This is a genomic window from Streptomyces sp. NPDC058239 (assembly GCF_042882185.1).
Lineage (GTDB): Bacteria > Actinomycetota > Actinomycetes > Streptomycetales > Streptomycetaceae > Streptomyces.
In genome coordinates this window covers 61,962-177,304 of the sequence record NZ_JBHVWS010000005.1, presented here as the reverse complement: position 1 = coordinate 177,304, position 115,343 = coordinate 61,962, and the positions used below count along the sequence as shown (strand labels likewise).

Here is a 115,343-nt window from a genome sequence, read left to right as displayed (position 1 = left end):
GGGCAAGGCCACCGAACTGGCCTCGGACACCGTTGCCGGGCTGCGGGTACTGCGCGGGATCGGCGGCGAGGAGCTGTTCCTGGGCCGCTACCGGCGCGCCTCGCAGGAGGTCCGCAAGGCCGCGGTGCGCAGCGCGCGGATGTGGTCGCTGATCTCGGCGATCCAGGTGCTTCTGCCGGGCGTGCTGCTCATCTCGCTCGTCGTGTACGGCGCGACGCTGGCCCGCGACGGCCGGATCGAGGTCGGTCAGCTGGTCACGGTGTACAGCGCGGCGTCACTGCTGCTGTTTCCGCTGCGCCACTTCGAGGAGATCGCGATGGCGTACTCCTTCTCGCGGCCCTCCGCCCAGCGCGCGGTCCGGGTGCTGTCGCTGCACCGCACGGACCGGCCGTCGACCGTCGACGCAACACCGACCGGCGATCTGTACGACCCGGTCACCGGGCTGATGGCCCCGGCCGGCCTGTTCACCGCGGTGGTCTGCGGAGATCCGGACGAGGCGGGCCGGCTGGCCGAGCGTCTCGGCGGACACGCGCATGCAGACGCGGACTCGGACGAGGTCGGGAACGCGAACGGGAACGGGAACCGGGCCAAGGATTCGACGGAGAGCGGAGCGCGCGACTCCACGGACGACGCCAGAACCGAGCAGAAGACCCCGTCCGTCCTGCTCGGTGGCGTACCGCTGGACGAACTCCCGCTGGACTCGGCGCGGACCGCCGTACTGGTCCAGGACAAGGACCCGGTACTGCTCTCCGGCACGCTGCGCGAGCTGCTCGACGTTCCGTCGTCCGGCCGGGTGGCCGCCGAGGACGCACTGTCCGCCGCCCAGTGCGGCGATGTGCTGGACTCATTGGCGCAGGCGTCCGTCGCCACGGACGGCGACCCGATGACGACACGCATCACCGAACGCGGCCGGTCGCTCTCGGGCGGCCAGCGCCAGAGGCTCGCACTGGCCCGCTCGTTGGTGACCGACCCGGAGGCACTGGTTCTCGACGAGCCGACCTCCGCCGTCGACTCGCACACGGAGGCCCGGGTCGCCGCCGGAATCAAGGCACTGCGCCAGGGCCGCACGACCGTGGCGTTCGCCTCGTCACCGCTGCTGCTCGACCTCGCGGACCGGGTGGTGCTGGTGCACCGGGGCGCGGTCGTCGCGGTCGGCGCACACCGTGAACTCCTGCACACGGACCCCCGCTACCGGGCAGTCGTGACGCGCGAGACGGACGACGAAATCGCGGTCCTGACCTCTCAGGACGCGATCAAGAGGATCAGGACGACCGAGGAAATCGAGGAACGGGCATGACCCGCGTCGCAGAACCGGCGTACGACCCGGCCGCACCGGAGTCGGCGACGACCCTGCCGGTCGGCACCCCCACCACCGTACGGAGCTACGTACGTGAGCTGCTGCGGCGCCACCGCAGGCCGTTCACCGTGCTCATCTCGTTCAACGCCATCGCGGTGATCGCCTCGATCGTCGGCCCGTATCTGCTCGGCGGGCTGGTCGAGGACCTCTCCGACGGCGTCACCGACCTGCATCTGGAGCGCACCGCCGGGGTGTTCGCGCTCGCGCTGATCGTGCAGACCGTGTTCACCCGGATGATGCGCCTGCGCAGCGCGATGCTCGGTGAGGAGATGCTGGCCGATCTGCGCGAGGACTTCCTCGTACGGTCGGTCGGGCTGCCGCCGGGCGTGCTGGAGCGGGCCGGGACCGGTGATCTGCTCTCCAGGATCACCACGGACATCGACCGGTTGGCCAACGCGATGCGCGAGGCCGTGCCGCAGCTGGCGATCGGTGTGGTGTGGGCGGGGCTGCTCCTGACCGCACTCGCCGTGACGGCTCCGCCGCTGGCCCTCTCGGTTCTGGTCGCCCTGCCCGTCCTGATCCTCGGCTGCCGCTGGTACTTCAGGCGGGCGCCGTCCGCGTACCGTTCGGAGGCCGCCGGATATGCGGCGGTCGCGGCGATGCTCGCGGAGACCGTGGATGCCGGACGGACCGTGGAGGCCCACCGTCTGGGTGCGCGCCGGGTGGCGCTGTCGGACCGGCGGATCAAGGAGTGGACGGCGTGGGAGCGGTACACGCTCTTCCTGCGTTCCGTGCTCTTCCCCGTCATCAATGTCACCTATGTGGTGATTCTCGGCGCGGTGCTGATGCTCGGCGGCTGGTTCGTCATCGAGGGCTGGCTGACCGTGGGGCAGCTGACGACGGGTGCGCTGCTGGCGCAGATGATGGTCGACCCGATCGGCCTGATCCTGCGCTGGTACGACGAGTTGCAGGTCGCGCAGGTGTCGCTGGCCCGGCTGGTCGGCGTACGGGACATCGAGCCGGACGCGGGCGATGCGGAGGTCGTCCCGGACGGCCGTGATGTCCGGGCGGACGAGGTGCACTTCGGCTACCGCGCCGGGCTCGACGTCCTGCACAAGGTGTCATTGGACGTCGCACCGGGTACGCGCCTCGCGCTGGTCGGCCCGTCCGGTGCCGGCAAGTCCACGCTGGGCCGGCTGCTGGCCGGGATCTACGCCCCGCGTACGGGTGAAGTCACGCTCGGTGGCGCGGAGTTGTCACGGATGAAGGCGGAGCGCGTACGTACGCACGTGGCGCTGGTCAACCAGGAGCACCATGTGTTCGTCGGTTCGCTGCGGGACAACCTCCTGCTGGCCCGTGCCGGCGCCGGGGACACCGAGCTGTGGGCGTCGCTCGCGGCGGTCGACGCGGACGGCTGGGCAAGGGCCCTGGAGGAGGGGCTGGACTCCGAGGTCGGCTCCGGCGGCCTGGCGCTGACGCCGGCTCAGGCCCAGCAGATCGCGCTGGCCCGGCTGGTCCTGGCCGATCCGCACACGCTGGTGCTGGACGAGGCGACGTCGTTGCTGGACCCGCGGGCCGCACGGCACCTGGAGCGTTCGTTGGCCCGGGTGCTGGACGGTCGCACGGTCGTGGCGATCGCCCACCGGCTGCACACCGCACACGACGCGGATGTGATCGCGGTGGTGGAAAGCGGCCGGATCAGTGAGCTGGGCAGTCACGACGAGCTGGTGGCGGCGGACGGCGCCTATGCGGCGCTGTGGCGCTCCTGGCACGGCTGAGAAGGCCTGCGCGCCTCTGTGCAGGTTCTGCGTCTCGATGGACAGTGCACGCGTGAAATGGACAGCAGATGGGCAATTTCGGGGTGCTGCGGCCACTGACGACGTTCAGTAACTACGGTGCACAGCATGGCCGTCAGGAGTCCGGTCCGATCCAGCGGGAGGCACGCACCGACGGCACCGATCCGCTACTACGACGGGTCGGTGCGCAAGATCCCCTTCAGGGCTCGCGGTTCGCGGTCTTCACATGGCCATTTGCCATGGCGGAGTTTTCACTCCGTCCACGGCAAATGGCCAAGGACTCACCGATGAGGCCTGGCGAGTCTTCTCCTCGATAAAACCGGGTCAGGAGAGATGGGACAGCGATAGCCTGCCGGGGTGTCGATTCGCTATTACCTCTACATCAGCGACGCCAAGGTCGACATGCTGCTCTCGCAGATCGACCCGTCCTTCGCCGGTCGACGCACCACAGAGGCCGGCATGAGCTTGAAGCTCTTCAGTTTCAAGCGCAGTGTCGAGGCGTCCGCGCCGGACCGGGTGGCCAGGCTGGAGCGGGTGCTCGAGCACCTGCGCGAGCACGAACAGACAGGGTCGGTGGACGATCCAGGTCCCTATTTCCGCGGCACCCTGCCGATGCAGTGGGGGCCGTTGCGCGGCGAGGGCGGTGGGTCGTCGGTGTACTTCGGCGGCCGGACCGCGCGGACGATTGTCGGGCTCGGTGGAGCCGGCAGCCATGTGCTCGGCGGGAGCGCTCCGCAGGATCCGGTGTTCGCGGCGTCCTCGATGCCGTCACTGCTCGCGGGTCTCGCCGCGGCCTTCGCCGCTGACGGCGTCGAGATGCCCTCTGACCCGTCGGCACTGGCCTGGGTGCACTCCGCCGGACGCCTTCTGCGCGGTCCGGCGCAGTCCGTGGAATTCGTGGCCCGGCGCCTGCTGGAGGGCGCCAGCCCGTACCCCGAACTGGACCCCCGTCCGGACATGCGGGTACTCCTGGGCAGTCCTCTGTACGTCGCCATGGCCGACTGATGGCACCGCAGAGCTGGCAGCCCGGCGAGGTGATCCTCGACCTGTACGAGGTGCTGGACGTCGTACACAGCGGCGGTATGGGCGTGGTCCACCGTGTGCGGCACCGCGGCTGGAACGTCGACCTCGCGGTGAAGACACCCCGCCCGGAACTGGTCGCCTCGGCCGGGGGCAGACGCAGGTTCGAGGCGGAGGCGGGCACCTGGGTCGGTCTCGGGCTGCACCCGCACACGGTCAACTGCTCGTACGTCCGGACCGTCGACGGGCTGCCCCGAGTCTTCGCCGAGTGGGTGGACGGCGGCAGCCTCGCCGAGGCCGTCACCGACGGCAGGCTCTACGAGGGCGGCCCGGTCACCGCCCTGCGGCGGATCCTCGACATCGCCGTGCAGATCGCATGGGGCCTGGACCACGCGCACGCCGCCGGGCTGGTCCACCAGGACGTCAAACCCGCGAACGTGATGCTCGAACCCGACGGCACCGCCAAGGTCACCGACTTCGGCCTGGCCGGGATGCGCCCGGCCCGCGACAAAACCCCGCACGGCCCGCCGCCCGACGTCACCTTCGGCGGGATGACGCCCGCCTACTGCTCCCCCGAGCAGGCACTCGCCGCCACCGGGCGGCGGGAGATCCGGCTGACGTCCGCAACCGACGTGTGGTCATGGGCGCTCACCGTGCTGGAGCTGTTCACCGGCCGGCGCCCGACCCGGCACGGCCAGGCCGCTGCCGAAGCGCTCGATGAACTGATGGCGGGCGGGCCGGCCGACGCCCGGGTGCCCACCGTGCCCCCGGCGGTCGTCGGGTTGCTGCGCCAGTGCTTCGTGACCACCCCCGAGGCCCGCCCGACTCTGGGAGATCTCGCCGGCGTCCTCGGTGGTCTGTACGGCGACCTCACGGGCACGCCGTTCCCCCGGAGAGCGCCGCAGGCTGTCGGGCTGCTGGCCGACGGGCTGTCCAACCAGGCACTGTCCCTGCTCGACCTGGGACGCGCCGAGGAGGCGGAGGCACTGTGGCGGGAGGCGATCGCAGCCGACCCCCACCATCCGATCGCCGGCTTCAACTACGGCCTGTACCTGTGGCGCAAGGGAGACAAGACCGACCTGGAGCTGGTCGCCGAATTGGAGGCCGTCCGGGACGTCGGCGGGGACGCCCGGCTCGCCGGCCGCCTGCTGGGATTCGTCCACCTCGAGCGCGACGACCGGGAGCGGGCCGTCGAACTGCTGCGAGAGGCCGCACGTGAGGAGCCGGATTCGGCGGAGATCACCGAGGCTCTGGCCGAGGCGGAGCGCCGTCCCGGCCTGCGGCCGGTCGTCCTCACCGGGCACGTCAACAGCGTCACCGCGGTGGCCGTGACCGCCGACGGGCGCCGGGTTCTGGCCGGCGACTACCACGGAGGCGTACGCCTGTGGGCGGCGGACAGCGGCCGCTGCCTGCACGAGCTGACCCCCGATGGCGCCAATGTCGTCGCAACCGCCGTCGACGCCGAGGGCCTGACCGGCCTGGTGGTCCGCGGCGAGGCTCCGTTGGAGATGTGGGACCTCACCCGCGGCGAGCGGGTGCCACTGCCGGACGGGATCGAAACCGCGTCCGTCACCGCGGTCGCGCTCAGCGGTGACGGTACGGTCGCCGCCACCGGTCACTCTGACGGAACCTTGCAGTTCTGGAACCTCCGCACCGGGGAGACCCTGTGGCGGGTGCGGGGCCATGGAGGGCCCGTGGACGCCATGAGCCTGAGCGTCGACGGCGCCGTCGCACTGTCCGCCTCGTCCGACATGTCGCAAGATCAGACGGTCCGCGTCTGGGACGTCGCCGGCGGACGGTGTCATGCGGTTCTGACCGCGCCGTCGGACGAGCGGGGACACGGGTCCTGGGGGGCGGTCCACTACGGCAGCGCGCTCTCGGCCGACGCGCGGCACGCGCTGCAGATCTGGGCCGAAGGACCGATGGTCCTGTGGGACTCCCGGACAAGCCGTGTCGTCGCCGAGGTACGGCACCACCTCCGGCACGTGGACATCAGTGCGCTCGCCCCGAGCGGCTCCCTCGCGGTCGTGGGAATCAGCGGCGTACCGGTGTGCATGTGGGAACCGCTGACCGGCCGCTGCCTGCGCACGCTCGAATCCGAGGATCCGGACCGCGCGGACGACACGACATTCGCCCGATCCGCCGCTGTCAGTGCCGACGGCCGCACCGCTGTTCTGGGTCTGTACGAGGCGATCCGCGTGCAGCCGATGCCGTCGGTCGGCTACCGGGCCCCCTGGGCCTATGCCCGTCCCAAGGCCGCAGAGGAACTGACCGACCACGGCGAGCGGTTCCGGGCCCGGATGGAGCAGGCACTCGGGCTCGCACGCCAGGGGCGGTTCGCGCAGGGCGCGGACTGTCTGCGGGCCGCGGAGGCGGTTCCCGGCTTCGAGCGGCACCCCGAACTGCGGGACGTCTGGAGACATGTGGGCCGGCACGGGCGCCGGACGGGGCTGCGCGGCGCGTGGTCGGGTTTCGACCTCGACGGGGCCGGGCACTTCCCCGATCCGCTCACACTGGCGCTCAGCCGGTCCGGCAACTACTTCGCCACTGTCCGGCTCGAGGGACCGATCGACGTCTGGAATGCGGCCGACGGCCGACGATTCGCCGAATTCACCTGGGATGTCGGGTCGGCGACGACCCTCCTTCTGACCGGCGACGACCAGGCGGCCGTCATCCACGACAAGCACCACCGGAACGTCTCCTTGCTCGATCTCGTCGGCGACTGCGCCTACCCCCTGTCGAGCACCGGCAAGGTCGAAGCGATGGCGATGACTCCGGCGGGGGACCGGGTGCTCACCGGCGAGAGCAGCGGCGAACTGCGCTGGTGCGATCTGGAGATCGACAGGGCGCAGCGCACGGTCAATGCGCGTTGGGGCACCGTCACGTCCCATCGCCATGCTGTGGTCGCGGTCGCCATCAGCGTCGACGGCCGGTTCGCGGCGTCGAGGGCCCATACCCGCGGGGCTGTGTCCGAGACCTGGTACCGCCATGAGGACGAGATCTGCCTGTGGGATCTGCGATCGGGCGAGCAGCTGTGGAATCGCACCGAGCGGCCTCCCGGACTCGGCCTGGGCTTCAGCCCTGACGGCCGAACACTGCTGGACTACGGCGGCCACGGCCTGTGGGCCTTCGACACCCTGACGGGCCGGCAACTCTACTCGGTGGAGGGCATCAACAACGAACACATTCTGGCGACCAGCGCCGACAGCCGACGGGGAGTGACCGCCGACTACTCGACGCTGACCGTGTTCGACCTCGCCACGGGTCGCGTCCTGCGATCGATCCCCGACGCGGGCGAGACCACGGCGCTCGCCCTCACCGGCGAGGGCCGGTTCGCCGTGACCGGCGTCCGCGGGCGGCAGATCCGCGTCTGGGACCTGGACACCGGCCGCCTGCTGCGCACTCTGGAGGGACATCGGAGCAAGGTGCACACCTTGGCCCTCAGCGAAGACGACCACCGGCTGGTGAGCGGCGACTACGACGGCACTGTCCGGGGGTGGGAGCTCAACTGGGACTTCGACTTCACGCTGCAGTCGTCACCCGGCGGGGAAGGCCGCGGGTAGCGTGCCTCCCTCGGTGTCGTTGACCGTCCGCGCCGGTTCGTCCACCGAGGTCCACACCTTCACCCGCCGCACCACCTGCCTGGTCGGACGCGGCGAGGAATGCGGCATCCGGCTGGCCCGGAGCGAGAAGAAGGTCTCCCGCCACCACTGCATGTTCGACGTCAGTCCTCCGCACCTGCGGGTGAAGGATCTCGGCAGCCGCAACGGCACGTACGTCAACGGGAGGCCGCTGAAGGGGAGCCCAGCAGCCTGGGAGCTGACCGATGGAGACGAGATCCGCCTCGGAAATGCGCTCCTGCTGGTCACGGTCACCGACGCGAAGCCCGCGACCGTGCCCGATGCCCGCCAGGACCCCGCCGACGCCCTGCACACGCTGCTGGCCGCCGCGGAGGCGGGCGAAAGCGACCTCACCGCGATCCGCGGCTACCAACTGCTCCAGGAGCTCGGCCGTGGCGGGCAGGGCGTCGTCCACCTCGCCCGCCGGGAGGAGACCGGTGAACTCCTCGCCTTGAAAACGCTGTTGGCCCATGGTTCCGTCAGCCGGGCGGCCCGCGACGGGTTCCTGCGCGAGTTCGCCTGCACGCGGGCCCTGCGGCACCGCAATGTGGTCGCCTTTCACGGTGGCGGCGTGCACGGCAGCATGCTCTACTTCACCTGCGAGTTCTGCCGTTGGGGCAGTGTCGCCGACCGGGTCGTCCGGGCCGGCGGCAGACTGAGCGTCGAACATGCGCTGGCGATCACCCTGCAGACGCTGCGCGGCCTTGAATACGCGCACGCCGCGGAGGTACCCGTACGACTCCCCGACGGGACCGACACCGTGAGTCACGGGCTGGTGCATCGCGACATCAAACCGCAGAATCTGCTGCTCGCCGGCGACCGGGAGCGGATGACACTCAAGATTGCGGACTTCGGCCTGGCCAAGGCGTTCGACAGCGCCGGACTGTCCGGGCACACCCTGACCGGCGCGATGGGCGGAAGCCTGGCCTTCATGCCGCGCGGCCAGGTGATCGACTTCAAGTACGCTCGCCCGGAGGTCGATCTGTGGGCCGTGACAGCCTGCCTGTACTGGATGCTCACCGGCTCGGCCCCACGTGACTTCCCGCCCGGCACCGACCCGGTCGCCGTCGTCCTGCGCGAGAAGCCGGTGCCGGTACGTGACCGATTGCCCTCTCTCCCCCGGCGGCTCGCCGAGCTGATCGACGCCGCCCTCGTCGACCGGCCCCGGATCACTCCGACCACCGCCTCCGACCTTCGGAGCGCGATCCGTGAGGCCATGTGAGGCGCGCCCTCCGCTGCGACCGGAGAGGCCGAGGGTCGCGGCCTCTGCGTGGGCATCTGCGATCGGACGCCACCCGACTACGCCGAAGCCCTGCCCTGAGGTCACCCGTACAGACTCGTGAACGCAGCCGGTTCCGGGTTTCGCTGCGCCCGACGGCTCCTCAGTCGCGCCGCGAGGCCCGGACGATACGGGCGACGATCTCTTCCGCGACGGCCTCCACGTCGGCGTCCACGACGAGGTCCACATTGCCGTCCGGATCGCCCGTGAAGACGGTCAGCCCTTCGTCGGTGACCTCGACCGTGCCGCGTTCGGTGGTGTAGAGGTCGGGGCGCAGCAGGGAGAGCGCGGTGATCGGGTCGTGCGGGACGCTCCACGGTTCGCCGGTGAAGCCGGTCCAGGCGTCGATCTCGCGGGCGAGCGCCGCCCCGTACGCGCCGGCCTCACGGATCGCTTCGATGCCGGGCTGTTCGATGCGCAGCCGCGTGGTGATGTCCAGGCCGGTGACGACGGTGCGGATGCCGGAGCCGAAGACGGCACGGGCGGCCGTGATGTCGCTGAGGATGTTGTGCTCAGCCTTGGCTCCGGGCCCGAAGCTGCCGCCCATCATGTAGAGGGTGCGTACGCCTGCGGCGAAGCGGTCGTCGAGCCTGATCGCGCGGGCGATGTTGGCGAGCGGGGCGATGGCGATGACATCGCTCGCGCCGGGCCGGGCGAGAACGGAGTCGACGAGGAAGCGGTCGGCGGCGACGGTGTCGCGTACCGGCTCGGTCTCCAGGTCGGTGAAGGCCCTGCCCTCGTGTCCGGCCCACCAGACCTCCTTGCCGGAGAGGGTCTCGGTGGCTCCGGGGACAACGGTGAGGTCGTGTCCGGCGAGAGCGCCGAGCCGGTGCGCGAGGCGGGCCCGGAGCAGGGTGTCGCCGTAGACGGTGGTGATTCCGGTGATCCGGGCCTCGGGTGAGCCGAGCAGCACACCGAGGGCGAGCGCGTCGTCGACATCGCTGCCGATGTCGGTGTCGAGGAGGATGTCGGCGGGGGGGTGGTTCACGGTGTTCCTCGGGTCGGTGGGGATGGGTTTCGGTGTTCTGGCGGTCGGTTCAGCGGCCGTCACTTCAGACCGCTGCCCGCGATCGACTGTGTGAAATACCGCTGCAGGCGCAGCAGGACGACGAGCGGGATGACGGTCAGGACGACGGCGGCGGCGAACACCTGGCCGTAGTCGACGACCATCTGGCCCTGAAGGGTGCCGAGGGCGATCGGGCCGAGTTGTTTGTCCGGTTCGGTGCCGACGAGCAGCGGCCACATGTAGGACTGCCACTGGAAGGTGAACAGGGTGAGTCCGGCGCCGATCAAGGCGGGCCACGACAGGGGCACGTAGACCTTCCGGAAGATGCCCCACCAGCCGAGCCCGTCCATCCGGGCGGCCTCGACGAGTTCGCGCGGGATGGCCAGGAAGAACTGGCGCAGCAGGAAGATCGCCAGGCCGTTGCCGATGCCGGGCAGGATCAGTCCGGTGTAGGTGTTCTGCAGGCCCCAGTCGCGGAAGATGTCCGAGAGCGGGATCGCTATGGCGTCGAACGGGATCATGAAGCTGAGCAGGATCACGGCGAAGACGAGGCCGCGGCCGCGGAATTGGAACACCGAGAGCGCGAACGCGGCCATTGCGGAGAGCAGCAGCCCGAGCAGGACGGTGGCGGCTGCCACGCCGATGGAGTTGAGCACGGCGCGGCCGAAGTCGCCCTGGAAGAGCGTCACATAGTTGTGCAGCGTGGCGTCGGTCGGGATCAGGCTGTCCCAGGAGAGCCGGTCGAGTCCGGCCAGGACCTTGTCGCCGGGGCGGAGCGATCCGGTGAGCACCCACAGGAGCGGGAGGGCGAAGAGCACGCCGATGACGACGGCGGTGGCGAGCGGCATGTGCCTCAGCGCGGAGGGGCGGCGTCCCGTCGGCTGCTGGGGGGCGGTCGTTGTCTTCATCGATTCACTCCTCGCCCTTGCCCTGCATCATCCGGAACTGGACGGCGACGACCGCGAGGGTGATCGCGACGAGCACCACCACTTCGGCCTGGGCGAAGTTGATGTCGCCGACGCTGTATGCGCGGCGGAACACGTCGTACATCATGAGATTGGTCGAGCCGTCGGGACCGCCGCGGGTCAGCAGTTGCACGGGGGCGAACACCAGGAAGTTGGAGACGGTGTCGGCGACCAGTACGAAGGCGAGCGGGCGGCGCAGCAGCGGCAGCGTGACATGGACGAACCGCTGCCAGGCGGAGGCGCCGTCGACGGCGGCCGCGTCGTAGCACTCCTGCGGGATGTCCTGCAGCCCGGCGATGAGGAACATCATCCAGTAGCCGACGCCTACCCATGACATCAGCACGATGAGCGCGAAGAGTGCCTGTTGCGAGCTGGTGAGGAAGGGCTGCGGCCCAATGCCCATCGTGCCGAGGATCGCGTTGAGCGGCCCTTCGGGGCGGTAGAGGATGCCCCAGATGACCGCGGAGACGGCCGGCGGCACGGCAATGGGCGCGAAGACCAGCGACCGCCAGAAGCGGACACCCGCGAAACGGCGGTTCAGCAGCACGGCGAGGCCGAGGGCGATCAGTACCTGGAGCGGGTTGATGACCAGGCTGAACAGCAGTGTCACGCGGACGCTCTGCCAGAACTGGCTGTCGCCGAAGAGGTCCGCGTAGTTGTCGAAGCCGACGAAGGTGGTGACGCCGTCGACCAGGCTGTGGTGGCGCAGGCTGCTGACGAGTGCCATCGCGGCGGGCAGCAGTCGCAGGACCACGAGGGCGAGCAGTGCGGGCGCCAGGAAGTACAGGGCGGTCCTGCCCTGCGAGGTGGGGCGGCGCGGTGTGCGCTTCGGGGAGCGGGTTGTTGTGGTGGTCATCGCAGTCGCTCCCAGGTGCGCACCAGTTCTCCGGAGGCTTTCGCCAGCCGGGGTTCCACTGCGAGGCCATTGCGGATGTCGGAGAAAGCGGAGCCCATGACGGTCTCGAACTGGGTGTAGCCGATGCTGCGCGGCCGGCTGACGGCAGTGTGCGCGAGTTCGTACCGCATGATCGTGGCCACGTCGGCGGTGCTCTTCGTTGCCTTGTGCTCCAGGTCCGCCGCATAGCGGTCGAAGGCCTTGCGGTTCGACGGGATGAGCGGGGACGCCTCGACGGTCGCGAGGCTGCCGTCGGTGGTCAGGGCGGCGTACTCCATGAACCGCAGTGCCGCGTCGGGGTGTTCGGCGTACGGGTTCACACCCCAGGACCAGGAGTCGGTGGGGGTGACGGCGCGGCCGTGGGCGAACCTCGGCTGCGGCGCGGCGCCCCAGGCGAAGTCCTTGAGTCCGGCGAAGGCACCGAGGTTCCACGGGCCGCCGACGAAGAACGGCACCCGGCCCGAGGTGAAGAGCGAGGAGAGCTGGTACGAGGGGACGCCGCGCGGCGACGAGCCGTCGGCGAAGAGCGTGCGGTACCAGTCGAGGGCGTCGATCCAGCCCTGGGTGGTGACGGCGGGGGTGAGCATGTCCTTGCCGGTGATGCCGGAGCCACCGTGCAGGGACTCGATGAGCGGCTGGAGCCCGTAATAGAGGTCGGTCTGTTCCAGCAGCAGGGCATAGTCGGCGCCTGCCCTGTCCATCGTCCGGCGGCCGACGCTCTTGGTCTGCTCCCAGCTCCAGCGGTCTGCGGGGGCCCCTCCGGGGAGCGGTGCGCCGGCCTTGGTGAGCAGGTCCGCGTTGTAGAAGAGGTACTGGGTGGAGGTCCAGATCGGCAGGGAGCGGAGCCTGCCCTGCCAGGAGCTGACGCCGTACTGCTCGGGGGTGACGGCAGCCCTGGTGCGGTCCGCGACCGGGTCGAGGTCGGTGAGGAAGCCGCGGGCGGTGAGTGCAGGTACCCGGGGCTGGTCGACGGTGTACACGTCGATCGCGCTGTCCTTCGCGGAGAGCCGCAGCTGGAGGACGTCGCCGAGCTGGTCGGGAGGCACGGGGGTGTAGTCGATCCGCAGGTCGGGGTTGGCGCGCTCGAAGCCTCGGATGACCGCCCGGAACGTCTCGGGGGTCTCCGGGCCGAGGAACCGTACCGCTGTTCTGTCGTCCGCGGGGCGGCCGCCCGAGCAGCCGGCCAGGGCCGCCGTGGACGCCGCGCCGAGTGCGGCGCCGAGCACGGTTCTGCGGCTGGGAGAGCTCGTCATACGGCTCTCCGGCCTGCGATGGACATCGGTTCTCCAAATCGTTTTGCATAACCCGACTCGGCCTATGTCAGGCGCGATAGCGAGCACCATACAAAACGTTTTGCACAATGGGTAGAGTGACTTCGAACACCAGGACAACAATCCTGGACGACAACGGGAGGCCGATGGTGCAGGGCGGGAGCCGGATCAAGATCGTGGATGTGGCGTCCGAAGCGGGCGTCAGCGTCACCACGGTCTCCCATGTGCTGAGCGGCCGCCGCCCGGTCTCGGCCACCACACGCGCCCGGGTCGAGGACGTCATACAGCGACTCGGCTACCAGGCCGACCCCTCGGCGCGAGGTCTGCGCACCCAGCGCACCCGCACCCTGGGCCTGGTCGTCCCGGACATCACCAACCCGTTCAACACCTCGATCGCCGCGGGCATGCAGGAGATCGCATTGACCCACGAGTATCTGACGGTGGTCTGCGAGGCCCCGATGGACGGCCCGCACCTGCCGGCGGTGATCCGGCAGCTGGTTGCGCGCCGTATCGACGGCATCGTGATCGGCCGATACGGCGCCACCCGGCGCGATCTGGACCGGATCGTGGCCTCGGGATCGAAACTGGTACGGCTCGGCGGACGGCTGGAGCCGGCGCTCGGCGATGTGGTCAGGGCGGCCGAGACCGAGGGGATGTACGACCTGGTCAGCCATCTGGTGGGCCTCGGCTACCGGCGTATCGCCTTCATCGGTGGTGCGCCGGGGGTGGAGCCGGGCGAGGAACGCTTCGCGGGCTACCGCAAGGCCCTGGAGGCGGCCGGGCTGCCGGTGCCCGGCGAACTGGTCGCCTGGACCGGCTTCACCCGCGAGGGCGGGCGGGCCGGTGCCACCACCGTGCTGAGCGCCGCGGAGCGGCCGGACGCCGTGGTGTGCGCCAACGACCTGATCGCGATCGGCGCGCTGGACACGGCGCGGGCCGCCGGGCTGCGGGTGCCGCACGACGTGGCGATCACCGGGTACGACGACATCGAGGCGGCCTCACTGGTCTCCCCCGCCCTCACCACGGTCCTCAACCCGGCCCGGGAGATCGGCCGTTCGGCCGCGCAGCTGCTGGTCGACCGGCTCGACGGAGACGGTCCGGGAACGGCCAGGGAGATCGTCCTGGCCCACCGCCTGGTACCCCGCGAGTCGGCCTGATCGCTCCGACGACCTGAACCCGGCCGTCGGACCACAGCCGTCGGACCACGGCGGTCAGATGAAGTTCAGCGCGGCCGCCCCGCCCACTCCCCCGAGCACCATGAAGACCGGCATCAGCACCTTCAGCTCCACCCAGCTGCCGGCCCGGAACCGCATGGCCTTCGGCGGCCCGATCGGGTACCAGCGCTTGCGGCCCAGCGGGATGGGCCACAGGATCGGGCAGCCGGAGACGGTCAGCGCGTCACCGATGTCATGGACGAGGGCGCCGAGCACGATCGGCAGCCCGAGCCACAGATACTCCTGGCCGGGGGCGCTGAACAGCCAGTCCGAGCCGTTCCCCGGCTTGTCCAGGACGCCGGCCAGTATCCAGGCGCTGGTCGCGCCGAGCAGCCACACCAGGACGTCGCTGGACATCCGGGCGGCCCGCCACAGCAGTCCTTCGACGGCGAGCACCAGGTGGACGAAGAGGATCGCCAGGACCGCCCACCGGCCGCCGGTGATCGCCGCGGCAGAGGCCCCGGCGCCGATCAGGACCGCCCACAGCCAGGTGTGTGTCAGGGTCCGGTGGCCACCGTTCCTGCGCGGGTCGCCGGACCCCCGGGTCGCCTTGTAGACGGCGTGCGAGAGCTTGTCGACGATCTCGCAGAGTCCCCGGGAGACCGGCCCGAAGGCGCGCGAGATGGTCGCGGACTTGTGGTCGAGATCCGGGGCGAGCGCGGCTCCGGCGGTGATCAGCGCACCGACGACGAGGACGGGCCACGGCATCGCGTGGCCGGCGGCGGCCGCCGCCGCGCCCACCCCCAGCCAGGCCGCCGCCCCTGACAGAGAGTGTGCCGGTCCCATCATTGTTCTTCCCGCCCCCAAAGTTGTCCTGCTGCCATTGCCGCCCAGGCACGGCCGAGTTGAGTGGGCAGCGTATCGTCCGTGATCTTCATGCGGTCGTCCGGTTCCCTGATCCGGGCGGAAGGCAGGCAAGATGGGGGGCGTGACCCTTATCGATCAGCTGCCCCCGACCGACGACCCCGACGCCCTCTTCGAGGCTTTCTCGTCATGGACGAAGACGCAGGGCATCACCCTCTATCCCGCTCAGGAGGAGGCGCTGATCGAGGTGGTCTCCGGCGCGAATGTGATCCTTTCCACCCCGACCGGCTCCGGAAAGAGCCTGGTCGCGGCGGCTGCGCACTTCACCGCCCTGGCCCAGGACAAGGTCACCTTCTACACCGCACCGATCAAGGCGCTGGTCTCGGAGAAGTTCTTCGACCTGTGCAAGCTGTTCGGTACGGAGAACGTCGGCATGCTCACCGGCGACGCCTCCGTCAACGCCGACGCCCCGGTGATCTGCTGCACGGCCGAGGTGCTGGCCTCCATCGCGCTGCGCGACGGGAAGTACGCCGACATCGGCCAGGTCGTGATGGACGAGTTCCACTTCTACGCCGAGCCGGACCGGGGCTGGGCCTGGCAGATCCCGCTCCTGGAGCTGCCACAGGCCCAGTTCGTCCTGATGTCGGCCACGCTCGGTGACGTCAGGATGTTCGAGGAGGACCTGACCCGCCGCACCGGCCGCCCCACTTCCGTGGTGCGCTCCGCGACCCGGCCGGTCCCGCTGAGCTACGAGTACCGGCTGACCCCGATCACCGAGACCCTCACCGAACTCCTGGACACCCGGCAGTCACCGGTCTACATCGTCCACTTCACCCAGGCCGCGGCCGTCGAGCGGGCGCAGTCGCTGATGAGCATCAATATGTGCACCAAGGAGGAGAAGGAGAAGATCGCCGATCTCATCGGCAACTTCCGCTTCACCACCAAGTTCGGCCAGAATCTCTCCCGCTATGTGCGCCACGGCATCGGGGTGCACCACGCGGGCATGCTGCCGAAGTACCGGCGCCTGGTGGAGAAGCTCGCCCAGGCCGGTCTGCTGAAGGTGATCTGCGGTACCGACACCCTCGGCGTCGGCGTCAACGTACCCATTCGCACAGTGCTGTTCACGGCGCTCACCAAGTACGACGGCACCCGCGTCCGTACGCTGCGCGCCCGTGAGTTCCACCAGATCGCGGGCCGCGCGGGCCGGGCCGGATTCGATACGGCGGGCTTCGTCGTGGCGCAGGCGCCCGAGCACGTCATCGAGAACGAGAAGGCCGTCAAGAAGGCGGGCGACGACCCGAAGAAGAAGCGCAAGGTCGTCCGCAAGAAGGCCCCCGAGGGCTTTGTCGCCTGGTCGGAAACCACCTTCGACAAGCTGATCCAGTCCGATCCGGAGCCGCTGACCTCCCGCTTCCGGGTCACGCACACGATGCTCCTGTCCGTGATCGCGCGCCCCGGCAATGCCTTCGAGGCGATGCGGCATCTGCTGGAGGACAACCACGAGCCGCGCAGGGCGCAGCTGCGTCACATCCGCCGGGCCATCGCGATCTACCGCTCGCTGCTGGACGGCGGTGTCGTGGAGCAGCTCGAAAAGCCTGACGCGGAGGGCCGTATCGTCCGGCTCACCGTCGATCTCCAGCAGGACTTCGCGCTCAACCAGCCGCTGTCCACCTTCGCGTTGGCGGCGTTCGACCTGCTGGACCCCGACTCCCCCTCGTACGCGCTGGACATGGTCTCCGTCGTGGAGTCGACGCTCGACGACCCGCGGCAGATTCTCGCCGCCCAGCAGAACAAGGCGCGCGGCGAAGCGGTCGGGCAGATGAAGGCGGACGGAATCGAGTACGAGGAGCGCATGGAGCTGCTCCAGGACGTCACGTACCCGAAGCCACTGAGCGAGCTGCTGTGGCATGCCTACGACGTGTACCGCAGGAGCCACCCGTGGGTGGGCGACCACCCGGTGTCGCCGAAGTCCGTGATCCGTGACATGTACGAACGCGCCATGACGTTCACGGAGTTCACCTCCAACTACGAGCTGGCCCGCACCGAGGGCATCGTGCTGCGGTATCTCGCCGGCGCGTACAAGGCTCTTGAGCACACCATCCCGGACGACATCAAGTCCGAGGACCTGGAGGACCTGATCGCCTGGCTCGGCGAGATGGTCCGTCAGGTGGACTCCAGCCTCCTCGACGAGTGGGAGCAGCTCGCCAACCCGGAGGTGGAGACCGCCGAGGAGGCGCAGGAGCGGGCCGACGAGGTGAAGCCGGTCACAGCCAACGCCCGCGCCTTCCGGGTGCTGGTGCGCAACGCGATGTTCCGCCGGGTGGAACTGGCCGCGCTGGACAAGGTCGCCGCGCTCGGCGAGCTGGACGGCGACGCGGGGTGGGACGAGGACGCGTGGGGCGAGGCGATGGACGCCTACTGGGACGAGTACGAGGATCTGGGTACCGGTCCGGACGCCCGCGGGCCGAAGCTGCTGAAGATCGACGAGGACGCCGCGCACGGCCTGTGGCGGGTCCGGCAGACCTTCGCCGACCCGAACGGCGACCACGACTGGGGCATCAGCGCCGAGATCGATCTGGCGGCTTCCGACGAAGAGGGCCGGGCGGTCGTCAGGGTCACCTCGGTCGGCCAGCTGTGACCTCGCCCGCCATGCATACGGCACCCCTGCGAGAGTGGAGACGAACCGCATGACGAACCCCGCCGAGCGCCTGGTCGATCTCCTCGACCTGGAACGGATCGAGGTCAATATCTTCCGTGGCCGCAGCCCCCAGGAATCCCTGCAGCGGGTCTTCGGCGGGCAGGTCGCCGGGCAGGCCCTCGTGGCGGCCGGCCGTACCACCGACGGGGACCGGCCTGTCCATTCCCTGCATGCCTACTTCCTGCGTCCGGGGCGTCCGGGTGTGCCGATCGTCTACGACGTCGAGCGTGTCCGGGACGGCCGGTCGTTCACCACCCGCCGGGTCACAGCCGTCCAGCAGGGCCGGACGATCTTCAATCTGACGGCGTCCTTCCACCGGCCGGAGGAGGCGGGCTTCGAGCACCAGTTGCCGCCCGCCCGCGAGGTCCCCGACCCCGAGGGGCTGCCGACCGTCGCCGAGGAGGTGCGTGAGCACCTCGGGGCGCTTCCGGAGGCGCTGGAGCGCATGGCCCGCCGGCAGCCCTTCGACATCCGGTACGTCGACCGGCTGCGCTGGACGCAGGAGGAGACCAAGGGCGCGGACCCGCGCAGCGCGGTCTGGATGCGTGCGGTCGGCCCGCTGGGCGACGATCCGCTGGTGCACACCTGCGCGCTGACGTATGCCAGTGACATGACGCTGCTCGACGCGGTCCGTATCCCGGTGGAGCCGCTCTGGGGTTCGCGCGGTTTCGACATGGCGTCGCTGGACCACGCGAGCGAGCGGTATTCACACCACTGCTGACCTGCGGGCGCGGCAAAGCCCCGCGCAAGGGCGTCGGTTAGTAGCGGGACGTGAGCCATGCCGCGAGCCCGCTCCCCGTGGTCGTGGCCAGGGCTGCCACCAGCCATCCGGGTACACGCTGAATGGTCAAGTGCAGTACTCCGCAGCGGAGTTCGAACCATGGACGATGTCGGTCTTTAGCCGTGCTTGCTGTCATGTCGGTAGTGCATCACAGGAAACGGCTAATAGGGTTCACCACAGTGAACCTTGTTTTTAGGCCACCCCTAACAGGCCACGAAATGAGTAGAACCCACTGCCGTTGGAGGTGATCCCCCATGCCCCGAAGACCCCGCCCCCCTTGCTCTGTCCCTGACTGCCCCGAGCTGACAGCGCGACGCCCCGGCGTCAGAGCCCCTGTATCTCCGCCGGCCAACCGCGGAGATACAGGGGGCTCACATGGACGTACAGGGGCCGGCTGTCGACATCACCCGCGGTGATACCGGCCCCTGCCGCCCACCGCGCGCCAAGGGGTGACGCCCTCAGCACGCGGGCTTGTGTGGAGGAGCAGAGCCGCCGGGTGGGATGGCCCTGCTCCTCCTCCGCGCCTGTCGGCAGGCGCGGACCGTACCTAGCTCCCGGGCATCTGCGGGGGCACAGAGGGGGCCGGTACGGCGTTTTCTCCGTCGCGGACGGCGAAAGCAAATCCAGTGACGATCCGCCGGAATCCACGGTGATTGCTCCGGCCGGCGTGGCTCATGCATTCGACGTCAACCGCTTCGACGTCGGTGGAAGGCTTGGCAACCCACACGCACGCCAGGCATTCCGCCTCGTACGTGACGTCGGTGTCAGGGTGCTGGGCAATGCGGTGGGTGACGCTGCGGATCAGCGCACGGGGGCTCATGCCTGACGCTTCTTCGCGTGCGGGTGACGGCTGATTTCGATCGCCAGGTCCACGGCGTGCGACATGTCATACGCCGGATTTCCCTTATCCGTCGCCTGACGCCACTGGCTCTTCAGGGCTCGGCAGACAGCACACCCCGTTGCCGCCCTGGGCTCGTCCGGTAAGACGTCGTCGGTCAGAAACACCGGGCCCGACTGTGCACCTCTGATTTGCATCCCCGCACCTCCGCCGCGACTAATTGGCCTCAGCATTTCGTCACGGCTGACGAGGCGACAGGGACGCAGCGTCCTAGTTCCGCGACGCTATTTGACGACTCCGAGGAATTCCGCCAGCTTCCGAAGTCCCGGCGGGTGGGACGGTAGCTCCCATAGGTCGCTCACAATGGCGACCGCAAGCGTGTGATGGCGCATCCATGTTGGAGCGACCCGACGAAGGCTTTCGAGGGCCTTTACAGCCCCTTCCGCGTCACCTAGGTCAGTGTGGGCCCGCGCCACGTCCAGAAGCAGCCACGTACGCCATGAGGGCGGCGTATCCTTCGACAGGCGCATTCCCTTGGCCAGACGGAGCGCCTCCTCCGGTCGGTCGTGCTGCACGGCCAGGCGTACACGCTCGATGCGGACGGACGACTTACTGAAGACGGACAAGAGACGCCCGTCCCCCTCCGTGGGCGGCATCTTCGCCAGGCGGCCGGCAGCCTTCTCCGCGGCACGCATCATCTCGTCTGCCTGCTCGTAGTCATCAAGCCTGGCGTACGACGTAGCCGCGGACATTGTCAGTCCGCCCCACACACGGAGCCCCGATGCGTCATCGGTGAGCCCGTCTCGCTCCAGTCCCTCAGCGGCGAACAGGGCGATGCTCGTAGCGTCATCCAGCCGGTTGGATCGCTGGTAGGCCCACGCCAGGGAATTGCAGATCATCGGGACTAGGAGCGGGTCCTCCGACGCCTCCGCGGCAGCTATGGCACGCTCCAGGGCGGCAAGGGCAAGGTCAAGCTTGCCCAGACGGATGCTCAGGTGTCCGGCCAGCTGGAACGCCTTGCCGAGTGCCGCTTGTCCCCCGTCAGACCCCTGCGACGCCGTGAGACGGGCGTCAGCAAGGATTCCGGGCAGTAGGTTCAGAAGCTGTGGGAACTCCGCCGAGTGGTACATCGACCACGCGTCAGCGATCTCAGCGCGCAGGAGTTCGGACGTGAGGACCTCCGCCCCGTCAGACTCCTGCGGAGGGGCGAACATGAGCGGGTGAACGGCTCGACGAACAGCCACCAGCTGCGGCGGGTCGGCTTCCCCCGTCGACGGGACGCCCGGAGGGTCTCCCAGCAGCGTCGTCAACTCAACGCCGAGCCCGCCGGCCAGCGCGTGCAGTGTCGGCAGGCGTGCGGACCCTTTGCGCTTCTGCTCCAGCTTGCGGATGACGTCGACGGATACGCCCGACTTTTCCGCCAGCTCTTCCTGTGTCAGGCCCGACAGCCGTCGGAGCCGGGACAGCTTGTCTCCGAGATGCTCACTCACAGCTCAGACGGTACGCCGCAACAGCGACGTCAGGCCAGAAACGCAAAGAGCCCCCGCCGCGGGATGTGACGAGGGCTCTCAGGTGGGTCAGCCAGCGGCGTGGGCGTCCATGGCGTCCAGGACCGCGGATACGCACTCAGGCATGGCGCCACCCTTGGCCCACCCACGGAGACGCTGCAGTACCGCTCTCATCAGTCCTCCAGGGCAGGGTGTGTAGAAGGGGTCCTGTGCACAGAAGCACGTGTGAGGGCGGCTGCTGTGCCTCCCTCACTGCTGCTCTTGTGCGTGTGGTGCCACGTGCACAGCAGCTGTAGGTTCTCGTCCCTGTGGTCGTCTCCGGGCACCACATGGTCGACGTCAGTACCGGGTAGCTCGCACCGCCGGCCGTCGCTGTAGAGGGCCGTACAGACGCCTCCATCACGGCGGATGATGCTACGTCGAATCCGCGGCCAATCCTTCGGGAGGCGGCTTCTGCGGGTACTTCCGTCCCACGCCATTCGCCCACCTCGTCCCGGTTGTTGGCCGTAGGATCACGGCATGCTGAAGAAGTTCCTGGCCGCCCGGGGATACGGGGCGTAGACGAGTTGGCCCGCATCGCCTACAAGCGCGGGGACACGATCTTCGTGAACAAGTTCCATCCGCGGCCCACGAAGAACGACACAGATCTAACGATTGCGATCTCCGACGTCGAAGCGATCGGCTGGACGCTGATCGACCGACAGTCGGAAGGCGAAGGGCTGCAGCGGTTCGTCAGCCTGACGTTCCGCAGGACCGGCGCCTGAAGTAGCTCAGCCCCACCGCGGGATCTCTCCTCCGCGGCGGGGCTGTGTCTGTTGTCGGGATAGCAGGATTCGAACCTGCGGCCCTCCGCTCCCAAAGCGGATGCGCTGACCAAGCTGCGCCATATCCCGTGAGCCGCACCCGGGATCGAACCGGAGCCATGACCTGAGCCCGTAACGCTCGTGCGGCTTCGCCCGGGTGGAAGGAATCGAACCTCCGCATGCGGTTTTGGAGACCGCTGCTCTGCCACTGAGCTACACCCGATCGACGTCGGCCGGAGCATCACCGGGCGTTCCCCGGGTGCGGAGATTGCGCTCCGCCTACGGCCGTCCGCCCTTCCGGACCGTGAAGCCCGGGTGTTGGACGTCGCGCCACGGTGACAGCACCGAAACCAAGCCCTCTGTCCGCGGCAGTTGAGCCCCGTTGCCGGCGCCTCACGGACAGCAGCGCTCCCGACCGGACTCGAACCGGCGGCCCTCCGCTCGACAGGCGGACGCTCTGACCACTGAGCTACGGAAGCAAGTGACGTCAGAGGCTGGCTCCGAGAGGCCCCGGAGTGCATGACGTCGCCAAAGCGGGAGAGATACCGCGCCACTCGCCGGTATCGTCGCCCCCGCCCTGAAGTTCCAGGTCGCGTACTTCTCCAGGTACGCAATTGCCGCCCTCAGAAGCTCCGGTGAGTCCTTGAACATCCCGATGCCGCTGTTGCACTTGCCGCACAGCAGGCCGCGGACACAACGTCCGCAGGATCGACTACCGGAGCAGCACGAGTGGTCGTGGTCAATGGCCAGCTCCCGCCCGGACGTGTTCTCGTCGCCGCACAGGTTGCACCGTCCGCCGCTCTCGTCGCGCATCGCGGTCAGTTGCTCGCACGTGAGCCCGTACCGCGTGGCGGTGATGCATACCTTGCAGTACGGCTGAAGCCCATCGGGGTATGCCTTCGACGCTGAGTACTCGTCAACGTGCAGCCAGCGCAAGCACATCCCGCACTCCTTGCGGTCCTCCTCATCCCGCACCTGCGACGCTCCAGGACGTCGAGCGTGGGGTAGCCGAGTAAGCCTTCCCTTGCGCTCACGCTGGCTCGCGTGGCGACCGCACAGGCCCGCACGGGCCGCTGCTCTTTGACAGGCGTCAAACGAACACGCCTCACGCGTCGCAGGCTTGAACGTTCCGCGCGCCTCCCATGTCGTCTGCCGCTGGTACCTGGTAACCGCGCACGTCGGGCACCGGGGCCCAACAAGCGCCGGCTGACGGCAGTCGACCTCACAGCACGTCGGATGGATCGTCTCCGGAATCATCGGCCCCCCAGGATCGGGGCGCCGTGTGCTCCCCCTCTGACTTACTTATGGGGTGGAGCTGCGAGTCTGTGACGGTCAAGATTTCGGCCGACGTCGCTGCGACCGTGCTCGACTCCGGAGGAGAGTGCGGAGGATCATGGGAGCGACGTCGGCCGGCGGGGGCGGTGTTACTTCCCCCGCTGCCTTACTTATGGGGTGATGCTTTTCGCCGGGGCGGTTTGATTATGACCACCTCCGCCACCCCCGGACAGACTGGCGACAGAATGACAAAATAACCCCTTATTTTACTTCTCTCTAACGCGCGTTAAGGAGAAAGGAAAATAGGGGGTTAGTTCGTCCTTTTGGCCAGCCTGACTCGCAAGCGGCTACACAGCGCTACAAGTTGACCAACCGTCAGCACTCTCCGCAGTTATCCACAGGCGCCTGTGGATGAAGGAGGCTGCGGGCGACGTCGACGAAGTGGCGGAGGCGGACGACGAGGAGCACGCGAGGGGGCGACGGCCGCCGTAAACCCGCCCACCATCTTTCCGTGTGAGACCAACACCGTTATAGCTCCGTTACCTAGAGAGCGCGTCAGGAGTCCCCGTAGGGTGCCTCATCCGGATCAACGACGGCGCGGACGGATTCAATCCGTCGCCTCCTCCGCGGCGATAGCCTCCAGGGCGGCGGCTTCGGGGTCCTCCTCCGGCTGATAGGCGAACACCAGCCGGCTCGGATCGAACGACCTGCTGCCCTTGACTGCCGCGCGCTTCACTTCAATCCGCACACGGAACAGCTGATACAGGCTGTTGTGCCCCTGCTCGCCACGCTCGCGCAGGGCCTTACGCTCCTCCGGGTCATCGACGATGAACTCCCCCTTGTCGTTGACCGCGGACGACCGAAGGATGAGTTCGTTGTGGCGGTGCCACTCCGTGGCGACCGTTCGGCCGGTGTCCTTGAGTACGGTGGTCGCCTCTCGTGTCGGCAGGCTTCGCAGGCGTTCCAGGCGGTCCGTGAGGTTTCGGTGCTGCGTGCGGAACCGGTCGACGGCGGCCCCCTTGTAGATGCCGGCCCGACGGTCGGCCTCCAGCTCGTCCAGCGCGGTTTCCGCGGCCTTGATGTCGCTCGCGTAACTGACCCCGGGGACATGCTCCTCAAGGACGTACGCCATGCTTCCGTGCCGCTTGAGGAATTCCTCCCCGGCCCACTTTTCCACGGGGTCCGCCACGATGTTCACGCCGGGGCAGTCGAGTCCCTTGGACCGCGATGGGCAGCGGTACCGGAGTCCGCGCCGGTAGCCGTCGTTCCGTACTTCGGTCGAGCCGTCTCGGTACGTGCGCCCGCCGCACTCGTGGCAGTGCTGCACGTACGTCAGGGGGCCTGCGTTCTTCCGACGGGGCTTCTCCGTGCGCGCCCGCTGCGTCTCGCTCTGCGGTGTCGATTCGATCAGTTCCCTCAGCTGGTCTTGCTCGTCCAGGGTGAGGATGGGACGGGCGATCATTACCGGGAGTCCGTCGTCCCCGCGCACGATGCGCCCCTCGTGGTCCGTAATGACTCCGGCCGTCGTGGGGTTCAGCAGAATGCGCACCAGGGTCTCACGGAGCCATTTAGTCCCCTTCGGCTCCTTTCCCGCGTCGACGAGGCGGCAATCCGACTCGGTCAGCTCCCCCGCTTTGTTGAGCCGCTGAACTTCTGCGTGCGGGGTCGTACCTGGCAGCCCGGTCAGCCCGAAAATGTTGTCTGCGGCTCGCCGGATAACCGCGCAGCGATGGTCATGGTCGCCCAGTTTCCATCCCAGGGACTTTCCCGTTTCAGGGTCGTGTCCCAGGTGGATTTTGACGCGTCCGTACGGCACTCGCCCGCCCGGCCATCGGCCCATCTGACGAAGAGTGTCGCGGGTTTCCTGCGCGCGTTCCTTGATGACTTCTAGTTCGTTCTCGGCAAACATGGCTGCGATTCCGGCGAACATGCGGCCCTCTCGTGTAGAGGGGTCGATGTTCATGCGCACTGTATTGATGCGCTTGCCGTTGTCCCTGCACCAATCCAGGAGGCTGGAGAACCAGACGACGCGACGGGCCCAGCGGTCTACGCGCAATGCGACCATGCCGTCAAACGGCTGCGGCGGAACAGGCTCCAGCCACTTCGCCAAGTGCCTCCGCTTCCACGGCGACACCTCCCCGGAGACGTCGGTGTCGACGACGACGGCGACGACGATCCCGTGTGCCACGTCCTCCACCCAGCGGCGCCCCTCCTCTGTCTGCCGCTCGACAGACGTGCTTTCGTCGGTGTCGCGGCTCAGGCGTACGTAAACCACCCACCGGTTGCCCGACGTGTTGACGTCCAGAGCCGGTCGGCGCGAGTGCTTGACGCCTCGTCGACGGGGCTCCCTTGTTTGGGCTCCTACCATTGGCTGTACCCCTCCCCTAAGTAGTGTGAATGCTACTCTCCCGACCACGCGATGTGGTTCCACCGGCCGTTCCGGGCGGACGAGTGGTTCCTCTACGACCAGGAGTCGCCGATCGCAACAGGCGGACGGGGGCTGGCGCGCGGCCGGATCTACGACCGCAGGGGCAATCTCCTGGTGTCCGTGGTGCAGGAGGGACTGTTCCGCCGCCTGGGCGAGTAGCCGTGCCCGGGCTCAGATGCCGGGGAGCGGGTCCTGCTCGACCTCGTGGCGGCGGGTGCGGATGTCCGGGGGCGCCGGGTGCAGTTTGGCGTCGCAGGCGGGGCCGAGGCCGGTGCGGCGTGACTCCGTACCGGTGAGCGGGCGCCCGCACATGCGGCAGCGCACCACCCGTCGGCGGGCGGTCCGGTCGGTCGGACCGTCGGGCAGCGGCTCGACGCCGGGTTCGGGGAAGGGTTCAGCGGACTCCACGAATCGATCTTCTCAAGACGCCCGTCTACTCTGCGACTTCCGAACGGCACACAACGGAGGAGTTCGCGGGTGAGCAGCGTGCTGACATTGGAGTCGGTCCCCCGGCCGAAGAAGGACAAGAAGGCGGAACAGGACATCGCCCCGGATGCGGTCGCGCCCATCGGCCATGTCGTCAAGTTCGCGAACGAGCCCGGCGGGGAGTCCCGGGTGGTCGCCCATGTGGAACGCGAACTGCCGCAGGGCGGGATACCCGCGTACCTCGCGGCCCGCAAGACGGGTGCGCGTTCCTTCGTCCTGTGGGCAGACCCCGACCGCCGGGCCAGGCTGGCGACCTTGGTCACCACATCCGCGGCCGATGGCGTCGCCACGTACCAGGTGCTGGGCGCGCAGGGTGAGCCCATCGGCACACTCGTCCGCGAGAAGGCCCTCTCCGGGAAGGGGCTGCGGACCCGATGGACGGTCGCGCAGACCGGTTGCCAGGAGGCGGTCGGCCTCAAGGGCCGGATCTTCTGGTGGTACGTGTGGTGGCTGCTGTTCCCCGTCCAGGTGGCCATCGGTGTGGGCAGCCTCCTGAGCGGCAGCGGCGATGTGGCACGGGGGCCGCGGCGCATCATCTGGCGGGCAGGCCAGGATGTCCCGCTGGAGTTCCGGTCGGACGACGACGAGATCCATGTCCACGCGCCGTGGGTCGACTGGCGGCTCGCAGCCGCGCTGACGGCGCTGATCCGCACCTTCGACAGCTGGATGGGCACTCCCTGGGACGACAAGCGGCAGTGAGCCGCAGCGGCACCGGTGGCGCGCCCGGACCGGTCAGGAGGCGAGAATTCTGGCCTTCTGGGCTGCGAACTCGCTGTCGCTCAGCAGTCCTTGGCTCTTGAGGTCACCGAGTTCCTTGAGTTGGGCGATCTTGTTACTCATCTCGTCCTCCGGCGCGAGAGGAGGAGGCGCTGCGGGGGCGGGTCGGGCCTGAGCCTGCGCGGCGTCCTGCCGGGCCCAGCGGCCCGCCTGCCGCCGGGAGACCCGGTTGGAGACCGAGGTGGCGGTTCCGGCGATCACCGCTGTACGGGCGACGCCGCGAAGAAGGCCTGGCATGGTGCATCTCCTTTGACTGGCTCTGCGGGTACGGTCCGCCCGGCTGAGGCTCAGCGGGGACGGTCGGCCCGACGAGACCGTGAACGGCTCAGACCCTGGACTCGGCCGCGTCGAGCGAGGCCAGGACCTCCTGGATCGGGATACGCCCGTTGGCGACGAGCCGGCCTCCGGAGCGGCGCAGCGCGGCCGCGAGCGGTCCCGCCCACACGTTCTCGTAGATGAGGATTCCGGCAGCGCTGCCGGGTTCGAGGACCGTGCCCGCCTCGTCGATGTCGTCCTGGCCGAGCAGGCCCGAGGACGCCCCTTCGAACACGGCGAGGTCATCACCGCCGTCCCCGGTCGCCTCGGAGAGTTCCACGCCCTCGACCGTTCCGTCCTGGTTCTTCCTGACGAAGATCAGATCCAGGATCCGGATGATGCCCCGGTCGACCAGATCGACCAGCAGGGGCAGTCCTTCTCCCGTCATCCGGCTTCCCGCCGGGAACTCGATCACCAGGTAGTCGATCGGTCCCGTCTCGTCGCTCTCGCCGCTCACGCCAGCTCCTCAGAATCTCGACTGCCCCGGTTCCACCGGAGACCACGGCCCCGGCCATTGCAACAGCGGGTGGACCGCGGCGCATCTCGGTCATGGACGTGGGTGAGCCCGGGCCCCACTGCGCCATTGGACGGACAGTGGTCCCTCCAATGGCGCAGTGGTGCGAGCCGCACCCCTCCCGTCCTGCGCCGCCACAGATGGTTGTCGCGCGCGGACGGCCTGCGGGCGGGCCCGAATTCCTGCGGGGTGGCACGGACGTCGTGCACATCCGGTCCGGGTCCGTCCGGCGGCGCCGGGGCGGGATTCGTGGAGGTGCAGGATGGACATGATCCATGTCCGCGCGGTGAGCCCGCCGGACCTGACCGACCAGGTGGTGGGCCTGCTCGCCGGTGATCCATGTGTGCTGAATCTGATCGTGCAGCCGGGTGCGGTACGTAACCCGGACGGCGACGGCATCGCCTGCGACGTACTGACGGGCGCGGCCAACGAAATCCTGCGCAGCCTGCGCGCACTGCGCCTGGACCACCGCGGCTCCATCGTCATCGAACCGGTGGACATTGCCTTCTCCGGCCGGGCGGCCGGCCTCGGAGCCGAACACCTCGGGCCACTGACCCGCGCACCGGTCTGGGAGCAGGTGGAGGCACGCATCCGCGCCGAGGGCACGTACGCGCCGAGCTTCTACCTCTACCTCGTCATCGCGGGGATCATCGGTTCGGTCGGGATCGTCACCAACTCCCAGATCCTGATCGTCGCGGCGATGGTCGTCGGCCCCGAGTACGGTGCCGTCGTCAGCATCGCGCTGGGCATCGACCAGGGCGACCGGACCAGGATCCGGCGGGGGCTCCTGGCGTTGTTCACGGGCTTTGCGCTGACGATCGTCGTCACTTTTCTCTTCAGTCTTCTGGTCCGCGGTTTCGGCCTGGAGTCGGCCGCGTTCGACGCGGGGCTGCGGCCCGTCTCCAACCTGATCAACACCCCCAACTTCTTCTCGGTCGCCGTGGCGGCGCTGGCCGGCATCGTCGGCATCGTGTCCCTCACCGAGGCCAGAACGAGCGCTCTGCTCGGTGTGTTCATCTCGGTCACGACCATCCCGGCCGCCGCGGACGTCAGCGTCTCCACCGCGTTCACGAGCTGGCCCGAGGCATGGGGCTCGCTCGTCCAACTGCTGGTCAACATCGCGGTGCTGATCGTGGTGGGCACGGCCGCGCTCAGATGTCAGCGGGCGATCTGGCGGCGGGTCGGTCTCCGGCACGACCCGTCGGGGCGGCGGTAGCGACCCGCTCCTCCTCCAGGCCAAGAAGGCCGGCACCTCGGTGCTCGCGCCGCACGCCGGCGCGAGCACCCACCGGAACCAGGGCGAGCGGGTGGTCGCCGGTCGACGCGGTACGCGCGGGCCGGCTCCCCTCGGCAGGGAACGCCTGAGGCATCCGGCGACATGACGTGTGCTCACATCGGAGGGCCGCCGCGGCCGTTGTGACCCCCTGGGCGGCGGCCCGCCCCCGGCGCTGGTCCAAGCGAATGGCCGTACGGAAATCACCATCCGCACACAGCGGGGGCACCACGGCCACGTCCCCGCATTGTGCTAACTCCTTGTGGACGCTTGCGGAACAGCGTGTTCCAGATGGGTTCGGACGCTGAGGAGACAACGATCATGTCGGCCACCACCACGGAGCCGCCGGACCCCTTCGCACTGATCCGCACCCGCACTTACGCCATGCTCCTCGTCGTGGCGGCGCTTCTCGGAATCCCGATCTCGGCGCTGGCGTTCGGCTTCCTCGCCCTCGTCCACGAACTCCAGTCGCTCACCTACAACGACCTGCCCAGGGCTCTGGGCTTCACCGGCACGCCCTCATGGTGGCCGGTGCCGCTGCTCGCCGTGGCCGGCCTGCTGGTCGGACTGACCGTCCGGCACCTCCCCGGGAAGGGCGGCCATCGGCCCGCCGACGGTCTCATGCACACGGGGGTGCCCTCGGCGGTGGAACTGCCCGGCATCGCACTCGCGGCGCTCGCCTCGCTGGGTGTCGGCGCGGTGCTCGGTCCCGAGGCACCGCTCATCGCGCTCGGCGGCGGTCTGGCCGTGTACGCGGTGCGTCTGGTCAAGCCAGGCATCAGCCCCAAGGCGAGTGCCGTGCTGGGAGCCGCGGGAAGCTTCGCCGCCATCAGCGCACTGCTGGGCTCTCCGCTCCTCGGTGCCTTTCTCCTGATGGAGGCCTCGGGGCTGGCCGGGATGATGCTCGGGATGGTCCTGGTGCCAGGACTGCTCGCCGCCGGCATCGGGGCGCTCATCTTCACCGGTCTCGGCTCATGGACCGGCCTGGGAACGTACTCTCTGGCCCTCCATCATGTGCCCCACGCCGAGGAGCCCGACATCGCGCAGCTCGGCTGGGCAGTCGTGCTGGGCCTCGCGGCAGCCTTCGCCGGCACGGGCATTCAGCGGCTCGCCCTGTTCCTGGAGGCTCGGGTCGAGCGGCGGACGGTGGTGGCCACCGTGGTCATGGGCCTGGTCGTCGGTCTGGTGGCGTTCGTGTACGCGCAGGGCACGGGAAGGGACGCATCCGGGGTGCTGTATTCCGGGGAGAGCGCGCTCGACCCGCTGCTCTCCCAGAGCGCGGGCTACTCGGTTGCCACGCTCCTGGTGCTCGCCCTCTGCAAGGCGCTGGCGTACTGCGCGTCCTTGAGCAGCTTCCGGGGAGGCCCCGTCTTTCCGGCGATGTTCGTAGGAGCGGCGGGCGGGATCGCGCTGTCCCATCTCCCCGGGCTGAATCTGACGTCGGGCTTCGCGATGGGCATCGGTGCCATGTGCGTGGCGTTGCTGAAGCTGCCGATGACCTCGGTGCTGCTGGCCACCTTGCTGCTGGGGTCCGAGGGCCTCACCGTCATGCCGCTGGTGATCGTCTCGGTCGTGGTCTCCTATGTGGTCACGCTCAGGCTCGCGCCGGCATCGGCCGCCCGGCCTCCGGCACCCGACACTCCGGCGGGCGCCGGCTCCCGACCGGATCGAGGATGACGGGCAGGCCGTGGCCTCAGGCCCCTGCCTTCTCCTGCGGACCCGCGCAGAGCGCCCAGAGGATGAAGACGTTGATGGCGATGAGCACGATGGACCAGAACGGGTAGAAGGGCAGCCACAGGAAGTTGGCGAGCGCACCCAGGCCTACGAGCACGATGCCCACGACGCGTGCCCATGCGGCCCCGGTGAACAGCGCACAGCCGGCGAGGACTATGAGGGTGCCCAGAATCAGGTGGATCCAGCCCCAGCCGGTGAGGCTGAACCGGAACACATAGTTGCGTGTGGCGACGAAGATGTTGTCCTTGGCGATGGCGGCGATCCCTTCAAAGATCGCCATTGCTCCGCCGAAGATCATCAGAACCGCCGCGAAGGCGGTCCAGCCGTACCGGAAGGGATGATGCGAACTCGGGGTGGCGTCAGGCGCCACACTCGGCCCGTTGCCGGCACTGGCCATATCGGCCTCCTCGGGTAGCAGAGCAACCCGGCAGACCCGAGTGGGCTCGCCGGGGCCTCCCCGAGCAAGCGTGGCACGGCAGCACCCGGCCGGCAGAACAACCACGTCCGGCCGTCGCCGGCGACACAGCTCTCTCCGATCAGGGATATTGTCTCCGATGTGAGAGAATTTGAAGCGGCGGAGCCCGGCTCCGTCGACGCCCGGCTCGCCGCGCGGCTTGGCGAACTGCGTACCGAACACGGCTGGTCGCTGGATGAGTTGTCCCGGCGCAGCGGGGTGAGCCGCTCAACGCTGTCCCGGCTGGAGCGTGGCGAGTTGAGCCCGACCGCCTCCCTTCTCGGCACGTTGTGCACGGTCTACGAGCGGACGATGTCCCGGCTGCTGATGGAGGTGGAGGCGGAACCACCGCAGCTGGTCCCCGCCGCGCGGCAACCGGTGTGGCGGGACGAGGCATCGGGCTTCGTGCGCCGCTCGGTCTCGCCGCCGCACACCGGTCTGCGCGCGGAGGTCATCGAGGGCACTCTCGACGCCGGGGCCGCCATCGCCTACGAGAACGCGCCCGTGTCCGGTGTGGAGCAGCATGTCTGGGTGCTGGAGGGAACGGTCGAGATCACCGTCGACGACACCGTGCACACCGTGCGCAGAGGCGACTGCCTGCGCTTTCGGCTGCGCGGCCCTTCGCGCTTCCGCTGCCCGGGACCGGAACAGGTCCGCTACGCACTGATGATCGTCCTGCCGTGAATGTTGTGAAGCCGTGAAAGGACCCGCCTCATGACCGAGATCGTCCCGGTCTCCGGACCCGAACTGGTCACCTACGCCGACGAGTTGGCCGCCCTCCTGGTGGAGACCGTGAACGGCGGATCGTCGGTGGGATTTCTCGCGCCGCTGGACCGTGACGTGGCCGCCGCCTGGTGGCGGGAGAGGGCCGGGGCCGTCGATGCGGGACACCTTCAGATCTGGATCGCCAGGGACGCGGAACGGCCGGCCGGGACCATCGGCCTGGTCCGGGCTCCGCTGCCGAACGCCCGTCACCGTGCGGAGGTGGCCAAGCTGATGGTCCGTCCGTCGGCCCGCGGTCAGGGGCTCGGCAGGTCGCTGCTCGCCGCCGCCGAGCGGTCGGCCGCCGATGCGGGAGTCACACTGCTGGTGCTGGACACCGAGAGCGGCAGTCCTGCCGAAAGGCTCTACCGTTCGGCGGGCTGGGCGGAGTGCGGATCGATTCCGGACTACGCCTGCGACCCGGCAGGGGTCCTGAAACCGACGACCCTCTACTACAAGGCGGTCGGCTCCGCGCCGGGAGCATCGGATCGGCCGGCGAGCCCGTCCACGTCCTGGTAGGCACCACCCCCTCGGCTGAATCCGGGCGATCGGGTTCGTGCCGATCAACTTGCGGGCGTGACAATGGCTGTGGAAGTCACCCTCACAAGGAGAACCTCATGACGCTGCACGACATCCCCCTGCGCACGCTCACCGGCGAGCCCACCTCCCTGGCCGATTACCGCGGCCGGGCGGTCCTGTTGGTGAACGTCGCGTCGAAGTGCGGACTCACCCCGCAGTACGCGGGCCTGGAACGACTCCAGAACGAGTACGCGGACCGCGGCTTCACCGTGCTCGGCGTGCCGTGCAACCAGTTCGCCGGCCAGGAGCCGGGGAACGCGGAGGAGATCCAGACCTTCTGCTCGACGACGTACGGTGTCAGCTTCCCGCTGCTGGAGAAGACCGACGTGAACGGAGAAGGGCGCCACCCGCTCTATGCCGAGCTGACCGGACTCGCGGACGAGGACGGCGAGGCCGGTGACGTCCAGTGGAACTTCGAGAAGTTCCTCATCTCGCCCGCGGGCGAGCCGGTCGCGCGCCTGCGCCCGCGCACGGAGCCGGAGGCCCCGGAGCTCATCGCAGCCATCGAGTCCCAGCTGCCCGCCTGACCGGTTCCGTCCTCAATACCGGACGTCCGCTGTGCGCTCGATCGCCGGACGGGCTGGAATCTCAGCCTCCCCGGCGATCGAGGACAGCCGGGGTGCGGGCCGCACGAGCGTGAGCCGTGCAAACCACCACCCCGCCCCGCGCTATCGGATCGGCATGCCCGAGAGGGTGCGGGCGATCACCAGACGCTGGATCTCGCTCGTGCCCTCGAAGATCGTGTAGATCGCCGCGTCCCGGTGCATCCGCTCCACCGGGTATTCACGGGTGAAGCCGTTGCCGCCGAGGATCTGCACGGCCTGCGCGGTGACCTTCTTCGCCGTCTCGCTCGCATACAGCTTGGACATGGAACCCTCGGCCGAGGTGAACGGCTTGCCGGTGGTCGCCATCCAGGAGGCGCGCCAGACCAGCAGCCGGGCCGCGTCGATCCGGGTACGCATATCGGCGAGCTGGAAGGCGATGCCCTGGTTGTCGATGATCGGTCGGCCGAACTGGGTGCGGGTCTTCGCGTAGTCCAGCGCGACCTCGTACGCGGCACGGGCGGTGCCGACCGCCATGGCGCCGACCGCGGGGCGGGAGGCCTCGAAGGTGGCCATCGCCGCGTTCTTCACCCGCTCGCCACCGGACGCGGCGCGCTCGCGGGCCCGGGCCAGGCGTTCGTCGAGCTTCTCCTTGCCGCCGAGCAGGCAGTGGCCGGGGACACGGACGTCCTCGAGGACGACCTCGGCAGTGTGAGAGGCGCGGATGCCGTGCTTCTTGAACTTCTGCCCCTGGGAGAGGCCGGGGGTGTTCGGCGGCACGATGAACGAGGCGTGCCCCTTGGAGCCGAGCTCCGCGTCGACCACGGCGACGACGACATGGACGCCCGCGATGCCGCCGTTGGTCGCCCAGGTCTTGGTGCCGTTCAGCACCCACTCGTCCTTGGCCTGGTCATAGACCGCGCGGGTGCGCATCGAGGCGACGTCGGAGCCCGCGTCCGGCTCGGAGGAGCAGAAGGCGGCGACCTTCACATCGTCGACGTCGCCGTACATCTGCGGGATCCAGGTGCCGATCTGCTCCTCGGTGCCGTTGGCGAGGACACCCACGGCCGCCAGGCCCGTACCGACGATCGACAGGGCGATGCCCGCGTCCCCCCAGAAGAGCTCCTCCATCGCCATCGGGATGCCGAGGCCCGTCGGGTCGAAGAACTGCTGGGCGTAGAAGTCGAGGGAGTAGATGCCGACCTTGGCCGCCTCCTGGATGACGGGCCAGGGCGTTTCCTCACGCTCGTCCCACTCCGAAGCCGCCGGTCGGATCACATCCGCGGCGAAGCCGTGAAGCCAGTCACGGACCTGCTTCTGGTCATCGTTGAGTTCGAGCGTGAACTCGGCCATGTTCCCCTCCACGTACTACCCTGAAAATCCACTCGTTACTTGCGGTAACCGCAGTCTGTTACCGACAAGTAGCCTCTGTCAACCGCCCGGGTGCCGATCCGCACCCCGCAGGGCAGGGTGTTACGTTGCGCAGGCAGGACGCAATTGCATGGCCAGGGGTGGGGAGAGGCGACATGGAGACCACACGACAGGCCGAGCGCCAGCGGACAGCGGCCGAGAGCCGCCGCCGCGAGCTGCTCGAGGCCGCCGACCGCGTGGTGCTCAGGGACGGGCCGGGGGCCTCGATGAACGCCATCGCGGCGGAGGCGGGAATCACCAAGCCCATCCTCTACCGGCACTTCGGCGACAAGGGCGGCCTCTACCGCGCCCTCGCCAAGCGCCACACCGATGCCCTGCTCATCGCTCTGCGGGCCGCGCTCGACGCACCCGCCGAGCGCCGCAGGCGCGTGGAGTCGACGCTCGACACCTATCTCGCGGCGATCGAGGCCCGCCCGCAGGTCTACCGCTTCCTGATGCACCCGTCCGACGACTCGGCACCCGCGACCGAGCAGGGCTTCGATGTCGGAAGGCACTCCGCACCGCTGCTGCGCCGGCTCGGCGAGGAACTCGCCCTGGTGATCGCCGAGCGGGTGGACCTGGGCCCGGACAGCGAGGCCATGGCCCGCATCTGGGGCCATGGCATCGTCGGCATGATGCACGCCGCGGGCGACTGGTGGCTGGGTGAACGCCCTTGCTCCCGCGAGCAGTTGGTGCGCAGCCTGGCGGATCTGCTGTGGGGCAGGCTGGCCGAAGCGGGCGACCGGCCCGGCGGCCCGGGATTCTGAGGGGCTGTGCGGTCAGCCGCCGGACGCCCAGGGCGCCCGGCGGGCCGCGCGCAGCGCCCTCGCCCGGCGCAGCCCGGTCAGCCGGTCCGTGTACACCGTGCCTTCGAGGTGGTCGCACTCGTGCTGCAGACAACGGGCGAAGAAGCCGGTGCCGGTGACCCGTACCGGTTCGCCCTCGACCGTCACGCCCTCGACGACGGCACGGTCGAAGCGCGGGGTACCGGCCTCGATGCCCGGCAGCGAAAGACAGCCCTCCGGGCCGCGTACGGTGATGCCGTCCGCCTCGACCAGCTTCGGGTTGACGAGATGCCCGAGGTGACGGACGTCGTCGTCGTCCGGGCAGTCGTAGACGAACACCCGCAACGGAACGCCGACCTGATTGGCCGCGAGTCCCACTCCCTGGGCCGCGTACATGGTGGCGTACAGGTCCTCGACGAGGCGGGCGAGCGAGGGACCGAAGTCCGTGACGGGTTCGCAGGCACCGTGCAGCACCGGATCACCGAGCAGACTCATGGCACGAATCAGTCCGGAACTGCCGGGGATCGGGCGGTTTCGCATGGAGGCAATCGTACGTTCCACGTGACCTCCACCTTCCCGGCGGTGCCGCGGTGCGGTCGCCATGCCGGACATCGATAGGCTGGGCGCGGACCGATGCAAGGAGGATCTAGGACGATGGCAGGCAACACGGAGCCGTTGTCGCCGCGGGCCAAGCTGGCGGTGACGGCGGGCAAGGCCGCTGCGGCGGTGTCGCGCGCTGCGGGGCGCGGCAGCGGATCGGTGATCGGCGGCCGGGTGGCACTCAAGCTCGACCCCGACCTGCTGGGGCGGCTGGCGCAGCACCTGGACGTGATCCTCGTGTCGGCGACGAACGGCAAGACGACGACGACCCGGCTCATCGCCGAGGCACTGCGGGCTGCGGGCCCGGTCGTGTCGAACGCGCTCGGGGCGAACATGCCGGCGGGCATCACCTCGGCACTGGCAGGCGGCTCGGACGCGAAGTACGGCGTGATAGAGGTCGACGAGAAGTATCTCGCCGGGGTCGCCCGCGACACGACGCCCAAGGTGATCGCGCTGCTCAACCTCTCCCGCGACCAGCTGGACCGCGCCGCGGAGACCCGGATGCTCGCGGAGAAGTGGCGTGAGGGGCTGTCCGGTTCGAAGGCCGTGATCGTGGCCAACGCCGACGACCCGCTGATCGTCTGGGCGGCATCCTCCTCCCCCAATGTGGTGTGGGTCGCGGCCGGCCAGGCATGGAAGGACGACGCCTGGTCCTGCCCCTCCTGCGGCGGTGTGATGCAGCGTCCCGGCGACGACTGGTTCTGCGGCGAGTGCGGATTCCGCCGCCCCGCCCCCAGCTGGGTGCTGCACGGCGACTACGTCCTGGACCCGCACGGTTCGGCGTGGCCGATCCACCTCCAGCTGCCCGGCCGCGCCAACAAGGCCAACGCCACCAGCTCCGCCGCCGTGGCCGCCGTCTTCGGTGTGCCGCCGCAGGTCGCGCTGGAGCGCATGTACCAGGTGCAAGCCGTCGCGGGCCGCTACGACGTGGTCAGTTTCCTCGGCCGTGAGCTGCGGCTGCTGCTGGCGAAGAACCCGGCGGGCTGGCTCGAAACGTTTTCCCTGATCGACCCGCCGCCCACCCCGGTGATCCTCTCGGTCAACGCCCGTGGCGCGGACGGCACGGACACCTCATGGCTGTGGGACGTGGACTACACCCAGCTCGCCGGTCACCCGATCTTCGTGCTCGGCGACCGCAAGCTGGACCTCGCGGTCCGTCTCGAAGTCGCCGGTCTCGACTTCCGGGTCTGCGAGAACCTCGATACGGCCGTGCAGCAGGCCCCGCCCGGCCGTATCGAGGTCATTGCCAACTACACCGCCTTCCAGGAGCTGCGCCGTCGTGTCGGCAACTGACCCCGGCCCCGGCCACCTCCGGAGAGGACGAAGCATGAGCAACAACGGTCTGCGTCTGGTCTGGGTCTACCCCGACCTCCTCAGCACCTACGGCGACCAGGGCAATGCGCTCGTGGTGGAGCGCCGGGCCCGCCAGCGCGGTCTCGACGTGCAGCGCGTCGACGTCCGCAGCGACCAGCCGGTCCCGACGTCCGGCGACATCTATCTGATCGGCGGTGGTGAGGACCGGCCGCAGCGCCTCGCCGCGGAGCGGTTGCGCCGCGACGGCGGGCTCAGCCGGGCCGCGTCCAACGGCGCGATCATCTTCTCGGTCTGCGCCGGGTACCAGATCCTCGGCCATGAGTTCATCAACGACCTGGGTGAGCGCGAGCCCGGTCTCGGGCTGCTCGACGTGGTCTCCACCCGCGGCGAGGGGGCCCGGTGCGTCGGTGACGTCCTGGCCGACATCGACCCGCACCTCGGTCTGCCGCCGCTGACCGGTTTCGAGAACCACCAGGGCATCACCCATCTCGGCCCGACGGCACGGCCGTTCGCCCGGGTGCAGTTCGGCGGGGGCAACGGCACCGGCGACGGCACCGAGGGTGCGTACAACGACACCGTCTTCGGTACGTACATGCACGGGCCCGTGATGGCGCGCAACCCCCTGATCGCGGATCTGCTGCTGAAGCTGGCGCTCGATGTCAACGCCCTGCCGCCGACGGACGACCGCTGGTACGAGGCGCTGCGCGCCGAGCGCATCGCCTCGGCGACCCAGCCCGCCTGATGAGGCACATTTCGCTCAGCTGAGCGGCGTCCAGCAGGCGGACGCCCGGTTCGGTCCCGCCACCCTGCGCCGGTAGGGTGGCGGGGATCCAACCGGACGACGTGGTCCGGTCGTCGGCCCACGTTGCAAAGGTTTCCCGGGCAATGCGAATTGGTGTGCTCACCTCCGGCGGCGACTGCCCCGGCCTCAACGCCGTCATCCGTTCCGTCGTGCATCGCGCGGTGGTCGACCACGGCGACGAGGTCATCGGATTCCACGACGGGTGGAAGGGTCTCCTCGAGTGTGACTACCGCAAGCTCGACCTCGACGCGGTCGGCGGCATTCTCGCCCGCGGCGGTACGATCCTCGGCTCCTCCCGGGTCCAGCCCGCCCATCTGCGGGGCGGCGTCGAACAGGCCAGGGGCCATGTCGCCGATCTCGGTCTCGACGCGATCATCCCGATCGGCGGTGAGGGCACTCTCAAGGCGGCCAATCTGCTCTCCGAGGCGGGCCTGCCGATCGTCGGCGTACCGAAGACCATCGACAACGACATCGCCTCCACCGATGTGACCTTCGGCTTCGACACCGCCGTCGGTGTCGCCACCGAGGCCCTCGACCGGCTGAAGACCACCGCCGAATCTCACCAGCGGGTGCTGATCGTCGAGGTCATGGGCCGCCACACCGGCTGGATCGCCCTGCACTCGGGCATGGCGGCCGGTGCGCACGCCATCGTCGTACCGGAGCGCCCCTTCGACATCGACGAGCTGACCGAGCTGGTCGGCAAGCGCTTCTCGGCCGGCAAGAAGTTCGCGATCGTCGTCGTCGCCGAGGGCGCCAAGCCGCGCCAGGGCGGTTCCATGGAATTCGAGCAGGGCACCAAGGACATCTACGGGCACGAGCGGTTCGCCGGCGTGGCCACGCAGCTCTCCGTCGAGCTGGAGCAGCGCCTGGGCAAGGAGGCCCGCCCGGTGATCCTCGGCCATGTGCAGCGCGGCGGCACCCCGACCGCGTACGACCGTGTTCTCGCCACCCGTTTCGGCTGGCACGCGGTGGAGGCCGCGCACCGCGGCGAATTCGGCATGATGACGGCGCTGCGCGGCACGGACATCGCGATGGTGCCGCTGGGCGAGGCCGTGGAGACCCTCAAGACGGTCCCGGCCGAGCGGTACGCCGAGGCGGAGTGCGTGCTCTGAGTGACACCCCTGTCCGACGAACTGCCCCCGGCCGCAGCTGCGGCCGGGGGCAGTTCTACTCTGGTCGGGACAACCGGCACGAAACGGGGACGTCCCCAGCGGGAGTGAACAGATGGATCACAGCGGGCACGGCATGAACATGGATCTGCCGCCGTTCACGCTGGGACGTGGGCTCCAATTCTCCGCGGACCCGTTCTTTCTCATCGGCTGTGTGCTCGCCATCGGCCTGTACGCGTACGCAGTGCTGCGACTGCGCAGACGCGGGGACAGCTGGCCGATCGGCCGGATCGTCTCCTTCGTCGTCGGTGTGCTGTCCATCGCCCTGGTGATGTGCACCAAGCTGAACGACTACGGCATGGTCATGTTCAGCGTGCACATGGTGCAGCACATGGTGATCAGCATGCTGTCGCCGATCCTGCTGCTGCTGGGCGCTCCGGTGACTCTGACGCTGCGTGCACTCCCGGTCGCGGGGCGTGACCGAACCGGCCCGCGTGAGCTGCTGCTCATGTTGCTGCACAGCCGGTACATGAAGATCATCACGCATCCGGTCTTCACGATTCCGCTCTTCATCGCCAGCCTGTACGCGCTGTACTTCACCCCGCTCTTCGACTTCCTGATGGGTTCGAAGACCGGGCACATCGCGATGATGGTGCACTTCCTCGCGGTCGGTCTGGTGTTCTTCTGGCCGATCATGGGCGTCGACCCGGGGCCGCACCGGCCCGGCTATGTGATGCGGATGCTGGAGCTGTTCGCGGGGATGCCGTTCCACGCGTTCTTCGGTATCGCGCTGATGATGGCGACGACGCCGATGGTCGAGACGTACAAGAACCCACCGGCCTCGCTCGGCATCGACGCGTTGAGCGATCAGAACTGGGCGGGCGGCATCGCCTGGGCATTCAGCGAGATCCCGTCGGTGCTGGTGCTGATCGCGCTGGTCTTCCAGTGGTACCGCTCCGAGCAGCGGACGGCGAAGCGCTCCGACCGGGCCGCCGACCGGGACGGGGACCAGGAGCTGCAGGCGTACAACGCCTATCTCGCCTCGTTGCAGGCGCGCGGGCAGTAGCGGTGGACATGCCTCCGGGGTGAGGATGGCATCCACGGCCGCGCGGCCGATGAGGAGGGTGCGGGCATGTCCGGATCCACGAAAACCATGGGAGTGATCACCGTGGCGGCCCTGGTGGTGGTCACCGCCTACACGGTGGCGCTGGGGAGCAGCGGCTGGCTCTGGTTCGGATGGGTGGTGCTCGGTCTGATCACCCTGGGGATGGCTGCGACGCGCGAGTCCTGAGCCGGGTGGTCACCCGGCTCGGGCCGGCCGGGCTCAGAAGCGGAAGACCGGTCCGGTGACCGCGTCCATCACGCAGGCGTTGGGGAACGTCCGCCGCCAGCTCACGGGGCGCCCGTCCCAGTTGCCGGTGGCGGTGGCCGTCACCGGGTCGTACTCCTCGATGCACAGGCGCGGGCTGCCGGGCAGGGCGTCCAGATCGCCTTCCGCCCGGCCGATCGCCGCGCAGGCGGCGGCCGCATGGGGGTGATGGGCGTCCGGGGCGGGCGGGCAGAACAGTGCGACGCCACGGATCCAGGTGTTCTCGCCGCCCGAGACGGTGAGGAGGAGCCCGCGGTCCGGCACCGGGTCCTGGGACTCGGCGGCCGCGGCAGGCACCGCGACGGTGAGAGCGAGCAGGGCAGCGGCGGCGAGAGCAGCGCGCAGGCGCATCGGAGAACTCCTGTGGCTCGGGGGATCCGGGGCGTTCCGGGAACGGACCGGGTACGTCTCAGGCGCCCTGGACGGCCCGCATTCGGGAACCCGGCAAGATGATCTTTTGAGTGCTCACCGGGCAAGGAGCCGCGCCGCTGGTCCCACCCTCCGGAGTCAGTCGGCGGGTCCGGCTGGAGTACCGCCCGGCGGGTGCCCTGCACCCGGACGGATTCGACCGGCAGGTCGCCCCGAGCATCTGCCCTCTCCCTGGTCACGGGGCCCTTAACGTTCGGGGCACAGTGCCACCGGAGCGGCGGCACGGATCCGAGGAGCTCTTGTGATGGGGAACCATGCGAGAACAGCCGCAGCCGTCTGCGGGTGCTATGGACACCTACGCGCACGTCATGGAGACGACCCTGCGGGAGGCCGCCGCGCGGATGGACGACGCCCTACGCGACGACGACAAGAGGTCCGGGGAGGACGACGACCCGCCCCCGGCAGGGGTGTCTGCGCGCCGCCGAACGACGCGTTGTTGTCAGCCGTAGTTGTCAAAGGGCCGGAGGCTGATGGGCGGTTTCTAGCGGTCCCGGCCCTTTGCCTATGAGCGGGAGGCATCCTCGCCCCGGGCGGCAGCCGAGTCCTCGAGGATGCGGCCGGATGGCGGGACCGCCTGTCGACCGTGGTGGCCGCCCCTGCTGACCGCGGCGATCTGTCGGCCGCGCTCATCCGCCCCGACGGCATCGTCGCCTGGGCCGCCGCCCCGGGCCTGCCCGCGGACACCGCAGCTCTGGCGACCGCGCTGCGCACCTGGCTCGGTGAACCGAACACGCGCATGACGAACGGCCAACAAGGTGAACCTGGTCAACCTGAAGGCAGGAAAAGCACCGGACAACGCAGAGGGGAGGTCTGATTGTGTGCGATCCAATCTGACGGTCGGTTCGGCACAGATCTGCCCTGATGCTGCCGAAAGGCCGCCCCGCCTCCGCACCGGCAAAACATCCGAGGAGCAGGAACGACGATGGCGCCCGATCCGACAATCGCCCAGGTGACCATGACCCTGGCTGCCCTTGCAGCCACCGGGGCTACCCCGCGTCCATCCGGGGAAACCCCGGAGCATCAGACCGAGCGAATCATCACCGGCATCGACGCGCAACTGAGCGATCCCGGCCTTGCGACGCAGGGCGCGTGGAAGCTGGTGTGGCTCGCCCTGAGCGAGGCCAACGCCAATATGGCCTACATCGCACAGAGCACCAACGGCTCGAACGAGTTCGCCGTGGTCGCTCGCGGAACGGACGCCGATCTGACCGACATCCTTGAGGACCTCGACGTCGGCACAGTCGTCCCGTTCCCCGAAAGCGGATCGCCGAAGCCCATCGCCGTTTCCAAGGGGGCGATGGATGCGTTCAAACGGGTTGTCAACGCCCGCTCGATCGCCTCACCCTCCCCGAACGTCACGCTCGCTCAGGCGCTCGCCGTCGCACTCAAGTCGGCGCCCTCCTCGCCGCAGCCGACCGTCTATCTGACCGGTCACAGCCTGGGCGGTTGCATCGCCACCATGCTCGCGCCGTACCTGCAGGCACAGACCTGGCCGAAACAGCCGAAGTTCGCGGTGATCACCTATGCCGCTCCCACCGCCGGCGTGCAGAGCTTCGTCGACTACTTCGACTCCGTGCCGTGGGTCATCGACGAGCGCCAGAACAACGCCTACGACCTGGTACCGCACGCGTGGGCCGATCTCGACACCACCGCCGGCTGGTACCCGAGCCCGGGACCGCAGGCGACCGAAGAAGTGAAGCTGCTCATCGGGGCGATCTCCAAGCGCACCAAGGGTAACGTCTACGTCCAGCCCGGCACGCTCTGCCTGATGAACACCGGATACACGAGCCTTGCCAAGAACCTGGTCAACAAGACCACCCAGGACTTCCTCGGCCAGGTCGCCTTCCAGCACGCCAATTCCACCTACCTGGACCTGGTGGGGGCGCCTGCCGTCCCTTCCGGGCCGGTGGTGACCGACGTGACCCCCACCTTCGGCGCACCAGGCGCCACAGTGACCATCAACGGCACCGGCTTCAGTCCGGACAGCATGGTCGACTTCGGCCACTTCGCCTGCACCAAGCGCGACATCGACCCCTCCGGCATCAGGATCACCGCTCAGGTCCCCAACGGAACCGGCGTCGTCCACGTCCGCGTCACCAACACCCTCGGCACCTCCCCGGCCGTCGCGATGGGGCAGTTCGCCTATGGCGGACCCGCACCTGTGGTGGTCAGTGCGGTCAGCCCGACCAGCGGAAAGGTCGGCACCCCGGTCACCATCAGCGGCTCGGGCTTCGCCGATGGCGCCACCGTGCACTTCAAGGACAAGGCATCCGATTCGGTCAAGTTCGTCTCCACCGGCCAGATCACCGCAACCGCGCCCGGCCAGCTCGACGACCACCAGACGGTTAACATCACCGTGACGGTCGGCAAGGCCACCTCTCCCACCAGCCCGGCCGACGAGTTCACCTACACCGGACGATAGCGTCCGCACGCCCCGTTCCCGGGGTGGCCCTTCGAGCAGCCCCGGGCCCTTGCCGCCGACCGGTCGAACCGTGCCCGGGCGAGGGATCGCCGCAGGACCCGGTCGCCCTGCGGCGAGCAGACTGTGCCTGCCTCGTCTGGCAGTCGGCCCCCGCCCACCGCCTATATGCGCGGCCTCTTAGCGGCTCCGGAAGTCCTTCGGGGGTTGATCACGCTGCCAGACCGACGGAGGATTCTTCCTGGTGATCGGCGGTGTGCCGGTCGAGCCTGGCCAGCAGATCGTCCAGGTCGGAGGTCGTGAACTTCCACCGGAACGGCTGTGCCGTGGCGTTGTAGCGGTCTTCGAAGGCTCGGAGCCGGTCCCCGACCTCGGTGAGGTCGGTGAAGTCGTTGGGTAGGTCTGGCGCCCAGCGAGGTGTACGACCTCACGGTCGACGCGTTCCACACGTTCTGCGTCGGCACCGGTGGGGATCGTCCGCAGGACGTGCTCGTCCACAATTGCACCAACATCGTCGGCGATGAGGGCATCGAAGGCACCCACACCATCAACGACCACGTGAAGCCCGACGACGCCACGATGGCCAACATGGCGAAGGACAAGGGGGCAGCGACGAAGTGGACGGACCAGGCGACCGCCGTCGGGGCGATCGACCGGGCCAGGGCGAACTGGATCAAGCAGCCCGGCAACGCGCAGAAGCTGGAATCATGGAGGATCAAACAGGCTCAGCGGGTCGGTAAGGGCACCAGCTTCGGCCCGAGAGAGGATTTGCTGACCATCCGCGTGCCGGTCGGGGGATTCGGTGCTTCCCTCGGGCGGAAGTGGGTGAAGAACGGTCCGCAGGGCGCAGCCGTCGGCAACTTCGTGCACATCGAGCTGAAGTTCGCCAAGGGACACACCAAGCCCAGGACGTGGGTCGTATACCCCGCCTATAGTCCGGGCCGCAGACGCGATCGGCGACGAAGGCGCCAGCAGGGCAACGCACAGGGCCTTGCCACGGAAGCCCTGCCGCCCGACGTCCTTGCCACCGTGCTCAAGGCCGCGAACACCTCCCACCGAGACGTGCGCGTCCTGGCGGCACTCCTTGAGCGTGAGGAAGACGAACGCCGCCGTCTCCTGGAGAGCCTCGGATACGACCCTGACGCCGACTGAACCGGTGCGCCGGGATCGCGCTCGACAACCTCGACGTCGATATGGGTCCACAGGGGGTGGACGGCCCGGCCGCTTCACCGGCCCGCAGTGAGGGTGTCGAGGAGGGCGGCGGTGAACTCCTTGGGTTTGTCGATGTGGACGGCGTGGCCGGCGTCGGGGATGGCGGTTTCGCGGACGGAGCCCCCCGTGGCGGCGTAGTGATCGAGTGCGTGGCGGGTCTGGGCGAGCATGGGTTGGGCGGGGCAGTGCTCGGCGCCGGGCCAGCCGGGGACGGCGCCGAGTGCGCCGAGGTGGGCGAGGTCGAAGAGGGAGGTGTCGGAGACGATGAGGTCGTCGGTGCCGCGGATCCAGCCGATGGGCGGTTTGGGGTCGATCCGGTGGAGGTCGTCGATACGGAAGTGGTTTGGGGCCATGGCGTTGAGGACACCTCGGGGGCCGGGGGCGGTGCCGGGCCAGTGGTCGCTGGGACAGGTGTCGCCGGGGTAGTGGTCGTCTCCGGTGCGGGTGGAGAGCATGGCGTCTACGAAGGCGTCCTCGAGTGCGGGACGGAGCTGCGGTCTGACGTAGCTGGAGGCAAGGACGGCGCGAGGGGAGAGCGGTGAGTCCTCGCTGCGGTCGCCGTCTTTGAGGCGCTGGACGAATTCGGGGTTGACGGTCCCTGCGCCGGAGCCCGCGCCGTCGGGGTGGTTGAGTCGGCCGTCGGGGCCATGGGTGCCGCCGAAGCCGTAGGGAGAGACGGGGTTGACGAGGGTGAGGCTACGGACGGCGGTGGGGTGATCGCGGAGGTGTTGGAGGGCGATGCCGCCGCCCATGCTCCAGCCGACGAGGTGGACGCGGTCGAGGGCGAGGGTGTCCCGGAGGGCGGTGAGGTCGTCGCTGAAGTCCCGGACGCCGCGGGTGGCGTCGACGGGGAGGGGGTCGGTGTCGCCGAAGCCGCGGAGGTCGACGGCGAGGGGTCGGTAGGGGTAGGGCAGGTCGAGCATGGTCTGCTGCCAGAAGGTGGCGGCGGAGACGTTGCCGTGGACGAAGAGGACGGGTTCGCCGGTCCGGTCGGGGAGTTCGAGGAGGTTGAGGGTGAGCCGGGGGGTGCTGATGCGTCGAGCGTGGATGCCGGGGAGGAGTGCGGGCGAGGTCATGGTCCGTCCTTGGGAGTGGCGGGGTCAGCCGAGCCAGGCGGCGATCTGGACGCTGGCGGAGGAGTGCCAGCCGAGTTGGAGATGGTTGGCGGTGGAGATGAGGGATGTTCCGGCAACGTTGGCGATGCCGGTGCGGTCAAGGGCACTGTCGACGAAGACCACGCCGTCGCTGGGTCCGCGGTTCTCGTTGTAGATGCCGAGGACGCTGGGGGATCCTCCGGCGAGGAGGTAGGTGGCGACGGAGCCGGGGATGCCTGCCTTGTGGAGGGGAGCGATCAGAGAGCCGGCGTCGATGGCGGTCTGGATGCCGCTGCCGGAGGTGTAGATGCCCTGGCCACCGTGATAAGTGGTGTACCAGTCCTGTTGGGTCATGTCGATGCCGTAGGTGGCGTCCCAGCGGGCGAGCATCTGGCGCTGTCCGGGATAGACGTCGTAGCCGCTGGAGGGGGCGAAGGCGAATTCTGGATGGGCGGTGTAGGTGCCGTAGCAGGTCATGTAGAGATGGGGCGAGGGGGCGTTGACGCTGCCGCCGCACTGCGGCCAGATGCTGAAGTCGTGGGCCCAGCCGTGGGCGTAGGGGTAGTCGTAGCCGCCGTTGGGGCCGCCGAGGGTGATGAGGCGGCGTACGTCTCCGGCGTAGGGGCGTCCCCAGGCGGGGCGCACTGAGGAGACGTAGGCACGGGTGGACATTTCCCCCTTGCTCCAGCCCACGAGGTCCACCTGGCTGACGCCGAGCCGGTCCTTGATGACGGCGATGGCGTCGCCGACCTGCTGGGCCTGCATCAGGTTGTCGCCCTGTTTATGGGCGAAGTTGACGGCGAAGACGCGGTAGCCGCGGGCGGCGAGGTACTGCATGAGTCCGGTGTTGGGGCAGGAGACGGCACCGCAGCCGTAGCCACCGGCTTCGCCGGGGTTGGCCCAGGCGCGGTCGGCGTTGTCGTTGGCGCCGTGGACCAGGAGGACGGGGGTCTGGTGACTGCCGCTGTTCCAGCCGGGGGCGGAGTAGAGGAGGAAGCGGCCGGAATAGGGCTGCTTGACGCCGCCGAAGAAGGTGCGTCGCTGACCGTCCTGGTCGCCACGGCCGTCCGGGGGGTACTGCTCGGCATGGAAGCCGCTGGTGGTGTCGAGGTAACGGTCGACGCGGTCCCAGCCGTTGGCGACGGTGGTGTAGGTGGCTTCGAGGGTGAGGTAGCTGGGTGGGGCGGCGTGGGCCTGTGTGGTGGCTGCTCCGAGGCTCAGCAGTGTGAGAAGCAGGCCGAGTAAGGTGCTCGTTGCTCTGCGCATTGCGGCTCTCCCGTCCGGGGTGGGCTCGGTGGTCCGGGTCCGCCACGGTAGGGCGGTGCGGGGGACCTTCCCATGGGGTGGTCAGCCATAGATGCGGGGCGGAGGAGTATGCGGTGTCGCCATAAGGAAAACGAGTCGCAGGCACTGCCCGAGCGCCGCAAGTCCGGCTGAGGAACTGGCCCGGTTGCGGGCGGAGAACGCCCGGCTGCTGAAGGCGGAGAAGGAGTGGCAGCTGGAGCGCGCGACCCTGGCGACTGCGGTTCTTGGACACGTCCCAGAACACCCAAGCGCCGGCGTGCTCTGCGCAGCGCTTGAGCCGGGCGGCGTCCCCGGTCGTGGCCGGCTCGTTCCAGGCGATCGCCAACGCCGGCCTTGGTACTGGCGAGGTCGCGTATTCAAGTGTCGCCAGTTCTGCCGCTTGGGAGACGGGGGCGTGACTGTGCGCGTTCGCTGGGGAGGCGGGGATGCGTGCGGTCAGGGCCGCAGGAGCCTGACCGCAAGGAAGCACGGAGCCTGGTGGAGCTTGTTGTAGGCCGTTTCGTCGAGTTCTCGCAGGCCAGGCACAGGGCGGGGCTCGATGAGTCTTTCAAGCATGAATCCGGCGGCCAGCAGCTCGTTCAGGAACGTTTCCAGTGGCATGCGCTGGTAGTGGACTGCCAACGGCCCCCCGGCGAGCGGGAGGTCAACCCAGTCGTCGGCGTAGTACGAGCCACCGAATTTCCGCCAGTCAGCCGTCGGGTGGGTCGTCGAGACCAGCAGCCACCCGCCCGGACGCAGGACGCGTCGTAGTTCGCCGAGGAGACGCGGCCGGTCGGCGATGTGGTGGAGCATCAATGCGCACACGACTCCGTCGAACGACGCGTTGTCGATGAAGTCCAGCGGCTTCTCCGCGTCGTGCATGCGCAGTTCGGCCCGGTCGCCCAATCGCTCCCGCGCGTGACTCAGCAGAGTTGCGCTGCCGTCGATTCCGACTACCCCGGCACCACCCGCGAGGAGTTCGGCCGCGTAGTGCCCGGCCCCGCAGCCGACATCGAGAATCTTCAGCCCGGCAACGTCCCCTGCAAGTGCGAGCATCGCGGGCCGGTCGGTGTGCGCGTTGTAGGGGCTGGTGTCGGCGTTCTTCGCGAAGTAGTCGCCGACTTCGTCGTGGTAAGCGGTCTCGGCAGGCATCGTGACAGCATCGCGCTGGTGGCTGCCAACCGCGAACGGTTTTGTGCAACCAAGGGCCCGTCCCGTCAACGGCTGCCTCGGCTTTGGGTCTGATAGTGGTGGGCTCGTTTGGACGTCGCCGGTTCCCCGGGGAGCTCAGCCCGCTGGCGATCTTGCGTGATCCCCGGGGGCGTATCGGCTCCATGTCCCGCCGCTCTCGTTGCGGAGCCGGGTGGTGGCCTTGTCGTGGTAGCCGAGAGCGTCTGCGACGACGGAAGCGGGCATCTCAAGGAGTTGCTGTCGGATGGCGGCATCGCGGGCGGCAGCCACTGGGACACCGATCTCGTTGAGGAGTGCGGACAGGTGGTCGGAGCGGAAGGGTTGGCCCGCCCCGCGTCCGGGAAACAGCCAGGGCGATGCCTGATTGGTGGCGGTGTTCATGTTGTCGCGATCGGCGATGTAGTCCAGCAGCAGGGAAGCGGCCGGCTCGGAAACGGGTGAGGCCGGTTCCCCGAGGCGCTGCCAGGGTGCCAAGTCAAGATCACAGCCAAGATCACACATAATGCGGATCACGAAAGTTCCTCGATTCCCCAGGATCGGATCTCGCGCTCGCTCCTGAACACCGCCGCGGTCACGGGGCCCTATACAGCGCTCTCAACCGGGGCGAGCGTTGTCAGTGGCGGGTGTTAGGTTCCGGGCGTGCTGTTGAGGAGATCAATTGCCACCCCCTCTGAGGTCGTTCTGACCAATCGACAGCCGTGATCGCAGTCCGGTCCGCTCAGGACCGGGACCCACTTCTATGAGGGAGAACCTTGATAAGAAGCAGCGTGCTGGGTCGTAGCGTGGCCCGTACGGCGGCCGTCCTCACAGCGGCTCTGGCCCTAGCGGTGACGGTGGCCCCGCTGACGGGCACGGCGCAGGCTCATGAGGCGGTAACGGGATCGCTCAGCTTCAGTGGTGAGCCGGGTGAGTACATTTCCGGTGGACAGTCCCACACTTTTACCCCCGAGACGATGGATATGTTCGACATCTCCGGGCCGACCTCCGAGTCTGCTGTGGGCGCCACAGTCGTCACGCCTGAGGGCGAGCGCTGGGCCCTTTCCATGGAGGCCCCTTACGGTCAGAAGTTGACTCCCGGCACTACCTACTCCAACGCTCTCAGCTGGCCTGAGGCCCGGCCGGAGGACCCCAAGCTGCAGTTCAGCGTGACCGATAGGTACTGCGAGAGCGGGACCGGCTCCTTCACCATCTCGGACATCGTTTACGGACCCCACGGCTACATCCGTGAGGTCGACGCCACCTTCGAGCGGTACTGCAGCGGATCCACGCTGCCCGTGCGCGGCGAGCTTCACGCCCGGATGCCCGAGCCGCCCGCGGAACTCTCCATCGGCGTGGACCTGAACACCACGGGCACGGTGGACACGCACACCGGTGAGATCACCGTCGGTGGCACGGCGACTTGCAACAAGCCGGCCCGCATCAGCCTGAACGTCAGCGCCTACCAGACGCAGAAGCGCGGGACGGCGAGCGGCGCCCACGAGGACCTGATCGTTGTCTGTGAGCCGGGCGCCCCGGTTCCGTGGACCACGTCCTTTCCCAGTAACATCGACCCCACCACTTCCTTCCAGCCTGGTGCTGCCGTGCTCCGGGGACTGGCCAGGGCGGACGACCGTGACTACCCGGTGAGCGTCAGCGACTTCCAGAGCACTGACATCATTCTCGTCAGGTCCTGACCCCGTGGCGGGCCCGGCTGAGCCGGGCCCGCCCTGCCGTGGCCGCGTCAGGGGGCAGTTCTCGGTGTGAAGGCGGATCGTCGTGCCTGCTGTTGGGAGCCGCGCAGCCGGTGGGAGTACGCGGTGTCCGGGGCCGACCAGCTGGTGCTGTGGCACGGGCGGACCCGTCCGGGACCGCTGGACGACACGCTCCGGACCCGGGCGGTAGTACTGCTCGGGGCCTGCCTCGCTGACCGTGCGACGGCCGCCGGCCTGGACGGGGCGTCGGTTGCCGAGGTCCGGCTCGCTGATGCCGCGGACGTGCTGGAGAGGTGTGTCGCGTCCGCACTGGAGTCCTGCAGGACGGTCCCCGGGAAGTGTCGGCGAGGATGTCGTCGACGAGCTGCTGAATGCTTACGGGCAGCTGCTGTTCGAGGAGGCCCGCCATGTGGTGCGCGAGACGCTGGCGTACCACATGGCCGACGGCGGTCCGCAGGTCCGCCTTGTTGACCGACGTCAGGCCCACTCGAACATACATGGACGCCACTGGTTGTCCATGTATGTTGCGCGAATGCGGAATAGCCCCTTCCGTACTTCTTTGACGTCCAATCGGTTCACGGGCGGGGCATGGCCGAGTTCATGGATCATCAGTGCGTGGAGATCGTCTTCAATCTCCGGAGGGAGCGTCCCGGAGGGCCTGATCACCCTGCCCATACTCATGCTCCACCTCCAGCCAGGCCAGGTCGCGCGACTTCTCCGAGGTGGACGTTCGGGGCGGCGGCCATGGCTTCCGCCAAGGCTTGGGGGCGGTGTCCACCGTCGTGCAACTGCCGACCGGGAAGGCGCTGACCGTCCGGACGGCGGCCGACGTGTTCCTCGACTCGCTCGGCAACCCGAACACGGTCCGGAACTACGGGGCGGATGTTCCTCAGACCCCGACCCGCCCGGACGCGGAAACTTCCTGATCAAGGTCGGGAGTCGGCCCGGCATCACCATGCACGTCGACCTCACACAGGCAGAACTGGCCGTCAACGACACCAACAAGCGCTGGCGGAATCGCCAGAATCCTGCCTGAGTGGGGTGGTTGCCCCGGATGGCTGACCGTCCGGAGCACTGCTGCGTCCAGGGGTCGCGAACGGTCCCTGCCAGCACGCCGCAACCGCACCAGCCCGCCCTGCGTCCGGGCAAGTGACAGCTGAACCCGAGATCAACTCGCCATTGACGGGAGGTAGATTCAAGATCCGCAGGCCAGAACGGGCTCTGTGCCACAGTTCGCGAGTTCCTGCAACCGGCTACGGGCCACCCGCGCTTTCCGACAAGCGCGCGGCGGTCTCGAACCTGGCGGACCTCAGGCACCTGCCCGGCACGGCCGGCGGTCTTCACCGCCCCAGCATCCCACCCGTACTTTTCTCGAAGGAACACCCCACATGCTCCGCCTCAAGCGCCTCGCCGCCTCGGCCCTCATCACTGCCACGGTTGTGACCGGCACCTCGCTGGCCACCGCCACCACGGCCTCCGCAGCGAGTTACCACTGCAAGACCAGCAGCGCCTCCGTCGACAACCCGGCCTACTCCGGTCCCTACACCGACAACTACAACTTCGACGTCAGGCTCTGCGCCAAGCGCTCCGGCGGCTACATATACGCGTACGCCAAGGTCGACTTCGAGGGACCCGTCTGGTACGTCAACCAGACCGACACACTCGACGCCGCCCGCTTCCACCTCCAGATCAAGAAGTCCGTATCCGGCACCGACCCCGTCGTGAAATCGGCGAACTACACCGGCCTCGAGTACAAGCTCGAACATGGCAACACGTCAGGCAACGGCAGCTACACCACCGGGACGATCAAGTACAAGGCCGGCTCAGGCCGCTACCTCGCCGACGGTGTCATCCAGCTGGACTGGGACGGTGACGGCAAGGGCTACCGGAACACGAATTTCAGCGCCTCCCCGACCGTCTAGGTGTTCTGTCCGCGAGGTTCGTGACGGACTCCACAGCTTTGGGATCTTGAACGAATGAGGGCCTCCCGGGTTCGGCGTGGAGAGCGACATCACCACCGAACGACCAGGAGGCCCTCGCTGCGGCCGAACCGCCCCCGTGATCCCCGAAGTCTCCCGCTCCGCGCGGGCCAGCAGCTTCGTCGCCATGAGCACTTCGAGCAGGTCCAGGGCGTCATCGACCGCGCGGGTCGTCAGGTAGACCGCGGTCGCCAGCAGCGTCGCCAGGCGCCGGGAGTCGCCGTGCCGGCACAGCAGCGACGCCTTGCCGTCGATGCCGTACCGGGACAGCTCCGCCGGCCGCCGCGGCGGTATCGCGGACACGTCCACCTCGCCCATCCCGAGATCGGAGACCTCCGCCGCCCTCTCCAGCGCCCACTTCATCCGGGGCCCGCAGATCCGCACCGGTCCCGGCGCAGCCGGCCCAGGCGGCAGCCGTCAGTGCCGCCTCTGCCGACGCCGCGACGAAGGCCGACAACGCCCTCGCGGCGGCCGTGGCCACCGCAGCGACAGACGCGACGACGAAGGCAGCCACAGCCCAGGCCAACGCCATCAGCGCGGCCGCCACTGACGCCACCAGCAAGGCCGGGAACGCGCAGACGGCGGCCATCAGTGCAGCTGCAGCTGACGCGCCCACGAAGGCGAACAATGCGCAGACCGCGGCCGTTTCTGCGGCGGCTACCAGCGCTGCGGCCCTGTACCTGCCGAGCGCGATCCAGACTGTCGATTCCTACTTCGCCGGCGCCACCTCAGCCAACCCGCGCTACTTCGCACACCGCGCCGGCGGCATGGTCAGGCCAGAACACACCATGGCTGGCTACCGGGCTTCTGCCGCGCAGGGCTTCCCCCTCGAGGTGTCCGTGAACGTCGACGCCTCCGGTGAGCTGTGGTGCATCCACGACACGACGATGGACCGCACCACGTACAAGACCGGCAACGTCAACTCGTACACCACCGAGGCGATCGGGCAGCAGGTCCTCACCAACGGCCGGGTCATGCTCGGCCCCTGGTGGACGGATCAGCCCATGGTGCCGCTCCGCCAGGTGCTGGACGAGTTCCTCGGCAAGGTCATCATCCTGCTCGAGGCCAAGGGCAACGACACCGTGGTGCCGCTCGAGAACCTGCCCTGTCGACGAACTACCCGCACACCCCACGGTCGGTGGCCTGGAAGGCCCACATCGGTACGGCGTCACTGCCGTGGGCGAAGGCGGCCGGGTACAGGACGTGGGTCTACCTGGACTCGAGCACGACGGACGCCACCATGGATGGCAAGGACTCCATGGTCGACTACTGGGGCGTCCAGACCACGTTCACCGACACCCGTATCCAGCAGGTCTTCGCCCGGGGCAAGCCCGTCTTCTCCTGGCCCGTCTACCGCCGTAGCCAGGTCACCCGGCTCACAGGGCTCGGCGTCGTCGGCATCATGGCGTCCGACCCGCGGTACGTCTCCACGGGTCTGCCGCAGCGCACCGCCTCCCGTTGGGACCTTCAGATCAAGGAGAGTGGTGGCACTCCGACACTGGACTACGACAGCGCCTACTCACTCGCCTTCGCGCCCGCGCCTGACGTCGGCTGGGTCAGCATCAACTCCCTTCCGAACCAGTCCTACGGCTCGGCACGTACAGCCCAGTACAGGCGGGCGCGAGCGGCTACCGGATCGCGTTCGACATGAAGTACAAGGTGCTGCCCGCAGCGACGATCCATGGCGGCATCTACTTCGGGAAGGCCACAGACGACGCGTACCGCTTCGGCACGGCCAACACCAGCGGCGGCTACCACCTGGTGATGCGGGCCTCCGGAGACATGCAGTTGTACCGGCACACCGCCGGTTCCACGACGTGCACACAGATCGGCTCCACGATCACGACCACGGCACCGGTCGCAGACACAGCCATGAGCTTCCAGATCGACGTGACGCCGACGACGGTGGAGCTGCGCCGTACGGACGGGACGGGCTGGACGACGGGCCCGGTCGCGGACACCACATACCGCGCGGCGGCTACCTCGGGCTGAGCAACGGCTCCATCACCGATCTGGCGACGCGTCCTTACTGGCGGAACCTGGTGATCACGCAGCTGTAGGCATCGGGAGCTCGCGGGATCCAGAAGGGCAGTGCCGAAGCCTCCCGTCCCCGCTGGCGAGAGTGCGACTGCGGTAGTGCACTGGTACTGAGGGCACATTTGAACGACGCCCCGAGGAGGAGAAGATGCGCTGGACCCGATACTCAGTCTTCCTAGGGCCCGCAATCCTTGCTTTCCTCACGCTCTCGCCTGCTGTCGCAGCGGAGCGCCCGGCCACACATGCCTCCAAGGCTGTCTCCGAGGAGACGCCCCATTACTATTTGCGCTGCCAGCATCCGGAACAAGAAACCACCTACTGGCGTGGTTACTGTGAAGGGATGCATGCGGGGGCCGCCGCTGGGAAGCGGGATGCTGAGAACTGCCTGCCGAGGAGCGGCCCACCGTTCTTCCGGCCGGACGAGTACGGGCAAGGTTGGATCTACGGCTACACGCAGGAATATGACAGCGTGTACAAGCGCTGGCTGAACCCAGCGAACTGCAGGCATCACACGTCGCCGCTCGCCCGGCCATTCAACCCGAATGTGGTGCGCGACACCTCACCGCCACTCCACTAGATCTCCCTCGGCAACGACAGCTGCGGACATCTCGGTAAGCAGCCACTCCCTCTCGCCAAGGGGGTCTGTCCTATAAAAATTCACACCAAGTAACGTGATCTTGCTCGCGTCAGATGCTCCGCCTCGTCATCTCTCGTATGTCACCTACTCCCCGTCCTAGTGAACAACCCGCTGCTCAGGAACCGGGCTTCGGTCTGCTCGCCTCGGTACGGGCATGAGGTCCTTCGATGCGGTGCATGTGTCTGAGCCGGGCCTGGTTGTGGTGGAGGTGGCGGCCGGCGACGAGCGCCTACCTCGGACCGACCGAGATGGCGGCGGGGCTTGCGGAGCATGGAGGGCACCTCCGAACGGGCGGGGTGATCGAGGTAGTCGTTCCTCGGCAACCGACGGATGCAAACGTGACGCGCCCACAATCGGAGGAATACCGAAAGCAGGGCATCGAACGGGGATCCAATTGGCTGGTTGCCCAACCGATTCGACCCGAGGATGTCCCCATGCGTCGTGCCCGTACAGCGGTTGCCTTGTGCGCCGCGACCGTTGCTCTCACGCTCGGAAGCGCGGGATTCGCCAACGCGGAAGACTGGATCTTCCCGCAACAGTGCCTGGACGGGGGCGGGCAGGTTGTCCAGATCGAGCCCGGGCTAGGCAACTGCGTCGGCGGGACGTACGACGGCACCGAGGTGCGAGAGCGAGCCTGAGCCCATTCGATTCCACTGTGATCGCATCGCCCCGCCGAATTGTTCGGCGGGGCTTTGACGAGGGCGGCCGGGGTACGTCAGAAACCTGCTGCACAAGACCAGCCACAAGTACGCCCGCATGCTTTGTAACTGCTACGGGCGCCTCCTGAGCGCGAAGGTCGCTTCGACGTCCCCGTAACTACGTCGGGCTGTCTTCAGAGATGGGGAGCTTCACTCATGTCACCAAGCGGGTTGTCCTGGTCACGGACACCATGCTGCTGTCCGATCACGGTGTCGGAGCGGTGCACGAACTCGGAGAGGAGCAACAGATCAGTCCGTGCCGTGGATCTGTCGAGGGCCAAGCCGTTGGCCAACCGGGTAGTCCGGCCGATCCTGGAGATCGATCCGCCCTTCATTGACGGGCTTAACTGCTTCGCGGATGACAAGAGAGCCGGTGACACCAACGGCCAGAAGGTGAACGACTCCGGCGCCGAGTGGTACGTACTCGACACATCCGGCAGCAAGGTCACGGGCAGAGTGAAGTCCGGCACGCCCCGACCGGGCCCGGCTCAGCCGACCAGCGGTGGCGGTAACTGACATCATGCGCGCTCTGCTTCTGCCCGGCCGGGCAGGTATCACCGTGGCCGCCGCGATCGTCTGCACGACCGCACTCGCCGGCTGTTCGAACAGTGGTGGCGGCAGCTCGTCGTCCTCCAGCGCCACACCGCCCGCTCCCTCCTCGCCCGCCCCGCCCCCTTCGTCCTCGCCGGTCGGCAAGGCGCTGATCACGATCAAGGACTTCGCGTACAAGCCCGCCCGTCTGACGGTCGCCCCGGGCACGCTGATCACCGTGGTCAACGAGGACGCGGCACCCCACACCGTGACGGCGACCGGCAGCAAGGTGTTCGACACCGGCGATGTCGCGGCAGGGCAAACGGTCACCTTCACCGCACCGGGCAAGGCCGGCACGTACGCGTACATCTGCACCATTCACCCTTACATGAAGGGTTCGCTCACTGTCCGATGACGCGCGGAATCCCGCGCGGGCGCCACACACGACTGCGGCCCCGGGCGCACCTCGTGCCACCAGCAGTTGTGCGCCACGGGCCGGCCATTCGACAGGGCGTCAAGTTAACGAACCCGTAAAGCAGTTGTGATTTGACTCTTGACAGGTGCGCATCACCACGCCACCTTGGGAGCGCTCCCACAATCAAGACTTGCACACAACGGCCGCCGCGCACCCCGGCAGTGAACCCGCCCGGGGCATCGGACCCTGCTCGCCGCCCGGAACCGTTCCGCACCGCCGCGCCGCACCTCCCTCCGCCCCTCCACCCCTCCCCCACGACACCCGCCACTGGAGGATTTGTGTCGATATCACGTAGAACGTTCAGTAGTGCCTTGGGTGGCAGCCTGATTGCCGTGGGCCTGGCCCGGGGCGCCGCAGTCGCCGCGCCGGCCGCCCCGGCTGCCCGCGACGGCGCCCGGGCCGCTGCGGCCGACGACCCGTACACCCAGGCCTTCCTCACCCAGTACGGCAAGATCAAGGCGGCGGCCAACGGCTACTTCAGCCCGGAAGGCCTGCCGTACCACTCGGTCGAGACCCTGATGGTGGAGGCGCCGGACCACGGTCACGAGACCACCTCGGAGGCCGTCAGCTTCTGGATGTGGCTGGAGGCGGCGTACGGGCGGGTGACCGGCGACTGGGCCCCGTTCAACGCGGCCTGGGCGGTGGCGGAGAAGACGATCATTCCGCAACACGCCGACCAGCCGACCAGTGACTCGTACAACCCCGGGGCCCCCGCGACGTACGCCCCGGAGTGGCCGCTGCCGGACAACTACCCTTCGCCTCTGGACACTTCGGTCTCCGTCGGCACGGATCCGCTCGCCACCGAACTGGCCGCGTCCTACGGCACGATGGACGTATACGGCATGCACTGGCTGATGGACCTGGACAACACCTACGGCTACGGCAACAAGCCGGGCACCGGTGGTGAGGCTGGCCCGGGCGCCGGTCCTTCGTTCATCAACACCTACCAGCGCGGCGCACAGGAGTCGGTGTGGGAGACCGTCCCGCAACCCACCACCGACCTCTTCAAGTACGGCGGTCCCAACGGCTATCTCGATCTTTTCGTCGGCGACCAGAGCTACGCCAAGCAGTGGAAGTACACGAACGCGCCGGACGCCGACGCCCGCGCGGTCCAGGCCGCCTACTGGGCCTATCGCTGGGCCTCGGCGCAGGGCAAGGAGAGCGAGGTCGCTGCCTCGGTGGCGAAGGCCGCCAAGATGGGCGACTACCTCCGCTACGCCATGTTCGACAAGTACTTCAAGCGCATCGGCGACTGCACCGACCCGGGCTCCTGCCCGGCCGCCTCCGGCCGTGACGCCCAGCACTACCTGCTGTCCTGGTACTACGCCTGGGGCGGCGCCGCGGCCGGCAGCGGCGGCGGCTGGGCCTGGCGCATCGGTGACGGTGCTTCCCACCAGGGGTACCAGAACCCGCTCTCCGCCTGGGCGCTGTCCAACGTACCCGCACTCACTCCCAAGTCGGCCACCGCGAGGGCGGACTGGGCGAAGAGTCTGACCCGGCAACTGGAGTTCCTGAGCTGGCTGCAGTCCAGCGAGGGCGCGTTCGCGGGCGGGTGCACCAACAGCTGGGAGGGGCAGTACGGTACGCCGCCCGCCGGCACTCCCACCTTCTACGGCATGGCCTACGACTGGCAGCCGGTCTACCACGACCCTCCGAGCAACAACTGGTTCGGTTTCCAGGCATGGGGCATGGAGCGGGTGGCCGCGTACTACTACGTCACCGGCAACGCCACCGCCGGCGCCGTGCTGGACAAGTGGGTCGCCTGGGCCTCCGGCGAGACGACGGTCGGCGCGGACGGCAGCTACCGCTTCCCCTCCACGCTGAGCTGGACGGGGCAGCCGGACACCTGGAACCCGGCGTCCCCCGGGAGGAATTCCGGGCTGCATGTATCGGTCGTCGACTACTCCAACGATGTCGGCGTGGGCGCCGCCTACGTCAAGACGCTCACGTACTACGCGGCCAAGTCGGGCGACCGGGCCGCGGGCGCGCTGGCCAAGGCCCTCCTCGACGCGATGGCGCTGAACGCCGACGACAAGGGCATCGCGGTACCGGAGACCAGGACCGACTACAAGCGTTTCAAGGACGAGGTGTATGTCCCGTCGGGGTGGTCGGGCACGATGCCGAACGGCGACACCGTCGAGCCGGGTGCCACCTTCATCGACATCCGCACCTGGTACCGGGACGACCCGGACTGGCCGAAGGTCCAGGCATATCTGGACGGCGGTGCGGCGCCCGCCTTCACCTATCACCGCTTCTGGGCACAGGCGGCGCTCGCGCTGGCCTTCGCCATCTATGCGGAACTGCTGGTGGAAGGGGGCGGCGGCGCGGACACCGAAGCGCCGACGGTGCCCGGTGGACTCGCCGTGACCGCCACGACCAGCACCAGTGTGTCGCTCTCCTGGTCGGCCGCCACCGACAACGTCGCGGTGACGGGCTACGACGTCTACCGCAACGGGGTGCTGGCGGGGAACGCGACAACAAGGACGTTCACCGACGAGGGCCTCGCCGCAGCCACCGAGTACAGCTATGCCGTGGCGGCGCGGGATGCGGGCGGCAACACCTCGGCGCTCTCCGCCGCCGTGTCCGCGACCACGAAGTCGGGCGGCGGCGGCAGCGGTGCGGTGAAGGTCCAGTACAAGAACACCGATTCCTCGGCCACCGACAACCAGATCCGGCTGGGTCTGCAACTCCTGAACGCCGGCAGCGCCCCCGTGGATCTGTCCACGGTGACGGTCCGGTACTGGTTCACCTCCGAGGCCGGCGCGAACACCTTCAGCACGAACTGTGACTACGCCGCGCTCGGATCGTCCAACATCACCCACAAGGTGGTGGCCGCCGCGGCCCCGAAGACAGGTGCCGATCGGTATCTGGAAGTCGGCTTCACCGGAGGTGCCGGCACGCTGGCCGCCGGCGCCTCGACGGGCGAGCTCCAGCTGCGCCTCAACAAGACCGACTGGTCCGACTTCAACGAGGCCGACGACTACAGCCGCGCCGCCAACACCGCGTACGCCGACGCCTCGAAGGTTGCGGCGTACATCGGCGGGGCCCTTGCCTGGGGGGTCGAGCCGTGAGGAGCCGCCGCATGACAGTCGCGCCGGCCGGGCGCGCCGGCCGCAGGCTCCCGGCGCTCGCCGGAGCGGTGGCGTCGCTGCTGCTCGCCGCGGCGTCGGTGCTCACGGGCGCCTCGCCCGCGTCGGCCGCGCCGGTCACCGACTGCACGCAGTGGGGTACCACCGAACTGCAGGGAGGCGGGTACCTCTACCAGCAGAACGAGTGGAACTCCGAGGCCCGGCAGTGTGTGGGTGTCGACCCCGCGACGGGTGCCTGGAGTCTCACCGAGTCCTCGTTCGCGCTCCCGACGAACGGCGCCCCGGCCACGTACCCCTCCAGTTACAAGGGCTGTCACTGGGGTGTGTGCACGACGGACAGTGGACTGCCGTTGCGTGTCGCGGAGTTGGGCAGCGTACGCGCCGACTGGTCGACCACCCAGGTCGGTTCCGGCGCGTACAACGTGTCGATGGACATCTGGTTCGACTCCGCCCCGGTCACGGACGACCAGCCGGACGGCACAGAGCTGATGATCTGGATGAACCACCGCGGTGGCGTGCAGCCGATCGGGGCGCACACCGCCACGGTGCAGCTCGACGGCCGGACCTGGGACATCTGGACAGGGCCCGGCGCCTCGGGCTGGAAGGTGATCTCGTACGTCCTCCAGAACGGCGCCACCGAGCTGACCGACTTCAATGTGAAGGGTCTGATCGACGACGGTGTCACGCGTGGTGCCATCAACCCCGCGCACTATCTGATCGACGCGGAGGCCGGGTTCGAGATCTGGCAGGGCGGCCAGGGCCTCGGGATGAACAAGTTCGCCTTCGAGGCGGACACGGAGGGCGGCGGGAGTGACACCGAAGCCCCGTCGGTCCCGGCGGGCGTCGATGTCACCGGAACCACCAGCAGCACCGTGTCCCTGGCCTGGGCTCCGTCGACGGACGACACGGGCGTCACCGGATACGACATCTACCGCGACGGGGTGAAGGCGGGCAGCACGGCCTCGACCGCCTTCACCGACACCGGGCTCTCCGCCTCGTCCTCGCACAGCTACACCGTGCGGGCCCACGACGCGGCCGGGAACACCTCGGCAGCCTCCGGGGCCGTCACCGCGACGACCGGAGCGGGCGGCACCACCGGCGCGCTGAAGGTGCAGTACAAGAACAATGACGCCTCACCGGGCGACAACCAGATCAGGCCGGGGCTGCAGCTGGTCAACACCGGAACGGCCCCGGTGGACCTGAGCGATGTCACCGTCCGCTACTGGTTCAGCGGTGAATCCGGTGCCACCACCTACGGCACCTCGTGCGACTACGCAGTCCTCGGCTGCGGCACAGTCACTCACCGTGTGCAGCCCTCCTCCGCCGCCGGCCCCGGCGCCGACCACTACCTGGAGGTCGGATTCAGCAGCGGCACGCTGGCGGCAGGAACCTCCACCGGGGAGATCCAGCTGCGGCTGAACAAGACCGACTGGTCGAACTTCAACGAGGCGGACGACTACAGCCGGGCCACCAACACGGCCTTCATCGACGCCTCGAAGGTGGCCGTGTACATCGACGGCGCCCTCTCCGGAGGCACCGCGCCCTGACCAGGCCGCTGCCCGTGAGCAACACCCCCACGAACCCGTCTGCGGGGAACCTCCGCAGGCGTACGAGAGGAGCACGGAGCCGCAATGAGAACCAGAGGCACCACCCTGCATGGAGTACGCCGAAAACTGGCCGCACTCTCCGCCCTGGCGCTGGGCGCGGCGCTGGCGGTGGCCACACCCTCGCCGGCGTCGGCCGCAGCCCGGGTCGACAACCCGTACGCGGGCGCCACCGCGTATGTGAACCCCGACTGGTCCGCCAAGGCGGCGGCCGAACCGGGCGGCAGCGCGATCGCCGACGAGCCCTCCTTCGTCTGGATGGACCGCATAGCCGCCATCGAGGGCGTGGGCGATGCGATGAGCCTGCGCGAGCACCTCGACACCGCCCTGGACCAGGGCGCGAACCTCTTCCAGGTGGTCATCTACGACCTGCCGGGACGGGACTGCGCCGCACTGGCGTCCAACGGTGAGCTCGGCCCGACCGAGCTCGACCGGTACAAGACCGATTACATCGACCCCATCGCCGGCATCCTTGCCGACCCGGCCTACGCGAGTCTGCGCATCGTCACCGTCATCGAGCCGGACTCGCTGCCGAACCTGGTCACCAACGCCGGCGGCTCGGCCGGATCCACCGAGGCGTGCGCGACGATGAAGGCGAACGGCAACTACGAGAAGGGTGTCGGCTACGCCCTGCACACCCTCGGTGCGATTCCCAACGTCTACAACTACATCGATGCGGCCCACCACGGCTGGCTGGGCTGGGACTCCAACTTCGTTCCGGCGGCCCAGGAGTTCAAGAAGGCCGCGACGACGGAGGGCGCCACGGTCGCCGATGTCCAGGGCTTCATCGTGAACACAGCCAACTACTCGGCCCTGAAGGAGCCGAACTTCAAGGTCACCGACACCGTGAACGGCACAACGGTGCGTCAGTCCAAGTGGGTGGACTGGAACTTCTATGTCGATGAGCTCTCCTTCGCACAGGCGCTGCGCACGGAGCTGATCAACCAGGGCTTCGCCTCGAACATCGGCATGCTGATCGACACGGCCCGCAACGGCTGGGGCGGTTCTGCCCGGCCCACCGGTGCGGGACCGCTGACCAACGTGGACGACTATGTCAACGGGGGCCGCGTCGACCGGCGCATCCATGCGGGCAACTGGTGCAACCAGAGCGGTGCGGGTATCGGTGAGCGGCCCACCAGCGCCCCCGAACCCGGTATCGACGCCTACGTCTGGGCGAAGCCCCCGGGCGAGTCGGACGGCAACAGCCGGCCCGTCGACAACGACGAGGGCAAGGGATTCGACCGGATGTGCGACCCGACGTACACCGGAAACGGCCGCAACGGCAACAACCTGACCGGCGCCCTGCCGAACTCCCCGCTTGCGGGCCACTGGTTCTCCGCACAGTTCCAGGAGCTGGTACGCAACGCCTACCCGCCGCTGGACGGCAGCGGCGGTGGGGACGACGACACCCAGGCGCCGACCGCGCCCACGGGTCTGAAGGTCTCGGGGAAGACCAGCGGCAGTGTCTCGCTGTCGTGGACGGCGTCGAGCGACGACACCGGTGTGACCGCGTACGACGTGTACCGCTCGGGAGTTCAGGTGGGTTCCACCGCGTCGACCTCCTACACGGACACGGGTCTGACGGCCTCGACCGCGTACAGCTACACGGTCAAGGCACGGGACGCTGCCGGTAATGTCTCGGCGGCCTCCGCGGCGGCCTCGGCCACGACCGACCAGGGCGGCGGCACCGGGAACGGCACCCTCAAGGTCCAGTACAAGAACACCGATTCCTCCGCCACCGACAACCAGATCCGGATGGGTCTGCAACTGGTCAACACCGGCTCCACCGCGGTGGATCTGTCCACGGTGAAGGTGCGGTACTGGTTCACGCCCGAGGCCGGTGCGAGCACCTTCGGCACTGCGTGCGACTACGCGGTCATCGGCTGCTCCAATGTGAACAGCCGGGTGTCCTCCTCGGGCGGTTCGGCTGCGGGGGCCAGCCACTACCTGGAGGTCGGTTTCGGCAGCGGCAGCCTGGCCGCGGGAGCCTCCACCGGGGAGATCCAGCTGCGGCTGAACAAGACCGACTGGTCCAACTTCAACGAGGCCGACGACTACAGCCGGGGGACCAACACGGCCTACGCCGACGCTTCGAAGATCGCTGTCTATGCGGGCGGCGCCCTCTCCTGGGGCACCGCTCCCTGACCGGGTCTCCCGTCGCCGTCCGTACGGGCGGCGACGGGGCGAGGGCCGGACGAGGGACACGCCCGGCACGATCCGCCCCCTGTCGCTCTCCCGGCAGGGGGCGGCCGGCGTTTCTCAGGCGGGCTGGATTCCGGGACGGCCCGCCTCGGTCACGAGTGAGGTGCGGGTCGAGACGGGGGCGCCGGGGGTGGTGACGTACGGGAGGACCCGGAAGTCGGCGCGGCAGCTCTCCCTGCTCAGCGAGCAACGTACGTATCCACGCTGGAAGTTGGTGAACTTGATGTGCTCGTTGGCCGCGAGCAGTCTGGCCCCGGAGGGGTCCAGGTCCATCCCGTCCTTCGTGGTGGAGATGGACGAGCCGACGAACTCGACGCCGAGCGTGGGCGATTCGGGGTCGTCGAAGTTCTGCTTGAGATCGGCGGCGAGGTGACGGTGCATGTCACCGGTGAGTACGACGGGGTTGCTCACGCTGCGGTCGGTGATCTCCTTGAACAGCCGTCGGCGGGCGTCCACATAGCCGTCCCAGAAGTCCATCACGAAAGCCTGGCCGGGCCCGGGGTCGGTGTCGACCTGGGTGACGGGGATCTGCTGGGAGATCATGTTCCACGTCGTGTCCGACCGTCCGAGGCCGCGGTGGAGCCATTGCTCCTGTTCCGGGCCGAGGATGGTGCGGCCGGGTGTCAGCCGTTCGTCGCAGCCGCTCCTGGTGCCGTCGCCGCAGGGCTGGTCGTCGCGGAAGAGCCTGGTGTCGAGGATATGGAACGTGGCCATCCGCCCGTAGCGCAGGCTGCGGTACATCCGGGCCTCGAAGCCGTTCGGCTTGTTCGGCAGCCTCAGCGGCAGATGTTCGTAGTACGCCTGGAAGGCCGCCGCCGCGCGTTGCCGGAAGACCGCCGGGTCCTGGTCGGGTTCGGTGTCGGCCTTGGACCTGTCGCGTGCCCAGTTGTCCTCGACCTCGTGGTCGTCCCAGACGACGGCGAACGGATGGACCTGGTGGGCGGCGATGAGGTCGGGGTCGAAGCGGTGGAGTGCGTGGCGGTTGCGGTACTGGACGAGGTCCATCGGCTCGGGGCGCAGTTCGGCGGCGACGGGGACGTTGCGTACGCCGCCCATCGCGTCGATGGCGTTCTCGTAGATGTAGTCGCCGAGGTGCAGGACCAGGTCGACGTCCTCCTCGGCAAGGTGCCGGTAGGCGGTGTAGAAGCCTTCGAACCACGCCTGGCAGGAGACGAAGGCGAAGTCGAGTTCCTCGGGACGGCTGTGCGGCGGGGGTGCGGTGCGGGTGCGGCCGACGGGGCTGTGCACACCACCGGCGCGGAAGCGGTAGTAGTAGTGCCTGCCCGGCTGCAGCCCGGAGACCTCGACGTGGACGGAGTGGGCGAGTTCGGGCACGGCGCGGGTCCGTCCCCGGCGTACGACGGATCGGAAGCGTTCGTCGCGGGCGACCTCCCACTGGACGTCGACGGAGTACGGCGGCATGCCTCCGGCCCCGTCGGGGGCGAGGGGCTGGGGCGCGAGGCGGGTCCACAGCACGAATCCGTCCGGCCATGGGTCGCCGGAGGCGACTCCCAGGGCGAACGGGTCGTCGTGGAAGGGGGCATCGCCCCAGGCATGGCCCGCCGACAGGCCGGCCGCGGCAAGGGCCATCCCGACCGTCCCGCCGAGCATCGCCCGTCTGCCGAACCCTCCGGTGCCGCCTGACCCACTGTCCATTTGCATGAAGCTCGTCCCTTCGTCGGGCGGGATCCCATGCGGTTACGAGGTGGGATCGGCGCGTGATTTCACGTCCGCCCATGTGGTAATCACAGGCTGGATATCACAGGCGAATCACACGCCACAAGACCACGCATCGGCGGTCTCAACGCCGTTCACAGGCGGTTAGTTGGGGAGACATCGGCGATTTCCCGAGGTGGCCGAGGCCGGGTCGGCAACACCCTTGACACCCCTCGGAGGGGCTCATAGTCTCCACGCCACAGAATTAACGTTAGATTTCACATGGGGAAAATCGGTGCGACGGAAGGACGTGCTCGTGTCCGGTCCCTCGGCAGCGGATATGTCCGCCCCCCGTCCCGCCGAAGGAGCAGCGGCCGGCCGTCCCGAAGACCGGACGCTGCGGCCGGACGGCCTTCGATGCGAGCACCGCTCCACTCCACTGGGGATCGACGAACCCGCGCCCCGGCTCTCCTGGCGGCTGGCGTCCGACCGCCGCGGCGACGACCCCGTGGCCTACCGGGTCCGTGTCGCCGAACGCCCCGACGACCTGGACGGAAGCGGTCAACTCCTGTGGGACACGGGCCGGGTGGCTGATCCCCATGCGGCCGCCGTGGAGTACGCCGGACCTGCTCTCCTGGGCCGTACCCGCTATCACTGGCGGGTCTCCGTCTGGCCGGCCGGAACGCCGGTGCCCGCCGAGGCCACGTCCTGGTTCGAGACGGCCTTCACCGACGCCGGGGCCTGGCGGGCGTCGTGGATCACTCACGACCGGCATCCGGTCGATGTCATGGACGCACCCACCGAGGGCGAGTTCGCCCTCGACGACCACGGGCTCGCCCCGTGCCCCGTCCTGCGACGCACCTTCACCGGCTCGTCCGGCACGCCGGCCCGGCTCCTTGTCAGCGCGCGCGGACTGTACGAGGTCCGGCTCAACGGCGTACGGGTCGGCGACGCCGAACTCGCCCCCGGCTGGACCGATTACCGCTGCCGCGTCCAGTACCAGACCTATGACGTGACCGAGTTGCTGCGTGAGGGCGAGAACGTTCTTGCCGCGACCGTCGCCGACGGGTGGTGGAGCGGATTCGTCGGCTTCGAGCCGCGCAGGGCCGGAGCACACTACGGCTCGTTCCCCCAGTTCCTGGCCGAACTTCACCTCACCGGTCCGGACGGCCGCAGCACAGCCATTGTCACCGACGAGACGTGGCGCACCGGCACGGGAGTCATCCGTCACGCGGATCTGCTGATGGGCGAGTGCCATGACCTGCGGCACGCGGCCGACGGCTGGGACCTGCCCGGCTTCGACGACACCGACTGGTCCCCGGCCCTGGTCGCGGACGCGGACGCGGACCACCATCTGCTCGTGGCGTCCGTCGACGAGCCCGTGCGGGCGATGGCCGAGCTGCGCCCGTGCTCGGTCAGGCGCGTCTCGCCGGATACCCACATCGTCGATTTCGGCCAGAACCTCGCAGGGCGCGTACGGCTGCGGATCGGTGAACTCGCCGCCGGGGCACGGGTGGTGATCCGCCACGCCGAAGTGCTCGACGAGTCGCACCAGCTGTACACGGCCAATCTGCGGACCGCCGCCGCGACCGATGTGATCGTCGGGGACGGGCGCCAGGACATCGTGTTCGAGCCGCGTTTCACCTATCACGGGTTCCGGTACGCCGAGATCAGTGGAGTCCCGGAGCTGACCGAGTCCGATGTCGTTGCTGTGGCGCTGCACAGCGACACCCCGTGGGCCGGGGAGTTCGACTGCTCGGACGCCGATCTCCGCCGGCTCCACGACTGTGTGGCGTGGGGGCAGCGCTCGAACTTCGTCAGTGTGCCCACGGACTGCCCGCAGCGCGACGAGCGGCTCGGCTGGCTGGCCGACGCGCAGGTCTTCCTGCCGACCGCCGCACTCAACGCGGACGTCGCGGCGTTCTTCACCAAGTGGCTGCGCGACATCGATGACGCCCGCACACCCGACGGCGGCTTCACCAATGTCGCCCCGCGCCTCGTGGGGGTCTGTGACGAAGGCGCGCCCGGCTGGGGCGACGCGGGCGTGATCATCCCGTGGCACCTCTACCGCACCTATGACGACCCGCGGTTCCTCGCCCGGGCGCTGGAAGGAATGTGCGCCTGGGTCGATCTGATTCGGCGTCACAACAGGGATCTGGTCTGGCGCAGGCGGGTGGGTCCGCACTTCTCCGACTGGCTCGCCCCCGGCACCCCCACCCCGCGCGATGTCATCGCCACGGCCTGCTTCGCGCACAGTGCCCGCCTCACGGCGAAGGCTGCCGATGCCCTGGGCCAGAAGGACGTCGCGGATCACTACCACCGGCTGGCCGACGACATTCGCCGCACGTTCGCGGAGCACTTCGTCACCGTCGAGAGTGCCGCCGTCGCACCTCCTGTCGTACGTATCGCAGGGGACACCCAGACCGGCTATCTCGTCGCCCTCGCCTTCGAGTTGCTGCCCCCGGACCTCGTCGACGCCGCCGCACACCGTCTCGCCGAAATCGTCGAGTCGGCCGGGCCCGCCCTTCTGACCGGTTTCCTCGGGGTCGCGCTCGCCGCGCCCGTCCTCGACGCCCACGGGCGGGCCGACCTCGCCCATGCGCTCCTGAACCGTGACGAAGCGCCGTCGTGGCGGTTTCCGCTGCGGCACGGCGCCACCACGATCTGGGAGCGCTGGGACGGGTGGACCCCCGATTCCGGGTTCCGCGCACCGTCGATGAACTCCTTCAACCACTACGCGCTCGGCTCGATCGGCGAATGGCTCTACCGCGGTGTCGCCGGCCTCGACCAGGCGCCGGACTCCACCGGATACCGGCATCTGCGGATACGGCCCCGCCCGGGTGCCCTGCGCCACGCGAGCGCCCGCCACGAATCGGTCCGCGGCACCGTCGAGGTGACCTGGGAGAGGCACGGCGGCCGGCTCGCCCTGCGGGTCCTGGTGCCGCCCGGCTCCACCGCCGATGTGTACGTGCCCACCACGGACCCCCGCTCGGTCCGCGAATCGGGCGTGGCCCCGAGGGCCGACGACCGCCACATCACGCTGCTCGCGACCGCCTCCGACCACGTTCGCTACCGCGTGTCCTCCGGCGCCTACCGCTTCACCGCGACTCATCCACCGGCAGACGGCCACGCCGAAACCTCTCCGGCGGACCGGCCCGAGCCGGAGTTCACTCCGAGCCGACGCACATCAGGACCGGCGGCGAAACCCTCGTCCGCCCGTTCGCACGAGGAGGACACACCATGACGACGGGTTCTCACAGCCGGCCGGGCCGGAGCACGGTCGGCCGCCGGGGATTTCTCCGTATCGGTGGTGGGGTCGCGGCGCTCGCCGCCCTTCCCCCCGCGCTGACCGCCTGTTCCGATTCGAGCAGCGGCTCCGGCAAGCTGCGCATCGTCGGCGTCGCCGACCAGCAGAAGCCGATCGAGGAACTCGTCGCGCTGTACCGCAAGTCCCACCCCGACGACGAGTTCTCCACCTCCTTCGCGCCCACGGACCAGGTACAGACAGTGGTGCGCACGCAGCTCGCGGGTGGCAACGCCCCCGATGTGCATGTGCTCTATCCCGGCAGCGGCAGCGCCATGTCCATGGTCGAGGTGGCCAAGGCCGGGCTGCTCGCCGACCTCAGCGACCAGGCATGGACCAAGGAAGTCCCCGCCAACTTCCACCCCGCGTACCGGTACAAGGGCAAGTCGTATCTGTATTCGGCGGGAAGCAGCGTCATCGGCGCGATCCACAACAAGAAGGCCTTTGCCGAGGCCGGCGTCGAGCCCCCCAGGACTTGGAGTGAACTCCTTGACGTCTGCGCCAAGTTGAAGGCCAAGGGTATGATTCCGATCGCGCTCGGGGCGCAGACTCCCTGGGTCACGCAACTGATCACCTACGCGCTGGTCCCCAATGCCGTCTACGCGAAGAACCCCGGTTTCGACGCCGAGATGGCCGCCGGACGGGCACACTTCCGCGGCTCCGGATGGGCCGACGCGATGGGCAAGTACCAGGAGCTGCAGCGCAGGGGATTCTTCAACGACAACCCCAACGGAACGACGTACGAGCAGCAGACATCCATGGTCGCGAGTGGTAAGGCGGCGATGGCCGTCCAGGTCTCCGCCGTGCTCGCCAACTTCCGCCAGGCCACCCGGACACCGGACGACCTCGGCATGTTCCCCTTCCCCGGCGGTGACGACGCCGCGAACCTGTGGATTCCGGCAGGCATCGTCGTCGGCCTCGGCGTCTCCGCACGGTCCGAGAAGGCAGCAGGAGCAAAGGCGTTCATCGAGTTCCTCGGGAAGCAGGAGAACGTCGACCGGTGGGCGCAGTCCGTCGCCGCGATCCCCTTCAAGCGCGATGCATCCACCAAGATCGACCCTGTCCTCAATGACTTCCTGCCCGTCATCGACGACAACCGGGCTGTCCCCTTCATGGACCAGAGCTGGCCCAACGCCGAGGTGCAGCCCGCCCATTTCGCCGCCGTACAGAACCTGCTCGCAGGAAAGACGGACGTCGACGGCGCCCTGGGACAGATGGACGAGGCCTACGGGAAGAAATCGTGACGACCACGTCCGAGAAGGCCGCCTCCGGCACGGTCGGCAAGGCCGGAGGCGGGCCGCGGGCCGGCTCCGGCCGCCCGGTCCGGCACCGCGATCACACCGTCCCACCCTGGATCTTCGTAGTTCCGGCGCTCGTCGTCTACGGCGTCGTCGTCCTGTACCCGAGCCTCGCCGGGGTGATGTACGCCTTCACCGACTGGTCCGGCATCGGCGGCTTCTCCTTCACCGGCCTGGACAACTTCCGGGCCCTGCTCGATGACAGCCGGGCACTGGAGTCCGTCAGCAACACACTGCTGCTCACCGTCGCCGTGGTCGTCGTCCAGAACGGCGTCGGCCTGCTGCTCGCACTCGGCGTCCACGCCGACATCAAGTCCCGTGCTCTGCTGCGGCTGATCTTCTTCGCGCCCGCCGTCGTCAGCCCCGTCATGGTCGCGATCCTGTGGAAGTACGTCTACAACCCCGAGAACGGCGCAGGTCTCAACGGTGTCCTCGGCGCGGTCGGACTCGGCGGTCTGCGTCAGGACTGGCTCGGCGATCCCTCGCTCGCCCTGTGGTCCGTCGCGGCGATGGTCGTATGGCAGTACGCCGGATACTCGATGGTCGTCTTCCTCGCCGGCCTGCAGGGCGTACCCGCCGAACTCCACGAGGCCGCGAGAATCGACGGTGCCGGTTCCTGGCAGCGCTTCCGCTATGTCACCTGGCCGCTGCTGGCCCCGGCCCTGACGATCAACCTCATGCTGTCGACCATCGGCGGTCTCAAACTCTTCGACCAGGTCTACGCCGCCACCAACGGCGGCCCCGGCACCTCCAGCGAGACCCTGTCGACCGTGCTGTACAAGGAAGCGTTCGTCTACGGGAAGTTCGGCTACAGCACCGCCGTCGCCCTCGTCCTCGCACTGTTCGTCGCCGCGGTCTCCCTGGTCCAGCTTCGCTATCTGCGCGCGAGGGAGGTCACCGCGTGATCACCGACACGTCCCGTAGACCAGTCGGACAGAAACCCGAACGCAGAGGCCGCAGGCCACGGTTCGGGCAGTACGCCCTCGAACTCGTCATGATCGCCGTCGCCGTCGTGTTCCTGTTCCCCGTGTACGCCCTGATCACCCTGGCGATGAAGGACCCCCGGCAGATCTCCGGCTCGCCCCTCTCCCTGCCCTCCCCGCCCACCTTCGCCAACTTCGGCAACGCCTGGTCCTCCGCGTCGCTGGGGCCCGCACTGCTCAACAGCACGGTCATCACCGCTGTCAGTCTGCTGATCCTCGTCGTCCTGGGATCGACGGGGGCCTACTACCTCGCGCGCCGCGCCCGCGGCATCGGCTACGGCCTGTACATCCTGTTCCTGCTGGGCATCGTGCTGCCCTTCCAGCTCGGCATGATCCCGCTCTACGAACTCGTCGACGACCTGGGCTGGCTCGGCACCTACCAGGGCATGGTGCTCTTCTACACGGGCATCCAACTGCCGTTCACCGTCTTCCTCTACACCGGATTCATCCGGGCCCTGCCACAGGACTACGCACAGGCCGCGCTCATCGACGGCTGCAACCACCGGCAGGCGTTCACCCGGATCGTCTTCCCTCTGCTGCGCCCCATCACCGGCACCGTGATCATCCTGAACGCCGTGTTCATCTGGAACGACTTCTTCACCCCGCTGCTGTACCTGGGCGGTTCCGACAAGGAGACCGTGCCCGTCGGTGTGTTCGCGTTCGTCGGCCAGTACGTCTCCGACTACGGACTCGTCTTCGCCGGACTGGTGCTGGCCGCCCTCCCGGTCCTGGTGGTGTTCGTGTTCCTCCAGCGATATGTGATCAAGGGCTTCGCGGGCGGTCTCAAGGGCTGAGGGCATCTCATGACACACCCGGCGCACCCACCACTCCCCCCGAGCATCACGGCGGTGCTCGCCGAGCCCCCGCGTGCCTTCTCGCCCACCGCCATCTGGTGGTGGAGCGGAGAACGGCTCGACCACGCGCGGCTGCGGGCACAGCTGGAGCGGTTCGCGGAGGGCGGGGTGCACAACCTCGTCCTCCTCAACCTGGCGCCGTCGGGCCCCCTGTTCGGCTCCGACGCCGACGACCCGCCTTTCATGTCCGACGCATGGTGGGCCCTGCTCGACAGCGTGTGCGTCGACGCCCTCGAACTCGGCGTCAGCCTGTGGTTCTACGATCAGCTCGGCTTCTCCGGTGCCGACCTCCAGGCGCGCCTCGTCGACGAACAGCCCGCCCACGCGGGACGTCGGCTCGACCGCCTGCGTGCCGTCGTCGACTCCACATCGCTACGGACCGCAGAGCTGCGGTGTCCCCCGGACGGCCGGCCGCTCGCGGGCCGCGCCGAACCGGTCGACGCCGACGGCCGGACAGTCGGCCCGGCGGTCCCGGTCGCGGTGACCGACGGAGTCATACGGGCGCCGAGTCCCGGACGCTGGCGTCTGACGCTCCATCACCACATGCCGCTCGGCTTCGACTACCTCGGCACTCAGGCATGTGCAGCACTGCTGGACCGGGTGCACGGGGAGTTCGAGCGCCGGCTCGGCGACCGGCTCGGGACCGTCGTCGTCGGCTCGTTCCAGGACGAGCTTCCTTCCCTGCCCACCTGGTCCACCGGTTTCGCCGACGCCTTCGTGCGCCTTCGCGGGTACGACATCACTGCACGGCTGGACGCCCTGTACGACGACAGCACGGATCCGGACGCCCACCGGGTCCGGCGCGACTTTCAGGTGACCCGTGCCGAGCTGGCCGAGGAGGCGTTCTTCCGGCCGCTGGCCGCCTGGCACGACCGCCACGGCCTGCTCATCGGCTGCGACCAGCAGGACCCGGCCCGTGCCGGACACCCCGTCGCGGGCGTGGAGTTGTACGCCGACTACGCCCGCACCCACCGCTGGTTCTCGGCCCCCGGCTCCGACCACCACGGGGACGCCCGCATCCATTCCTCGCTCGCCCACCTCTACGGCCGCCCCCGCACCTGGATCGAGGCCTTCCACTCCACCGGCTGGGGCGGCACGCCGGAGGAGACCTTCGACTGGCTGCTGCCGTGGCTCCGCGCGGGCGCGACCCTCTACAACCCGCATGCCGTCTACTACACGACCAAGGGCGGCTGGTGGGAGTGGGCGCCACCGGCGACCGACTGGCGTCAGCCGTACTGGCGCCACCACCGCGTCTTCGCCGACGCCGTGACCCGGCTGTGCGCGATCCTGAGCCTCGGCCACCACCTGTGCGACATCGCGATCCTGCTGCCCACCACCACAGCCCAGGCCGGTACCGCTTTGGACGGGGTCACGGATGCTGCGGCGCGGGCCCAGTCGACGTATCTCCAACTCACCGGTGACATGGCCTGGTTCCGTACCCGTCCGGGCATCATGGACCGTCTCGGTCTCGACGCCGACGTCATCGACGATGCGTCCCTGGCGCGTGCCCGGATCGCTCCGTCCGACGGAGGTGCACGGCTGAGGGTCGCGGACGAGGCGTACGCCACGATCGTGCTGCCCTCCTGCACAGTCCTTGAACTGGACACAGCGCGCCGGCTCATCGAGTTCGCCTCCTCCGGTGGGACGTTGATCTCGGTCGGCGCCCTGCCCGAGCACGTCCTCGGCACCGGATCGGCCACCGTGCTGGCCGAGCTGCGCGCGTGTTTCGCGGACGGCCGGGCCGTTGCCGTCCCCATGACGGACGATCCGGGCGACTCGCTCGCCGCGGCGCTCGCCGGGGCGCACCCGGTGGTCCGGGCCCCGGTCCCCGCACTCGCGCGCCGTGTGGATGGCGCCACCTTGGTGTTCCTGACCGCCGCCGCCCCACGGGCAACCCGAGCGGCCGTCGCGGCCCCCGACGAGCGGGGCGCCGCACTGGGCTGGCTGGATGCCCGGTACGACTTCGATCCGGACCGCTACGCGCGCGGCGCACGGGTGCGGGTGCGGGACGTGGTGGGCCCTGCGGTCCTGCTGGATCCGTTCGGCGGCGCTCCCCGGAGGCTTCCGGTGCGGCCCGCCGACGACGACGTGCGGGCCGTGGAGGTCGATGTCCCCTTCGATACGGGCCCCGCAGCGGTACTGGTCCTTCCGGCGAGGACCCGGGAGACGGCCATGACCACAACGGCCGACGCACCCGGCACACCCGCACCGGACGTCACCACCATCGAGATCCCTCCGGACGCGGACTGGGACATGACGCTCGTGCCGACCCTCGACAACACCTGGGGCGACTTCGCCCGCCCCGCGACCGGCCGGGTCGCCGGCCCGGCCGTCACCGAATGCCGGACCTTCCGGCACCGCGTGGAAGAGACCGGGGAGGACGGCGTACGCGACGGATGGGCCGTGCCGGACCGCGCCGACGATCCGGTCGCGGCCACGGTCCACGCGACGTTCGGCCCGCACGCGGTCGTGCTCGGCGACGGCCCCGGCCACGACGTCCCGTCGGCCCTCGAATGGTCCGACACACTGGGCGTGTACAAGGACCCGATCCACCGTGCCGTTCTGGGGCCCAAGGGGCATGTGCCGGAGGAGTTCGTACACATCGGCCCCACCGCCGCCGAAGAGGTGGTGCGGCTGCGCATGGAACTGCTCCTCGACGAGGCCTTCGACGGACACCTCGCGATCGGGGCCGCGGCGGCGAAGCGGGCCCGGCTCGACGGGGCCCCCGTCTCCCTGGACGACGGGGGCCACCTTGCGATGGGCCCGGTAGGAGTGGCAGCGGGCCGCCGTCTGCTCGAACTGGAGCTGACACCCGATCAGGATTGTGATCTGCGGGCGCATGTGGCGCTCGTACGCGATCCGGAGCGCTACCGGCGTCCGGAATGGATTCATGCCTCCGGGACGACGGGCACGACGCTGCATCTCTCGGCCCTCCCCGTCCGGGCCGTTGTCCAGGTGGCCGCGCGCGTGCCCTGCGTACTGCGCGTCAATGGACAAGTGGCGGGCAGGCAGGGCGGATTCGACCCGTACGCCGAACACGCGGTTCCGCGCGTGCGACGGCATGACGTGGCGGCGGCCCTGCGCATCGGTGCCAACGACATCACGGTGGAGACGTCCGGGGGCGGCGGCCGCGCGGTCCTGGTGGATGCTGTTTTCGACGACGGGAACGGCAACCGTGTCGCGACCCTGCACAGCGACGCCCGCTGGTGGGCCGAGAGTGCACAGGGGCGTGTGCCGGTCGCGGTACGTCGCGCGCCGGTGGGTGACCCTGCCGCGCTGTATCTGCGCCGCCGCCCTCATCCGCTGCCGGGCGCCGCCTGGCTGGATCCGACCGCGGACGACGGCACGGTGGTGCCGGTCCGGTTCGCGGTCCCGGGGCGCCGGGGGGCGGTGGAGTGGCTGTGGTGCGAGCTGCCGCCGGGCGCCACCCGGTTGACTGCGCTCGTGCGCGGGGAGACGACTGTCTTCGTGGACGGCTCCGAGTGCACTGGGGCCGTCACAGCCGTCCACTCGCGGGACGTGCTGACCGTGACCGTCGGCCTTTCGGCCGGTGGCCCCTCCGGGCCCCGGGCCGCGGCCCTGCGCGTCCGGACGCGCCCCGGGTACGAGGGGGGCGCCGCGCTGGCCGGGCCCGTGCGCTGTGAGGTGGGGCCCGGGCGGATTCGTGTCGGCGACTGGGAGACGCAAGGCCTCGCCGAGTACAGCGGCGGTGTGCGGTACCGCCGCGTGGTGACCCTGCCCGCCGAGGCCGCCCCGGGGCGTGTGTCGCTCGACCTCGGGCGGGTCCGCGGCACGGCGGAGGTGCGGGTCGGTGGCGTCGCCGCGGGGGTGCGCGTGTGCTCCCCGTACGTCTTCGATCTGACGGGTCTGGTCGGGCCCGGCGCCAATACCCTCGACATCATCGTGTTCGGGACGCTGGCACCGCACCTGGACGCGACGAGCCCGACCCACTTCGTCTTCCCGGGCCAGCGTGTCAGCGGATTGCTGGGTCCCGTACGGCTGCGGGCCGGTGGTTCCGACGAGGGGTCGGGGGCAGCTTCGACACCGTCCTGACCTCCCCGTGTCGACACCGTCCCGGCCACCCCGCTTTCGTCGCCCCGGCCACCCCGTCAAGAACGCGTGAAGAGATCACCGTTCCGCGCCAAGAACGCGCCATGGACTGCCGTCACCGGCCGGAAGCGGGAACACCCTGAGCAGACCCGATCAAAGGACCGCGAAGCACATGTCCCTGCTCACCTCAGACCCCGGTACGGCACCGAGTGCCGAGGAACCGCCCGATACCGGGGCCCGCCACAAGCTCACCACCCTCACCGGCCTCGCCGCGCTCTCGCTCGACGCAATGGCTTCGGTGGCGTACGGGCCCGAGGCGATCGTCCTGGTCCTGGCAGCGGCCGGCGGCCACGGGCTCGGCTTCACGCTCCCGGTCACCGTGGCGATCGCCGTTCTCCTGGCCGTCCTCGTCGCCTCGTACCGCCAGGTCATCGCGGCCTTCCCGGACGGTGGCGGAAGTTACGCGGTCGCCAAAACGCATCTGGGCCGCCGCACCAGCCTGGTCGCCGCCGCGTCCCTGGTTCTGGACTACGTCCTGAACGTGGCCGTCGCCGTGACCGCGGGCGTGGCAGCGCTGACCTCCGCCTTCCCGGAGCTGTACGGCGATCGCTTGTGGCTGTGCCTCGCGGTTCTGGTCCTGATCACCGGCGTGAATCTGCGCGGGATCGTGGACTCGGCGCGCGCGTTCATCGTGCCGACCGCGGTGTTCGTCGGAGCGATCTTCGTGCTCATCGTGGTCGGTCTGTTCCGCGACGCCCCGGTGAGCACGGAAGCGGCCGTCGGCCATGCCTCCGTACTCGCCGGCAACGCCACCACGGTCGGTGCGCTGCTCCTGCTCAAGGCCTTCGCCTCGGGCTGTTCGGCGCTCACGGGTGTGGAGGCGATCGCCAACGCCGTGCCGTCCTTCCGCGCCCCGGCCGTCCGCCGCGCACAGCGCGCTGAGGTCGCCCTCGGCGCACTGCTCGGTGTGATGCTGATCGGTCTGTCCGTGCTGATCTCCCGGTTCGGGCTGCAGCCGGTCGAGGGTGTGACCGTGCTGGCGCAACTCGCCGACGCGTCCTTCGGGCACAATCTCGCCTTCTATGTCGTGCAGTTCGCCACCATGGTGCTGCTGGCGTTGTCCGCGAACACGTCGTTCGGCGGTCTGCCGGTGCTGCTCAAACTGCTGGCCCGCGACAACTACCTGCCGCATGTCTTCGGGCTCAAGGCCGACCGGCAGGTCCACCGCCACGGCGTCCTCACACTCGCGGCCGTCTCCGCCGCGCTCCTGGTCTTCTCCGGGGGCGACACCAACACCCTCGTCCCGCTCTTCGCGATCGGCGTCTTCGTCGGCTTCACCATCGCCCAGACCGGCATGGTCATCCACTGGCGCGCGGTCCGCGGCACCAAGTGGGCCGGCAAGGCGTTGCTGAACGGCCTGGGCGCGCTCCTGACGGGGGTCAGCGCGGTCGTCGTCACGGCCACCAAGTTCCACGACGGCGCCTGGCTGATCGTGGTCACCCTGCCCCTGCTGGTCGTCGGCTTCGAGTCCGTCCACCGTGCCTACTCCAGGATCGGCGAGCGGCTGGGCGTCGGCCGCATCCCGGAGCCACCGCACCGCGACCGCTCGCTGGTCGTGGTTCCGGTCTCCTCCCTCACCCGGCTCACCAGCGAGGCGCTCACCGCCGCTGTATCCCTCGGCGACGAGGTCCATGCGGTGACGGTCTGCCACCCGGACCCCGAGGACCGCGAGCAGACCGAGGCGCTGGAGCGGGACTGGGCACTGTGGAACCCGGGCGTCCCCCTGGTCCGGATCGCCTCTGCCCGCCGCACGGTCGGCCGACCGGTCGCCGCGTACGTACGCGAGATGGCGGCCACCGATCCGGGCGTACGGATCACCGTCCTCATCCCCGAGGTCGAACCGGCCCACATGTGGCAGCGGCTGCTGCAGAACCAGCGAGGGGCAGTCGTCGCGCACGCCGTCCGCCACGAGACGGACGCGGTGATCTGCAGACTGCGGTTCCGGCTGTTGGATCCGCCCCTGAAGGTGTGAGCGGCTGCACGACCGTCAAGGACGACGTGACGCGGCGGTTGTTGCGGTCACGTGCTGAGCAGGCGGTTGAAGAACGAGCGGTAGCGCTGAAGTGCTATCCGCAGGTCCTCGGTGAGGACCTCTTCTCCACGGCCCCACTGACTCTCAAGCCCTTCCTTCCGGGATGCGAATGAACTGGCGAGCGACTGCATGACCTCGGCGACCAATGCATCGGCCGTACGCACGGCATCCTGCGGATCGTCGACGAAGGCGGTCTGGATCGCCTTCCATCTGGTGTGGAACTCCTCGGCTTCCTCGGGCCCGAGGAGTGGCTCGTTCTCCTGGGCCTGTTCGGGCGCCGAAGGCTGCGGTGTGCCCGCCGCCGGCTTCGGCGCCGCGGCCTCGTCCTCGGAGGCCGGTGACTCGCTGCCTCGGCCTGCCTCCGAGCCTTCCCGACGACCGGCAAGGTCCTCTGTACTCAGGCCTTCCCTCGTCGCACCACCGTGATTGTCCGTTCCTCTGTCTTCATGCTGCATGTTTCTCCACCTCGTCCGGCAGCAGCTTCATGGGGTGCTCGCGCCATGCCTGCCGTCACCGTGGACGCCTTGGTCATGTGCGCTGCGTCCCCGTTCACGTGCGCTGCGTCCCCGGCTTTTCGCCGTTGCTGAGCAGATCGTCGAAGAGCGCGCGGTAGTGCACCATCGCTCCCCGCAGTTCCTCAGTGGTCGTCTGCCGGCCACTGGTCCGTGTGTTGACCTCGTGGGCCGCGCGATAGTGCTCCAGCGTGCGTCCGTGTTCGACGGACAGGTCCTTCACCTGCTGCTCGTACCCCTCGGTCGGATAACCGCGTTCCCTCATGAGCCGGGTCACCAGTTGATCCGCCTCACCGACGGCCTCGTCGGGGCTGTCGACGAAGTGTTCCTGCACGCCGTTCCACTGTTGCGCGTACTGTTGCCGGGCCGTCGGGGTCAGCGGTTTCACATCGAGGTCGTCATGGCGTTGTTCACGCGCGCGCAAATCGCGCTCTGCCGCCATGCGACCGTCCCCGGTTTCAACAGCGCGCTCGTATTCCGGCCCGAAGCGATCCCGCAGGTGTTTGCGCCGAATGGCGAGCCTCAAGACCAACGCGAGTGCGACGAGCACCACTACGACAACGATGGCAATAATGATTCCTGTGGACACCTGGCCCTCCATTCAGGTCAGCCATGATCCCGCGATCGGCGGCTGCCCCAGGGGCGTTGCACTCCGATGCGCGCGCACCCCTCGGTGCAGGAGCGATTGTCTTCCGGCGAGCCGCCCTCAAGCAGATTCGAGTCTGTTTGATCGGTCATCGCGGTCGCCCTTTCCGAAGAAAGGTCGTTCGACTCCACCCGGGCCATTCTACGTGCGGTTTACCCACATCGCTCAAGAAGAAATTTCTTGCACCGGTTACCAACCTCTGACAAGAGGAGTCCCGTCCTCGCGGAGCGGCCACCGGCCCCCCGGTCAGGGGCCCTCAGGAAACCGCGAGCGGGGGGCTCCGGTGAACGTCATCGAGTACTGAGGGCAGGTCTCCGAAGCGTGTGCCTGCCCTCAGCACCGGGCTCATGTCTCACTCGTCATCGCCTGCGCCCGCGCCCCGGAGCAGGTGCGCTCGCGCTCTCCAACGGAGCGGCCATTGCCCGCCTCGCATTGGCCTCCGCCTCGCGTTCGAAACGGTCGGACGGGTCCGAGACCCTGAGGCCGTCGCCGTTGTCCGTGCCGGCCACGCGTCCCTTGCGCTGTTGGATGACATGGGTGAGTTCACGGGCCAGGGTGTGCGGGTCGGCCCCGCCCGCACCGATCACGACGTGATTGCCCGAGGTGTAGGCACGGGCACCCACCTCCGCGGCGGAAGTACGGGCCGCGCTGTCGTCGTGCACGCGGACGTCGGAGAAGTCGGAGCCGAGGCGGGCCTCCATCTCGGTACGGACGGGTTCGTCCAGCGGCCGCCCCGATGAGCGGAGCACTGCGTGCACCGTGGCGCGCTGAACGGTCTGCGGGTTCTCCGGCCCGAATGCGCTGTGCTCGCCCTCTTCCTCGACCATGCGCGCCACGGCGGCGTTGCCGACGGTGCGCTGCAGACTCATCGCCCGCGCAGGCGTCAGATGGCCGCGACCGGGCCGGAACACCGACTCCGCACGTCCGGCCACTCGCTCCGAAGGCCCCCCGGCGCACCGTCTTTGCCGACCGTTCGTATGCGTACACAGCTACTGGCCCCTTCCACCGCGACCGGGGGCGACGACGGCGGATCGGACGCCGCTCACCCTGTGGGCTCGCCCGTACGATCCTGTCGACGCACTCCGCGGGAAGAAGAGCCTTGCAGGGCAGGGGCCTTGTCCCGGAGGGCAGCGTCTCCCGGCCTCCGGGACGCAGCCCCTCACCCCCGGCTCACACCGCCGGCCGGGAGAGGTACGGCCGGGATTTTCCGGAGGCGCTAACCTCCGTCACGTCCCCGCGCACGGTCCAGCCAGGGGCCGAACTCGCTTTCCCGGACCAGTCGGCCGAGTTTGCGGTACTCCTGGAACACGGCCGAGACGAGCTGCTCCATCCCGAGCGGTCTCCCGGATTCCGCCGCCAGATAGGCAGCGGTCACCGCACACGCCCGGATCGACCCTCCCGCCAGCTCGAAGCGTCCCGCGCAGAATTCCAGGTCGAGTTCCGCGTCGCGTGGGATCGCCGTGCCGAGGCAGCGGTCCCACAGGGCCAGTCGCTGCTGGGCGTCCGGCATGGGGAACTCCGCGATCACGTCGAGGCGGCGGGTGAAAGCCTCGTCGAGATTGGCCCGCAGATTGGTGGTGAGCACCGCGATCCCGTCGAAGGACTCCATCCGCTGCAGCAGATAGGCCGACTCCACGTTGGCGTGGCGGTCGTGCGCGTCCTTGACCTGTGAGCGCTTCCCGAAGATGGCGTCCGCCTCGTCGAACAGCAGGATGCCGTTGACGTCGGACGCCTCGACGAAGATCCTTTCGAGATTCTTCTCGGTCTCACCGATGTACTTGTCCACCACGGTGGACAGATCGACGACGTAGAGCTCCATGCCCAGCTCCGACGCCACCACCTCGGCGGACATGGTCTTTCCGGTGCCGGACTCACCGGCGAACAACGCGATGACCCCCCGCCCCCGGCCGCCACCCGGCCGCATCCGCCACTGCCCGAGCACCTGCTCGCGGTGACGTGCGCGCAGGGCGAGTTCGGACAGCTGGCGGCGGGTCGCAGGAGGCAGCACGAGGTCGTCCCAGCCGACCGCGGGCTCGATGCGGCGGGCGAGCCGTTCGAGCCCCGCGCCGTTCTGTGCCCGGACCGCCGTGCGCAGGTCCTGTGCGTCCACCGGACGCTCCTCCAGGACAGCCAGCCGGGAGGCGACGGCGGCGGCCTTGCGCACCTGCTCGGAGTCGAGCCGGTAGGAGGCGGTGGCCTCGATGAGGCCATCGTCGGCCGACGCGTTCTCGGCGGGCAGCCCGACGGACGTGCCGGCCTCGGCGAGCGCCCGACGCCACTGCCGCGCCACGCCCCCGGGGCCGGGGTGCAGGACGTGGACCGGAACCGGGCTCTCCCTGGTCCACAGGGGGTCCCAGTTCTTCTTGCCGTACGCGATCAGGGGAGCACCGCTGACCGCCGCGCAGAGGCCGCCGAGCAGCCGGGCTCCCTCGGGCCGCTCGGGGGCGAGAGCTTCGAGCGGCCCGAGGACGACCCCGCCGCCGCTCAGCCGGGCCTCGGCCGCCAGGGTCTGTACGAGCTCTGCCGGTTCGGGAGCCGCGGCGAGTGCCGCGACGTCTACCACCAGCGGACGACGCCCCGCGGCGAGAAGCGCCTCGACCGCCAGTCTGCCGGGGTCGCCTCCCCGGTCGAGCAGATGCACCAGGCCGCTGCCCGTGCCCAGCGCCGCCGCGACCCGCAGGGTCTCCGGTCCGGTGTCCGGCTCCTCCTCGGGCCCGACCGACCGGACGAGGCCGCGCAGCCTCCCATCGGTCTCGTCGTCACCGAGCAGGTACGCGCTGATCCGGTCCGGCACTCGCAGCACCCGCGAGAGCAGCGGGCGGTCGGCTTCCAGGACCTGCAGCAGCGCGCCCGCGACCAGCGGGGCGGACGGCGAGAACCGGAAGCGGCCGGAGCTCGCGGCAGGCAGCCCGCAGAGTTCAAGTGCCAGGCCGATGGTCGGCCTTCGCTGGGTGAGGTCGTCGTTGAGGTAGCCGTAGAGCCGCTCGAACCGGCGGTCGATGTCCGGGGCCATCGCGACCAGCAGGAGGTCGACGTCCAGCGGTACCAGGCCGAAGTTCTCGGCGAGCTGCCGGATCCGGCTCCCGGGCGGGGAGTGCGGCGAAGGCTCGGAGCCGTACGCCGGAACGGGCGCGAACGCGTCGCGGGACTCCGTGATCCGCTCGGCCGCCTCGGGGGTGAGGTACTGCCCCCGGTACGGATCGTCCGGTTCCGGGTCGGCGGCCCGCCGGACCGCCACAGCGTGTCTCACCCGCTGCTCGACGTGGACCAACCGCTCCCAGAGGTCCTCGATGCCCGCCGTCGGGGTGCCGGACAGCTCGCGGACGGCATGGGTGCCCTGTGTCATGGTCATCGAGCCGCGCCCCCGCGCCTGCGCCGACCGGGCGGCAACTGCCGTTCACGTTCCGCGGCGAAGCCCTGCCCGCCGGGGTCGGACGCCCCGTCGTAGCGCAGCCGACGCCCCGCTCCCGCCCCGTCGCCGTCCCGTGCGGGCGCGGCCTTCACCACCAGCCCTTCGGTGACCGGCGGACCTGCGGAAGTCCGTTCACCGGCCAGCGGTGCCCACACACGCAGGTCGATCGCGGCCTTGAGCTCACCGCCGAGCGCGGACCACACGTCCGAGGCGGACGGCCCGTCGGTGCCCGGACCCGCCGCCTCGATCTCCACGGTCAGCCCGAGCTCCGCGAGGCTGCCTGTGTGCATACGGGCGGGCAGGACGTCCGACCGTACGAGGCAGCGCAACACCTCGGAGAGCAGGCGGTGTTCGTCCTGCGGGCGGTTGGTCCAGGCGGTCACCAGATAGGTCAGCTCGAACCAGCGCGGCGGGGTCCGCCAGCCGATGACCACTCCTTGGTCGTCGTGCTCCTCGGCCGTGCCGGTACGGCGGCGGGCCGCGTCCTCACGGATGCCGTGGAGGAAGACACTGATCGTGGGGGCGTTGCGCCGGGCGGACCAGTCCTTCGTCGGTGCGTCGAAGACCAGGTCGACACCGCTCTCCTCAAGGCCGGCGTCGACCAGCAACAGCCGCAGCCCCTCGTCCACTTCGTGGATCATCGACGCCCCACCTCGTCCGGCGGGACGATGGTGCCGCTGACCACCAGGAAGGGTGTGGTGACCGGGCTGAACCCCGGCCCGCTGGCGGTGATCGTGCGCGGCCCCGTCTGGTCCTTCGCCAGGATCAGCAGCTGCGCGATGAACGTACGGTCCCGGCGCGGGACGGTGCGTGGTGCGGCTGCTGTGATCCCGGGCTTCCAGCTGAGCTTCACCGGTGCTCCGGGCGGGAAGTCCTTGCCCCGTACGGAGGTGACGAACCCCGGTTTGCCGACGGCGGGCACCGCGATGATCCGGGGCTGGAGGATGCGCAGCGATTTCCTGGAGACGTTGTCACCCTTGTCGGCGTCGGTACCGGTGGTGGTCAGCGTTCCGGTGATGCTCGTCCTCAGTGCCCGGTCCGGCTTGAGCACGACACGGACGACCGTGGAGGCGCCCGGTGCCAGGTCGGGCAGCGTGCACACCCCGGCGGCACACCCCGCAGGAAGTGGACCCGCCGGGATCCGCGCGGGCAGTCCGAGCTTCAGCCGCAGACCGGTGGCGAGCGCGTTGCGGCCGTTGCGCACGGTGTACGTCACCACCACCCGGCCGCCGACGAAGCCGGGGCTGGGCTGTGCCCGCACCGTGACGCCTGGCCCCGCCTTCGGCTCGGGCTCGGGCGCCGGAGGCCGGGGCGGCGAGGTCGAAGGAGACGGGGTGGGCGTCGGCGTCGGGGGTGCGTCCTGGACCGGGACGATCGTCCCGGAGGCGTTGTCCGTGGGGTTCGGGTCGAGTACGGCTCCGGTGACCGACCAGCCGATCTGCTGGTCCCCCGTCGTCACGCCGGTCAGCCGAGCGGTGACCTCCACACTGGTCCCGGGCCGGAGCACGCCCAGGTCGCACTGCGGCGACCCGGTGGCGCAGGGCCCGTCCGGGGTGGTGAGCTCCTCCAGACGCACGCCGGGAGGGGCGTCGACGGTGAGCACGGTGCCGGGCGAGGGCGCCGGACCCTTGTTGGTGACGGTGACCGTCACAGACACGGAGGAACCGACCTCCACCGCGGGTCCGGTGGGCGGTGCGGTCAGCGACAGGTCGACCGACTGCTGGAAGGCGGGCTCCTTCTGCCGCCCGGTGAGGCTGTCGCCGAACGGTGTCAGCGTGCCGGAGGAGAGGTCGAGCATGGACAGCTGTTCCGGGGAGTTCGGCGCGAGCGCCCTGCGTGAACTCAGTACCAGCCGTCCCGCGTCCGGGGACCAGGCCACGTCGCGGGGCTGGAAGGGCCCGGTCCGCGAGGTGTCGGGGATGTCCTGGTGGCATGCGTCGGGGTTGTTCCGCTGGACGGACGGAAGCACGACCCGGCACTCGCCGCCGGTCAGCGAGGTCACGATGATTCCGGCGCGCTCGTTGACCTGGCCGCCGCCGTCCTTCCGGTTGAAGGCGATCGAGCTGCCGTCGGGGGAGAAGGCGGGGCTGTCGTCGATCTTCTTGCATTCACCGGGGCAGATGGTGACGCTGAGGTCCCGCTGCTGGTCGAGCGCCGCCACCGGGACGGTCCAGATGTGCTTGATGCCACCCAGGCCCCGGATCACGTGGTTGCGGGTGAACGCGAGGGTGGTTCCGTCCGACGACCAGGTCGGCTGTGCGTCACCTCCTGCCAACTGCCCTTCCGGCGGAACTACTTTGCCCACGATCGCTCCCGTGGCGACGTCCGCGATGAGAATGCTGCTCGGCCCCGGCTGCCCGTCGACCCTGCCGGGAGAGCTCCTGGTGAACGCCAGCTTGGTACCGTCGGGCGAGAACGTGGGGTCGGTGTCCCAGTCACGGGGACCGCGCCCGTCGAGCGGCATCGCTGCCTCGTGGGTCCCGTCGGCGTCGGCCAGCCAGATCTGCTCGACGCGCTCCTTCTCCGGACCCGCGAAGCGGGTCAGGACGATGCGCCTGCCGTCCGGTGTGTAGTTCTGCCGCTCGGTCCAAGGGTCGTAGGCGGCCGCCGGATTGAACAGCGGGTCCTTGGCGGGGTCGGTGTTCGTATTGGCCTCCGGGTCCTCCTTCAGGATGGGGAGCCCGAGATCCCGCGGGTCCGAACCGTCCTGCCTGACGTCCTGGAGCGTCACGTCGTTCGCCTCGCGAGGGGTCCGCCGTGCCACGACGGTGGTCCCGGAGTCCGCGGGCCCCATCCAGGTGGGCGATTCGACCGCACGGTCCTCGCCGAGCGTCAGGCCCGGCTCGTTCCCGTCGAAGGCGGTCGTCCGGTAGACGTGGTCGTAGTCCTTGCACCCGCAGGTCGTGTCGGGGCTGAGGAAGAGCAGGCCGTTCCCGTCCGGCAGCCAGGCGGCCGAGCGGGTGCGCCAGTTCGCCTGGACACCGGCCAGCAGGGGACGGTCGGTCCCGATTCCCTCGGTCACCCGGAGCCGGGGTCCCGTCTCCTCGTCCGTGGTGAGGGTGTACGCCACAAGAGCGCGGTGGGAGTCGTCGTCCACCGGGTTCCACTCCGGCTCGGTCGCGTCGCCGGGCGGGCCGTCACTGATCACCCGCGCCGCGCCGCCGGCCACGGCCAGTTCGTAGATCAGGCCGGTCCGCCCGGGACCGGAGTCGCAGGAGTACGCGATCCGCGAGCCGTCCGGGGAGAAGGTCGGGGAGGTCTCGTTGTTGGGGGTGTCCGTCAGCCGCCGCAGGCCGGAGCCGTCGATCCCGACGGTCCACAGTTCACGCTGGACCACACCGTCCGGCCCCCGCTCCGCGGAGTCGAACACCACGGTCCGCCCGTCCGGGGAGAGTTCGGGGTGTGCGGCGTCCCGGCCGGTGGTGAGCTTGCGTACCGCTCCGCCCGCGTCGCGCACGTACACCTGCGGGCGCACGCTGTCGCGCAGGCTGGTGAAGACCAGCAACTCGCCGCGGGCGGAGGGGTCCTGGTCGTAGTGGACCGGTCCGGAGCCGAACAGCGGGGCGCTGGTGGCCGGGTCGGAGACCCGGCCGAGGCTGCGGTGTTCGGTCCCGGCGTAGGCGATGCGCCCGGCATCCACCGGCGCTTCGTCCGCTGCCGCGGCGAGCCGCGGCGCACCCTGAGGAGCGGACGCGGAACCCGCCACCAGCAGCGGCGCCAACAGCACCACAGCGCCCGTCAGTCGGCCCAGCCGGGTATGCCTCGCAGGGCCAGCAGTGCCGGTCACGGCCCACCTCACAGTCCTGTTGATGACTCTCCAAGACAAGCATCGTTCCTGCGCGGGGCCAAGGACAGGTCCGGAGTACCCGGAGCGGGGGAAGGGGGTGTTGCCCTTTGCGGCGCCTTCCGGGCCCCTTGCCCGGCCGCTGGGGCCAGGAACACCGGCGAGCCCCCGCGCGGCGACGTCCGCATGCCGTCCGCACGGGAGCCCGCGGCAGTACTCAGATGAGTCCGTGTCGCATGGTGTAGCCGACGGCGTGGGCCCGGTTGCGCAGTTCGAGCCGTGTCACCACCTCATGCAGCACGTTCTTGACGGTGCGTTCGGAGTACGAGGTCTTCTGTGCGATCTCCGCGGTGCCGTAGCCCTCCGACACCAGCCTGATCATCTCCGCCTCCCGCGTCGTGAGGGTGGAGAGCGAGAGCCCCCGGGGGTCGAGGACCGTGCGCTGGAGGCTGCTGACATGGTCGAGGAGCCTTCCGAGCAGGTCGCCCGGCAGCACTCCTTCGCCCTTCGCCATCGCCGTCACCAGGTGGACAAGGCTGTCCTGGTCCGCCTCCCCGCGCCTCAGTACGGCGGCGACGCCGCACTCGATCATGGTCTGGAGCGCGCCCGATTCGAAGAACCCGACGACGAGTCCGGTGCGGGTCGCGGTGTTGCGCTGGAGACGCTGCAGGAGCTGGACGGTGCGCTCGTCCACCATGTCCACTACTACTAAGGAGACTTGGGCCCGGTCTGCCTCGGAATCCGCTATCAGCTCTATCTCCGGCCGTGGGCGCATTTGGTGAACCACACCGGTGCGCAGGATCAGGTCCTCCGCGTACACGGCTACGGAGACCCTGCCCCCGGGAGCCTCCTCGGCGCTGCCCTCGGCGGAGCGCTCCGATGCAGAGGGCCTGCGGTACTGGCCGCGCTCCACTGCTCTGGTCTTCGTGTCTGCTGTCGTCGTCATTCGATTGCGTGCCTGTCTTCCTCAGATGCTTCCGTCCGATACGCCCGTTGCCGCACTCGACCGCGGCGGCCTCCGGCACGGTGAACGGGCCCGGGGAAGGGACGCTTGGACATCGCGCTGTTGTGCCGTCAGGGCACCACCCCTGCCCGATCGTTGCCCTCGCGTCTCTGCTGCGCAGCCGCAGGGGCGGCCTAACGTCGCATCGTGACCACATCTGCCGAACTCGAAACGCATACGCTGACGGTGTCGCCCGGCGCCGAAGCGACGACGACACTGACCGTGCGCAACGACGGCGACATCGTCGAGGCGTACACGCTCGAAGTGGTCGGCGACTGCGCCGCTTGGAGCACCGTCGAGCCGGCGCGCGTGTCCCTCTACCCGGGTACCTCCGAGGTGGTGACCGTACGGCTCGCGCCGCCCAGGTCCCACGAGGTCCGGGCCGGTGAGATACCCCTGGGTGTCCGCGTTCTGCCCACGGAGCACCCCGAGTCGGTGGCGGTCCCCGAGGCCACGGTCGTCGTCGGGCCCTTTCACGAGCTCCGGGCGGAGCTCGACCCGCGCCGACGCTCCGGCTGGCGGGGCGCCCGGTTCCGGACCTCGGTGCAGAACAAGGGGAACACCGCGGTCGACGTCGCTCTCACCGGCAAACAGGCCGGGGAGGAACTCCGCCTGGCCTTCACCCCGGCCCAACGGCGCCTGGAACCGGGCGAGTCCACCGAGGTGGCCCTGCGGGTACGGGCCCGGAAACTGATCTGGTTCGGCCAGCCGGTCGCCTGGCCGTTCGAGGTCGAGGCCGCCGAGAGCGCCGAACGGGACACCGACAGCGAGCAGTCCGGCCGGTCCGAGGCGTTGCCCGGCGAGTTCGCGCAACTGCCGATACTGCCCAGGTGGCTGCTGATCGTCCTGGCCGCGCTGCTCGCGCTGCTGCTCGCGTGGTTCGCGCTGGTCCGGCCCGCGGTGCGGAGCACCGCGAAGCAGGCGGCGAACGAGGCCGCGCAGGAGAAGACACCCCGCAATGAGCAACAGGGTGCGACGACGGGCGGCGCGGGCGATCCGTCCGGTGGTCAGGGGGAGAACCAGGGGCAGGGGGACGGTACGGGCAAGCCGAACACGTCCGGAGGCTCCGGTTCGGGCGGTTCCGGCTCGGGAACGGGCGGAGGATCGGGGGGCACCCAGCAGAGCTCGGCGACGATCGATGTGCAGACCGGTTCCGGGGCCGCGAAGAAGGGGACGTACCGGGTCCCGAAGGGGAAGGTATTCGGAATCACGGACATCGTGGTGGCGAACTTCCAGGGCGACGAAGGAGTACTGACCATCTCCTTCGGCGAGCGGAAGATCACCACCATCGCTCTGGAGACCTTCCGCAACCAGGACTATCACTGGGTCACCCCCATCGAGATTCAGGAGAACGACACGGTCACCGCGTCCGTGACCTGCGCCAAACCTGGCACACCAGCGACCGGAACTCAGGCTTCCGGTTGTCATCAGGTACTCAACGTCAGCGGTGTACTGAGCGATCTCGCACCGTAGAAACAAAGCGTCCGTCCTCCTGCTTCCCCCACAGGGAAGACAACAGCAGGAATCCCCGATCGAGGGAACCCGGCCCGCCGGTCTTTGGCAGTTTCTCTTTCCTGTGCACACAAGAGGTGGACCAGGCCGCCCGGGTTCCCGTGACACCGGCAGCGGATGAGGAGTTTCCGGTCACAGGCCCCTCGGAGAACGCCGGAAGAGCACGGTGGGGCGGTCAAGGGCCGGATTCGGTCACCGGATCCCGATCGGATAGGCGGTGCCTGCGAATTCTGGCTGTTTTCCGTCGAGCCCCCGGCCGGCGGACGTCTTTTGAGAATCCGGAGTCCACCTTGCCGTCACGCGACCGGACCGGGAAATGCGGCAACCGCCGCGACCGGTCCGCAGGGGGAAGCATTTCCTGTCGCACGGGTGCCTGGGAAGGCAGCACCCTTGCCCCGTGTCCAGGACCTTGAGACCTACTGTCCGCCACAGCCGCCGAGGAAGACTCGGCGGCGAACGAACGACCACGCGAAGGAGCGAGCATGCCGTCGTACCTCACCCCCGGTGTATACGTGGAGGAGGTGCAGTCCGGAGCGAGGCCCATCGAGGGAGTCGGCACCGCGGTCGCAGCCTTCGTAGGTTTCGCGGAGACCGGCCCCTTCCACCAGCCGACGCTGGTGACGAACTGGGACCAGTACGTCCAGACCTTCGGTACCTTCACCGCCGACACGTACCTGACGCCCGCGGTCTACGGATACTTCGCCAACGGCGGCGGCGCGGCCTACATCGTGCGCATCGGTGGCCCCGCGCAGGACTCGGGACAGGGATCCGCCGCCGAAGTGGCCCCGCCCGCCGCCATCGGAGGGTTCCTGGTCTCCGCACGGCCCGGTACTAGCGGAGACCTCTCCGTCGAGGTCGCCGATGCCGAGGGCGAGAACCCTCCGGAGGACCGGTTCCGGCTGCTGGTACGGCAGGCCGGCAAGGTGGTGGAGACCTACGACGTCTCCACCCGCAAGAACGTCAAGGGCTATCTGGTCGCCCAGACCCGCCAGTCCAAGCTCATCCAGGTCACCGAGCAGCCTGGCGCCACCCCGACCCGCCCCGAGAACCAGACCCTCTCCCTCGCGCCCACCGCTGCCGCCCCCGGAGCCGGTGTCGCACGGCTCGACCCGGCCGAGTACGTCGGCGACGCCGCCGCCCGCACGGGGTTCGCGGGTCTCGAAGCGATCGACGAGATCACCATGGTCGCCGTTCCGGACCTGATGAGCGCCTACCAGCGCGGGGACATCGACGCCGAGGGCGTCAAGGCCGTCCAGCTGGCGGTGATTTCGCACTGTGAGCAGATGGGCGACCGGGTCGCCGTCCTGGACACCCCGCCGGGCATGAACGCCCAGCGCGTCCGTGCCTGGCGCAACGACGACGCCGGATACGACTCGCGCTACGCAACCGTGTACTACCCGTGGCTCAAGGTCTTCGACCCGGCGACCGGCCAGAACTCCCTGGTGCCACCGAGCGGCCACGTCGCCGGCGTCTGGGCGCGCAGCGACGGCGAGCGTGGTGTGCACAAGGCCCCCGCCAACGAGGTCATCCGCGGTGCGCTGGACCTGGAGATCCGCCTCAGCAAGGGTGAGCAGGACCTGCTGAACCCGATCGGTGTCAACTGCGTGCGCGCCTTCCCCGGGCGCGGCATCCGGATCTGGGGCGCACGCACCCTCTCGTCCGACCCGGCCTGGCGCTATCTCAACGTACGCCGCCTCTTCAACTACCTGGAGGAGTCGATCCTCCTGGGCACCCAGTGGGTGGTGTTCGAGCCGAACGACGACCGCCTGTGGTCGAGCATCCGACGCAACGTCACCGCCTTCCTCACCGAGGAGTGGCGCCGGGGCGCGCTCTTCGGCCGCACGGCCGAGGAAGCGTTCTACGTCAAGTGCGACCGCGACAACAATCCGCAGGAGTCGATCGACCTGGGCCAGGTCGTGTGCGAGATCGGCGTGGCTCCGGTGAAGCCCGCGGAGTTCGTGATCTTCCGTCTCGCGCAGTTCTCCGACAGCACCAGCCTCGTCAACGAGTGACCCAGCAGGGTCCGCAAACGGAACAGGTGACACAGAGTCATGGCAGAGGGCGACGCTCTTTCCACCCACGTCTTCGGCGTGCAGCTCGGCGGCTATCTCGTCGAGTCGATCCAAGAGATCAGCGGCATGACCGTCGAGGAAGAAGTCGTCGAGGTCCGTCAAGTGACCGCCGAGGGCAAGCAGATCATCCGCAAGCAGCCCGGCGCACGTCAGGCGGGCGAGGTGACGATCACCCGCGGACTCGACAAGAGCAGTGAGTTCACCAACTGGATCAAGGAGACGCTCAACAACGGGGCCGTCGACACCGCGCGCCAGAACCTGACCATCGAGATCAAGGACTCGAAGGGTGAGACGGTCCGGCGCATCCAGTTGATGCAGGGCTGGGCCAGTAAGTGGGAGGGTCCCTCGCTGAAGGCCGGCGAGTCCAGTGCCGCCACCGAGACGGTGACCATCACCTTCGAGGAGATCGTGGTCGAATGAGGCGCAGGACCGTTACGTCGGGCGGGCTCGACGAAGTCCTCGACAGCCTCGCGTCCGCCCCGCCCGCCGCACGCGAGGAGGCGGCTCCAGCGCCGCTTCCGGCCCGGGACCGGGACCGTGACCAGCTGGACCTGCGTACGGAGTTCGAGTTCGAGCTCCCGCGCGGTTACGTCGACGACGAGGGTCAGGTCCATCGGCGCGGCTCGATGCGGCTCGCGACGGCACGTGACGAGCTGCGACCGCAGATCGACCTGCGGGTGAAGGAGAACCCGGCGTACCTGAGTGTGGTGCTGCTGAGCCAGGTGATCACCCAGCTCGGCACCATCACCGATGTGCACGCCGGGGTCGTCGAGCGGATGTACGCCACGGATGTGGCGTTCCTCCAGGACTTCTACCGCCGGATCAACAGCGAGGGCCACACGCACGCGGCAGTGACCTGCCCGCTGTGCCACGGGGCGTTCGAGGTGGACCTCTCGGGTGGGCGCCTGGGGGAATCGTGACGTACGCGCTTCCCCGATTGCGGGAGGAGATCGCGTACGTCGCCTACCACTTCCATTGGCAGCGAGAGGACATTCTCGACCTCACCCACGGCGAGCGTCAGGAGTGGGTGCGGGAGATAGCGCGGATCAACACCCGCGTCAACGAAGGCGGGTGATCGTGTGGGGTTCGGAGACTGGTTCCGCCGAGGGGATCGGCAGCAGCCCGGTACGCCGCCCCGGGGCGGGGTCGGAGCCGACGCCGGGCACAGTCCGGAACCGGAGGCCGATCGGAGCGACAGCGGGGCCGATCAGCAGGACGGCGACCGGGGCAGTGGCTGGGACGGCGGCTGGCGGCAGGTCGCGCCCCCGGCGGTGACGGTTGCCCGGTCCTCGATCGGGGTGAGTGACGGACTGCGGTTCAGAGCCGGCCTCGCCTCGTGGCAGAGCCTCACGTTCGGGAGCGAACTCGGCCATGCCGTACTGCCGTCCGCGCCGGTGGGCCTCATTCATGGCGTCGCCCGTCCGGGCCGCGCGCGTTCCGAGTCTCCCGGTGGACCGCTGCTGCTGCGTGCCGCCCGGACCGGAACGGACGGGGAAGCGGAACCTGCGGCGGGCCTGCCGCCTGCCACGGCGGGCAACGCGAGGGGCAGGGGCGGGGCCGGCGGGAAGCCGGTCCCTGCAACCGTCCAGCGGTCGAGCGGTACGTCGTCCTCCCGCTCCTCGTCCTCCCACTCCTCGTCCCCCCGTTCCTCCGGGAGCGGGGCACCGGGGCGGCAGACCGGCGGTGGCGGCGCAACTGCTCCGGAAGCCTCGGCAGCGGCGGCCCCTGCGAGGAGCACGGCGCGGGGCACAGCTCCGGGACCGGTTTCAAGCCCGGCCGCCGCGTCGGTGTCGCAGCATCCGGCGGACACCGCACCGGCACCGGTCTCGCTCCAGCGCGCCCGGCCCGCCGCCGTACGTCCGCGGCGCACTGCCCCGCCCCTGATCGTTGCCCGGCGTCCGGCGATGGCACTGCGGCACATCGAGGGGATCCTGCCGGCCACGGCCTCCGCACCGGCCACTCCCGCCATCACCACCACCGCAGTACAACGGGGCGCGTCGGAGCAGACCGCGCCCGCCCGGCCGGACCGCTCCGGCGGTGCGGCTCCTGCTGCCGCGCCGGGCCCCGCACCATCACCGGACCGCACCACCGACCGTCCCACCACCGCAGCGGTGCGGCCCGCCCTGGGCCGGCCCCTGCGAGAACTGCCCACCGGGGCCGTACCCTCCGGCCCGGCAGCGCGGGGCGAGGCCGTCCCGTCCGCCCCGGAAGGGCAACAGGCAGCGGATATGCCTGTGCTTCAACGCCAGGCATCGGACACGGCAACCCCTGCGGTGACGACCACGCCCTCGTCGGAGGCGACGAAGCCGTCGGTGCGTCAGCCGTCGGTGCGTCAGCCGTCGGCCCCGCAGGTTCGTCCCCCGGAAGCCCGGTCCCCGCAGCCGCCACAGCCCGACAGGTCCGGCTCACAGGCTCGTGCCCGCGGCGGGATCGGTACGCCCCTTCCTTCGCTTCCGTCGACAGCCAGGCTTCAGAACGACGCTCCGCTGCTCGGTGACCGCCGTCGGACACATCCGGGAACCACGGGCCCGCGACAGGGCACGACATCGGCGGGAGAGTCCGGGGCGCCCCATCCGCCCTCCGCACCGGCCGAGCCGATGTCGAAGCCCCTGAACGCGCCCGCCGAGATGCCGGTGCGCTCATCCCCCGTGCCTGCTCGGCCAGGTGCGTCCGCACAGGAGCCTGCGGCTGTCCAGCGTGCGGCGGTGGACACCACGCGTACGAGCACGCCCACCACCACCCCTTCCCCTTCCGCTCCCGCTCCCGCTGGGCCGGTTCGTGTCCGGAGGATCACCCCGGAGCGGGAGAAGGGGCGGACATCCGGGCCTGCTGCCCGCGCAGCGGAGCCGACGCCCGCCGTCCAGCGGTCGAGGGCCCTGCTCGCGAGCAGGGCCCTGAAGGTGAGCACCGGCTCCAGCGAGGGCTTTTCGGCGCCGACGACAAGCAGCACAGCCCGGCCGGTCGTGGCGGCCACCTGGCGTCGTGATGTCCAGCAGCCGGGGTCCGGCACGCTGTCCCGTGCTCCCGGGAGCACGGGGCCCGGGGAGCCCCGGACCCCGTCGGGTGCCGCATCCGGGCCGGCACTTCCTCACCCGCGCACCCGTCCCGCCGAAGCTGCTTCGCCGCACCGGCCCCATGAGACCGGCGTCGGGACGGTGCCCGGCGGGCTGACGCCCAAGAGGTCGGCGCCCGAGGGGCCGACGCCCAGTGGCAGCACCATTCAACGCCTCGTGCCCGGGAACCCGTCGTCCGCCACCTTCCGGAGCGGGACGCCCTCGGGCCGGACGCCCGCAGGTGCCCCCGGTCGCGCTCCGGGGGCCGGAGCCGGAGCCGGAGCCGGAGTCGGAACCGGAGCCGGAACCGGAGCCGGAGCAAGCGCGGACCGGACGGGTCGCGGACCGGGGGTCGGCGGCTCCCTGATACGGCTCGTGCAGCGTTCGGTGCGCGGCGGCGCGACAACGCCCCCGTCCCGCCCCGAGGCCCGCCCGCCGGAGCAGCAGCCCATGCAGTCACACTCCGCCCGCCGTCCCGGACCGCCGTCCCCGGCACCACGAACCGCACCTTCAACCCCGTTCGTGGCCCCCTCCGCAGCCTCCTCCTTGCCGTACGCCGCTCAGCCGGTTCCCGTCGTGCGCCCGCATCCGCCCGCACCGGACCGGCAGGGATCTGCCGTCGTGCCCGTACAGCGGATGGCGCTGCCGCCAGTGCCCGAATCCGGCGCTCCCATGACCACCGGACCGGCGACCGGAGCCGACTCTCCCCTCCCCGGACCACCGAGGCTTTCAGTACGGGTCCCGCAACGCGCACCCGCTCCGGCGACCGGAGCCGGCGTCTCGGGGTCCACGGCCGAGGTGCTTCAGCGCGCGGCGGCCGACGCCGGAATCACCGGTGTTCCGGTGAGGGCGGCCCCGGTGAAGCCCGCCGCGCCGACGGGAAGGACCGGGCCGGCCGGATCGGCCACCGCGGACCCACCGGCCGCGAACCGCGTCACCGGGGCGGACATCGAGGAACTGGCCCGTCGACTGCTCGATCCGGTGAGCCGGCTGATCCGCGCGGACATGCGCAGAGGGCGGGAGCGTACCGGACGGCTGTACGACGGACGCCGCTGACAGCGGTCCGAACGACTGGACACGGCACGGCACTTGGAAACAGCGGAGAAGAAGAGAAGCACATGACGGACAACATCTTCGCGACGAGCGTGTTCTTCAAGCTCGTCATCGGAGGCAGTGACCTGGGGGCCTTCCACACCTGCTCGGGTCTGGGCGCCGAGGTGGAGATGGAACAGTACGCCGAGGGCGGCAACAACGGTTTCACCTGGCAGCTGCCGGGGCGGATCACCTGGACCAACATCACGTTGACCCGCCCCGTCACCGCCGACACGCTCAAGATCGCACGGTGGCTGAACGAGACGATCCAGCGGGTCGAGCCCAAGGACGGCGAGATTGTCGCGCTCCGTCCGGACCTCAGCCGCATCATCAGTTGGCAGGTGCAGGGCATCGTGCCGGTCCGCTGGCAGGGACCGTCCTTCGACCCCGCCAGCTCCCAGGCGGCGATCGAGACGCTGGAGATCGCACACGAGGGCCTGGAGCCTTCCTGATGAACCATCACATCTCTTAACAGGTACAGGCATTCAGAGAAGATCGGGAAGGAGGAGCGCAATGTCACCCGCTGTCCGTACGAGCCGTGCTCGCGCCCAGCTGACCATCATGGAACCGCCGGCGACCGTCGGCGCCAAACCGGGCGGGAGCCTCGCCCGGCTCACGTTGCAGTTCAACCCCGCGAAGCTGTCGCTGAGCAAGAGCACCGAGTGGCGGCGTACACCGTCCAGGATGGCCGGGCAGTCCGCACTGCCCGAATTCGTGGGCAGCGGGCCCCGGTCGTTGTCCCTGGAGGTCTTCCTGGACGCCACCGCCACCCATGACAACTCGGTGGAGAAGGCGGTGGAGCAGCTGATGACGGCGTGTGTGCCCACCCCGAGCAGCCTGGCCCGCAAGACGCCCGCCAGCCCCTGGGTCCGCTTCGACTGGGGCACGTCGAAGACGACCTCGTTCGACGGCGTGCTGTCCAACCTCTCCGTCTCGTACACGCTGTTCGACGTCGACGGGAAGCCGTTGCGCGCCACCTGCTCCCTGTCGATCGAGGAGGCGAGCGTCGATCCGGCCGGCCAGAACCCCACGTCCGGCTCGCGGGAGGCACGTCGTACCCACCGGGTCGTCGCCGGTGACAGCCTGCCGCTGCTGGCCTGGCGGGAGTACGGCGACGCCACCGCGTGGCGCACGATCGCGGAAGCCAACGACGTGGACGACCCGATGCAGTTGATCCCCGGCAGGGAGCTGGTCGTGCCCGGACTGGAAGATCACGCCCCGGAGGGCAGCCGATGACCGCCCCCGGCCGCTCCTTCGCCGCGGATCCGATCGTCGAGGCCCCTGGTGAGCTGCCACCGGCCTGGGCGGCCCAGCTGGTGAGCTGCGTGGTGGACGAGAACGTCGGCCTGCCGGACACCGCCGTGCTGACATACCGGGATCCCGATCACAAGCTGCTCACCGCCACCGGTCTCACCATCGGCACCCCGCTGAAGATATCCGTGGTCACCGTGCAGGAGCGGGTGCGCGAGCGGCTGTTCACCGGTGAGGTCACGGCGGTGGAACTGGACAGCGACACCACCGGTTCGTTCACGGTCGTGCGGGCCTTCTCCAAGGCTCACCGGCTCCAGCGCGGACGGAAGGTGGTGGCCTACCGCAACATGAAGACCGCGGACATCGTCCGCAAGGTCGCCGCGGGCGCCGGGCTGGCCTGCGGAAGGATCGAGGCCGCCCCCATCACGTACAAACAGCTGACCCAGCCCAATGTCTCGGACTGGGAGTTCCTCCAGTACCTCGCGGGCGAGAGCGGCGCGCACGTGCGGGTGGACGACAAGGGCCTGTTGCAGTTCGTGAAGCCGAAGCCCGCCGCGTCGGCACCCTCCCCCGCCACCTCCGCCACCCGGCACCCGATGGTCCTGGAGTACGGGCGCAACCTGCTGGCCCTGCGGGCCGTACTGACTGCTGCCGACGGGGCGAACAGCGTGGAGGTGCGCGGCTGGAACGTCGACACCAAGACACGGCTGGTGGCCCGCGAGCAGTCCATCCGCAGCAACACGGTGTCCCCCGGGATGAGCCCGTCGCTGGCGGCCGGGGCGTTCGGCGCGAACGCCCGGATGACGGTCACCGACACCCCGTACCGGACCCAGGCCGAGACCAGGGCCGTGGCAGGTTCGGTGGCCGCTTCGGTGAGCTCCGGGTTCGGCGAGATCGAGGCGGTCGCCGAGGGCAATCCCCGGCTGCGGGCGGGCGAGCCGGTGACCCTCGGCAACGTCGGGCCCGCGTTCGCCGGGCGCTACACGGCGACCGCCGCGCACCACGTACTGGAACCGAACGGCGGCTACCGCACGACCGTGCTGGTGAGCGCGGCGCCCGACCGCTCGCTGGCGGGACTGACCAGCGGCTCGAACGCGCCCTCGCGCGGCCCGCGCATGCCGGGTCTCGCGATCGGCGTGGTCACCGACATCCGAGAGGGCAAGGCCCAACGGGGCTGGGTCCGGCTGAAGTTCCCCTGGCTCGACGACACCTATGTGACCGACTGGGTCCGTACGGTGCAGTGGGGCGGCCAGGGCGGCGGCGGGGTGTTCAGTCCCGAGGTCAACGACGAGGTGCTGGTCGGGTTCGAGCAGGGGCTGCTGGACAGCCCCTATGTGCTGGGCGGCCTCTACAACGGGGTCGACAAGCCCTCGCCCCACGACGTTCCGCTGGTCGACCCGACCAGCGGCAAGGTCAACCGCCGCTCACTGGTCTCCCGTTCCGGAAACCGGCTCGAACTGCTGGACGCCCCGCGCGGACCGTCCGGTGTCCGGCTGGCCACCGGCGACAAGCGGCTCGAAGTCACGCTGGACGAGCGGCGGGGCGAGATCGCGCTGACGGTGTACGCCCGCGGCGGCACCCGGGCGCTGAGCTCCGTGACGCTCTCCGCGTCGGGCATCACCCTCGACGCGGGTGTGGGCGACGTGAACATCAAGGGCAGCTCGGTGACCGTCAACGGCAAGACGGGGGTCACGATCGACGGCGGGCTGCTCGCCGTACTCAAGGCCAAGCTCATCAGGATCAACTGACGACCCTTCCATCCATCCGATGTCCCCAGAAGTCCCTTTCCCAGCAAGGAGAACCCCGGCCATGCCCCCCGCAGCCCGCACAGGCGACAGCACCGCCCACGGCGGCCTCATCGGCACCCCGCCCCCGGGTGCGGTGGCCGTCGCCACCGTGCTGATCGGTGGTCGGCCGGCGGCCGTCGCCGGGAGCCTGCACGTATGCGTCGTCCCCCCGCACGCCGCGCTCGGGCCGGGGAACGTGATCATGCCCAACCCGGCCGCCGCGGTCACCGGTCAGGTCCTGATCGGCGGGCTGCCCGCCGCCCGGATGCGGGACAACACCACCTGCGGCGCGCCCATCATCAGCGGTGCGCTGAACGTACTGATCGGGGGCCCGATGTGAGCGGCGGCGGGTTCATCGGGCGCGGCTGGGGCTTCCCGCTGCGGGTCGGCGCCACGGGCGGCATCGGCATGGTCGAGCGGGACCGGGAGATCGAGGAGGCGATCGGGCTGGTGCTCGGCACGGCGCCGGGCGAGCGGCCGATGCGCCCGGAGTTCGGCTGCGGCATTCACGACTACGTCTTCGCACCCGGTGACGGCGCCACCGCCGGGCGCATCGCGCACGAGGTCCGCACGTCGCTGGAGCGGTGGGAGCCGCGCATCGAGGTGACCGACGTGGTGATCGCGTTCGACGCCATCGAGGAGGGCACCTTGTACATCGACGTGCACTACACCGTGCGGGCCACGAACGACCTGCGCAACCTCGTCTTCCCCTTCTACACCATCCCGTCCTCCGAGGGATCCGAAGAATCGGGAGTGCGCTGATGGTCCTGCCCTCACCCAACCTGGACGACCGGCGCTTCCAGCAGCTCGTCGACGAGGCCAAGCGGTACGTACAGCAGCGCTCTCCCGAGTGGACCGACCACAACGTGTCGGACCCCGGGGTCACGCTCATCGAGACGTTCGCGTACATGGTCGACCAGCTGCTGTACCGGCTGAACCGGGTACCGGACAAGAACTACTCGGCCTTCCTCGACCTGCTGGGCGTCACATTGTTCCCGCCGTCGGTGGCACGGGCGGAGGTCGACTTCTGGCTGTCCGCGCCGCAGCCGGAGACCGTGCGGCTCCCGGCGGGTACGGAGGTCGCCACCTCACGCGGCGAGGCGGAGGAGGCGGTGGTGTTCTCGACCTCCGACGACCTGTCGATCGTGCCGAGTTCACTGGTCCGGCTGGTCACCGCGCCGGTGTCGGGCGACCAGACCGACCGCACCGCACCGCTCGGCGCCGGCAAGGACATCCCGTGTTTCCAGCCCCGGCCGGAGCCCGGCGACGCCCTGCTGTTCGGGCTGCCCACCGCCGTGCCCCGGTGCATCGTCGCCGTGCGCCTGGACAGCCGCGTGGAAGGCGTGGGCGTCGACCCCCGGCAGCCACCGCTGGTGTGGGAGGCGTGGGACGGTGCCCGCTGGGTCACGTGCCAGACCGGCACCGACAGCACCGGCGGGCTGAACAGGCCCGGCGAGGTGATCGTGTTCGTCCCTGCCGGACACACCGCGTCGGTGACCGCGGGGACCCGGGCGGGATGGCTGCGCTGCCGGGTCACCGCGCCGGAACCGGGCCAGCCGTTCTACTCCGAGTCGCCGACGATCCGGGAGGCCGAGGTGTTCACCGTCGGCGGCACGATGGGCGTCGAACACGCCGAGACCGTCCTCGACGTTCCGCTCGGCATCTCCGAGGGCGTCGCCGGGCAGAGGTTCTCCGTGAGCAGGGCGCCGCTGCTGTTGGACGGGGAGCCGCCGGTCGTCCAGGTGTCCTCCGCGGAGGGCTGGCAGGTCTGGACCGCGGTGGAGCACTTCGGCGCCTCCGCCCCGAACGACCGGCATGTGCGGATCGATGCCGTCTCCGGCGAGTTCGCGTTCCCGCCGGAGGTACGCGAGCCGGACGGGACGATGCGCGCCTACGGAGCGGTGCCCGAGAAGGGCGCACAGCTGCGGGTTCCCCGCTACCGTACGGGCGGCGGGGCGGCCGGGAACGTCGCGCGGGGTGCCATCTGCGTGCTGCGCAGCTCGGTGCCGTACGTGGCGGGCGTGGACAACCGCGAGGCGGCCAGGGGCGGGGTCGACGGCGAGACCGTGGAGAACGCGAAGGTCCGGGCGCCCAACATCCTTCGGGTGCAGGAGCGGGCGGTCACGGCCGGGGACTACGAGGCCATCGCCCGCGAGGCCGCACCTTCCCTGCGCAGGGTCCGGTGCCTGCCCGCCGTCGCGGGCGAGGGCGGCGCCGTACGGGTCCTGGTGGTGCCCGACGCGGTCGCCGACGAGGGGGGCCAACTGCGGTTCGAGCAGCTGATCCCGTCGGACTCCGTGCTCTCGACGGTCACGGCACGACTCGACGAACGGCGACTGGTCGGCACCCGGCTGGTGGTGGAGCCGCCCGCGTACCAGGGCGTCACCGTGGTCGCCAGGCTGGTGACGGCCGGTGGTGACGTGGACCTGGTCCGGGCGGAGGCGGTCGAGGCGCTGTTCCGCCACATCGATCCGCTGCGGGGCGGAGCGGAGGGGACCGGGTGGCCGTTCGGCAGGCCGGTGCAGTACGGCGAGGTCTTCGCCGTACTGCAGGGCGTGCGGGGGGTGGGTCTGGTGGAGGAGGTACGGCTGTTCCCCGCGGACCCGATCACCGGCCGACGCGGGGCGGCGGTGGAGCGGATCGACGTGGCCCCGGGCGCCCTGGTCTTCTCGCACCAGCACCAGGTCGTGGTCACCGCAGGCGGGGCCGGTGACGGCTCATGACGAGGGCTGCGGTACCCGGGCTCGCCAGCCGCTATCCGATCGGCGGGCTGCTGCCCGCGCTGTACGCGGACGACGACCTGGCCCAGCGGTTCACGGCGGGCCTCGACACCGTCCTGGCGCCCGTCCTGTCCACCCTGGACAACCTTCCCGCCTACTTCGACCCGTCGCTGGCTCCGGCCGACTTCCTGCCCTGGCTGTCGTCCTGGGTGGCGGCCGATGTCGATCCGGCCTGGCCCGAGGGGCTGCGGCGGGCCGTGATCGCCCGCGCCGTCGAACTGCACCGCTGGCGCGGTACCCGCCGTGGTCTGATCGAACACCTACGGCTCTGCTTCGGCGTGCATGCCGACATCCAGGACGGCGGCGGCGCCACGTGGTCGTCCGAGCCGGGCGCGGAGCTGCCTGCGTCGCCGACCGGAGAACTGCTGGTGCGTGTCTGGGCGCTGCACGGCGGATCGGTGGACGCCGGCCGCGTCCTGGACGTCGTCGCGGCCTCGTGCCCCGTACACCTCACGTGCCGGGTGGAGATCCTGCCGGGCCCGCCAGACGAGACAGGAGGCTGACGCGATGCGCTCGTGTCCGGCGTGCGGTACGGCCAACGGCGAGGACGACGACTTCTGCGGGAACTGCGGTTCCTATCTGGGCTGGTCCTCCCGGGCGTCGCGGAATCCTTCCGCCGCCGCGGAACCTGAAGGCCCAGCAGAACCGGCAGCCGAGCCCACGGCCGGTGCTCCAGCCGTTCCCGCGACCGGTACCGCCCCGGAGACCGCGGGTCCCCCGACCGAGGCCCCGCCGCCCTCCCCGCGCCCCGAGCCGCCGGTGGAGCCGACGCGGTCGCGCACATCGGAACCTGCCGGGCCGCCCCCCGCGGAGCCGGCGCCGGCCCCAAAACCGCCCCCGCGACCGGCGCAGCCCGCCCCCGTACGGCCGAAACCACCGGCGCCGGACGCGCCCGTGGTCGCGGTGCAGCCGGCCAAGCCGATCGCCCGGCGGCCCGTCGTAAGGCCCGTGGCGGCGGACGAGGAGCCGGAAGGGGCACCGTGTCCGGCGTGCGGCACCCCGAACCTGCCGGGACGCCGGTTCTGCCGGCGCTGCGCCGCACCGCTGCACACCCGGGAGCAGCCGAAGCCGCTGCCGTGGTGGCGCACGGTGTGGCCGTTCCGCCGCCGGGTGCGGGGCGGATCGGGCCGGGCATTGCGGCGGACCGTGATGGTGCTGGCGGTCGTCGGGCTGCTGTTCGCGGGCTTCCTGTTCCTGCCGGTCGGGCGCTATCTCTTCGAGGACGTTCGGGACAAGCTCGGCGGAACGGCGGAGATCAGCCCGACCGAGGTCACCGCGAGCGCCCAGGTTCCCGGCCATCCGGCAGCCGCGGCCGTCGACGGACTGACCGACAAGTACTGGGGGGCGCCCACGCTCGGCTCGTCACTGACGTGCCGCTTCGACAAGCCGTTCCGGCTGGTCGGCGTCGTGGTGCACTCCGGTGTGTCGAAGGAGCCCCAGGAGTTCCGGCAGGGGGCCAGGCCCACCCGGGCCGATCTGATCGTCACCACGGCGGATGGCGAGGTCCGCGAGAAGGCATTGACACTCACCGACAAGCCGGGCCCACAGACGGTACGGACCGGTATCAGCGATGTCGTCTCCGTCCGGCTCGTGCTGAGGGCCGCGGCCGGCCAGGGCGAGGGGCGGCCGATCGCGGTCGGGGAGGTCGAGTTCTTCAAGCGCAGCTGAGGCCGGGCGCCACCCGGCAGCAGAACGGGCGGCGCCGCTCCGTCCTGTTCAGCCCTCCGGGGTGACGGACACAATCGCGCCGGTTCACGCACCGGGGCACCCGCCGAGCGGCGCCCCGGTGCGGACGGTGGCCGCCTGTCTCCTAGCGCTCTCCTGTCAGCATCGGCAGCAGCAGCGCCGCGGACCAGCTGAAGTTGGGCGCGTTGAGCGGCGCCCCTGTGGTCGGGTCGTAGTTCTCCATGATCGGTCCGTTGCCCGCCAGGCCCGACGCGTGGGTGAGGAGCTGGTCCGTCAGTGCGTCCGCATCCTTGGCGTAGCCGTAGCGGCGCAGGCCGCCGAGGGCGAAGTATGCCTGGTCGAACCAGACGGGGCCGCGCCAGTACGCGGTCGGCGAGAAGTAGGGGGAACTCTTCGCCACGGTCGGGAACGGGACTGTGGTGGCGAACTCCCCCGGGTCCGTCAGCTTGTCGCGCACGGCACGGGCCTGCGCCTCGGACGCTGTGCCGGTCCACAGCGGGACGGCGCCCTCGATGCCGCGTCCGCGGGCCGTGAGCGGTTCGCCGGTGCCGAGCACGGTGTCGTGGAACCAGCCGTCCGCGGGGTCGTACATCGTCGTGCGGACGGCGGCGGACGTGGCGGCGGACCGCTGCTTCCACCGCTCGGCGTCGGCGCCGCGGCCCAGCGTGCCCGCGATGCGCGCCAAGTAGCCCTGGTCGGCGGCGAGATAGGAGTTCAGGTCGACGGACTCCTGGTCGAGGGAGTAGCCGAGGAGTGTTCCGTCGGCCGCCCGGTTGGCGACGATGCCGGTGCCGAGGGCGGCATCGAAGCGGGGCGCGTTGTCCATGCCGCTCTCCCAGGCCGCGGCGAGACGCTGCTCCTCGGGCGAGTTGTTGGCGGGGCCGACGGTGGCGCCGTACTCGGCGAGGCCGTCGTGGTCGTGGTCGCGGTTGCGGTACCACCAGGCTTGGTAGGCGGCGAGTTTCGGGTACATCTCACGCAGGAAGGCCTTGTCCCCGGTCTTCACGTACACCTCCCAGACTGCCCAGGCGGCCAGCGGGGGCTTGGAGTTGCGCTCGTTCCAGTTGCCGCCGCCGCGCGAGGGGTCGTTGTAGAAGATGACGTCGGGGATCATCCCGGCGTCCTGCGGTCGGGTCGTGGAGTCCGGGCCTATCTGCCAGTCGAACATGGCACGGATCTGCGACTCGGCCAGGTCGGGCGCGAAGCGTGCCGTGCCCACAGCCTGCTTCCAGGTGTCCCAGGCCCAGATGCCACCGGTGAACCACTTGTAGGAGATCGACGGCGTGATGCCGTCGTGTTTGATCTGCCCTGCCGCGCCTCGCCAGTTGGTGACAAGGGTTTCCAGCGACTTCACGGCCGTGCGCCGCCGATCCGCCGGCACGCCCTGGGTCACCCCGGCGACATAGCCCCGCCAGCGCGCGTCGGAGGCGGAGACGACGGCATCGGGGTGTGCGAGTACGTCACGGACCCTCGCCTTCTCCTTCGCGCGCTCGGCGGCGGTGAAGGTGTAGGACTCGGTCCAGTCGAAGCTGTGCGAGCGGCCCGGCGCGAGGGTCACCGGTTCCGCGGCCTCGGTGCGGTACGTGTCGCCGTCCACCGTCGTGCGGACGGCGTCCTTGTGCGTGACGTCGAAGCGTTCAGTGCCGTCGGTCAGGTAGTCCCAGGTCTCACGGACCTTCGCGAAGCCGACGCCGACGCCGGAGCCGGTGGCGGTCAGCGAGGGCGCATCGCGCATCGGCCGGTCGGCGGGCCGCAACAGGCTGCCTGTCCAGTCGGCACCCAGCGTGCGGGGCGCCGGGCCGGTGTTGCGGACCTCGGCCCGCACCAGGGCGCTGCGGTCGGTGGCGAAGCGGAGTTCGAGGGTGAGGCGCAGGCCGCGGCCGAGGTCGTACGACTGGAGGAGCCGGCCCGGTAGCGAGGTGAAGCGTGGCGCGCCTCCCCCGGCCAGGTCCAGGGTGCGGCCGTGTTCGGTGAGGCGGATGCGGCTGAAGGACTTGCTGAGCCACCAGGGGTATTCCTGTGCGATGTAGAGGGGCCCGGAGAAGCCGCCGTAGGTGTCCTTGTCGCCGGCCTTCGGCAGGGCGTAGGCGTGCCAGGCTCCCCGGTCGGCGAAGACGTTGACGGGGTTGTTGCCCTCGTCGTCGCCCGGCTGGGCGGAAGCGGGGGTGCCGTGCAGGTCGAGGACGTCGGCGTACGAGGAGGTTGGCTTCGGGTGCGGATGGGCGGAGGCCGTCTGCGGTACGGCGAGGGCACCGCCGGCGAGGAGGAGTGCGGTCAGGGCGCACAGGGGCCGGTGTCCGGTCATTGGTCGGTCTCTCCAAGGGAGTCGGTGGCGATGCGCAGGACTGCGGCGCCGAGCGGGCCGAGGCAGATGTGGTCGCGGACGGCGGATCCGGTGAGCAGGTCGGTGCCGCCGGCCGCGTAGGGGCCGGTCAGTTGCGTCCGCGTGTCGTGGTCACTGTGATTGAGGACGAAGAGGTACGTGCCCTGGGTGCCGGAGCGCACGGTCGCCTCGACTCCCTCGGGGACGTCGAGCACGGGGCGTACGCCCGCTGCCCGCAGCACGTCGTCGAGCACGGCTGCGATGCCGTCGCCGAGGTGGGCGCTCACGTACCACGCGGTGCCGGCACCATGGGGATGGCGGGTGACGGCGGGGCGCCCGGTCAGTTCACCGGACGCATACGAGTCGACGACCTCGGTGTCCAGGGCGTCGGGTTCGATCCACTCGCTCCACCGGGTGGCCTCGGCACCGGAGTCGAGCCGCACCGCCTCACCGTCGGGGATCGGCCAGAACTCGTCGACGGACACGCCGAGTACGTCCCGCAGCGGTCCCGGTGCGCCGCCGTCGTGGATGTGGTCGTGGCCGTCGACGACGCCACTGAAGGGGCCGCACACGAGGTGGCCGCCGCCGCGTACGTAGGCGGCGATGCGTACGGCGTTCCCGGGCCGCAGAAGGTGGAGGTTGGGCGCGAGCACCGCCCGGTAGCCGTCGAGGTCCGCGTGCGGGGGCACGAAGTCGGCGGTGACGGCGCGGGCGTGGAGAGCCGCGTACCAGGGGCGCAGGAGGTCGGGCCAGCGCATGCGGGCGGATGGGTGGTCGTCGGCCTCGAGGGCCCACCAGGAGTCCCAGTCCAGGACGATCGCCACGTCGGCCCGGGTGGTGGCGCCGGTGACTTCGCCGAGCCGGGCGAGTTCGGCGCCGAAGCGCACGGTCTCGCGCCAGCCGCGGGAGACGGTGCCGCGGTGCGGGAGCAGCGCGCTGTGGTACTTCTCGGCGCCGGCGCGGGAGGCGCGCCACTGGAAGTACATGATGCCGTCGGCGCCGCGGGCCAGGGCCTGCAGGGACCAGAGCCGTTGCAGGCCGGGCTTCTTGGGGACGTTGACCGGCCGCCAGCTGACGGCGGACGGCGCCTGTTCGAGGAGCAGCCAGGGCCGGCCGCCCTTGAGCGAGCGCATCAGGTCGTAGTTGAGGGAGGCGTTGACGTGGGCGCGCGGGTCAGCGGGGTCGGGGTAGGCGTCGTCGGAGACGAGGTCCTCGTGCTCGGCCCACTTCCAGTAGTCGAGTGCCTTGAACATCGACATGAAGTTGGTGGTGGCCGGGATGTCCGGGCTGAGTTCCCTGAGTGCCTCGCGCTCGGCGCGGTGGCATTCGAGGAGGGCGTCGGAACAGAAGCGCCGCCAGTCCAGGAGCTGCGTCGGGTTGACGGGTCCCGGAGCGGTGCGCGGCGGTTCGATCTCGTCGTACGTGCCGTAGCGCTGTGACCAGAAGGCCGTGCCCCAGGCGTGGTTGAGGCCGTCGATCGTGCCGTACCGGCCGGTGAGCCAGGCGCGGAAGTGGTCGGCGGAGCGTGCGCAGAAGCACTCGGTGACATGGTCGCCGTACTCGTTGTGGATGTGCCACAGAGCGAGGGCCGGATGGCGTGCGTAGCGTTCGGCGAGGGCACGGGTGAGGCGGAGGGCAGCGGCGCGGTACTCGTGCGAGGAGGGACAGTAGTGCTGGCGCGAGCCGAATTCGAGGCGTACGCCGTCGGCCGTGACCGGCAGGATCCCGGGGTGGGCGCGGACCAGCCACGCGGGCGGTGACGCGGTCGCGGTGGCCAGGTCGACGGCGATGCCGTGGGCGTGCAGCAGGTCCAGGAGGCGGTCGAACCAGGCGAAGTCCCATGTGCCGGGGCCGGGTTGGAGTCGTGCCCAGGAGAAGACGCCGACAGTCACCATCGTGACGCCGGCCTCGCGCATCAGCCCGGCGTCCTCGGCCCAGACGTCCTCGGGCCACTGTTCGGGGTTGTAGTCACCGCCGTAGAGGACGCCCGGGACGCGGGTCAGGCGGCTCATCCCTTCACCGCCCCGCCGAGGAGTCCGGCCACGAACTGCCGCTGGAAGAGAAGAAAGAGGGCCATCAGCGGAAGGGTGGCGATCAGTGAGCCGAGCATCAGTCCTGAGTAGTCGACATGGGAGAGCCCCGTGAGGGTGTTGAGCGCGACGGGCACCGTGTATTTGTCCTCGGAGTTGAGCATGAGCAGCGGCCAGATGAAGCTGTTCCACTGCGCCATGAATGTGAAGATGACCAGGGCGCCGAGCTGCGGGCGCACGCAGGGCAGCACGACTCGGTAGAAGGTGCGCAGCTCGCCGGAGCCGTCGATACGGGCCGATTCGAGGAGTTCGTCGGGGAAGTCGACGAAGCCCTGCCGCATCAACAGAATGCCGAAGGAGTTCGCCAGGAACGGCAGCACGACCGCTTGGTAGGAGTCGATCCATCCGACGCTCGCCATCATCTGGAACAGCGGCACGAGCAGCACCTGGAACGGGATCATCATCGTGGCGAGCACGGCGCCGAGCAGCAGACCCCGGCCGCGGAAGCGGTACTTGGCGAGACCGAAGCCGCACATGGCGGAGATCAGCGAGCTGAGCACGGTGTGCACGACGGCGATGCCGACGCTGTTGAGGAGGACCCTCCCGAAGCCGATGGTGTCCTGGAGCCGCGCGAGGTTGTCGAGCAGACGGCCGCCGGGCAGGAACGGCGGCGGCGAGCGGAACAGGTCCGACGTGGAGTGCGTCGCGGCGATCGCCATCCAGAGGAACGGCACCAGGCTGACGACGGCGCCGGCCGCGAGGAACAGGCGTACGGCGTAGCGCCCGGCGCGCCGGGCCGGGTGGACATGTACGGGGGCCTGCTGGAGGGCGGTCACCGGCGGCGCTCCCTTCCGAAGGCGACGTACTGGAGGGCGGAGATCGCGGCGATGAGGGCCACGACGACCCAGGCGATGGCGGCGGCGTAGCCGAAGTCGAGCTGCTGGAAGCCGACTTTGTAGAGGTAGACGACCGGGGTGAGGGTCGCGTCGTCGGGGCCGCCGCGGGTGAGGATGTAGTTCTCGTCGAAGAGCTGGAGTGTCCCGATGGTGGAGGTGATCACGCAGAAGAGGACGACCGGGCGCAGCTGCGGCAGGATCACGCGGGTGTACGTGGAGAGGGTGGTGGCGCCGTCGATGGAGGCGGCCTCGTACTGCTCCTTGCCGATGGACTGGAGTCCGGCGAGTAGGATGACGGCGTTGTAGCCGGTCCAGCGCCAGGTCAGGGACGCGATCAGCGAGACGCGGGCCCAGGTCGGGCTGTTGAGCCAGTCGACCTGGCCGATGCCGATGGCGCCGAGTATCTGGTTGACGAGGCCGCCGTCGGTCTTGAGGAGGACCTGGAAGACGACGGCGTACGCGACGAGTGTGGTGACGGCGGGCAGGAAATAGACCGCTCGCCAGGTGCCGCGGAAGCGCAGCCAGGACTGGTTGAGCAGGACGGCGAGGACGAGTGCCAGTCCGATCATCACGGGGACCTGCACGACGAGGATGGTCCCGGTGTTGAACAGGGACTCCAGGAACGCGGGGTCATGGATCATGCGCCGGTACTGGTCGAGTCCGACCCAGTGGGTGGCGCCGGCGTCCTCGGTGGTGAAGCTCTGCAGGAGGCTGGCGCCCAGCGGATAGGCGAAGAAGAGCGCGAAAAGGGCGGCTGCGGGTCCGGCGAAGATCCAGGCGGTGGGGCGTCGGCGCCTGCGGCGGGCCCCTGCCGGGGCCCGAGCGGGGGCGACCGGCCGGTCGTAGGTGGTGTGGACGGCCATCGGGCTACTTCACCCTTTCGCGGCCGGTGGCCGTAGCGAGCTGCCGCGCGGCCGAGTTCAGGGCGGCGCGCGGGTCCTTGCCCCGGAGCATCACGCCGGTGACGGCGGAAGTCATGATGTCGGAGGCCTTCGCGTCGTCCTTGTTGTTCTCGACCGGCGGGATGTTGCGGGCGAGCCGGGCGAACACGTCGAGGGTTGTCTGCCCGCCGAAGTACTCCTGCTTCGCGCTCAGATACGGGTCGTCGAGCGCGGGCAGATAGGCGGGGAACAGGCCGTCGCGCTTGAGCATGGAGACCTGGTTCGCCTTGTCGGTGAGCAGGAACTGGACGAACGCCCAGGCCAGACGGGGGTTCTTGCTCTGCCCCGGTACGCAGAGGGTGGAGCCGCCGATGTTCGAGGTGCGGATGCCGTCGGCGGTGAATCCGGGCAGCGGCACCACCCCGAACTTTCCCTTCAGCTCGGGCATCTCGTCGTTGAGCGTGCCCGTCCACCAGGCGGCGGTGGGCGTGGTGGTGGCCTTGCCCTCCTTGGTGCCGGTGACGAGCCCGTCCCAGCCCTTCTCGTAGTCGACGAGACCCTTGTCGTGCAGGGTCTTCATCAGCGTCAGGGCTTTGACGGCCTCCGGGGTGTCGACCGCGACCCGACCGCCCTTGAAGTAGGACTGGCCCTGCTGCTGGAGCAGCATCGGCAGGATCCCGGGGTCCGTGGAGTCCATGATGAGCAGCTTGCGGCCGGTGGCCTTCTTGATACGGACGCCCGCCTCCACGTAGTCGTCCCAGGTCAGCAACGACTCGGGGTCGACTCCGGCGGCGCGGAAGTGGTCCGTGCGGTAGTAGAGCGCGCAGGGGCCGATGTCCCAGGGCAGAGCGAAGACCGCGCCGTCCTTGCCGGTGACGGTGCGCCACGCGGCGCGGTCGAAGTCGCCTCCGTAGCGGCCGCCGAGGCTCGTCAGGTCGTAGAAGCCGCTCGGGAAGTTGCCTATGTAGCGTGGCATGTAGCTGCCCTCGACCGTGAGGACGTCGGCGAGGCCCGAGCCGCCGCGCAGGCCCACGGTGATCTTGTCGTAGGCGTTGTCGTAGCCGATGTCGACGACGTCGACGGTGGTGCCGGGGTGGCGATCCTCGAAGGTGCGGGCGAAGCGCTTCATGGCCTTGGCGGCCACGTCCCACGACCAGACGGTGATCTTCCCGCTGACCTTGCCCCCTTCGTCGTCCTTCTTGCCGCCGATGTCGCGGGCGTCCTGGCCGCCCGCGCCGCCCATGGCACATCCGCCGACCAGTGACGATGCCGCGGTCGCGAGACCTGTGGCCAGAACAACCCGTCGAGTGGGTCCTGTTGACACTCTTGCCTCCTGGAGCCTGAATGCCTAATGCTGTATTCAGAACACTGAATGACGGAGCCCGCCGTCAAGAGGTGTACACCCAAAGACTTTTGTTGCTGTGGTTCATGACTGACCTGACTGAGTCGGCTCACGCGAAAGGCGCGGCATGACGTCATCCCAGGACTCCGTCCACCCCTACGCCCACCCCTACATCCCGAATGCGGTCCCGGCCGTGCGGCAGGCGATGCTCGAGGAGATCGGCGCGGCGAGCGTCGAGGACTTCTACGCCGACATCCCGGACGGCATCCGGCTGCACCGCCCCCTCGACCTGCCGGCCCCGCTGCGTTCGGAAGCCGAACTCACCCGCCACATGGAGGAGTTGCTCGGCCGCAACACCTCGACGCGGCAGGCGCTCAGCTTTCTCGGGTCCGGCTGCTACCAGCACCATGTACCTGCGGTCGTGGACGAGGTGGTCAACCGCAGCGAGTTCCTCACGGCGTACGCGGGCGAGCCCTACGAGGACCACGGCCGCTTCCAGGCGCTGTGGGAGTACCAGTCGATGATGGCCGAGCTGCTCGACGTCGAGATCGTCAACGTCCCGGTGTACGACGGCTTCCAGGCCTCGGGAACCGCCCTGCGCATGGCCGGCCGGATCACGGGCCGCCGCCGCGTGCTGGTCGCCACCGCGATCGACGCCGACAAGCTCTCCCGCATACGTGACTACGTACGCCCCGACCACGATGTGACGGTGGTCCCGGTCGACCCGGACACCGGCTGCGCCGACCTCGACGCGGTACGTCAGGCGCTCGCCGCCGGCGACACGGCGGCGGTGTACGCGGACACGCCCTCCGCGCTCGGCATCGTCGACGAGGCGCTGCCCCGCCTCGCCGAACTCGCCCACGAAGCGGGGGCGTTGTTCGTCGTGGGCTGCAATCCGCTCACGCTCGGCGTGCTCGCACCGCCCTCCGCGTACGGCGCCGACATCGCGTGCGGCGACATCCAGCCGCTCGGCCTCCACCAGAGCTTCGGCGGCGGCAACGCGGGCTTCATCGCCACACGTGACGAGGAGACGCTGGTCGCCGAATACCCGTCACGCCTGTTCGGCCTCGTGCCGACCACCGTCGAGGGCGAGTACGGCTTCGGCGACGTCGCCTACGAGCGGACCTCGTTCGCGCTGCGCGAGGAGGGCAAGGAGTGGGTCGGCACGGCCGCCGCGCTGCACGGTATCGGTGCCGGGGTCTATCTCGCGCTGATGGGACCGCAGGGCATGCGGGAGATCGGCGACACGATCCTCGCGCTCACCGCATACGCCCGCAGGCGCCTCGCCGAAGTACCCGGCATCGAGGTCCCGTACGGCAGCGCCCTGCACTTCGCCGACTTCACCGTCCGCTACACGGGCAGCAGGACCGCCGCCGAGATCCGCGCCGACCTGAAGGAGCGGGGCATCTTCGGCGGCGTACCGACCGGCGGGCACGAGGCCACGTACTGCGTCACCGAAGTCCACACCAAGGCCGACATCGACCGGCTCGCCGCAACCCTGGAGGAGATCGTCAAGTGACCGCCCCGCACGCGCCCGTGTCCGTCTCCCCCGAGGAGGCGCGCATCGCCGACAAACCGCGCCTCCGCCGATTCCAACAGGCCTCCTGGGACGAGAAGCTGGTCTTCGAGCTCGGTTCGCCGGGCGAGCGAGGCGTCCTCGTACCGGCCGTGGACCCGTCCATCGGCAAGGCCGAGATTCCCGCCGCACTGCGCCGCGCCGAACCGCCCGCGCTGCCGGAGATGTCCCAACAACAGGTCCTGCGCCACTACTTGCGCCTGTCGCAGGAGAATCTGGGCGCCGATCTCAACATCGACGTCGGTCAGGGCACCTGCACCATGAAGTACAGCCCCAAGGTCAACGACCAGTTCGTCCGTGACCCGCGGATCGCGGCGCTGCACCCCCTCCAGGACGAGGACACGGTCCAGGGCGTCCTCGGGATCATCCACAGCCTGGAGCAACTCCTGAAGGAGATCTCCGGCATGGACCGGGTCTCGCTCCAGCCGGGCGCCGGCTCCGCCGCGATCTACACGAACGTCGCCATGATCCGCGCCTATTTCGCCGCGCGCGGCGAGCTGGAGCAGCGCGACGAGGTCATCACGACGATCTTCTCCCACCCGTCGAACGCGGCCTGCGCGAAGACGGCGGGCTTCAAGGTCATCACGCTCCACCCGGACGCGGACGGCTACCCGGACATCGAGGCCCTCAAGGCGGCGGTCGGCCCGCGCACGGCGGCGCTCCTCATCACGAACCCCGAGGACACGGGCATCTACAACCCGCGCATCGAGGAGTTCGTACGGATCGTGCACGAAGCGGGCGGCCTGTGCTCGTACGACCAGGCGAACGCGAACGGCATCCTCGGCATCACGCGCGCCCGGGACGCAGGCTTCGACCTGTGCCACTTCAATCTGCACAAGACGTTCTCGACGCCGCACGCGTGCGGCGGCCCGGCGGCGGGTGCGTGCGCGGTCTCCGAGGACCTCGCCCCGTATCTGCCGCGCCCCACCGTCGAGTTCGACGGTTCGACGTACCGTCTGGACGACGACCGGCCCGAGTCGGTCGGCAAGATGCGGCCGTTCTACGGCGTCGTGCCGAACCTGGTCCGTGCGTACGCCTGGATCATGTCGCTCGGGGCGGAGGGCCTGCGGGCCGCCGCCGAGACGGCCGTCCTCAACAACAACTACCTGCTCCACAAGGTCCGGCAGATCCCGGGCGTCTCCATCCCCTACGCGGCGGGGCGCCCGCGCGTCGAACAGGTCCGCTACAGCTGGGAGAAGCTCCACGAGGACACCGGCCTGCACTCCGAGGACATCGGCCTGCGTGCCGCGGACTTCGGTACGCACTACTGGACCAGCCACCACCCTTACGTCGTGCCGGAACCCATGACGCTGGAGCCGACCGAGTCCTACACGCGCGCCGACCTCGACGAGTACGCGGCGATCCTCGCGGAGATCGCCCGTGAGGCGTACGAGGACCCGGAGACCGTACGCACGGCGCCGCACCGCTCGACCATCCACCGGGTCCGCCCGGAAGCCCTGGACTCCCCGGCGACCTGGGCGGTCTCCTGGCGCGCCTACCGCCGCAAGGTGCTCGGTGAGGCCGGCCGGTGACGAGGATCGGCCTGGTGGTCAACCCGGTCGCCGGCCTCGGCGGCCGGGTGGGCCTGGGCGGTACCGACGGCCCGGAGCGGACCCGCGTGGCACTCTCGCTGGGCGCACGCCCCTTGGCGGGGGCGCGTGCCGCTGCGGCTTTGGGTGAACTGGCGGCGCTTTCAGGTCGGTCGACTGGGGGCAGTCGCCCTGCTTGGGGCGGGCGAGGCCGCGAGTCGACAGCGGCGGCGCACCCCGCGCCCAGCCGGCGCACACAGGCCGGCGCCGCTTCGACGGCCTCCGCGCCGAATGGGCGTCCCGATGCGTCAAAGACCACGGCGCACGCCCCCGCAGCCACGCGGGAGCGCACGCCGCACCCCGTGCCCGGCCACCGGGCCGACACCACCGGGGATCCCGCGCCGAACGAACCCGGCGACACTCAGGCCGGGGCGGCGGCGATAGCTCCGGTCGGTCACCCGCCGGGCTCCGGACTCCTCGTCGTGACCGCCGCCGGTCCCCTGGGCGCCGACTCCGTCGCCGCCGCAGGGCTTGCGGGGCGGGTCGTGTACGCCGCCGGGGCCGGGCGGGACACCTCGGCCGCGGACACGGCCGCCGCGGTGCGGGCCGTCGTCGCCGAGGGCGTCGACCTCCTGCTCTTCGCCGGCGGCGACGGCACCGCGCGGGACGTGCTCGGCGCCCTCCGCGACATGCCCTGCCCGGTCCTCGGCATACCGACCGGCGTGAAGATGCACTCGGCCGTCTTCGCCATCAGCCCGCGCGCCGCGGGTGAGGTCGCGGCGGCGTGGCTCGCCCGCAGAAGCACTGTTCGGCTGCGGGACGCCGAGGTGATGGACCGGGACGAGGACGCCCTGGGTGAGGGCCGCGTCGCCTCCCAGCTCTTCGGATGGCTGCGTGTTCCCGACGTACCGGCCCGCGTACAGCAGCGCAAGACCGGCAGCACCGTCACCGCGCCGGAGGCGGTAGGCGGCATCGCGACCGACGTCGCCGAGCGCGTCGGGGACGGGCTGCTCGTGCTCGGCCCCGGCAGCACCACCCGGGCGGTCGCGGCGGCGCTCGGCGCGGACGTCTCCCTCACGGGAGTCGACGTGCTCCGCCTGCGGCCCGGCCACCGGCCGCGAATCGTGGCCCGCGACGCGGGCGAGGACACCCTCCTCTCCATCGGCCCGGCCTGGATCGCCCTCTCCCCCATCGGCGGCCAGGGCTTCCTCCTCGGCCGCGGCAACCAGCAGATCTCGCCGCGCGTCCTGCGCGCGGCGGGCGGCCGCGAGCGCCTGCTCGTGCTGTGCACGGAACAGAAACTGGCCGCGCTCGGCGGCCGCCCTCTTCTCCTCGACACCGGCGACGACGCGCTCAACGCGGAGCTGTCCGGCCACCTGCCCGTCATCACCGGCAGGCGGCGCACGTCGCTGTACCGCCTGGCCGGATGACCCCTTATGCCTTCCATCGCGCCCAGAAGGAGCCAAAGATGATCTCCCTTGACGGCAAGCGTGCCATCGTGACCGGCGGCGGAGCCGGAATCGGCCGCGCCACCGCCCAGGTCCTCGCGGAGCTCGGCGCCCGCGTGGTGATCGCCGACATCGACACGGACGGCGGTGAACGCACCGCGAAGGACACCGGAGGGACATTCGTACGCTGCGACGTGTCACGGCGCGAGGACTGCGAGGCCGTCGTGCACACGGCGCAGGAGCAGTTCGGCGGCGTGGACGTCCTCTTCAACAACGCCGGCATCATCCGCCGCTCCACGGTGTGCGAGATCACCGAGGACGACTGGGACCTGGTGATGGCCGTGAACATCCGCTCGGTGATGCTGATGAGCCGCCTCGTGATCCCGGGGATGGCGGCCCGGGGCGGCGGCTCCGTCATCAACACCGGCTCCGGATGGGGCATCCGCGGCGGCGGCCGGGCCGTCTCGTACTGCGCGTCGAAGGGCGCCGTCGTCAACATGACCCGCGCCATGGCCATCGACCACGGCCCCGACAACATCCGCGTCAACTGTGTCTGCCCCGGTGACACGGCGACCGGGATGCTCGCCGAGGAGGCCCGCCAGCTCGGCGAGAGCTCCGACGCGTTCTACGCCGACGCCGCCGACCGGCCGCTCGGCCGGATCGGGCAGCCCCGCGACATCGCCCAGACCGTGGCGTTCCTCGCCTCCGACGCCTCGGCGTTCCTGAGCGGGGCGATCATCCCGGTCGACGGCGCCGGTACCGCGTGACCCGCCGGTAGCGGATAATCGACCGGACCGAAGGGGAGGGCAGCCTCACATGCCAATCGAAAATCGCCCGCTGCGCGAACAGGTCAAGGAGGAACTGATCAAGCGCCTCGGGCGCGGCACGATCGCGACCAGCGAGCCGATCAACGAGGGGCAGCTCGCCACCGAACTCGGCGTCAGCCGTACTCCGCTGCGCGAGGCACTGATCACGCTGGAGCGCGAGGGCGTCATCACCAGCGAGCGCGGCAAGGGGTTCCGCTTCACGCCGCTCAGCGCGCAGGAGTTCCGTGACCTGTCCGCGATCGTCGCGACCCTGGAGGCGCTCGCTCTGGAGTCCAGCGATCCCGATCACCTGGCGGCGACAGCCCCCCGCCTCCTTGAGGAGGCGCGCGCGTTCTCGGCTCCGCAGGCGCCGCACGACGTCATAGAGCGTTACGACGACGCGTGGCACGACCTGCTCCTGTCCGGCTGCACGAACACCCGCCTGATGAAGCTGATCACCTCCTTGAAGGTGACGATGCACCGCTACGAGCGGGTGGCCCTGGGCGACCAGGACATCCTGGAGCGTTCGGCGGTGGAGCACGAGCGGATCGCCGAGTGCCTGCAGCGCGGCGACCTCGACGCGGCCGTCGCGGCGCTCAAGGAGAACTGGAACAGCGGGATGCACCGGATCCTGGAGCATCTGAAGGACTGACCGCGGGCGGCGGGCCCCTGACGGGGACAGCGGGGACACAGTGGTGGGGGGGGAGAAGCCCAAGCGGGAGCCCCCCCGCCCCACCCGACGGCCACACCCGGGGCAGCCCGGCAACCAAACCAACCCCCCCCCGGCGGC

91 protein-coding genes, 3 tRNA genes and 11 pseudogenes (1 of these 105 only partly in view) are annotated in these 115,343 nt (G+C 69.6%); 66 read left to right on the top strand and 39 right to left on the bottom strand.

The genetic code is table 11. From position 1 onward, the window contains the following. From ACFVYE_RS09510 to ACFVYE_RS09490, 5 genes are all read left to right on the top strand, one after another. Positions 1-1,297: the 3' portion of an ABC transporter transmembrane domain-containing protein gene (locus ACFVYE_RS09510; RefSeq protein ID WP_383961478.1), read on the top strand. The gene continues 614 nt to the left of window position 1, outside the view; the window shows 1,297 of its 1,911 coding nt (coding positions 615-1,911); its start codon lies off the left edge, out of view; its stop codon occupies positions 1,295-1,297. Next, the gene (locus ACFVYE_RS09505; RefSeq protein ID WP_389604866.1) at positions 1,294-3,075 is read left to right on the top strand and encodes an ABC transporter ATP-binding protein; all 1,782 of its coding nucleotides are present in this window, start codon (positions 1,294-1,296) and stop codon (positions 3,073-3,075) included. Before ACFVYE_RS09510 ends, ACFVYE_RS09505 begins: the two co-directional genes overlap by 4 nt. Positions 3,076-3,450: 375 nt before the next feature. Further along, entirely contained in the window at positions 3,451-4,098 is a 648-nt protein-coding gene (locus ACFVYE_RS09500) for a DUF7019 family protein (protein WP_383961483.1), read from the top strand. Next, positions 4,098-7,676: a WD40 repeat domain-containing serine/threonine protein kinase gene (locus ACFVYE_RS09495; protein WP_389604863.1), complete on the top strand. Its 3,579-nt coding sequence runs from the start codon at positions 4,098-4,100 to the stop codon at positions 7,674-7,676. The genes ACFVYE_RS09500 and ACFVYE_RS09495 overlap by 1 nt, the downstream gene beginning before the upstream one ends. 13 nt (positions 7,677-7,689) lie before the next feature. Beyond that, positions 7,690-8,955, top strand: coding sequence for a protein kinase (locus ACFVYE_RS09490; RefSeq protein ID WP_389604861.1), 1,266 nt, complete (start codon positions 7,690-7,692; stop codon positions 8,953-8,955). 160 nt (positions 8,956-9,115) lie between these two features. Here the strand turns inward: ACFVYE_RS09490 and ACFVYE_RS09485 are convergent, their stop codons facing one another. Genes ACFVYE_RS09485 through ACFVYE_RS09470 form a run of 4 tightly spaced genes read right to left on the bottom strand, consistent with a single transcriptional unit; the run spans position 9,116 to position 13,131 of the window. Then, on the bottom strand, positions 9,116-10,000 hold the full coding sequence (locus ACFVYE_RS09485) for a nucleoside hydrolase (protein WP_383961492.1): 885 nt from the start codon (positions 9,998-10,000) through the stop codon (positions 9,116-9,118). Between the two features lie 59 nt (positions 10,001-10,059). Next, a complete protein-coding gene (locus tag ACFVYE_RS09480; RefSeq protein WP_383961495.1) occupies positions 10,060-10,926 on the bottom strand; it encodes a carbohydrate ABC transporter permease in 867 nt (288 codons plus the stop codon). Between the two features lie 4 nt (positions 10,927-10,930). Next, complete coding sequence (locus tag ACFVYE_RS09475) at positions 10,931-11,839, bottom strand: carbohydrate ABC transporter permease (protein ID WP_383961498.1); 909 nt, start codon at positions 11,837-11,839, stop codon at positions 10,931-10,933. Further along, entirely contained in the window at positions 11,836-13,131 is a 1,296-nt protein-coding gene (locus tag ACFVYE_RS09470; RefSeq protein ID WP_389604858.1) for an ABC transporter substrate-binding protein, read from the bottom strand. The genes ACFVYE_RS09475 and ACFVYE_RS09470 overlap by 4 nt, the downstream gene beginning before the upstream one ends. Positions 13,132-13,247: 116 nt before the next feature. Here ACFVYE_RS09470 and ACFVYE_RS09465 point away from each other — a divergent pair, with 116 nt between their 5' ends. Beyond that, positions 13,248-14,306, top strand: a complete 1,059-nt coding sequence (locus ACFVYE_RS09465) for a LacI family DNA-binding transcriptional regulator (protein WP_383961504.1) — start codon at positions 13,248-13,250, stop codon at positions 14,304-14,306. Between the two features lie 54 nt (positions 14,307-14,360). Here ACFVYE_RS09465 and ACFVYE_RS09460 read toward each other — a convergent pair whose 3' ends face one another. Next, the gene (locus tag ACFVYE_RS09460) at positions 14,361-15,152 is read right to left on the bottom strand and encodes a metal-dependent hydrolase (RefSeq protein WP_383961507.1); all 792 of its coding nucleotides are present in this window, start codon (positions 15,150-15,152) and stop codon (positions 14,361-14,363) included. Positions 15,153-15,291: 139 nt separating this feature from the next. Here ACFVYE_RS09460 and ACFVYE_RS09455 point away from each other — a divergent pair, with 139 nt between their 5' ends. Continuing rightward, on the top strand, positions 15,292-17,805 hold the full coding sequence (locus ACFVYE_RS09455; protein ID WP_383961510.1) for a DEAD/DEAH box helicase: 2,514 nt from the start codon (positions 15,292-15,294) through the stop codon (positions 17,803-17,805). 49 nt (positions 17,806-17,854) lie between these two features. Further along, positions 17,855-18,586, top strand: a complete 732-nt coding sequence (locus ACFVYE_RS09450) for an acyl-CoA thioesterase (protein WP_383961513.1) — start codon at positions 17,855-17,857, stop codon at positions 18,584-18,586. Positions 18,587-19,768: 1,182 nt separating this feature from the next. On the opposite strand, the gene ACFVYE_RS09445 is transcribed toward ACFVYE_RS09450, so the two are convergent. Continuing rightward, a complete protein-coding gene (locus tag ACFVYE_RS09445) occupies positions 19,769-20,974 on the bottom strand; it encodes a helix-turn-helix domain-containing protein (protein WP_383961519.1) in 1,206 nt (401 codons plus the stop codon). A 584-nt stretch (positions 20,975-21,558) separates the two neighbouring features. On the opposite strand from ACFVYE_RS09445, the gene ACFVYE_RS09440 reads away from it, so the two are divergent. Continuing rightward, on the top strand, positions 21,559-21,756 hold the full coding sequence (locus ACFVYE_RS09440) for a hypothetical protein (protein ID WP_383961522.1): 198 nt from the start codon (positions 21,559-21,561) through the stop codon (positions 21,754-21,756). Positions 21,757-21,810: 54 nt separating this feature from the next. On the opposite strand, the gene ACFVYE_RS09435 is transcribed toward ACFVYE_RS09440, so the two are convergent. The 5 genes and pseudogenes from ACFVYE_RS09435 to ACFVYE_RS09415 form a co-directional block, all read right to left on the bottom strand. Continuing rightward, positions 21,811-21,885 (bottom strand) — tRNA-Pro (locus tag ACFVYE_RS09435). A 62-nt stretch (positions 21,886-21,947) separates the two neighbouring features. Further along, positions 21,948-22,018 (bottom strand) — tRNA-Trp (locus ACFVYE_RS09430). 183 nt (positions 22,019-22,201) lie between these two features. Next, positions 22,202-22,274: transfer RNA gene (locus ACFVYE_RS09425), tRNA-Asp, on the bottom strand. A 130-nt stretch (positions 22,275-22,404) separates the two neighbouring features. Beyond that, positions 22,405-22,737 (bottom strand): annotated as a pseudogene (locus ACFVYE_RS09420) (endonuclease domain-containing protein); the annotation flags it as partial. Positions 22,738-23,677: 940 nt separating this feature from the next. Beyond that, positions 23,678-25,438, bottom strand: a complete 1,761-nt coding sequence (locus ACFVYE_RS09415) for a recombinase family protein (protein WP_389604944.1) — start codon at positions 25,436-25,438, stop codon at positions 23,678-23,680. A 36-nt stretch (positions 25,439-25,474) separates the two neighbouring features. Between ACFVYE_RS09415 and ACFVYE_RS09410 the strand changes: the two are divergent. Next, positions 25,475-25,657 (top strand): annotated as a pseudogene (locus ACFVYE_RS09410) (acyl-CoA thioesterase); the annotation flags it as partial. Between the two features lie 12 nt (positions 25,658-25,669). Here the strand turns inward: ACFVYE_RS09410 and ACFVYE_RS09405 are convergent. Beyond that, entirely contained in the window at positions 25,670-25,906 is a 237-nt protein-coding gene (locus ACFVYE_RS09405) for a DUF6011 domain-containing protein (RefSeq protein ID WP_383961525.1), read from the bottom strand. 69 nt (positions 25,907-25,975) lie between these two features. Between ACFVYE_RS09405 and ACFVYE_RS09400 the strand changes: the two genes are divergently transcribed. Next, the gene (locus tag ACFVYE_RS09400) at positions 25,976-26,683 is read left to right on the top strand and encodes a hypothetical protein (protein WP_389604853.1); all 708 of its coding nucleotides are present in this window, start codon (positions 25,976-25,978) and stop codon (positions 26,681-26,683) included. A gap of 33 nt (positions 26,684-26,716) precedes the next feature. Here the strand turns inward: ACFVYE_RS09400 and ACFVYE_RS09395 are convergent, their stop codons facing one another. Both ACFVYE_RS09395 and ACFVYE_RS09390 read right to left on the bottom strand, forming a co-directional pair. Continuing rightward, positions 26,717-26,998, bottom strand: coding sequence for an SHOCT domain-containing protein (locus ACFVYE_RS09395; RefSeq protein ID WP_383961530.1), 282 nt, complete (start codon positions 26,996-26,998; stop codon positions 26,717-26,719). A gap of 88 nt (positions 26,999-27,086) precedes the next feature. Next, entirely contained in the window at positions 27,087-27,533 is a 447-nt protein-coding gene (locus tag ACFVYE_RS09390) for a DUF6325 family protein (protein ID WP_383961533.1), read from the bottom strand. Positions 27,534-27,852: 319 nt separating this feature from the next. Here ACFVYE_RS09390 and ACFVYE_RS09385 point away from each other — a divergent pair, with 319 nt between their 5' ends. The 3 genes and pseudogenes from ACFVYE_RS09385 to ACFVYE_RS09375 all read left to right on the top strand — a co-directional run bounded on the left by ACFVYE_RS09385 (position 27,853) and on the right by ACFVYE_RS09375 (position 30,540). Further along, complete coding sequence (locus tag ACFVYE_RS09385; protein ID WP_383961535.1) at positions 27,853-28,806, top strand: DUF389 domain-containing protein; 954 nt, start codon at positions 27,853-27,855, stop codon at positions 28,804-28,806. Beyond that, positions 28,802-28,915: pseudogene (locus tag ACFVYE_RS09380) on the top strand (DUF2252 family protein); the annotation flags it as partial. The gene ACFVYE_RS09385 and the pseudogene ACFVYE_RS09380, both read left to right, overlap by 5 nt. 269 nt (positions 28,916-29,184) lie before the next feature. Continuing rightward, positions 29,185-30,540 (top strand): chloride channel protein, encoded by a 1,356-nt coding sequence (locus tag ACFVYE_RS09375; RefSeq protein WP_389604851.1) that lies wholly within the window; start codon positions 29,185-29,187, stop codon positions 30,538-30,540. 16 nt (positions 30,541-30,556) lie between these two features. Here the strand turns inward: ACFVYE_RS09375 and ACFVYE_RS09370 are convergent, their stop codons facing one another. After that, complete coding sequence (locus ACFVYE_RS09370; RefSeq protein ID WP_383976791.1) at positions 30,557-30,994, bottom strand: hypothetical protein; 438 nt, start codon at positions 30,992-30,994, stop codon at positions 30,557-30,559. 159 nt (positions 30,995-31,153) lie between these two features. On the opposite strand from ACFVYE_RS09370, the gene ACFVYE_RS09365 reads away from it, so the two are divergent. From ACFVYE_RS09365 to ACFVYE_RS09355, 3 genes are all read left to right on the top strand, one after another. After that, entirely contained in the window at positions 31,154-31,735 is a 582-nt protein-coding gene (locus ACFVYE_RS09365) for a helix-turn-helix domain-containing protein (protein ID WP_383976793.1), read from the top strand. Positions 31,736-31,765: 30 nt separating this feature from the next. Continuing rightward, a complete protein-coding gene (locus tag ACFVYE_RS09360; protein ID WP_383976795.1) occupies positions 31,766-32,332 on the top strand; it encodes a GNAT family N-acetyltransferase in 567 nt (188 codons plus the stop codon). A 98-nt stretch (positions 32,333-32,430) separates the two neighbouring features. Further along, positions 32,431-32,919 carry a glutathione peroxidase gene (locus ACFVYE_RS09355; RefSeq protein ID WP_389604848.1) on the top strand — a complete coding sequence of 163 codons (489 nt, stop codon included), beginning with the start codon at positions 32,431-32,433 and terminating at the stop codon, positions 32,917-32,919. A gap of 141 nt (positions 32,920-33,060) precedes the next feature. Here ACFVYE_RS09355 and ACFVYE_RS09350 read toward each other — a convergent pair whose 3' ends face one another. Next, the gene (locus ACFVYE_RS09350) at positions 33,061-34,287 is read right to left on the bottom strand and encodes an acyl-CoA dehydrogenase family protein (protein WP_383976798.1); all 1,227 of its coding nucleotides are present in this window, start codon (positions 34,285-34,287) and stop codon (positions 33,061-33,063) included. Between the two features lie 173 nt (positions 34,288-34,460). On the opposite strand from ACFVYE_RS09350, the gene ACFVYE_RS09345 reads away from it, so the two are divergent. Continuing rightward, complete coding sequence (locus ACFVYE_RS09345; RefSeq protein WP_389604845.1) at positions 34,461-35,111, top strand: TetR family transcriptional regulator; 651 nt, start codon at positions 34,461-34,463, stop codon at positions 35,109-35,111. Positions 35,112-35,123: 12 nt separating this feature from the next. Here the strand turns inward: ACFVYE_RS09345 and def are convergent, their stop codons facing one another. Then, positions 35,124-35,669 (bottom strand): peptide deformylase, encoded by a 546-nt coding sequence (gene def / locus ACFVYE_RS09340; RefSeq protein WP_383976802.1) that lies wholly within the window; start codon positions 35,667-35,669, stop codon positions 35,124-35,126. Positions 35,670-35,783: 114 nt separating this feature from the next. Between def and ACFVYE_RS09335 the strand changes: the two genes are divergently transcribed. From ACFVYE_RS09335 to ACFVYE_RS09315, 5 genes are all read left to right on the top strand, one after another. Beyond that, positions 35,784-37,022 carry a MurT ligase domain-containing protein gene (locus tag ACFVYE_RS09335; RefSeq protein ID WP_383976803.1) on the top strand — a complete coding sequence of 413 codons (1,239 nt, stop codon included), beginning with the start codon at positions 35,784-35,786 and terminating at the stop codon, positions 37,020-37,022. 34 nt (positions 37,023-37,056) lie between these two features. Beyond that, positions 37,057-37,785: a type 1 glutamine amidotransferase gene (locus ACFVYE_RS09330; protein WP_383976804.1), complete on the top strand. Its 729-nt coding sequence runs from the start codon at positions 37,057-37,059 to the stop codon at positions 37,783-37,785. A gap of 143 nt (positions 37,786-37,928) precedes the next feature. Continuing rightward, entirely contained in the window at positions 37,929-38,957 is a 1,029-nt protein-coding gene (locus tag ACFVYE_RS09325) for a 6-phosphofructokinase (protein ID WP_383976805.1), read from the top strand. 112 nt (positions 38,958-39,069) lie between these two features. After that, positions 39,070-40,020: a cytochrome c oxidase assembly protein gene (locus ACFVYE_RS09320; RefSeq protein WP_389604842.1), complete on the top strand. Its 951-nt coding sequence runs from the start codon at positions 39,070-39,072 to the stop codon at positions 40,018-40,020. A gap of 66 nt (positions 40,021-40,086) precedes the next feature. Then, positions 40,087-40,245: a hypothetical protein gene (locus tag ACFVYE_RS09315; RefSeq protein WP_383979218.1), complete on the top strand. Its 159-nt coding sequence runs from the start codon at positions 40,087-40,089 to the stop codon at positions 40,243-40,245. A 33-nt stretch (positions 40,246-40,278) separates the two neighbouring features. On the opposite strand, the gene ACFVYE_RS09310 is transcribed toward ACFVYE_RS09315, so the two are convergent. After that, positions 40,279-40,674, bottom strand: a complete 396-nt coding sequence (locus ACFVYE_RS09310) for an SSI family serine proteinase inhibitor (protein WP_389604840.1) — start codon at positions 40,672-40,674, stop codon at positions 40,279-40,281. 595 nt (positions 40,675-41,269) lie between these two features. Here ACFVYE_RS09310 and ACFVYE_RS09305 point away from each other — a divergent pair. From ACFVYE_RS09305 to ACFVYE_RS09295, 3 genes are all read left to right on the top strand, one after another. Continuing rightward, positions 41,270-41,566, top strand: coding sequence for a hypothetical protein (locus tag ACFVYE_RS09305; RefSeq protein WP_383979227.1), 297 nt, complete (start codon positions 41,270-41,272; stop codon positions 41,564-41,566). Between the two features lie 108 nt (positions 41,567-41,674). Beyond that, positions 41,675-43,174 carry an IPT/TIG domain-containing protein gene (locus ACFVYE_RS09300; protein ID WP_389604838.1) on the top strand — a complete coding sequence of 500 codons (1,500 nt, stop codon included), beginning with the start codon at positions 41,675-41,677 and terminating at the stop codon, positions 43,172-43,174. Positions 43,175-43,588: 414 nt separating this feature from the next. After that, entirely contained in the window at positions 43,589-44,323 is a 735-nt protein-coding gene (locus ACFVYE_RS09295) for an RNase A-like domain-containing protein (protein WP_389604836.1), read from the top strand. Between the two features lie 74 nt (positions 44,324-44,397). Here the strand turns inward: ACFVYE_RS09295 and ACFVYE_RS09290 are convergent, their stop codons facing one another. The 5 genes and pseudogenes from ACFVYE_RS09290 to ACFVYE_RS09270 all read right to left on the bottom strand — a co-directional run bounded on the left by ACFVYE_RS09290 (position 44,398) and on the right by ACFVYE_RS09270 (position 48,426). Continuing rightward, entirely contained in the window at positions 44,398-45,459 is a 1,062-nt protein-coding gene (locus ACFVYE_RS09290) for an alpha/beta fold hydrolase (RefSeq protein ID WP_383978516.1), read from the bottom strand. Between the two features lie 24 nt (positions 45,460-45,483). Then, the gene (locus tag ACFVYE_RS09285) at positions 45,484-46,743 is read right to left on the bottom strand and encodes an esterase/lipase family protein (protein ID WP_389604834.1); all 1,260 of its coding nucleotides are present in this window, start codon (positions 46,741-46,743) and stop codon (positions 45,484-45,486) included. 247 nt (positions 46,744-46,990) lie between these two features. Then, positions 46,991-47,122 (bottom strand): annotated as a pseudogene (locus tag ACFVYE_RS09280) (CGNR zinc finger domain-containing protein); the annotation flags it as partial. A gap of 95 nt (positions 47,123-47,217) precedes the next feature. Further along, the gene (locus ACFVYE_RS09275; protein WP_383978510.1) at positions 47,218-47,913 is read right to left on the bottom strand and encodes a class I SAM-dependent methyltransferase; all 696 of its coding nucleotides are present in this window, start codon (positions 47,911-47,913) and stop codon (positions 47,218-47,220) included. 135 nt (positions 47,914-48,048) lie between these two features. After that, positions 48,049-48,426: a hypothetical protein gene (locus tag ACFVYE_RS09270; RefSeq protein ID WP_389604832.1), complete on the bottom strand. Its 378-nt coding sequence runs from the start codon at positions 48,424-48,426 to the stop codon at positions 48,049-48,051. A 479-nt stretch (positions 48,427-48,905) separates the two neighbouring features. On the opposite strand from ACFVYE_RS09270, the gene ACFVYE_RS09265 reads away from it, so the two are divergent. From ACFVYE_RS09265 to ACFVYE_RS09255, 3 genes and pseudogenes are all read left to right on the top strand, one after another. Further along, on the top strand, positions 48,906-49,625 hold the full coding sequence (locus ACFVYE_RS09265; protein ID WP_383978504.1) for a hypothetical protein: 720 nt from the start codon (positions 48,906-48,908) through the stop codon (positions 49,623-49,625). A gap of 788 nt (positions 49,626-50,413) precedes the next feature. Next, positions 50,414-50,548, top strand: a pseudogene (locus ACFVYE_RS09260) (site-specific integrase); the annotation flags it as partial. A 483-nt stretch (positions 50,549-51,031) separates the two neighbouring features. Continuing rightward, the gene (locus tag ACFVYE_RS09255; RefSeq protein ID WP_389604830.1) at positions 51,032-51,565 is read left to right on the top strand and encodes a hypothetical protein; all 534 of its coding nucleotides are present in this window, start codon (positions 51,032-51,034) and stop codon (positions 51,563-51,565) included. Between the two features lie 144 nt (positions 51,566-51,709). On the opposite strand, the pseudogene ACFVYE_RS09250 reads toward ACFVYE_RS09255, so the two are convergent. Further along, positions 51,710-52,012, bottom strand: a pseudogene (locus ACFVYE_RS09250) (hypothetical protein); the annotation flags it as partial. Between the two features lie 377 nt (positions 52,013-52,389). On the opposite strand from ACFVYE_RS09250, the pseudogene ACFVYE_RS09245 reads away from it, so the two are divergent. From ACFVYE_RS09245 to ACFVYE_RS09190, 12 genes and pseudogenes are all read left to right on the top strand, one after another. Next, positions 52,390-52,506, top strand: a pseudogene (locus tag ACFVYE_RS09245) (hypothetical protein); the annotation flags it as partial. Between the two features lie 254 nt (positions 52,507-52,760). Then, complete coding sequence (locus tag ACFVYE_RS09240) at positions 52,761-53,273, top strand: hypothetical protein (protein ID WP_383979027.1); 513 nt, start codon at positions 52,761-52,763, stop codon at positions 53,271-53,273. After that, positions 53,270-53,614 carry a hypothetical protein gene (locus ACFVYE_RS09235; protein ID WP_383979024.1) on the top strand — a complete coding sequence of 115 codons (345 nt, stop codon included), beginning with the start codon at positions 53,270-53,272 and terminating at the stop codon, positions 53,612-53,614. The genes ACFVYE_RS09240 and ACFVYE_RS09235 overlap by 4 nt, the downstream gene beginning before the upstream one ends. Positions 53,615-53,807: 193 nt before the next feature. Beyond that, complete coding sequence (locus ACFVYE_RS09230; protein WP_383979021.1) at positions 53,808-54,236, top strand: hypothetical protein; 429 nt, start codon at positions 53,808-53,810, stop codon at positions 54,234-54,236. Between the two features lie 214 nt (positions 54,237-54,450). Further along, a pseudogene (locus ACFVYE_RS09225) lies at positions 54,451-54,516 on the top strand (DUF6207 family protein); the annotation flags it as partial. A gap of 214 nt (positions 54,517-54,730) precedes the next feature. After that, positions 54,731-54,934 (top strand): hypothetical protein, encoded by a 204-nt coding sequence (locus ACFVYE_RS09220; RefSeq protein WP_389604954.1) that lies wholly within the window; start codon positions 54,731-54,733, stop codon positions 54,932-54,934. A 321-nt stretch (positions 54,935-55,255) separates the two neighbouring features. Continuing rightward, a complete protein-coding gene (locus ACFVYE_RS09215) occupies positions 55,256-55,510 on the top strand; it encodes a hypothetical protein (RefSeq protein ID WP_383977778.1) in 255 nt (84 codons plus the stop codon). Positions 55,511-55,514: 4 nt separating this feature from the next. Further along, positions 55,515-55,940 (top strand): cupredoxin domain-containing protein, encoded by a 426-nt coding sequence (locus tag ACFVYE_RS09210; RefSeq protein WP_383977774.1) that lies wholly within the window; start codon positions 55,515-55,517, stop codon positions 55,938-55,940. 383 nt (positions 55,941-56,323) lie between these two features. Further along, positions 56,324-59,071: a glycoside hydrolase family 48 protein gene (locus ACFVYE_RS09205; RefSeq protein WP_383977781.1), complete on the top strand. Its 2,748-nt coding sequence runs from the start codon at positions 56,324-56,326 to the stop codon at positions 59,069-59,071. 11 nt (positions 59,072-59,082) lie between these two features. Then, positions 59,083-59,859, top strand: a pseudogene (locus ACFVYE_RS09200) (hypothetical protein); the annotation flags it as partial. 30 nt (positions 59,860-59,889) lie between these two features. Then, a pseudogene (locus ACFVYE_RS09195) lies at positions 59,890-60,636 on the top strand (cellulose binding domain-containing protein); the annotation flags it as partial. An 84-nt stretch (positions 60,637-60,720) separates the two neighbouring features. Beyond that, entirely contained in the window at positions 60,721-62,838 is a 2,118-nt protein-coding gene (locus ACFVYE_RS09190) for a glycoside hydrolase family 6 protein (RefSeq protein WP_389604827.1), read from the top strand. A 114-nt stretch (positions 62,839-62,952) separates the two neighbouring features. Here the strand turns inward: ACFVYE_RS09190 and ACFVYE_RS09185 are convergent, their stop codons facing one another. Further along, a complete protein-coding gene (locus ACFVYE_RS09185; RefSeq protein ID WP_389604825.1) occupies positions 62,953-64,551 on the bottom strand; it encodes an alkaline phosphatase D family protein in 1,599 nt (532 codons plus the stop codon). Positions 64,552-64,891: 340 nt separating this feature from the next. Here ACFVYE_RS09185 and ACFVYE_RS09180 point away from each other — a divergent pair, with 340 nt between their 5' ends. From ACFVYE_RS09180 to ACFVYE_RS09155, 6 genes are all read left to right on the top strand, one after another. Continuing rightward, positions 64,892-67,795 carry a family 78 glycoside hydrolase catalytic domain gene (locus ACFVYE_RS09180; RefSeq protein WP_389604823.1) on the top strand — a complete coding sequence of 968 codons (2,904 nt, stop codon included), beginning with the start codon at positions 64,892-64,894 and terminating at the stop codon, positions 67,793-67,795. Further along, the gene (locus tag ACFVYE_RS09175) at positions 67,792-69,099 is read left to right on the top strand and encodes an extracellular solute-binding protein (RefSeq protein ID WP_389604821.1); all 1,308 of its coding nucleotides are present in this window, start codon (positions 67,792-67,794) and stop codon (positions 69,097-69,099) included. The genes ACFVYE_RS09180 and ACFVYE_RS09175 overlap by 4 nt, the downstream gene beginning before the upstream one ends. Next, the gene (locus ACFVYE_RS09170; RefSeq protein WP_383960114.1) at positions 69,096-70,058 is read left to right on the top strand and encodes a carbohydrate ABC transporter permease; all 963 of its coding nucleotides are present in this window, start codon (positions 69,096-69,098) and stop codon (positions 70,056-70,058) included. Before ACFVYE_RS09175 ends, ACFVYE_RS09170 begins: the two co-directional genes overlap by 4 nt. After that, positions 70,055-70,930 carry a carbohydrate ABC transporter permease gene (locus ACFVYE_RS09165; protein WP_383960112.1) on the top strand — a complete coding sequence of 292 codons (876 nt, stop codon included), beginning with the start codon at positions 70,055-70,057 and terminating at the stop codon, positions 70,928-70,930. The genes ACFVYE_RS09170 and ACFVYE_RS09165 overlap by 4 nt, the downstream gene beginning before the upstream one ends. A gap of 54 nt (positions 70,931-70,984) precedes the next feature. Then, positions 70,985-75,043, top strand: coding sequence for a hypothetical protein (locus ACFVYE_RS09160; protein ID WP_389604817.1), 4,059 nt, complete (start codon positions 70,985-70,987; stop codon positions 75,041-75,043). Positions 75,044-75,212: 169 nt separating this feature from the next. Beyond that, positions 75,213-77,072 carry an APC family permease gene (locus tag ACFVYE_RS09155; protein ID WP_383960106.1) on the top strand — a complete coding sequence of 620 codons (1,860 nt, stop codon included), beginning with the start codon at positions 75,213-75,215 and terminating at the stop codon, positions 77,070-77,072. A gap of 47 nt (positions 77,073-77,119) precedes the next feature. Here ACFVYE_RS09155 and ACFVYE_RS09150 read toward each other — a convergent pair whose 3' ends face one another. From ACFVYE_RS09150 to ACFVYE_RS09120, 7 genes and pseudogenes are all read right to left on the bottom strand, one after another. Next, positions 77,120-77,587: a hypothetical protein gene (locus tag ACFVYE_RS09150; RefSeq protein WP_383960103.1), complete on the bottom strand. Its 468-nt coding sequence runs from the start codon at positions 77,585-77,587 to the stop codon at positions 77,120-77,122. Between the two features lie 94 nt (positions 77,588-77,681). Then, entirely contained in the window at positions 77,682-78,233 is a 552-nt protein-coding gene (locus ACFVYE_RS09145) for a hypothetical protein (protein ID WP_383960100.1), read from the bottom strand. A gap of 431 nt (positions 78,234-78,664) precedes the next feature. Beyond that, positions 78,665-79,222 (bottom strand): annotated as a pseudogene (locus tag ACFVYE_RS09140) (DUF4157 domain-containing protein); the annotation flags it as partial. A gap of 284 nt (positions 79,223-79,506) precedes the next feature. After that, positions 79,507-81,636: an ATP-binding protein gene (locus ACFVYE_RS09135; RefSeq protein ID WP_383960130.1), complete on the bottom strand. Its 2,130-nt coding sequence runs from the start codon at positions 81,634-81,636 to the stop codon at positions 79,507-79,509. Between the two features lie 2 nt (positions 81,637-81,638). Continuing rightward, positions 81,639-82,343 (bottom strand): DUF4255 domain-containing protein, encoded by a 705-nt coding sequence (locus ACFVYE_RS09130; protein ID WP_383960097.1) that lies wholly within the window; start codon positions 82,341-82,343, stop codon positions 81,639-81,641. Next, positions 82,340-85,489 (bottom strand): hypothetical protein, encoded by a 3,150-nt coding sequence (locus tag ACFVYE_RS09125; RefSeq protein ID WP_389604814.1) that lies wholly within the window; start codon positions 85,487-85,489, stop codon positions 82,340-82,342. Before ACFVYE_RS09125 ends, ACFVYE_RS09130 begins: the two co-directional genes overlap by 4 nt. A gap of 214 nt (positions 85,490-85,703) precedes the next feature. Next, positions 85,704-86,432 carry a LuxR C-terminal-related transcriptional regulator gene (locus ACFVYE_RS09120; protein WP_383960091.1) on the bottom strand — a complete coding sequence of 243 codons (729 nt, stop codon included), beginning with the start codon at positions 86,430-86,432 and terminating at the stop codon, positions 85,704-85,706. 204 nt (positions 86,433-86,636) lie between these two features. On the opposite strand from ACFVYE_RS09120, the gene ACFVYE_RS09115 reads away from it, so the two are divergent. The 5 genes from ACFVYE_RS09115 (at position 86,637) to ACFVYE_RS09095 (ending at position 91,148) form a co-directional block, all read left to right on the top strand. Continuing rightward, positions 86,637-87,962 carry a hydrolytic protein gene (locus ACFVYE_RS09115; RefSeq protein ID WP_389604812.1) on the top strand — a complete coding sequence of 442 codons (1,326 nt, stop codon included), beginning with the start codon at positions 86,637-86,639 and terminating at the stop codon, positions 87,960-87,962. A 521-nt stretch (positions 87,963-88,483) separates the two neighbouring features. Then, positions 88,484-90,013, top strand: coding sequence for a phage tail sheath family protein (locus ACFVYE_RS09110; RefSeq protein WP_383960085.1), 1,530 nt, complete (start codon positions 88,484-88,486; stop codon positions 90,011-90,013). Between the two features lie 39 nt (positions 90,014-90,052). Beyond that, positions 90,053-90,493 carry a phage tail protein gene (locus tag ACFVYE_RS09105; RefSeq protein ID WP_114242518.1) on the top strand — a complete coding sequence of 147 codons (441 nt, stop codon included), beginning with the start codon at positions 90,053-90,055 and terminating at the stop codon, positions 90,491-90,493. Continuing rightward, positions 90,490-90,993 carry a hypothetical protein gene (locus tag ACFVYE_RS09100; RefSeq protein ID WP_383960082.1) on the top strand — a complete coding sequence of 168 codons (504 nt, stop codon included), beginning with the start codon at positions 90,490-90,492 and terminating at the stop codon, positions 90,991-90,993. Before ACFVYE_RS09105 ends, ACFVYE_RS09100 begins: the two co-directional genes overlap by 4 nt. Then, positions 90,990-91,148, top strand: coding sequence for a DUF6760 family protein (locus ACFVYE_RS09095; protein WP_266430796.1), 159 nt, complete (start codon positions 90,990-90,992; stop codon positions 91,146-91,148). The genes ACFVYE_RS09100 and ACFVYE_RS09095 overlap by 4 nt, the downstream gene beginning before the upstream one ends. 330 nt (positions 91,149-91,478) lie before the next feature. Here ACFVYE_RS09095 and ACFVYE_RS09090 read toward each other — a convergent pair whose 3' ends face one another. Both ACFVYE_RS09090 and ACFVYE_RS09085 read right to left on the bottom strand, forming a co-directional pair. Next, entirely contained in the window at positions 91,479-92,225 is a 747-nt protein-coding gene (locus tag ACFVYE_RS09090; protein ID WP_389604809.1) for a hypothetical protein, read from the bottom strand. Positions 92,226-92,543: 318 nt separating this feature from the next. Further along, positions 92,544-93,047 (bottom strand): hypothetical protein, encoded by a 504-nt coding sequence (locus tag ACFVYE_RS09085; protein ID WP_389604807.1) that lies wholly within the window; start codon positions 93,045-93,047, stop codon positions 92,544-92,546. Positions 93,048-93,798: 751 nt separating this feature from the next. On the opposite strand from ACFVYE_RS09085, the gene ACFVYE_RS09080 reads away from it, so the two are divergent. From ACFVYE_RS09080 to ACFVYE_RS09040, 9 genes are all read left to right on the top strand, one after another. Further along, positions 93,799-94,182, top strand: a complete 384-nt coding sequence (locus tag ACFVYE_RS09080; protein WP_383960072.1) for a hypothetical protein — start codon at positions 93,799-93,801, stop codon at positions 94,180-94,182. A 62-nt stretch (positions 94,183-94,244) separates the two neighbouring features. Next, positions 94,245-94,670, top strand: coding sequence for a phage tail protein (locus ACFVYE_RS09075; protein WP_383960069.1), 426 nt, complete (start codon positions 94,245-94,247; stop codon positions 94,668-94,670). A 61-nt stretch (positions 94,671-94,731) separates the two neighbouring features. Then, the gene (locus ACFVYE_RS09070) at positions 94,732-95,454 is read left to right on the top strand and encodes a LysM peptidoglycan-binding domain-containing protein (RefSeq protein ID WP_383960067.1); all 723 of its coding nucleotides are present in this window, start codon (positions 94,732-94,734) and stop codon (positions 95,452-95,454) included. Continuing rightward, positions 95,451-97,217, top strand: coding sequence for a VgrG-related protein (locus ACFVYE_RS09065; protein WP_383960064.1), 1,767 nt, complete (start codon positions 95,451-95,453; stop codon positions 97,215-97,217). Before ACFVYE_RS09070 ends, ACFVYE_RS09065 begins: the two co-directional genes overlap by 4 nt. A gap of 61 nt (positions 97,218-97,278) precedes the next feature. After that, entirely contained in the window at positions 97,279-97,596 is a 318-nt protein-coding gene (locus ACFVYE_RS09060; RefSeq protein WP_382227775.1) for a PAAR domain-containing protein, read from the top strand. Next, positions 97,593-98,018, top strand: a complete 426-nt coding sequence (locus tag ACFVYE_RS09055) for a GPW/gp25 family protein (RefSeq protein WP_114242526.1) — start codon at positions 97,593-97,595, stop codon at positions 98,016-98,018. The genes ACFVYE_RS09060 and ACFVYE_RS09055 overlap by 4 nt, the downstream gene beginning before the upstream one ends. Continuing rightward, entirely contained in the window at positions 98,018-99,979 is a 1,962-nt protein-coding gene (locus ACFVYE_RS09050; RefSeq protein ID WP_383960059.1) for a putative baseplate assembly protein, read from the top strand. The genes ACFVYE_RS09055 and ACFVYE_RS09050 overlap by 1 nt, the downstream gene beginning before the upstream one ends. Beyond that, positions 99,976-100,539 (top strand): phage tail protein I, encoded by a 564-nt coding sequence (locus tag ACFVYE_RS09045; RefSeq protein WP_389604803.1) that lies wholly within the window; start codon positions 99,976-99,978, stop codon positions 100,537-100,539. Before ACFVYE_RS09050 ends, ACFVYE_RS09045 begins: the two co-directional genes overlap by 4 nt. A 391-nt stretch (positions 100,540-100,930) precedes the next feature. Next, positions 100,931-101,704, top strand: a complete 774-nt coding sequence (locus tag ACFVYE_RS09040) for an NADase-type glycan-binding domain-containing protein (protein WP_389604801.1) — start codon at positions 100,931-100,933, stop codon at positions 101,702-101,704. 142 nt (positions 101,705-101,846) lie between these two features. Here ACFVYE_RS09040 and ACFVYE_RS09035 read toward each other — a convergent pair whose 3' ends face one another. The 5 genes from ACFVYE_RS09035 to ACFVYE_RS09015 are packed head-to-tail and all read right to left on the bottom strand — an operon-like array spanning position 101,847 to position 109,176. Beyond that, complete coding sequence (locus ACFVYE_RS09035; RefSeq protein WP_389604799.1) at positions 101,847-104,027, bottom strand: trehalase family glycosidase; 2,181 nt, start codon at positions 104,025-104,027, stop codon at positions 101,847-101,849. Beyond that, positions 104,024-106,057, bottom strand: coding sequence for a beta-galactosidase (locus ACFVYE_RS09030; protein ID WP_383960047.1), 2,034 nt, complete (start codon positions 106,055-106,057; stop codon positions 104,024-104,026). Before ACFVYE_RS09030 ends, ACFVYE_RS09035 begins: the two co-directional genes overlap by 4 nt. Continuing rightward, a complete protein-coding gene (locus tag ACFVYE_RS09025) occupies positions 106,054-106,911 on the bottom strand; it encodes a carbohydrate ABC transporter permease (protein ID WP_383960044.1) in 858 nt (285 codons plus the stop codon). Before ACFVYE_RS09025 ends, ACFVYE_RS09030 begins: the two co-directional genes overlap by 4 nt. After that, on the bottom strand, positions 106,908-107,834 hold the full coding sequence (locus ACFVYE_RS09020) for a carbohydrate ABC transporter permease (RefSeq protein ID WP_389604796.1): 927 nt from the start codon (positions 107,832-107,834) through the stop codon (positions 106,908-106,910). Before ACFVYE_RS09020 ends, ACFVYE_RS09025 begins: the two co-directional genes overlap by 4 nt. Before the next feature lie 4 nt (positions 107,835-107,838). Continuing rightward, positions 107,839-109,176, bottom strand: coding sequence for an ABC transporter substrate-binding protein (locus tag ACFVYE_RS09015; RefSeq protein WP_389604794.1), 1,338 nt, complete (start codon positions 109,174-109,176; stop codon positions 107,839-107,841). 145 nt (positions 109,177-109,321) lie between these two features. Here ACFVYE_RS09015 and gcvPA point away from each other — a divergent pair, with 145 nt between their 5' ends. From gcvPA to ACFVYE_RS08990, 5 genes are all read left to right on the top strand, one after another. Next, entirely contained in the window at positions 109,322-110,713 is a 1,392-nt protein-coding gene (gene gcvPA, locus ACFVYE_RS09010; protein ID WP_383960037.1) for an aminomethyl-transferring glycine dehydrogenase subunit GcvPA, read from the top strand. Then, positions 110,710-112,302 (top strand): aminomethyl-transferring glycine dehydrogenase subunit GcvPB, encoded by a 1,593-nt coding sequence (gene gcvPB / locus ACFVYE_RS09005; protein ID WP_383960034.1) that lies wholly within the window; start codon positions 110,710-110,712, stop codon positions 112,300-112,302. The genes gcvPA and gcvPB overlap by 4 nt, the downstream gene beginning before the upstream one ends. A gap of 359 nt (positions 112,303-112,661) precedes the next feature. Then, positions 112,662-113,729 carry an ATP-NAD kinase family protein gene (locus tag ACFVYE_RS09000; protein WP_383960031.1) on the top strand — a complete coding sequence of 356 codons (1,068 nt, stop codon included), beginning with the start codon at positions 112,662-112,664 and terminating at the stop codon, positions 113,727-113,729. A gap of 38 nt (positions 113,730-113,767) precedes the next feature. Next, on the top strand, positions 113,768-114,514 hold the full coding sequence (locus tag ACFVYE_RS08995; RefSeq protein ID WP_389604791.1) for an SDR family NAD(P)-dependent oxidoreductase: 747 nt from the start codon (positions 113,768-113,770) through the stop codon (positions 114,512-114,514). A 49-nt stretch (positions 114,515-114,563) separates the two neighbouring features. Then, positions 114,564-115,205 carry a GntR family transcriptional regulator gene (locus ACFVYE_RS08990; protein ID WP_383960026.1) on the top strand — a complete coding sequence of 214 codons (642 nt, stop codon included), beginning with the start codon at positions 114,564-114,566 and terminating at the stop codon, positions 115,203-115,205. The last annotated feature ends 138 nt before the right edge of the window (positions 115,206-115,343 follow it).

What these genes read in the sequence shown, in the direction of transcription:
- ACFVYE_RS09230 (WP_383979021.1), top strand. Translation starts at nt 53,808, where the DNA reads ATGCGCTGGACCCGATACTCAGTCTTCCTAGGGCCCGCAATCCTTGCT.
- ACFVYE_RS09030 (WP_383960047.1), bottom strand. Translation starts at nt 106,057, where the DNA reads ATGAGCCGCCTGACCCGCGTCCCGGGCGTCCTCTACGGCGGTGACTAC.
- ACFVYE_RS09075 (WP_383960069.1), top strand. Translation starts at nt 94,245, where the DNA reads ATGACGGACAACATCTTCGCGACGAGCGTGTTCTTCAAGCTCGTCATC.
- ACFVYE_RS09470 (WP_389604858.1), bottom strand. Translation starts at nt 13,131, where the DNA reads ATGACGAGCTCTCCCAGCCGCAGAACCGTGCTCGGCGCCGCACTCGGC.
- ACFVYE_RS09335 (WP_383976803.1), top strand. Translation starts at nt 35,784, where the DNA reads ATGGCAGGCAACACGGAGCCGTTGTCGCCGCGGGCCAAGCTGGCGGTG.
- ACFVYE_RS09345 (WP_389604845.1), top strand. Translation starts at nt 34,461, where the DNA reads ATGGAGACCACACGACAGGCCGAGCGCCAGCGGACAGCGGCCGAGAGC.
- ACFVYE_RS09150 (WP_383960103.1), bottom strand. Translation starts at nt 77,587, where the DNA reads ATGCAGCATGAAGACAGAGGAACGGACAATCACGGTGGTGCGACGAGG.
- ACFVYE_RS09385 (WP_383961535.1), top strand. Translation starts at nt 27,853, where the DNA reads ATGGACATGATCCATGTCCGCGCGGTGAGCCCGCCGGACCTGACCGAC.
- ACFVYE_RS09180 (WP_389604823.1), top strand. Translation starts at nt 64,892, where the DNA reads ATGTCCGCCCCCCGTCCCGCCGAAGGAGCAGCGGCCGGCCGTCCCGAA.
- ACFVYE_RS09325 (WP_383976805.1), top strand. Translation starts at nt 37,929, where the DNA reads ATGCGAATTGGTGTGCTCACCTCCGGCGGCGACTGCCCCGGCCTCAAC.
- gcvPA (WP_383960037.1), top strand. Translation starts at nt 109,322, where the DNA reads ATGACGTCATCCCAGGACTCCGTCCACCCCTACGCCCACCCCTACATC.
- ACFVYE_RS09415 (WP_389604944.1), bottom strand. Translation starts at nt 25,438, where the DNA reads ATGGTAGGAGCCCAAACAAGGGAGCCCCGTCGACGAGGCGTCAAGCAC.
- ACFVYE_RS09315 (WP_383979218.1), top strand. Translation starts at nt 40,087, where the DNA reads ATGTCCGGATCCACGAAAACCATGGGAGTGATCACCGTGGCGGCCCTG.
- ACFVYE_RS09050 (WP_383960059.1), top strand. Translation starts at nt 98,018, where the DNA reads ATGGTCCTGCCCTCACCCAACCTGGACGACCGGCGCTTCCAGCAGCTC.
- ACFVYE_RS09155 (WP_383960106.1), top strand. Translation starts at nt 75,213, where the DNA reads ATGTCCCTGCTCACCTCAGACCCCGGTACGGCACCGAGTGCCGAGGAA.
- ACFVYE_RS09020 (WP_389604796.1), bottom strand. Translation starts at nt 107,834, where the DNA reads ATGGCCGTCCACACCACCTACGACCGGCCGGTCGCCCCCGCTCGGGCC.
- ACFVYE_RS09275 (WP_383978510.1), bottom strand. Translation starts at nt 47,913, where the DNA reads ATGCCTGCCGAGACCGCTTACCACGACGAAGTCGGCGACTACTTCGCG.
- ACFVYE_RS09290 (WP_383978516.1), bottom strand. Translation starts at nt 45,459, where the DNA reads ATGACCTCGCCCGCACTCCTCCCCGGCATCCACGCTCGACGCATCAGC.
- ACFVYE_RS09110 (WP_383960085.1), top strand. Translation starts at nt 88,484, where the DNA reads ATGCCGTCGTACCTCACCCCCGGTGTATACGTGGAGGAGGTGCAGTCC.
- ACFVYE_RS09035 (WP_389604799.1), bottom strand. Translation starts at nt 104,027, where the DNA reads ATGACCGGACACCGGCCCCTGTGCGCCCTGACCGCACTCCTCCTCGCC.
- ACFVYE_RS09100 (WP_383960082.1), top strand. Translation starts at nt 90,490, where the DNA reads ATGAGGCGCAGGACCGTTACGTCGGGCGGGCTCGACGAAGTCCTCGAC.
- ACFVYE_RS09285 (WP_389604834.1), bottom strand. Translation starts at nt 46,743, where the DNA reads ATGCGCAGAGCAACGAGCACCTTACTCGGCCTGCTTCTCACACTGCTG.
- ACFVYE_RS09185 (WP_389604825.1), bottom strand. Translation starts at nt 64,551, where the DNA reads ATGGACAGTGGGTCAGGCGGCACCGGAGGGTTCGGCAGACGGGCGATG.
- ACFVYE_RS09395 (WP_383961530.1), bottom strand. Translation starts at nt 26,998, where the DNA reads ATGCCAGGCCTTCTTCGCGGCGTCGCCCGTACAGCGGTGATCGCCGGA.
- ACFVYE_RS09350 (WP_383976798.1), bottom strand. Translation starts at nt 34,287, where the DNA reads ATGGCCGAGTTCACGCTCGAACTCAACGATGACCAGAAGCAGGTCCGT.
- ACFVYE_RS08995 (WP_389604791.1), top strand. Translation starts at nt 113,768, where the DNA reads ATGATCTCCCTTGACGGCAAGCGTGCCATCGTGACCGGCGGCGGAGCC.
- ACFVYE_RS09105 (WP_114242518.1), top strand. Translation starts at nt 90,053, where the DNA reads ATGGCAGAGGGCGACGCTCTTTCCACCCACGTCTTCGGCGTGCAGCTC.
- ACFVYE_RS09330 (WP_383976804.1), top strand. Translation starts at nt 37,057, where the DNA reads ATGAGCAACAACGGTCTGCGTCTGGTCTGGGTCTACCCCGACCTCCTC.
- ACFVYE_RS08990 (WP_383960026.1), top strand. Translation starts at nt 114,564, where the DNA reads ATGCCAATCGAAAATCGCCCGCTGCGCGAACAGGTCAAGGAGGAACTG.
- ACFVYE_RS09255 (WP_389604830.1), top strand. Translation starts at nt 51,032, where the DNA reads ATGCTCCGCCTCAAGCGCCTCGCCGCCTCGGCCCTCATCACTGCCACG.
- ACFVYE_RS09135 (WP_383960130.1), bottom strand. Translation starts at nt 81,636, where the DNA reads ATGACACAGGGCACCCATGCCGTCCGCGAGCTGTCCGGCACCCCGACG.
- ACFVYE_RS09235 (WP_383979024.1), top strand. Translation starts at nt 53,270, where the DNA reads ATGAAGTACAAGGTGCTGCCCGCAGCGACGATCCATGGCGGCATCTAC.
- ACFVYE_RS09360 (WP_383976795.1), top strand. Translation starts at nt 31,766, where the DNA reads ATGACCGAGATCGTCCCGGTCTCCGGACCCGAACTGGTCACCTACGCC.
- ACFVYE_RS09060 (WP_382227775.1), top strand. Translation starts at nt 97,279, where the DNA reads ATGCCCCCCGCAGCCCGCACAGGCGACAGCACCGCCCACGGCGGCCTC.
- ACFVYE_RS09450 (WP_383961513.1), top strand. Translation starts at nt 17,855, where the DNA reads ATGACGAACCCCGCCGAGCGCCTGGTCGATCTCCTCGACCTGGAACGG.
- ACFVYE_RS09480 (WP_383961495.1), bottom strand. Translation starts at nt 10,926, where the DNA reads ATGAAGACAACGACCGCCCCCCAGCAGCCGACGGGACGCCGCCCCTCC.
- def (WP_383976802.1), bottom strand. Translation starts at nt 35,669, where the DNA reads ATGCGAAACCGCCCGATCCCCGGCAGTTCCGGACTGATTCGTGCCATG.
- ACFVYE_RS09265 (WP_383978504.1), top strand. Translation starts at nt 48,906, where the DNA reads ATGGATATGTTCGACATCTCCGGGCCGACCTCCGAGTCTGCTGTGGGC.
- ACFVYE_RS09370 (WP_383976791.1), bottom strand. Translation starts at nt 30,994, where the DNA reads ATGGCCAGTGCCGGCAACGGGCCGAGTGTGGCGCCTGACGCCACCCCG.
- ACFVYE_RS09190 (WP_389604827.1), top strand. Translation starts at nt 60,721, where the DNA reads ATGAGAACCAGAGGCACCACCCTGCATGGAGTACGCCGAAAACTGGCC.
- ACFVYE_RS09320 (WP_389604842.1), top strand. Translation starts at nt 39,070, where the DNA reads ATGGATCACAGCGGGCACGGCATGAACATGGATCTGCCGCCGTTCACG.
- ACFVYE_RS09080 (WP_383960072.1), top strand. Translation starts at nt 93,799, where the DNA reads ATGACCACCGGACCGGCGACCGGAGCCGACTCTCCCCTCCCCGGACCA.
- ACFVYE_RS09175 (WP_389604821.1), top strand. Translation starts at nt 67,792, where the DNA reads ATGACGACGGGTTCTCACAGCCGGCCGGGCCGGAGCACGGTCGGCCGC.
- ACFVYE_RS09220 (WP_389604954.1), top strand. Translation starts at nt 54,731, where the DNA reads ATGCGTCGTGCCCGTACAGCGGTTGCCTTGTGCGCCGCGACCGTTGCT.
- ACFVYE_RS09505 (WP_389604866.1), top strand. Translation starts at nt 1,294, where the DNA reads ATGACCCGCGTCGCAGAACCGGCGTACGACCCGGCCGCACCGGAGTCG.
- ACFVYE_RS09495 (WP_389604863.1), top strand. Translation starts at nt 4,098, where the DNA reads ATGGCACCGCAGAGCTGGCAGCCCGGCGAGGTGATCCTCGACCTGTAC.
- ACFVYE_RS09130 (WP_383960097.1), bottom strand. Translation starts at nt 82,343, where the DNA reads ATGATCCACGAAGTGGACGAGGGGCTGCGGCTGTTGCTGGTCGACGCC.
- ACFVYE_RS09210 (WP_383977774.1), top strand. Translation starts at nt 55,515, where the DNA reads ATGCGCGCTCTGCTTCTGCCCGGCCGGGCAGGTATCACCGTGGCCGCC.
- ACFVYE_RS09120 (WP_383960091.1), bottom strand. Translation starts at nt 86,432, where the DNA reads ATGACGACGACAGCAGACACGAAGACCAGAGCAGTGGAGCGCGGCCAG.
- ACFVYE_RS09065 (WP_383960064.1), top strand. Translation starts at nt 95,451, where the DNA reads ATGACCGCCCCCGGCCGCTCCTTCGCCGCGGATCCGATCGTCGAGGCC.
- ACFVYE_RS09070 (WP_383960067.1), top strand. Translation starts at nt 94,732, where the DNA reads ATGTCACCCGCTGTCCGTACGAGCCGTGCTCGCGCCCAGCTGACCATC.
- ACFVYE_RS09460 (WP_383961507.1), bottom strand. Translation starts at nt 15,152, where the DNA reads ATGATGGGACCGGCACACTCTCTGTCAGGGGCGGCGGCCTGGCTGGGG.
- ACFVYE_RS09045 (WP_389604803.1), top strand. Translation starts at nt 99,976, where the DNA reads ATGACGAGGGCTGCGGTACCCGGGCTCGCCAGCCGCTATCCGATCGGC.
- ACFVYE_RS09375 (WP_389604851.1), top strand. Translation starts at nt 29,185, where the DNA reads ATGTCGGCCACCACCACGGAGCCGCCGGACCCCTTCGCACTGATCCGC.
- ACFVYE_RS09475 (WP_383961498.1), bottom strand. Translation starts at nt 11,839, where the DNA reads ATGACCACCACAACAACCCGCTCCCCGAAGCGCACACCGCGCCGCCCC.
- ACFVYE_RS09310 (WP_389604840.1), bottom strand. Translation starts at nt 40,674, where the DNA reads ATGCGCCTGCGCGCTGCTCTCGCCGCCGCTGCCCTGCTCGCTCTCACC.
- ACFVYE_RS09300 (WP_389604838.1), top strand. Translation starts at nt 41,675, where the DNA reads ATGGCGCCCGATCCGACAATCGCCCAGGTGACCATGACCCTGGCTGCC.
- ACFVYE_RS09355 (WP_389604848.1), top strand. Translation starts at nt 32,431, where the DNA reads ATGACGCTGCACGACATCCCCCTGCGCACGCTCACCGGCGAGCCCACC.